A 110,581-nucleotide genomic window follows, 5' to 3' on the forward strand; every position below is an offset into this window, starting at 1 on the left:
GCCGGTGCGCACAGCGGTGCGGATTACCAGCGGCGGCAGCCCCCGCTTCTCTAGATGTTCGGTAATGCCGGCCAGCGGATTTTGCAGGTTGATCTGGATATCGTTGGATAGCGCCTTGAGCGGCGACACATACACCACCAGGGTTTGGTCCGGCAGTTCGCCGCCGTTGGCCAGGCCTTGGTGCACCAGGTCGTCTAGCACTGCCAGGAAGGCCGTCAGCGTCTTGCCGGAGCCGGTGGGCGCGGCGATCAGCGTCGAGCGGCGCTGGCGGATCAACGGCCACGCCTGGGCCTGGGCGTTGGTCACCGAAGGAAAGGTACTACGGAACCAAGTGCTGACGGCGGGGTGAAAGCCGTGCAAACCCTTGTCCGTTGATTCGGGAAGGTTCATTCACCCTATATGCAACCGGCGGGGCCAAGTTGCAACCCCGCACTTTATCCGTGACGGTTGCGCTACAAACCCGCAAAATGCAACGATTCTGGCAACTACCTACGGCAAGGCGCACATGCCTGTCGTTAATAACCATCGTTCCAAACAGACCGGGCCTGCTCAATCTATGCGAATGCGCCTTATGTTACTGGGCGGCGGGAATGCCCTCGGGCAGGCGCTGATTCGCCTCGGTGCGGAGGAAGACATCGGTTTCCTCGCCCCCAAACCGCCCCAAGACGGCTGGGATGCCGCAAGCCTCACCCAATTGCTCGACGACACCCGTCCCGATGCGTTGATCAACCTCGCCTACTATTTCGACTGGTTCCAGGCCGAAGCCGTAAGCGAAACCCGCCTGGCCGGCCAGGAATTCGCCATCGAGCGCCTGGCCGAACTGTGCCAGCACCACAGCATCACCCTGCTGCAACCGTCCAGCTATCGTGTGTTCGATGGCTCCCGCGCCACGGCCTACAGCGAGAAAGACGAGCCGGTGCCCCTGGGCCTGCGCGGCCAGGCGTTGTGGCGTATCGAACAAAGCGTGCGCGCTACGTGCCCGCAGCATGTGCTGCTGCGGTTTGGCTGGCTGCTCGATGACAGCGTCGACGGCACCCTCGGGCGTTTCCTGGCCCGGGCCGAGAAACCCGATGAGTTACTGATGGCGGACGACCGGCGCGGCAATCCGACGCCGGTGGACGATGCGGCGCGGGTGATCATCTCGGTGCTCAAGCAACTCGATTGCGCCGCGCCGCTGTGGGGCACTTACCATTACGCCGGCCACGAGGCGACTACCCCGCTGGCGCTGGGGCAGGCGATTCTGACTGAAGCGCGCAACTTCCATCCGTTGGCCATCGAGTCCCCCACCGCCCAGGCCCACGCGGCGCGGCCGGACGCGGCAGAAGAACCGCAGCACGCGGTGTTGGCCTGCAAGAAAATCCTGCATACCTTCGGCATCAAGCCCAGGGCATGGCGGGCAGGCTTGCCGGCGCTTCTGGATCGCTTCTACCGCCATAGCTGACACCCCAAAACCAAAAGTGGGAGGGGGACTTATGTGGGAGCTGGCTTGCCTGCGATAGCATCACCTGGGTATCACTGATACACCGTGGTGTCTGCATCGCGGGCAAGCCCGGCTCCCACATAAGCCCCCTCCCACTTGGGTTATGCGGTGTGGCGTAAACGGGACTTAGAACTTGTAGCCGATACCCACCATGTAAACCATCGGGTCTACATCCACATTGACCTTGGCCCGAGTGCCCTGGCCCAGCGCGTTGTTATCCACAGTCGCCTTGGTGCTGATGTCGATGTAGCGCGCCTGGGCGTTGATCATCCACTTGTCGTTGATCATGTAGTCGGCGCCGATCTGTGCAGCCCAACCCCAGGAGTTCTCGGCCTTGAAGTTGCTGAAGCCGGCCTGTTCGGCGCGGCTGCCCACGTGCTCGTCGTAGATCCAGGTGTAGTTGATACCGGCGCCCACATACGGCTGGAACGCGGACTTGTGGTCCAGCGGGTAGTACACGACGCTCAAGGTCGGCGGCAGGTGTTTCAGCGTGCCGAGCTTGCCGTTGGCGGCGCCGAGGGCGGTGTTCTTGATCTTCACGTCATGCTCGAACGGCGTGGCCGCAAGCAATTCGATGCCGACGTGGTCGGTGATCATGTAGGCGAAGTTCAAGCCCAATTGGGTGTCGCTGCTCATGGTCGCCTTGCCGCCCAGGTTGGTACCGGCCAATGGGCCCTGGTCAACCTTGACGCTGCTGCTGTCGGCCTTCGGGTTCACGGTAATTGCACCGGCGCGAACCAGAATGTCGCCCGCCTGGTGAGCGTGGGCGACGGGGGCGACGAGGGCGAGCGCGAAGAGGGACGCGCCGAGCAGAGACTTGTTCATGGGAGCTCCAAAGGACGTTTAAAAGTTGTACGTCCAATGGTAAAGATCGTTCCGTTCGGTCTTTTGACTCAGCTCAATGAAAGGGTGATCAGTCACTTTCGGCACTGATCAAAACCTGTGGGAGCTTCAGTGTGTTGCTGGTGGGGGTTATTCCTCCAGCTCGTACATATAAATCTTCTGGGCATCCATCTGGTAACCGGCATCGGCCAATTCGCTGGACGATGGCTTGACCTGCATCGCGCCTTCGATCCAGTACGGTTGATACAGCTCATCGAGCTTCACCCCCACCTCGCTTTTCACATGCACGATCTGGTTCGACGGCGGTGGCGGCACATGGATACAGGCGCCGAAATACGGCACCAGCAGAAACTCCGTGGTGCGGCCTTCTTCGCTGACTTCCAGCGGCACGATATACCCCGGCAAGCGAATGTGCTGGCCGTCCAGGCTCTGCACTACCGGCGCGTTGGGCAGGTCCTGCTTGGCTGCGGGCGCGGCCTCGACGGACAAGGCATCGGCCATGTTCGACAGGTCGTGCAGCGGCTTCATATTGGGCACTTCCGGCGGCGCATCCGGCGGGATCATCTCCTGCCAGGACAAATCCTTGGGCTGTTCATCCGCCCACACCGGAACGGCCGTCAGCAGCAACAGGGCAAACAGGGCACGACGCATCGGAGCCTTCCTCATAAACGGATGGACAGGCCATCGGCCAAAGATTGTCGATAGGCGCGCCACGCGGGCACGCTGCCCATCAACAGGGCGGCTGCCAGGATACCGGCGAGCAACGTCCATTCATATTCGCTCGGCCACGACATCGGCAGGTCCAGGCCGTAGTTGGCCTGCAAATAACCCCGTGATGCGGCTATGCACAGGTACAGCAACCCCAGGCCCGCCAACACGCCAGACAAGGCCAGGGCAAAGGCTTCGAAGATCAGCAGCGTTGCGATGTGCCAAGGCCGCGCACCCACCGACCGCAGGATCGCCATCTCGCGGCGACGCTCGTTAAGGCTGGTGAGGATCGCCGTTAGCATGCCGATCAAACCGGTCAGCACCACAAACAGCGAAATCACGAACAAGGCTTTTTCGGCGGTGCCCATCATGCTCCACAGCTCTTGCAACGCCACGCCTGGCAGGATCGCCAGCATTGGCTCGCCACGGAATTCATTGATCTCTCTTTGCAAGGCAAAGGTGGAAATCTTGTTGTTCAGGCCGAGCATGAACGCGGTAATGGCTTGCGGCGTCAGGTCCATATTGCGGGCCTGGTCGGCACTGATGCGGCCTTTGCCCTGGGCCGGCACGCCGTTGTGCCAGTCGATATGAATCGCTTCCATGCCGCCGAGGCTGATATGCAGCGTGCGGTCCACCGGCGTGCCGGTACGCTTGAGAATGCCCACCACCGTAAACGGCTTGTCGTCATGCTTGACCAGGCTGACCACCGCCACGCCGTGGGCCAGCACCAGCTTGTCACCGAGCTTGTAATGCAGGGCGTCGGCCACTTCGGCGCCGAGCACCACTTCGAATGGGTCGGTGGCGAAGGCGCGGCCGCTGGCCAGCGCGAGGTTTTGCTTTCGCCCGTACTGGTAGTGCTCGAAATAGGATTCGTTGGTGCCCATCACCCGGTAGCCGCGATGGGAGTCGCCGAGTGAAATGGGAATCGCCCATTTCACTTGAGGGCTGGCGGCGAAGTGCTCGTAGCTGTCCCAACGGATGTTGTTGGTAGCGTTGCCGATGCGGAACACCGAGTACAGCAGCAGGTTGACCGAGCCGGAGCGGGCACCGACGATCAGGTCGGTACCGCTGATGGTGCTGGCGAAACTGTTGCGCGCCTCGACGCGCACACGCTCCACCGCGAGCAGCAAGCAGACGGAAAGCGCGATGGCAAACGCAGTGAGGATCGCGGTGAAGCGGCGGTTAGCCAGACTGGCCATGGCTAGACGGAACAGATACATCTCAAACCTCTGCGGGCATGGCGGCGCGATTGAGTTCGGCCAGCGACAGGTTGCGGTCGAACAGCGGCGCCAGGCTCTGGTCATGGCTGACAAACAACAGGCTGGCGCCCGCTTCGCGGCATTCTGCGAACAGCAACTGCAGGAAGGCTTCGCGGGCGTCGTAGTCCAGGGCCGAGGTGGGTTCGTCGGCAATCACCAGTTCTGGCTGGCCGATCAGCGCTCGGGCAGCGGCCACCCGTTGTTGCTGGCCAATGGACAGCGAATCGGCGCGGCGTTCCAGCAGGCTCGGGTCCTTCAAACCCAGGTGCGCTAGCAAGGCCGCGGCGGCCTGGTCGACACTGCCGTGGCGCTGTTTGGCCCGTTGCGCGCGCAGCTTGGAAAAGTGGCAAGGCAGCTCGACGTTTTCGCGTACCGACAGAAACGGCAGCAAGTTGAACTGCTGGAAGATATAACCAGTGTGGTCCACACGGAAACGGTCACGAGCGCCGGCCGAGAGTTCGGTCAACTCCTGGCCGAGCAGGCGGATGCTGCCTTGGCTGGGTTTCTGCACGCCTCCCAACAGCCCGAGCAAAGTGGTCTTGCCACTGCCGCTCGGGCCCTTGAGGAACAGGGTTTCCCCGGGTTCCAGGCGGAACGCGGGGATGTCCAGCAACCGCGGGTGCCCGGGCCAGTTGAAGCCCAGGTCGGACAGTTCGATTAACGCTTGAGTCATGGGAAGTCAGTGTCGCCTGGTAGTCGAAAATGGCGCCGATCCACTGTGGGAGCTGGCTTGCCTGCGATGGCATCGCTACGGTGTGCCTGCTGCACCGCATCGCCTGTATCGCAGGCAAGCCAGCTCCCACAGGGACTGTGCTTTCAAGTCAGAACTTCAGGGTGGCGGCGGTGGCCGTCGCGTCAACACCTTGCTGACCGCTCGGGCCGATCAGTTGTACCTGAATTTTCAGGGTGGCGGGGAAGGTCTTGAACACTTGGCTCAAGTCCAGGTTGCCCAGGCCCGTCGGCGTGGCGCAGGTGAACTGGTAATGGGCGTGGATTTCACTGTGGTCGTGATCATGCTTGTGGGCGGCGGCGCCTTTGCCGTCGGTGGCGTGGTCATCATCGTCATGCTCGGCTTCTGGTTTGTCACCGAACAACGGGCTGTTGAGTTCCTGGCTGCTGACCACGCAACCTGCGGCCTTGGGCAGGTTGAACAGTGCCGATGGATTTTCCAGTTGCTTGCGCACGGCGGCGACCTTGGCTTTGTCGGCGGCGCTGGTCGCTACATGTTCGAAGCCCACCAGGTTCATGGCCGGGCTGTCCAGTTCCAGCTCCAGGGCCTGGCCGTCCAGTACGGCATTCAGGCGCCCGACGCCATGTTCATGGGCGCCGAGGCTGCCGTGCTCGTGGTCATGGTCTTCATGGGCATGAGCGACAGCCAGTGGCAGCAGGGCAAACGGCAAAGCAAGCAGCAAACGGCGCATGAGAGGGCTCCAGGATGAAAGTTTTGTTATGTGATCTTATAACAATTGATCCGAGAGTTTGACCGCCCGCTTGGTGTTGCGCAAGCTGCATGGGAGCATGCCCGTCAGAAAAATGCAGGAGTAAGGACGATGTTGCGAATTCGTGGAACCATCGGCGACCTGCCGGTGGACTTGACCCTGGAGCTGGACGACGGCGATTGGGCGCGATTGGGTGCCCAACTGCAGGCCACACCAACGCCCAGCGCGCCCACTGCGGCTCCGGTCAAACAGAACGAGGACCTGTGGCAGAACGCCCAGGATTTGCTGCGCAAGGCCGGACAACTCAATGGTCTGGAATTGCTCGATCAACTCGAAGGCTTGGCTGGCGATGCCGGGGCGGGCAAGCGCCTGCTGGTGCGCCTGCGCCACAGCGCCAAGGTGAAGGTGAGCAGCGGCGGGGATACGCCGCTGTACAGTTGGATCGGTGATTAATACAACGCGGCAAACAACTTGCGGCGGTACACCGTGACCAGCGGGTGATCATTGCCCAGCAATTCGAACACTTGCAGCAAGGTCTTGTGGGGCAGGCCTTCGCTGTAGCTGCGATTGCGGATAAACAACTTGAGCAAACCTTCCAGCGCCGCGTCGTATTGCTGGCGCGCCAGTTGCTGGACCGCCAACTGATAGGCCGCTTCGTCATCCTGCGGGTTTTGCGCCAGGCGGCTTTTCAGCTCGGCAGCGTCCGGCAAATCCGCCGCCTGGCGCAGGAAGGTGATTTGCGCCTTGGCCCCGGCGAGGGCAGCCTTGTGGTCGTCGCTCTTGACCGCGTCGAGCACGGCCTGGGCTTCACCCAGCTCACCGCGCTCGGCCAGGCAGCGTGCATAGAGGATCAGGGCGGCGGCGTTGGTATTGTCCTCGCCCAACAATTGCACCAGCAACGCTTCGGCCTCGCTGATGCGCCCTTCGCTGAACAGCGCCTGAGCCTGCTCCAACGGGTCCGCCGCAGCCGGCGGTGGCATTTGCACATGGGGCTCCAGCATCGCCCGCACGGCCGACTCCGGCTGTGCACCGGCAAAGCCGTCCACCGGTTGGCCATCCTTGAACAGCACCACCGTCGGCAGGCTTTGAATGCCAAAACGCGCCACGATGTCCTGTTCGGCTTCGCAGTCGATCTTGGCGAGCAGCAACTCACCCTGATAACTCTCGGCAATCTTCGCCAGCATTGGCATCAGTGCTTTGCAGGGTGCGCACCACTCGGCCCAGAAATCGACCAATACGGGCTTTTCGAAGGAGTTCTGGATAACGGCCTGATCGAAGTTGGCGGTGGTGACGTCGAAGATGTACGGCGTGGGCTCACTCATGGGGCGTCTCGAATAAAGCGGGAATGGGGGCAACTATAAGGGCTGGCGAGGTTGGCTGAAAGCATCGTGGTAGCTCCCACCTTGAAATGCATTCCCCTGTGGGAGCCGGCTTGCCCGCGATGGCCTCAAGCACGCCGCGAATGGTACAGGCTCACCTTGCGAAACTCCCACGGCTCGGCCAGGTCTGGCAGGGTCAAGGCCTCGAGGATCTCCAGCCGCTGGTAATCCGGATGCTGGAAATCCCGTACCCGCGAATCCGCCACCAGCGCTTCGCGGCCACGGGTGAGGAACTGATCCAGCAACGGCAGGTTGGCGCGGTCATAGAGCACGTCGGCCACCAGAATCAGGTCGAAGCGGTCGGCTTCGGCAAAAAAGTCTGCCGAATAACTCAGCGCCACCTGGTTGAGTTCGGCATTCGCACGGCAAGCGGCCAAGGCCAGTGGGTCCAGGTCGCAGGCCACCACCTCCAGGGCGCCAGCCTTGACGGCGGCGATCCCGGCTACGCCCGAACCTGCGCCGAAATCCAGCACGCGTTTGCCGGTGACCCACTCAGGATGCGCTGCCAGGTAACGCGCCAACGCCATGCCGCTGGCCCAGCAAAAACTCCAGTAGGGCGGCTCATGCAGGATGCGCCGGGTTTCTTCCTGGCTGAAGGCACGGTCCATGTTGTCGGCGTCCAGCAACCACAACGACAACGCGGTACCCGGCAACGGGCAGGGCACCAATTGCGCATCGCCAATCAACGCGCTCAAGGCGTGTTGCAGGCCCAGCGGTGGCGTCATGGCGCCTTGACGAGTTGCAGGGGGCCGGTGCTCTGGGTGATCGCCTGGGTGACGCGCACGGCAGGCAGATGCAGGATCAGCTGGCCGGACTGGCTGGCGCGGCCGCGCAATTCCACGCGGGCACCGGCCGGGAAGGCTTCAGGGTTGAAGCGCAGGCGGAAGGCCAAGGGCTTGCCGTTGCCGCTCAGTACGCTGCTGGCGAGCAGTTGCTGCGGGCGCGAACGGTCGTCGATCACCAAGAGCGCCATCTCGACTTCGGCACCAGCGGGCACGTTGGTCAGGCTGCCGCTGATTTCGCGCTGATAGGCGGGCAGGGGGCCGAGGTCTTCAATACCCGGGACTTTTTTCTCTTGCGCCGGTGTTGGTTGAGGCGCGGCCGGCTTGGGGGCTTCGCTGCTGCAGGCGACCAGAAAACTGAACAGGCTGAGTAGAACGAGTGGTCGTAACTGCATGTACGGCTCCAGAAAGGACAAAATCCGTGGCTTAAAAATATGAAACATATAAGCCTGCCTATATACCGTAAAGGCTATGGCTTGTCTTGCCACAGGGATGCGCTACCATGGCCCTCCCATTTTTTGTTGCCTGCCAACCATGCACTGTCCCTTCTGCGGTGCCAACGACACCAAGGTCATCGACTCGCGTCTGGTCGCCGAGGGCGACCAAGTGCGTCGCCGGCGCGAATGCCTGGCCTGTGGTGAACGTTTCACCACCTTCGAAACCGCCGAACTGGTGTTGCCGCGTCTGATCAAGTCCGACGGCAGCCGCCAGCCTTTCGACGAAGAAAAACTGCGCGCCGGTATGCAGCGCGCCCTGGAAAAACGCCCGGTGAGTGTCGAGCGCCTGGAAGCGGCGCTGGTGCATATCAAGCACAAGCTGCGGGCGACCGGCGAGCGCGAGGTCAAGAGCCTGGTGGTCGGTGAGCTGGTGATGGGCGAGCTGCAAAAGCTCGACGAAGTCGCCTATATCCGTTTTGCCTCGGTGTATCGACGCTTCCAGGACCTCAACGAGTTCCGTGAAGAGATCGACCGCCTGGCCCGTGAGCCCTCCAAACAATGACATCTGAACAGGCTGTGCTCGACGCCCACTACATGGCCCGTGCCCTCGAATTGGCGCGCAAGGGCCTGTACACCACCCACCCCAACCCGCGGGTTGGCTGCGTGATCGTGCGTGACGGGCAGATTGTCGGCGAAGGCTGGCATGAGCGCACCGGCGAGCCCCATGCCGAGCCCAATGCCCTGCGCGCCGCTGGCGACAAGGCCCGTGGCGCGACGGTGTACGTGACCCTTGAACCGTGCAGCCATCATGGCCGTACGCCGCCCTGTGCCGATGCGCTGGTGACCGCCGGCGTCGCGCGGGTGGTGGCCGGCATGCAGGACCCGAACCCCGAAGTGGCTGGCCGAGGCATGCAACGCCTGGCCCAGGCCGGTATCGAGGTTCGTAGTGGTGTGTTGGAAACCGAAGCGCGGGCGCTTAACCCCGGCTTCCTCAAGCGCATGGAGCACGGTCTGCCGTTTGTGCGGGTCAAGCTGGCGATGAGCCTGGACGGCCGCACGGCGATGGCCAGCGGCGAAAGCCAATGGATCACCGGCCCCGCCGCCCGTGCTGCGGTGCAACGCTTGCGTGCCGAGGCCAGTGTGGTGTTGACCGGTGCCGACACGGTACTGGCCGACGGTGCCCGCTTGACCGTACGCGCCGCCGAACTGGGCCTGGACGACGCAACCACCGCCCTGGCCATGTCGCGCCCGCCGTTGCGCGTGCTGATCGATGGCCGCCTGCGGGTGCCGCTCAACGCGCCGTTCTTCAAGGCCGGCCCGGCATTGGTCATCACCTGCGTGACTCCGGAGAACCAGTTCCCCCGGGGCCCTGAGTGCCTTGTGGTTCCAGGTGTGGAGGGCCAGGTTGACCTGCGCTCGGCATTGGTCGCCCTGGCTGCCCGTGGCGTCAACGATGTGTTGGTGGAAGCCGGCCCAAGCCTGGCCGGCGCGTTTGCCCAACAAGGCCTGGTGGATGAGTATGTGATATTCATCGCCGGCAAGTTCCTCGGCTCCGCTGCCCGCCCGTTGCTGGACTGGCCGCTTGATAAGTTGGCCGATGCTCCCCAACTCAAGATCACCGAAATGCGCGCTGTGGGCGACGACTGGCGAGTCACTGCCATCCCCGTCCCAGCAGTGAGCGTATAATTCCCGGCCTGCGCTTAAGCGTCAGCCCCCTCGTTTTCAGGAGAACGAAATGTTCACCGGCATTATCGAATCCATCGGCAGCATCCGTGCAATGACCCCCAAAGGCGGGGATGTCCGCCTGCTGGTTGAAACCGGCAAGCTGGACCTCGGCGACGTCAAGCTGGGCGACAGCATCGCCGTCAGTGGCGTGTGCCTGACCGTCATTGAGCTGCCGGGCAACGGCTTTGCTGCCGATGTCAGCCGGGAAACTCTGGACTGCACCGCGATGAACGACCTCAAGGCCGGCAGCCCGGTCAACCTGGAAAAAGCCCTGACGCCGACCACCCGCCTGGGCGGTCACCTGGTCAGCGGCCACGTCGACGGCGTCGGCGAAGTGGTGGCCCGCAGCGAAAACGCCCGCGCGGTGGAATTCCGCATCCGCGCGCCCAAAGAGCTGGCCAAGTACATCGCCCACAAAGGCTCGATCACCGTCGACGGCACCAGCCTGACCGTGAACGCCGTGAATGGCGCCGAATTTGAACTGACCATCATTCCCCACACCCTCAGCGAAACCATCATGGCCTCGTACCAGCCGGGTCGCCGGGTGAACCTGGAAGTGGACTTGCTTGCCCGTTACCTGGAGCGCCTGTTGCTGGGCGAAAAGGCCGCAGAGCCTGCATCAGGCAACATCACCGAAAGTTTTCTGGCCGCTAACGGCTACCTGAAATCCTGACCAAGGGGGTGCCGCGTGGCGCTCAATAGCATCGAAGAACTGGTTGAAGACATCCGCCAAGGCAAGATGGTCATCCTCATGGATGACGAAGATCGCGAGAACGAAGGCGATATCATCATGGCCGCCGAAGCGTGCAAGCCCGAGCACATCAACTTCATGGCCAAGCACGCCCGTGGGCTGATCTGCATGCCCATGAGCCGCGAACGCTGCGAATTGCTCAAGCTGCCGTTGATGGCGCCGCGCAATGGCTCGGGTTTCGGCACCAAGTTCACCGTATCCATTGAAGCCACCACGGGCGTCACCACCGGCATTTCCGCCGCTGACCGCGCCCGCACCGTGCAAGCCGCCGCCGCGAAAGACGCCAAGGCCGAAGACATCGTCAGCCCCGGCCACATCTTCCCGCTGATGGCCCAACCGGGCGGTACCCTGGCCCGTGCCGGCCACACCGAAGCCGCCTGCGACCTGGCGCGCATGGCCGGTTTCGAGCCAAGCGGGGTGATCTGCGAAGTGATGAACGACGATGGCACCATGGCCCGTCGTACTGAACTCGAAGCCTTTGCCGCCGAGCACAGCCTCAAGATCGGCACGATCGCCGACCTGATTCACTACCGCATGATCCACGAACGTACCGTTCAGCGGATTGCCGAGCAGCCCCTGGACAGCGAACTGGGCCAATTCAATTTGGTGACCTACCGTGATTCAGTGGAAGGCGACGTGCACATGGCCCTGACCCTGGGCAACATTTGCGCCGAAGAGCCGACCCTGGTACGCGTACATAACATGGACCCACTGCGTGACCTGTTGATGGTCAAGCAGCCCGGTCGCTGGAGCCTGCGCGCCGCCATGGCTGCGGTTTCCGAGGCTGGCAGCGGTGTGGTGCTGTTGCTCGGCCACCCGCTGGACGGTGATGTATTGCTGGCGCATATCCGCGAAACCGCTGACGCCGTGCCGGTGAAAAAACCGACCACCTACAGCATCGTCGGTGCCGGTTCGCAGATCCTGCGCGACCTGGGTGTGCGCAAAATGCGCCTGATGAGCGCACCGATGAAATTTAATGCGATATCCGGATTCGACCTGGAAGTTGTAGAATACGTGCCCTCCGAATAAAGGCCGGCGATTTTTGCCCCTTGTTCGCGGTTAAATCATCACTGAGGGACGCACTTTTCGCGTCCCGGCTCTTTAAGAGATTTGTCGAATGACCCTGAAGACCATCGAAGGTACCTTCATCGCCCCCAAAGGCCGCTATGCCCTGGTGGTTGGCCGCTTCAACAGCTTCGTGGTTGAGAGCCTGGTAAGCGGTGCGGTTGACGCCCTGGTTCGCCACGGTGTGAGCGAGAGCGATATCACCCTTATCCGCGCGCCTGGCGCCTTCGAAATTCCACTGGTTGCGCAAAAAGTTGCTCAGCAGGGTGAATACGCGGCGATCATCGCCCTGGGCGCGGTCATTCGTGGCGGCACCCCGCACTTCGAATACGTGGCCGGCGAATGCACCAAGGGCCTGGCCCAGGTGTCCATGGAATTCGGCGTGCCAGTCGCTTTCGGCGTACTGACCGTTGATTCCATCGAGCAAGCCATCGAGCGTTCCGGCACCAAAGCCGGTAACAAAGGCGCTGAAGCTGCCTTGTCCGCCCTGGAAATGGTCAGCCTGCTGTCGCAGTTGGAGGCCAAGTGATTTCCGACGAAAGCGATCAGTTCAACCCTCAGGACCCGCGTCCTGCCGATGCCGGCAAACCGTCCAAGAGCGAGAAGCGCCGCAAGGCGCGTCAACTCGCGACCCAGGCGCTGTACCAGCGTCACCTGGCGGGCGCTTCGCTGAACGAAATCGAGGCACAGTTTCGCGTCGATAACGATTTCACCTTCGCCGACCAGAGCTACTTCCACGACATCCTGCACGGCGTGCACGCCAACCTGACCGAGATCGACACAGCCCTGGCGCCATGCCTGGACCTGACCATCGAAGAGCTCGACCCGGTTGAGCTGTGCGTGATGCGCCTGTCTACCTGGGAGTTGCTCAAGCGCGTTGACGTGCCGTACCGCGTCGTGATCAACGAAGGCATCGAGCTGGCGAAAGTCTACGGTTCGACCGACGGCCACAAGTTCGTCAACGGCGTGCTCGACAAGCTGGCCCCGCGCCTGCGTGAAGCCGAAGTGAAGGAACACAAGCGCTAATCTGCGCTTGATTCCTCAATGGGTGAGTTTGAGCTGATCCGCACATACTTCGCCGCCGCGCCCTGTGCGCAAGGTGGCGAAGGCATTGCCCTGGGGATCGGCGACGACTGCGCCTTGCTGGCGCTTCCCGCCGGGGAGCAACTGGCAGTCTCCACCGATACGCTGGTGGCTGGCGTGCATTTTGCCGACCCCTGTGACCCGTTCCTGCTCGGCCAGCGCTCGCTGGCCGTGGCGGTGAGCGACCTGGCCGCCATGGGCGCCCACCCCCTCGCCTTTACCCTTGCCCTGACCACGCCGAGCGTCGAAGCCGATTGGCTGCAACGCTATGCCCAAGGTTTGAATGCCATGGCGCAAAACTGCGGCGTGGGCCTGGTGGGCGGCGATACCACCCGTGGGCCGCTGAGCCTGACCCTGACCGTGTTCGGCCGCGTGCCGGCTGGCCAGGCCTTGACGCGCAGCGGTGCACAGCCGGGCGACCTGCTGTGTGTCGGCGGCGAGTTAGGCAATGCCGCTGGCGCGTTGCCGCTGGTATTGGGGCAACGCACGGCTGACGCAGCAATCGCCGAGCCGCTGCTGGCGCATTACTGGTCGCCGCAACCGCAGTTGGCCCTGGGGCTTGCGCTGCGGGGCAAGGCGACAGCGGCGATGGATATCTCCGATGGGCTGTTGGCCGACTGTGGGCATATCGCCAAGGCGTCAGCGGTGCGCCTGGTGGTTGAGCGCCACCGGTTGCCGTTGTCCGAGGCCTTGCTGGCGTTTGTTGGTGAAGACCAGGCTCACGTGGCGGCGTTGAGTGGGGGCGACGACTATGTGCTGGCGTTCACCTTGCCACCGTCCGAGTTAGCGCCGTTGCAGGCGGATGGCTGGCCGGTGCATGTGGTCGGCCGGGTCGAAGCGGGGCAGGGCGTAACGCTGCTCGACGTCCACGGCCAGGACATCACCCCGGCTGTGCGCGGCTACCAGCATTTTCGCCAGACGCCCTAAGCCGGCGGTCTGCGCTACCCTTTATACGATTATCCCAAGTAAGAGGCCGTGACTATGGCTGCATGCCGCTGGCTGCTGATCGTGCTGTGTACCTTCGCTTCCCTGGCCCAGGCGGACACTCCCATGCCCGGCAAAATCGTGCTGGCCAGTGAGGAGTGGAACGACTACACCAACAAAGATGGCAGCGGCCTGGCCTGGGACCTGTTGCGCCAAGTCTTTGAACCGGCTGGCATCACCGTGCACATCCGCAGCGTACCCTATACCCGCTCGGTCGGCCTGGCCCAGCGTGGTGAGGTGGATGGTTGTGTCGGCACCTATCGCGATGAGGCCAGCGGTGTGTTGTACCCCCGCAGGAACTTCGACGCCGATCATGTCTACGCCCTCGGGTTGGCCACTGCGCCGACACCGACCCTGGCGACCTTGGGCAACTATCGCCTGGCCTGGGTGCGCGGCTATAAATACGAGGAATACCTGCCCACCGTGCGCCGCTTCAACCAGATCGAGCGGCGCAGCGGCATTCTGCCGATGCTACAACACGGCCGTGCCGATTTTTATATCGACGCCCTCACCGAAGCCAAATACGTGCTCAGCCAGGCGCAAGACCCGGCGCTGTTCAAACTCACCCATATTGCTGAACTGCCGCTCTACGTAGGCTTTGCCGACACCGCGCGCGGCAGGGCATTGATGGCCATGTATGACCAGCGTTTGGGCATCCTGGTCCAGACCGGTGAGCTGAAAGCGATTTTCGAACGCTGGAAACAGCCGTATCCGTTCTGACGCCCATAGAACTGACTCAAAGGCCAATCGAACCTATTGATCTTTATCAGCGATAATTCAGCTTAAGCGTCTGTAGGAACGTGCTGTTACAATGCCCGCCTCTGTGAAATCTGAAATCAGGAGCACACGGTGCCCGTCGTTTTCGTCGCCGCTTCCAAGCTGCCTACCCCTTTTGCCACGTTCACCATGAACGGCTTTCTTGAAGAAGCCACCGGGCGCGAGCACGTTGTGCTCAGCCTCGGCGACATCACGGATGGCGCGCCGGTGCTGGGGCGTGTGCATTCCGAGTGCCTGACCGGCGATGCGCTGTTCAGCCAGCGCTGTGACTGCGGCTCGCAACTGGAGGCTGCACTGCAAGCCATCGCCCGTGAAGGCCGTGGCGTGTTGCTGTACTTGCGTCAGGAAGGCCGCGGCATTGGCCTGTTGAACAAGATCCGCGCCTACGAACTGCAAGACGGCGGCGCCGACACCGTCGAGGCCAACGAGCGCCTGGGCTTTGCTGCCGACCAGCGCGACTACGCCATCTGCCTGCCGATGCTCGAGCACCTGGGGGTCAAATCCCTGCGCCTGATGACCAACAACCCCCGCAAGGTCAAAGCCTTGACCGAGATGGGCATCACCGTGGCCGAGCGCGTGCCGCTGCACACCGGGCACAACCCACACAACAAGCTCTACCTGGCCACCAAAGCCAGCAAGCTCGATCACATGATGGGCAACGAGCACCAGGGCGAGGTCGACCGCGCGTGACCCGTGGCCAGGTGAAACGGCGACTGTCCTTCAACTGGTGGCAGTACCTGGCCCTGGCATTGCTGCCGTTGTTCGTGATCAACCTGCTGTTTGGCCGGGCTGAATCCTTGTTGCCCGTCTTGGCCATGCCGTTCTTCATCGCCGGCGTGGCCTCGATGTTTCTCAGCCTGCGTTATTTTCACGCCTACAAACACGCGCTGATCGCCACCTCCAAAGCCCTTGATACTGCTCAAGAGCCCGCAGCCTGGATCACCCTGGCGGCGCGTCGGCGCACGGCGTTGCTGGTTGCAGCGTTACCGGCCTGGATTGGCGCGCTGGCGGTGTTCGTCGGCCTGGAGGCAGTGCCGCTGTTTCTGTTGGCGCTGTCGACGCTGGTGTTGTTCTATCTCTATCGCATACCGCGTCAGTTGGGATGAAGCGCTATTGGCTGGCGCTGCTGCTGGTATTCAGTGCCCAGGGCTGGCCGGTCGAGCGGGTTGTCAGCCTGGCGCCGTCACTGTCTGAAATCGTGCTTGAGCTGGGTGCCGAGGACTTGCTGGTCGGCATGCTTGATGGTGGTGACCGCCCGGCGGCGTTGGCGAAGGTGCCCTCGGTCGGGCACTACGGCCAGTTGGACATGGAGCGCCTGCTCAGCCTCAAGCCCGACCTGATCCTGCTCTGGCCTGGCAGCGTCGGCCCGGCCCAGCGCAAGCAGCTCCAACGATTGAATATCCCGGTGTACGTCGCCGAACCCCACAGCCTTGAACAACTGACCGCGCAGGTGCAGGCCATTGCCGAGCAATTGGGCCGCGCCGAGGCCGGGCACCAGCGCTCGGCACAATTGCGCCAGCGCTTGGCCGAGTTGCGCCAGCGCTACCAGCGGGCCGAGCCGCTGCGAGTGTTCTACCAAGTGTGGAACCAGCCGCTGTACACCGTGGGCGGTGGGCAGATCATCAGCGATGCCCTCAGCGTGTGCGGGGCGCGCAATGTGTTTGATGACCTGAAGTTGCCGGCGCCGCAGGTGAATATCGAATCGGTGTTGGCGCGAGACCCCGAGGTGATCCTGGTGGGGGATCAGGCTCAGAAGGAGGCCTGGAAGGCATGGCCGGCGATGGCTGCTCGGGTGCGGTTGGTGCCGGACAAGGGCCTTGAGCGGCCCAGCGGGCAGATGTTGGAGGCGGTGGGGCGGTTGTGCCAGGTGATTGCGCCGAACCTGTGACAACGCTATCGCAGGCAAGCCAGCTCCCACAGGGGAATGCATTTCAATTGTGGGAGCTGGCTTGCCTGCGATGACGCCGGTTCAGATTACTTAAAGCTCGGGTGTCCACGTCACCCCGAACATCCACACCCGACCTTCTTCACGATAATTCTGGTTTTCCCCGAGGTAGCTGTACTTCGCCCGTGCATAAGACTTGTCCAGCGCGTTATCCACCTTCAGCGACAACGACACCTCCCGGTTCAACGCCCAACTACTGCGCAGCCCCAACAAGGCATAACCGCCCAGACGGTTGCGGTTGGCTTCATCGTCGTAGCTGCTGCTGATCGCTTGCCAGCTGGCGCCGAGACCGAGTTGATCAAATTGCCGGTCCAGATCCAGGTTCACCGTTCGCCGTGCGCGACGTGCCAGGGTGTGGCCGCTGTCACGGTCACGCGGGTCGATAAGCGACAGGCCCAGGTTGCCCTGCCAGCCAAACAGTTCTTGCTTGAGCGCCGCTTCAAAGCCGTTGATCCGCGCCGACGCCACGTTTTGCGGCTTGCCGGCGTCAAGGATGATCGCGTCGCTCAGGTCGGTGCGATACAGCGAGGCTTCCAGGCGTGTGCTGTCGGTCAGTTGGCTGCGCCATTGCAGCTCGTAGCTCTTTGATGTCTCGGGCTGCAGGTTGGGGTTGCTGTACTGCGTGTCGGGGTAATAGAGGTCGTTGAAGGTTGGCGCACGAAAGCCTTCGCTGTAGCTCAAGAGCAAGTCATTGTCGGGGTTGACCGGCAAGGTCAGGGTGCCGCTCCAACTGTTCTGGCCGCCGAACTGCTGGTTCTGGTCACGGCGCAGGCCCAGCTCGGTGGAAAACCATTGGCTTTGGAAGCGGTGCTGCACGAAGGCCGCCCGGTTCCAGCGGCTGTTCTCGGTAAAGGTGGTGGAACCGTGGAAACGGTCTTCATACCAGTCGCCACCGACGATCAGGCTGTTTTGCTCATCCAGGATCAGGTCGTTCTGCCAATTGACCGAGTCGCGGTAGGTGTTGAATGCGCTGTAATCATCGCTGAGGGTATCGCGCTTGGTGTCGCGGTTTTCACTGTGGCCCAGCTCTAGGCGCGACTGCCAGCTGTCATTGAGCTTGGCATCGACATAGCCGCTGGCGCTGCTCACGGTGTAGTCGGTGTAGGGTTTCTGGCCCAGGCTTTGCCCGGTGGCGCCGTCGTAGCGGCCATAACTGTTGTCGTACTCCGACTTGCCACGGTTATCCAGCAGATTGAAGCCCACCTCCAGCTCATCACTGAACGAGTGGCTGAGGTTCAGGCTGACGGACTGGTTGCGGTAGGCATCATGGTCGCCGTCACTGGGGAACGACGCGTGGCTCGCGTTGATGCCGGCGGTTTCATCCAGGCTCGCGCCCAGGTTGAAGCGCGTGTGTTCATCGCCGCCTGACAGGCCCAGGCTGCGTTCCCAGGTCTGGTTGCTGCCAAAGCCAAGTTTCAGGCGCGGCTGCAAGCCTTGCTCGGCATTGCGCCGGGTGAACACCTGAATCACCCCGCCAATCGCATCGCTGCCGTAAATGACCGAACGTGAACCGCGCAGCACTTCCACCCGTTCAATCTGATCGACGTTGAGGTATTGCAAGCCGCTGTCGCCGGAGGTGGTGTTGGCGATGCGTTGGCCGTCCACCAGCACCAGGCTCTGCGCCGACTTGGTGCCGCGAATGAAAATCCCCGGCAAACTGCCACGCCCACCGGTCGGCGCAACTTGCACGCCCGGCACGCGGCTGAGCAGGTCGGTGACGCTGGTGGGTTGCAGGCGGTCGATGTCGGCGCGGGTGAAGACGGTGTTGGCGGCGCTGCTGTCATTACGCGCCTGGACTTGGCGGTTGGCGCTGATGACCACGTCGGAGAGCTTCAGGGCCTGGTCGCGGGTGTCGGCGAGCAGGTCGGCGCAGGGAAGCAGTAGCAGGGCAAGGCACAGGCGTTTCATGGGCTGTCCATAGCATTCGAAGGTCATGCAAAACCACTGTGGGAGCTGGCTTGCCTGCGATAGCGGTGTATCTGACACATTGTTAGCGAATGTGCCGCCGTCATCGCAGGCAAGCCAGCTCCCACAGTTGGGGCTGATTACAGATTCAGTAGCGCCAGGCGCTCGCGCACGGACGCCTCGATACCCGCCTCATCCAGCCCGCATTCAGCCAGCATCTGCGCCGGCTTGGCGTGTTCGACGTATACATCTGGCAAGCCCAGGTGCAGCACCGACTTGAGGATGTTCTCCCGCGCCAGGAACTCACTGACCGCCGCACCGGCGCCGCCCATGATGGCGTTCTCTTCGACGGTCACCAGCAGCTCATGGCTGGCGGCAATTTCGCGTACCAACGCTTCATCCAGTGGCTTGACGAACCGCATGTCGACCACGGTGGCGTCGATCTTCTCGGCGACTTTCAAGGCTTCAGCCAGTTGCACGCCAAACACCAGGAACGCAGTTTTGCTGCCTTGGCGACGCACGATGCCTTTACCGATTTCGATCGGCTCCAGGTCTTTTTCGATCACGGCGTTCGGGCCGGTGCCGCGCGGGTACCGCACAGCGGCCGGGCCGTTGTACAGGTGGCCGGTGCTGAGCATCTTGCGCAGTTCGTTCTCGTCGCTCGGGGTCATCACCAGCATGCCGGGGATGCAGCGCAGGTACGACAGGTCGAAACTGCCCGCATGGGTCGGGCCGTCTTCGCCCACCAGGCCGGCACGGTCGATGGCGAACAGCACGTCGAGGTTCTGCACCGCCACATCGTGAACCAATTGGTCATAACCGCGTTGCAGGAAGGTGGAGTAGATCGCCACCACCGGCTTGGCGCCTTCGCAGGCCATGCCGGCCGCGAAGGTCACGGCGTGTTGCTCGGCAATCGCCACGTCGAAGTAACGCAGCGGGAAACGCTCGCTGAACGCCACCAGGTCGGAGCCTTCCTTCATCGCCGGGGTAACACCCACCAGACGCGGGTCGGCGGCGGCCATGTCGCATAGCCATTCGCCAAACACCCCGGAATACTTCGGCCCGCTGGCCTTTTTCGGCGCGGCGGCGGGAGCGTCCAGGGGTTCGAGCTTAGTGATCGCGTGGTAACCAATCGGGTCGACTTCCGCCGGAGCGAAACCTTTGCCTTTCTTGGTGACGATATGCAGGAACTGCGGGCCCTTGAGGTCGCGCATGTTGCGCAACGTCGCGATCAGGGTCGGCAGGTCGTGGCCGTCGATAGGGCCGATGTAGTTCCAGCCCAGCTCTTCGAACAGGGTGCCGGGTACCAGCATGCCCTTGGCATACTCTTCGGTGCGGCGCGCAATTTCCCATGCGCCAGGCAGACGCGACAGCACTTTCTTGCTGCCTTCGCGCATGCTGGCGTAGGTACGGCTGGAGAGGATCTTCGCCAGATAATTGGACAGGCCACCCACGTTGCGCGAAATCGACATGTCGTTGTCGTTTAGGATCACCAACATGTTGGCGTCCACTTCCGGCGCATGGTTCAGCGCTTCGAAGGCCATGCCGGCGGTCAGCGCGCCATCACCAATCACCGCAATCGCCTTGCGCTCACTGCCTTGCAGGCGGGCGGCAATCGCCATGCCCAGTGCTGCACTGATGGACGTGCTGGAGTGGCCGACGCCAAAGGTGTCGTACTCGCTCTCGGCACGGCGTGGGAAGGCGGCCAGGCCGTCCTTCTGGCGCAGGCTGGCCATGCGCTCGCGACGGCCGGTGAGGATTTTATGCGGATACGCCTGGTGGCCCACGTCCCACACCAGCCGGTCGTCCGGGGTGTCGAACACGTAATGCAAGGCGATGGTCAGCTCGATCACGCCCAGCCCGGCGCCAAAATGCCCACCGGTCTGGCCGACCGTGTAGAGCAATTCCAGGCGCAGCTCATCGGCCAGGGTTTCCAGCTCGGCTTCACCCAGTCGACGCAGGCCGTCCGGCGTGGCAGCACGGTCGAGCAGGGGCGTAGACGGGCGTTTGCGGGGAATCTCTTGAAACGTCGTGGGCATCAGGCGAATCGTTATAGGTATAGAAGAGGCGGCAGTTTACCTCAAGCCGTGCAAACTGCCCACGCAGAGGGCCGAACTTGGCCGATATGCGGCGCAAATGGCCGCGGCTGTCAGTGGCGACGTTCGACGATATACCGCGCCAGGTCACGCAGTGGCTCGGCCGCCGCGTCGAAAGGTCGCAGGGCATCCAGAGCCTGGTCACGCAGCTCGATGGCATAGGCCTTGGCGGCTTGCAGCCCCAGCAAGGCAGGATAAGTCGGCTTGTCACGTGCGATATCGGCGCCTTGGCGTTTACCGAGGGTGGCGGTATCGCTTTCCACGTCGAGGATATCGTCCTGTACCTGGAAGGCCAGGCCGACAGCGCGAGAATAGGTCTGCAGCGCCGCTAATTGCTCGGCGTCGGCACGGCCACTGGCCAGGGCGCCCAGTTGCACGGCGGCCTCAATCAGCGCACCGGTCTTGTGGCGATGCATGTGTTCGAGGGCTTTTTGATCGAGCTTGAGGCTGACCGAGCCCATGTCGATGGCCTGCCCGCCGACCATTCCAGCCGGGCCCGCTGCATGGGCCAGGGCGGTGACCATGCGCAAGCGGATCTCGGCGTTGACGCTGCTTAGCGTCGGGTCCAGCAATGCGCTGAACGCCAGGCTCTGCAAGCCATCTCCGGCCAGAATTGCATAGGCCTCATCGAAGGCTTTGTGGGTGGTGGGCTGGCCGCGACGCAAATCATCGTCGTCCATTGCCGGCAAGTCGTCATGCACCAGGGAATAGGCGTGGATCAACTCGACCGCACAGGCCGCGCCATTCGCCTCGGCTGCCGGCGCCCCGAGAGCTTCGCAGGCGGCATAGGCCAGCAACGGGCGCACACGCTTGCCGCCATTCATCACGCTGTAGCGCATGGCCTCATAGAGGCGCGTCATTTCCGGGCTTGGCGCAACAAACAGGGGCTCCAGCGCGGCATTCACCCGGGCTTGGCTACTGGCCTGGTATGCGCTGATCATTCCGGCTGTTCCGCATCGAAAGGCTCTTCGGCCAACTCCCCGTCACGCTCCAGCAACACCTGGACCTTCTGCTCCGCCTGCGCCAACGCGCTCTGACAGTCGCGGGTCAGGCCGATGCCTTGCTCAAACGCTGTCAACGAGTCTTCCAGCGACAACTCGCCGTTCTCCAGACGCTCGACCAGGGCTTGCAGGTCGGCGAGGGATTGTTCGAAATCGAGTGCAACTTTTTTGCGGGCCATGGCGGCAATTCCGGTAGACGGTAAACCGGCGCGACACTAGCAGACATGGGGGATTGGGGCAAATGAGTGGCGCACAAACGGTGATGTGAGCCGATTGATGGGTTTATTCGGCTCACCGAGTCTCAGCTTGTCTTCGTGGCGACCCAGCACTCCCCCTGCGCCGCTTTCAATTGGGCCTCGAAGACCAATAAACCCTGATGCATATTCTGCAATGCCACAATTTGCATGGCTAACGCTTGCTTCTTATTGGCGATGGCTTGGTCAGCCTTGTCCCAGGGAAGCGCATCACCCTCGTACCCCTGCAAAATCTCCTGTAATTCCTTGAGCTTGAACCCCAGCTGTTGCGCGCACTTTATAAACATCAGCCGCTCGACACTCTGCTCGGTATAAACGCGATAACCGCCCCGACGCGCAGGCGCTGGCATCAGCCCGATTGCCTCATAGTGACGAATCGCCTTGATGGTCGTGCCGGACAACTGCGCGGCTTTGCCGATGTACATGAAAACTCCCTTTTTCAAATAGTGCGCCGGCCTGTTTCAGCCACTTGGCCCGCTGCGTCAGCGAAGAGCCCAGCACCGGCCCCAACAGCAGCGTCTTGCTCGTCGCGATGCCGCACAGCGCCAGCATGGTGCGCCGCATTTGGTGGATGGCCGGCATGCGATAAACCCAGCGGTAATACCACGGCGGCGTGTCGAGGGTCACTAACAAGTGCGCGGTTCGGCCCTTTAGCAGCTTGTCTGGGAATGCCTTGCCTGCGCGGTACTTGAAGGCAAAGCCGGGGAGGAAAACGCGGTCGATAAAGCCCTTCATCAGTGCCGGGATACCGCCCCACCAGACAGGGAAAACCCAGGCCAGATGCTCGGCCCAAAGGATGTCGGCTTGGGCGCTGAGCAAGTCAGGTTCCAGCGCTTGAACCTGGGTGTAAGCATGATGAAGGATGGGGTCGAACCTGAGATCACCCAAGCGCAGGACGCGGACTTCGTGACCGGCCGTTTTAGCAGCGTGGATATAAGTGTGCGCGAGGGCGGAACAAAAGCTATCGGCGGACGGGTGGCCGAGAATGACCAGAATGCGCTGACTCATGGTGATAAGTTCTGAGAAAAGGGCATTCAGGGTAGGGGGTGCCGTATAGGGGAGAGTCAAGTGCCAGCAGGACCTTTCTGTGAGGTACGCAGGACCCTTCCTGAACTGTTCTCGAATGCTTGTGACGGTACTGTCGGCTGGCTAGCCTGCCGAAAACACCAGAGTAAAAAAGGCATGAGCGAAACTTCTATCGGGTTGATCGCGCCTCCTGAGGGCTACGGCGATTGGCTGACAGACCTCAAGGGCCGTATCCATCAGGCGCAACAGCGCGCATCAATTGCCGTTAATCGTGAGCTGGTGCTGCTCTACTGGCAGCTCGGTCACGATATTTTGGCGCGTCAGCACGCTCAAGGTTGGGGTAGTAAAGTGATCGACCGCCTTGCGCAAGATCTGCGGGCGGCCTTTCCTGACATCAAGGGTTTTTCGCCGCGCAATCTGAAATACATGCGTGCTTTTGCCGAGGCGTGGCCGGATTCGGAATTTGTGCAACAGGCTGCTGCACAATTGCCTTGGGGCCACAACGTGGTGCTGCTCGATAAGCTTCCCGGCCCCGAAACTCGTCGTTGGTACATCATCCAGGCCTTAAAACATAACTGGTCGCGCAACACACTGGTGATGCACATTGAAAATCGCCTGCTGGAGCGCAGTGGCAAGGCCGTCAGCAACTTCGAAAGCCATCTGCCCAAAGCGCAATCCGACCTGGCGCGCGAATCCCTCAAAGACCCGTACCGCTTTGATTTCCTCAGTCTGGGCCAGAATGCACAAGAGCGCGAAATCGAAAACGCCCTGATCAAGCATGTCACTGACTTCTTGTTGGAGTTGGGCGCAGGTTTTGCCTTCGTTGGCCGGCAAGTGCTGCTGAATGTAGGCGGCGATGAGTTCTTCATTGACCTGTTGTTCTATCACCTGAAGCTGCGTTGCTATGTGGTGATCGAACTCAAGGCAGGCAAGTTCAAGCCCGAGCATCTGGGCAAATTGAGCTTCTATCTTGCGGCGGTGGATGCCGAGATAAAGCACCCACAGGATGGCCCGACTATCGGCCTCTTGTTGTGCAAGGGTAAAAATGAAGTGGTGGCTGAATACGCACTGCGCGATAACAACCGGCCTATTGGTGTGGCGCAATATCAACTGATGGAGTCTTTGCCAGCCGAACTGCAATCGAGCTTGCCTAGCATCGAGCAAATCGAGCGAGAGTTGGCGGGGTAGGCTGGGTCTTTTCGGTGGCTGAAAAATGTAAGGAAAAATCTCACGCGTGAGCTATTGAGTACCTTGCGGATTGCCTGTAGATTTTCTCACGCGTGAGTTTTTCACAGCGAGGTCAGTACCATGAACAGCAGCTCTCCATCGAGCCCATCAACTGGGCCCGATACCGATTCAACAAGCCTCAAGGGAGAGCGCTTGAAGCCGTCCGCAAAAAAGCCGTCGAGCTTTTACATGAAGCAGATGCGTGCGGGGCTGGCGGCGGCCGGTTATGTGAAACACGAGACTTGGGTGCTTCCCGAAAACCGAAGCCTGCTCAAGCAAATGGAGAAACAGCTACGCCAACCGATCCTGGCTGGCTCATTCATGTCGGAGAATTTCATGAGCGCAGGTACTAACTGGAATATCGATCGTCTTTACAGTGCTCTTCAGGCGCTGGATGACGTGACGTCCAATGACATTACGCTTTCTCTCGTCCAAGGCTCCGAGTCCAGCATCAAGCTGGAAATGAACGACTTTGGTGGCTTGCCGATTTACATCGCGGTGGTGGGCGAGCAAATCATCGTGGATACCGTCCTGGTCGACGCCGAGTCCATCAACGACGTGCCGGCCTTCAATGACGCCGTGCTGCGCAGCCGGGAGATGTTCCCGTTGTCGTCGATCGGTATCGAGTCCATGCCGAACGGGCAGGTGGTTTACAACATGTTCGGTGCGCTCAGCTCCGACTCCAGCCTGACCAACATCGTGACCGAGGTGAAAACCCTGGTTGATAACGTGCAGCGCGCCAGCGAAGCCTTCGAACGTTTCTTCATTTAATTATTCGGGAAAACCCAATGACTCAGTCCATCTGGAGCAAATTGTTCACCGCGTTGCGTGGCGGTGCCAGCGAAGTCGGCGAATCGATCGTCGACCAACAGGCCCTGCGCATCCTTGACCAGGAAATTCGCGATGCAGACAGCGCCTTGGCCAACGCCAAGCGTGAGCTGGTGAGCATCATGGCCAAGCACAAACTGGCGGCTGATCGTGTTGGCGAGTACGACGCCAAGATCAAAGACCTGGAATCCAAGGCGATGGCCGCAATCCAGGCCAACCGTGAAGACCTCGCCCTGGAAGTGGCCGAAGCCATTTCGACCCTGACCAACGAGCGGGACGTGGAGCAAAAGCAGACCACCGAGTTCGGTGGGTACGCTGAGAGCATGCGCAAAGACATCACCAAGGCCGAAAGCCGCATCAAAAGCCTGCGCCAGCAAGTGGACATGGCCAAGGCTCGCGACAGCGTGCAAAAGGCCCAGGTCAGTGCCTCCATTGCCAGCGGCGGTGCCAACGGCAAGCTGGAAACCGCCGTCGGTACGCTCAATCGCTTGCAGGCCAAACAGCAACAACGCGCCGCTGAGCTGCAAGCCCAGGATGAGCTGGCTGAAGCGTCGACGGGGACAGACCTGGAACGCAAACTGCGTGATGCCGGCATCACGCCGAACGAAGGCAGTGCCAATGCGATTCTGGAGCGTCTGAAGCAAAAGTCGGCTGAGTAATCAACGTAGGTCAGTTAAGCCTGCAACTCTGTGGGGAGGGAGCAAGCTCCCTCGCCACAGTCGCAGTGCTCTTCTTTTGTATGTTGAGGTCAGGATGAACGCCTTGAAGGGTTTCAAGACAATCGCAGGCCTGGCCCTCTTCATGGTCGCGCTGCAACTGCTCAATGTGGCGACCGGTTACAGCCTCATGGCATTCGGGCTGATCCCTAGAACGGTGCAGGGTCTGTTCGGCATACTCTCCTCGCCGTTTTTGCACGCCTCCTTCGCTCACCTGAGCGCCAACCTGATTGCCTTTTTGGTCTTGGGCTCTCTGGTCATCATCGAAGGGGTCAACCGGTTCATCGCCGTCAGTGCCATCGTCATTCTGCTGGGCGGCTTGTTGGTCTGGCTGTTCGGTTTTTCAGGCGTACACGTCGGCGCCAGCGGCTGGGTGTTCGGGCTATGGGCCTATCTGCTGTCTCGCGCCTGGTTTCACAGAAGCTGGGGCAACCTGCTAACAGCCGCTGTTGTGGCTTTGCTGTATGGCGGACTGGTCGTGGGCTTCCTTCCGCGGCAGGGCGTTTCCTTCGAAGGGCATCTGTTTGGTGCGCTCGCCGGATTTATTGCAGCCAAGGTACTTCTATCCACGCCGCGCAGCGGGTTTAATGCCGGGTGAACGCACTTGAGCATCCAGACGTCGAGGCGATGCTGTCGTCAGGATTCAAGTACCCAGGGAGCCAGGGGCTAAATGTCGATTTTCCTACTGCTACGCATGTACGCCTCGTCCCTCTTTCATCGCTTCGGTTGGGCAGGCCTGATCGTTGCCTTGGGTGTCCACCTGAGCACCGCTTACCTGGGCCTGGTGTTGCTGGGCGAACAACACCTCACCGCTGCCGCCACGTTTATCTACTTCTATCTCACCACCACACTCACCGTCGGCTATGGCGACCTCGCGCCGCAGACGTCTGCTGGGCGAATTTTCGTGGCGGCCTGGGTCATGCTCGGGGGCATTGCGCTGCTCACGGCAGCCATCGGCAAAACCACCAGCAGTGTTATCGATGCATGGAGAAAGGGCATGAAGGGCAAAGGTGATTTCACCGGCAAGGTCGGCCATACCGTGCTGATCGGCTGGGAGGGCGCGTCCAGCGAGCGGGTGATTGAGTTGTTGCTGCAAGACGAAACCTCGAACGACAACCTGATCGTGATCTGCGATTGCAGCCTTGAAGAAAATCCGATGCCGGGCAAAGCAGCGTTCATCCGCGGCGAAAGCCTGTCTTCCACCGCACTGTTGCTGCGTGCCGGTGTGCCCGGTGCCGAGCGTGTGCTGGTGCGGACCCCGTCTGATGACCTGACGCTGGCCACCGTGCTGGCGGTGAATCAACTGAGCCCCGTCGGGCATGTGGTCGCCCACTTCAACGAAAGTGAAATCGCTGCACTGGCCAGCTCCTACGCCCCGCGCCTGGAATGCACGTCCAGCATGGCGATCGAAATGCTGGTGCGCGCCTCTCAGGATCCGGGCTCGTCGGTGGTCATCAATGAGTTGCTGTGCGTGGGGCAGGGCGCCACCCAGTACCTGATGAAATTGCCCGACGCCTTTGAGGCAACGTTCGGCGAGCTGTACACGCAGATGAAGGAGCGCCACAACGCCACCCTCATTGGCTATCGCGCCAAAGGTGTTCAGCAGCCGTCGATCAACCCGCCCAGTGCCACAGCGGTCAAAGGCGGCGAACTCTTCTACATCGCTTCCACTCGCCTTAAGGAAATCTTTCATGGGATGGCTTAAACAGTTGATGGGGCTTGAGGCCCCAAAAGCCACTACCGACTCGAGCCGAACCGCCAGCCCAAGCCTGCCCGCCACCGGCCCTTTGGGCCTGGCGCCGGGCAAGGGCGTGATGTTTGACACGACTCTGAAATTGCTGCTCGATGAAAAAACCAACGTGGTGATCCCCGGCTCCCAGGAAATCTGGAGCAACGGCACCATCGACCTCGGCCAGTCCACCTGGCTGTCGCGCTATTACATGAACGACGAAGATTATTGGTTGCAGGTGCACACCACCGGCCAGATAGCGGGCCAGGTCGAGTCAGTGATTCTGTTCAACTACCTGAGTTACGTCACCATCAGCAGTGAAGCGGAACTGAGCAGGCTTGCGGGCCCACAAAGCCTGATCGGTCTGCCGACCTACACCCACGACGGCGTCGAGTTCTTCCGGGAGTGGGGCAGCGAAGATGGCCAGACTGAATTGGTGGCGATGAGCGAACAGGTCATCAGCCCAGAAGCCACCTACAGCATCGAGCACCGTTCGATGCTATACGCCCGCGACACCGGCTTGACCGACCGCCGAGAGTTCCTGCTGTTCTCCGTCGAAGAAGATGCCGAAGGCACCATCAGCCTGAGCACATCCCTAGGCATTTCGCTGTACACCACCGACCTGACTACGCTCTAAAAAAAGGAAGCCGTCCATGCTAGAAGCACTCTCCATCTCCCTCAACAAAGCTGCGGTGCTCGGCTTTGTCCTCTACATCCTGGGGGCTGCGGTACTGTTCGCGCTGTTCCAGTTCATCTACACCCGCATCACCCCGCACAAGGAGTTCGAACTGATCCGTGCGGGCAACACCTCCGCAGCGGTCGCCCTGGGCGGTGCCATCGTCGGTTTCGCCATTCCGGCCAGCAATGTGATTGCCTACTCGATCAACGTTCTCGACTTCATCGTCTGGGCCGTGATCGCCGCCGTCGTCCAACTGCTGGCGTTCCTGCTGACCAGCCTGGTGCTCAAGGGCACGTCCGAGCGCATCAAGAAGGGCGAACTGGCGGCCGGTATCTACGTGGCCGCGGTGGCCATCAGCGTCGGCATGCTGAATGCCGCGTGCATGACGCCCACCTCGAACTGATTGCCCACGGAGCTCCCGATGAAACGAAGCAAGTACGTCCAGCTGTCGCTGGCAGCGTCGGTCGCCATGGCGATATCCGGCTGTGGCCCAACGGAAAAAACCTACGACCTGCAAAAGAAGTACAACTTCCAATCGGTACAGCAATGCGCCGATGAGAAACTTCCGGTAGACGTCTGCTCGGACGCCTACATGACGGCCATGGCCGAGCATCGCCGCATTGCGCCGGTGTATGACAGCCAGGCCGATTGCGACGCCGACTTTGTCGCTGACTGGTGCCAGCAAGACTCCACCGGCAAATTCATCCCGCGCTTGGGCGGTTTCGAACTGACCGCCGAAGGCCAGGTGACCCAATCCCAAGTCGACGCTGCCAATGCGCAAGCGGCCAACGCTCAGGCCAGCGGCGGCTCAGGCTTCTCCACCAGCAGCCTGCTGACCGGCTTGCTGATCGGCAACATGCTGAGCAACAACCGCAACAGCTACCGTTCCGAGCCGGTGTACCGCTACCGCGATGATCGCGGCAACTACGGTAACTCGACGCTCAACCAACGCGTGTCCAATGGCGCGACCTTTGGCCGTTCCAACCAAGCCCGCTACGGCAGCAGCAATTACACCAGCACGCTGCGATCTTCACCTAAGTCGAGCTCGGTTTCATCGGCCACCTCCCGCGGCGGCTTCGGCAGCAAAGCCAGCGCACGCAGCGGCTGGGGCGGCGGGTCGAGCAGCTAAGGAAACCGGCCATGAAGAAGATCCAATGCGCAGAGCGTCATGACTGGAAACACACCGCCGAGAGCCTCGGCTTCCTGTTCCATACCATCGACGGCGAACCCTACTGGGACGAAAGCGCGTACTACCAGTTCACGCTCAAGCAAATCGAGCGCGACCTCGAAGACCCGACCACCGAGCTCCATGACATGTGCATGGACCTCGTCGCCCGCGTGGTCCACAGCGAAGAACTGCTTGAACGCCTGAGCATCCCCGCGCCTTTCTACGACATGATCCGAACCTCATGGCTCGAAGGCCACCCGCACCTTTACGGGCGCATGGACTTCTCCTACAACGGCAGCGGGCCCGCCAAGTTGCTGGAGCTCAACTACGACACCCCCACCAGCCTCTACGAAGCAGCCGCGTTTCAGTGGGGCTGGCTGGAACAATGCATCGAACGCGGCCTGCTGCCCAAGCACGCCGACCAGTTCAATAGCATCGACACCAAACTGCACCAGGCCTTCGCCCAACTGCAGGTCAACCAGCCGTTCTACTTCGCCTCGATGAAAGACTCGATCGAAGACAAAGGCACCACCGACTACCTGCGCCTGGTCGCTGAAAAGGTCGGCATCGAATCGCGCCACATCGACATCGAAGACATCGGCTTGAACAGCGAAGGCCGCTTCGTCGACCTTGAAGATCGCTGGATTCCCCACCTGTTCAAACTGCACGCCTGGGAGTTCATCTTCCACGAACCCTTTGGTGCCGCGATTGCCCAGAGCGACACACAGTTCTTCGAGCCCGCGTGGAAATCCATTATTTCCAACAAAGGCATCCTGCCGCTGCTGTGGGAATTCAACAAAGGCCACCCCAACCTGCTCGCGTCCCACCTGGACACCGACCCAGGCAAAGCCGTGCCAAAAGGCTGGGTGCGCAAGCCGTTCTTCTCCCGTGAAGGCGCCAACATCGAACTGCAAACCGCCGAAGGCCTGACCGTAAAAGAAGACGGCCCCTACACGGATGCGCCCTTCATCCTTCAAGAGTTCGCACCGCTGCCAAAATTTGGTGACAGCTACACGCTGATCGGCTCTTGGGTCATTGGCGACCAGGCCGCCGGCATCGGTGTGCGCGAGGACAATAGCTTGATCACCAAGGATTCAAGCCGGTTTCTGCCGCACTTGATCCTGGATTAGGGACGTCTGACGGGTTCGTTCCCACGCTCCGCGTGGTAACGCATCCAGTGACGCTCCGCGTCACCCGCACGCCTCTCAATCTACACCCATAAAAAAGCCTGCCTTTTCAGGCAGGCTCAATACGGAGCATGGCAGTCTTAGCTCTGGCGAGCAGACAGGGCCGAGTAGCTGTTCATCAAATTGCGGTAGTTAGGAATCCGCTGGGACAACAAATTCCCCAGCCCTTCGATGTCGTTGCGCCAGTCGCGGTGCAACTCACACGCCACCGAGAACCAGTTCATCAACTGCGCGCCGGCCTGCGTCATCCGGCTCCACGCCGCTTGCTGCACGGTGGTATTGAACGTGCCCGATGCATCCGTCACCACAAACACCTCAAAACCTTCTGCCAGCGCCGACAAGGTCGGGAACGCCACACACACATCCGTCACCACACCGGCAATGATGATCTGCTTACGCCCGGTGGCCTTGATTGCCTTGACGAAATCCTCGTTGTCCCAGGCGTTGATCTGACCAGGGCGAGCGATATACGGCGCGTCCGGGAACATCTCCTTCAGCTCCGGCACCAGCGGGCCGTTAGGGCCTTGCTCGAAACTGGTGGTGAGGATGGTCGGCAAGTTGAAGAACTTGGCCAGGTCAGCCAGGGCCAGCACGTTGTTCTTGAACTCGTTGGGGGAGAAGTCCTGCACCAGGGAGATCAGGCCGGTCTGGTGATCGACCAGCAGAACAATGGCGTCGTCTTTGTTCAAGCGGTTGTAGGTTGCAGTGCTCATGGTTGAATCCTTTTTTGTTTAGGTTGGTTGGGCGTTGCGTTCAACATGGGCACAGATTAATGGGTAGGTGACGAGGGATAAATCGGGTGGAAGGAGTCTTACTGTCAACTTAAAGTGGACAATGGTTAAGGCGCGATTTCAGGCCTCAGGTCGCTGCGCAGAACAGGAATGAATTGTCTGCCTCAATGACATTGATTGAAGGGTGGCCAGCAGCTGTTGGGTAATTGAACTGTGTTTTACAGGCATTAAAAAGCCGGCTTGTGGCCGGCTTCTCGGGGACTGCCTCAGCTTGTTTTTGACAAGCCTCACCAGCCTTCAAATCGCTCAGCCCACATTGCGTCGGGCTGAATAGTAGGGCATCCGCGGGAACTCCTCCGCTTCGCCAGCAGGGAGTCAGCTAGAAGCGACCCCTGCCAAATGTGCGGCGCATGATACCCACATTCACTTCAGTTGCCCACCTCCGGTTCCGATTTAGAGCCTTCCCAGCCCAGCAGGTGTTCATCCAGTGGCACCGGTGGGCGGCGGTTGTTGAGGGTGGACCACCAGAATACCCAGCCGACGATCTTGAAGCTTTGCTCGAAGCGTTCCTCGTGGTTGAGGTATTCGTCCGGGTGTTCGCTGGCGTTGTGGCTGCGCAGGCGCAGGCCGCCGCCAGGGCGGTTGTAGAGGTATTTGATACGCAGCATGCCGTCGTGTTCGACGGCGTAGATTTCACCGTCGATGATTTGGGTACGGCCTCGGTCGATGGCGAGGGTGGCGCCTTGTTGGATGATGTCGATCATGCTGTTGTCGACCATGTAGGCGCCTATCGCACGGTCGGGGTTTACGTTGAGTGTTTCCAGGCTGTGCAGGGAGACGCGGATGCGTTCGGTTGAGGTGAAGGTGGGGTGGAGGGGGATCTCCACGTCGGTTTTTTCCGGGCGGCAGGCGGGGCCTGTGAGGTATTTGCCTGTGTCTTCGCGGGCGGTTGCAATCCTTGCGGTGGGGCCTTCCAACAGGTAGTTGGCGGGCGGGTGTTTGGGGCCTTTGCCGTCGCTTAACCAGCGACTTGAGACGCACAGCAACTCTGCGATCTCGTTGAGTCGGCCCATGGGGACCCCGCGTTTGAACCAGTTGTTCACGTGCTGAGGCGTGACGCCGCGGTTCTTGGCGAAGTCGGAGGCGGAAAGATGAACTTCCCGTAATAGCGCTTTTAAACGATCACCTGATGTATTCATAAACGCAGAGTTTACTGGCCGGAAAGTCTAATCAAATAAACCATGCGTTGATTTGCGGTTGTAGGATTTGGCTTAGTTGTGGCCGGATCTTTCAGGTGTGCAACTTAGTTAAACGCTGCAAATAAACATTGAACTTGATGTTTAATTCGGCCCATAAAAAAGCCCCGAATTAACGGGGCTTTTTAATTGCCGTGGCAATGAGGCGCGGGTATCAGCCTTTGTAGGCGGCAACCGACTTCATGATCTCGGCGCGGGCGGCGTCTGCGTTGCCCCAACCGTCGATCTTCACCCACTTGCCTTTTTCGAGGTCTTTGTAGTTCTCGAAGAAGTGCTTGATCTGTTCCAGCAACAGTGGCGGCAGGTCGGTGTATTCCTTCACGTCCACGTACAGCTGGGACAGCTTGTCGTGTGGCACTGCGATGACTTTGGCATCGCCGCCGCCGTCGTCGGTCATGTTCAGGATGCCGACTGGGCGTGCGCGGATAACCGAGCCTGGGGTGACCGGGTAAGGGGTCACGACCAGCACGTCGAGGGGGTCACCGTCGTCAGCCAGGGTGTTAGGGATAAAACCGTAGTTGGCCGGGTAGAACATCGGGGTGGCCATGAAACGGTCAACGAACAGGCAGTCGCTGTCTTTGTCGATTTCGTATTTGATCGGCGCGTGGTTGGCCGGAATTTCGATGGCGACGTAGATGTCGTTCGGCAGGTCTTTGCCAGCCGGAATCTTGCTGTAGCTCATTGGGCGTTGCCCCCGTTAGTTGGCCATATGACATGGCCGGATTGGCCTAAAAGTGGCGGCGATTATAGGCATATTCTGACGCCGATGCCATGCGCCAAGCGTCGTACGGTCATTCGCCCTGTGGCGCGTAGCGCAGGTCGCTGGCTTGCAGTTGAGTCAGGCGGGCCAGGGGATCCTGGCGATAAAAGCGGCTGAGTTGGGCGTACACCTGTGGATAACTGTTGACCAGTAAATCCGGGGCGCTGAAGAAATACTCGCTGGTGACGGCAAAGAACTCCGCCGGGTTTTCCGCAGCGTAAGGGTCTATCTCGGTCTCGGCGTCCGGGTTGGCGTCCAACTGGCGATTGAGGTCATCGAAGGCGCCTTGCATGACGCTGGCCCAATCCTGCACGCGCATGTCGTGGTGCAGCGGCGGCAGGCCGTTGGCGTCGCCGTTGAGCATGTCCAGCTTGTGCGCTAGTTCGTGGATGACCAGGTTGTAGCCTTCCCATTGGCCGCTGGCGAGCACGCCGGGCCAGGCGAGGATCACCGGGCCCTGTTGCCAAGCTTCGCCGCTGTGTTCGCCGTCCCACTCGTGTTCGACGCCGCTGGCATCGCGATGGCGTTGTGGGCTGAGGAAGTCGTCGGGGTACAGCACGATCTCATGAAAGCCTTGGTACCAGTCGAGGTCGCCCAGGTTCATCAGCGGCAGTTGCGCCTGGGCGGCGAGCAGCAGGCGTTGTTCCTGGTGCAGTTCGACGCCAGGCAGGGCGGTGAGGTGTTTTTCGCTGAGGAACACCACGCAGGCTTCGCGTAGCCACTGATCTTGCTCCGGCGTGATGCCGTCGAGGAAGGTCAGGTGGTGGCGCACCCGTTGCCAGATGTCATCGGCAATCGGGTGCTTGGCCAGCAGGCGCCGGCGACGCCAGGCGCTGAAGGACCACACGGGCAATCAGTGCGGGTTGGCTTCGGAGGACGTGCGGCCAAAGCGGCTGCGCACTACGCCAATAATCATCGGCACCAGGGACAGCAGAATGATGAACACCACCAGCAGCGACAGGTTCTTCTTGATAAAAGGCACGTTGCCGAAGAAGTAACCCAAGGTCACCAGGCCGCCGACCCACAGGATGGTGCCCAGTACGCTGAAGCCGAAGAAGCGTGGATACGGCATCTTGGCCACGCCCGCGACGAACGGCGCGAAGGTACGCAGGATCGGCAGGAAGCGCGCCAGCGTCACGGTCTTGCCGCCGTGCTTGTCGTAGAAGTCGTGGGTCTTTTGCAGGTAGTCGCGGCGGAAGATCTTGGAGTTCGGGTTGCTGAACAAGCGCTCGCCCGCCGTTCGTCCGATCACATAGTTGGTGCTGTCGCCGAGGATGGCCGCCAGCATCAGCAGGCCGGCCAGCAAGACTGGGTCCATACCGCCGCCGGCCGCTACGGCACCGGCGATAAACAGCAAGGAGTCGCCCGGCAGGAAGGGCATGACCACCAGGCCGGTTTCGCAAAAAATCACCAGGAACAGAATGGCGTAGATCCACGGACCGTAATTGGTTACCAGCATGTCGAGGTAAACGTCGAGATGCAGGATAAGGTCGAGCGGGTTGAAATCCATGGATGGCACCTGTGTGAATAGCCCGACTCAGCGGGCTTGTGCGGAAGCTCAGGCAATAAGGCTACAAGTAATTGTCGCGGTTCTTACAACCCTGAAAGGTCGGCATTATACGGATTGAGAGGTGAAAAGCGTGTGGCTTTTGTAGCGGGGAGTGTCGCGAAATTGTGAAGGGGTTGGGCTTCGCCTGAGTCGCCGGATCAAGTGTGGGAGCTGGCTTGCCTGCGATGGCCATTGGTATCTACACAACACTGTAACGCTCAACGGTAACCACGATGCGAAGCGAGTCGCTCTTGATCTTGCTCTTGATCTGCTTGTGATCTTAAGCGCCCCGTTAAACCACGCTGGCCGGAATTCGACAGGGATTTGGGGGGTAAACCGGCAGGGATGCCGGTTTAGCCGCCCCGCGCCATGGATGGCGCGTGGCGGCGGCCCCCCAAATCACTGGCGGATTACGGGCACACCGAGCCTGGGCGAGGTGCCGAGTGGTGGGGCAAGAGCCCTTTGGTTACTTTGGGGCTCTTTTCCAAAGTGACCCGCCGTCAGGGCGGAACCCTAGGTGGCCATTACCGCAGGAATGGATATGTACACAATCCAACTGTGTTGACTGCCAGGCCGTCTTCGCAGGCAAGCCAGCTCCCACATTTGGACAGGGTCGGCTGTCAGGCCGTCACAGGGTCAGGTAGATACCTATGCTGTGATAGCCGATACAGTATTGGCTGACCCTCCGCCATCGCAGGCAAGCCAGCTCCCACAAGGATATTGCGGTGTTTGGCTTACCGGTTTTCAGTCTTCGTTGATCGGCAACACGTAGTTTTTGAATTCGGTGTCTTCGCGAAACCCAATCGACTCATAGGTCTTCTGCGCCACGTCGTTATCGCTGCTGGTCGATACCCGCAACCTTACCGCGTGGGTGTCCTTGGCCATTTTCTTGGCCGTGCGCATCAGGTTGTCGGCCACCAGTTGCCGGCGCGCATCCTCGGCCACATAGATGTCGTTGAGGATCCATACCCGCTTGAGAGACAGTGAGGAAAAGCTCGGATAGAGCTGGCAAAACCCCAGCAGCCGCTTGTCATCATCGTCGGCCAGGGCCAGGTAGATCACCGACTCCTTGCGCCGCAGGCGCTTTTCCAAAAAGGCCCGTGACGAGTCCGGGAACGGCAGGGCCCCGTAGAACTCGCGGTATTTGACGAACAACGGGGTCAACAGGTCCAGGTGTTCCAGGGTCGCTTGAGTAATCCGCATGCCAGGCCTCAACTTCCAAATGGGGTATGACCACACGAGCGGCCGTGACTCGATGCTGCCTAATGACGCCAAAAAGCGCAATCTTGCCGCTATCGGTCATCGGGCGGGCTGAGCAGGAAATTGCCCTTCATCAGGTCCGGGTCGTCCGATTCGAGGGTCTGAACCTGTGCCTCATCCTTGAGATTAACCCCCGACAACTGCCGGCGACACGCCTCGCGCATCAAGTACAGCAGGCGATGGGCCGCCATGCCATAACTCAGGCCTTCCAGCCGCACGTTGGAGATGCAGTTGCGATAGGCATCGGTGAGGCCGACCTTGGGGTTGTAGGTGAAATACAGGCCCAGGCTGTCCGGCGAACTGAGCCCCGGCCGTTCGCCGATCAGGATCACCACCATCTTGGCGCCCAGTAGCTGCCCGATTTCATCGGCTACCGCCACGCGGCCTTGCTCTACCAGGATCACCGGTGACAAGGACCAGCCTTCGGCGTGGGTCTGTTCTTCCAGGCGCGCCAGAAACGGCGCTGTGTGCTTATGCACCGCCAATGCCGACAGGCCATCGGCTACTACGATGGCCAAGTCCACCCCGCCGGGCTGGGCCGAAGCGTAGTCGCGCAATGTTTGCGCCGACTCATCGCTCAAGCGTCGCCCCAGGTCCGGGCGTTGCAGGTACATGTGCCGGTCTGTGGCGGCGCTGTGCAGCAACAGGCTGTCTCGGCCACGTTCGGCCAATTGGCGGCTGAGGCCGGTGTGATCGAACGGCAAATGCACCGCGTCCCGCGCCTGGGCGTGGGCAAACTGGAAGTCCAGTTGGGCGCTGGTGGGAAGGCTGGTGCCGGTGCGGCCCAGGGCAATACGCGCCGGGGTGAGGCGGCGCAGTTCCAGCCACGGGTTGTCAGGCAATTCTGGCTGCACGGTCGGCTCCTTCATCCCAATTGCGCCAAGGCGTGACGAAAGGCCGGTGGCAAGCTATTGCCAAAATGCACCTTGCCATCAGCCTGCGTGAAGATGCCCATTTTCGCCAGCCACTGCTCGAACTCCGGCGCCGGTTTTAAACCCAATGTTTGCCGGGCGTACAGGGCGTCGTGAAACGAGGTGGTCTGGTAGTTGAGCATGATGTCGTCGGAGCCGGGGATGCCCATGATGAAGTTGATGCCGGCCACGCCGAGCAGGGTCAGCAGGGTGTCCATGTCGTCCTGGTCGGCTTCGGCGTGGTTGGTGTAGCAGATGTCGCAACCCATGGGCACGCCGAGCAGTTTGCCGCAGAAGTGGTCTTCAAGGCCGGCGCGGATAATCTGCTTGCCGTTGTACAGGTACTCCGGGCCGATAAAGCCGACCACGGTGTTCACCAGAAACGGCTTGAAGTGCCGGGCCACGGCGTAGGCACGGGTTTCACAGGTTTGCTGATCGACGCCAAAGTGCGCATTGGCCGACAAAGCGCTGCCCTGGCCGGTTTCGAAGTACATCAGATTCTGGCCCAGGGTGCCGCGCTTGAGGCTCAAGCCCGCGTCATAACCTTCCTGCAGCACGTTCAGGTTGATCCCGAAACTGGCATTGGCCGCTTCGGTACCGGCAATCGACTGAAACACCAGGTCCAGCGGTACGCCGCGGTTGATCGCTTCGATGGAGGTGGTGACGTGGGTCAGCACACAGGCCTGGGTGGGGATGTCGTAGCGCTGGATGATCGCGTCCAGCATCTCGAGCATGGCGCAGATCGAGGCGATGCTGTCGGTGGCCGGGTTGATGCCGATCATGGCGTCGCCGTTGCCGTACAGCAGCCCGTCGAGAATGCTCGCGGCGATGCCGGCCGGTTCGTCGGTGGGGTGGTTGGGCTGCAAGCGCGTGGACAAGCGCCCGCGCAGGCCCAGGGTGCCGCGAAACTGGGTGACCACGCGGATCTTCTGCGCCACCAGCACCAGGTCTTGCACGCGCATGATCTTGGACACGGCCGCGGCCATTTCCGGTGTCAGCCCTGGCGCCAATGCGCGTAGGGCCTGTTCATCGGCCGCATCGCTGAGCAGCCAGTCGCGCAGGCCGCCGACAGTGAGGTGGCTGACCGCTGCAAACGCCTGTTTATCGTGGGTGTCGATGATCAGCCGGGTGACTTCATCGCTTTCATAAGGAATCAATGCTTCCTGCAGGAAGTGCTTGAGCGGGATATTTGCCAGCGCCATCTGCGCCGCCACACGTTCGCCGTCATTCTGCGCGGCGACACCGGCGAGGAAGTCCCCGGAGCGTGCCGGGCTGGCCTTGGCCATCACGCCCTTGAGGCTGTCGAAGCGGTAGGTTTGAGCACCCACCGCGTGGGAAAAGCTTGCCATACAGTGTCTCCTTGATGACGCGCGCCTGCTGTGGGCAAGGCGCCGCGTCGAGGTTTTCGGCAGTTAGTGCAGGGCGGCCTCTGCGGCCTGGATCGCCGCGAATTCCTCTTCCGGCGTGCCTGCTACCAAGTGATGCCGGCTGTAGAAAGCAAAGTAAGCAATTAATACTCCATAGATGATCGCCGCGCCAATCACCACGCGCGGGTCCACCAGAAAGCCCGCCACCACGGCCACGCAAGCCAGCACCAGTGCCACGCCTGAGGTGAAGATGCCACCGGGTGTGCGGTATGGCCGCTCCATTTTAGGGCGACGGATGCGCAGGGTGATGTGGGCGGCCATCATCAACACGTAGGAAATCGTGGCGCCAAACACCGCCACCAGGATCAGCAAGTCACCCTGGCCGGTCAGCGACAGGCCAAAGCCGATAATCCCGGGGATTACCAGTGCCAATACTGGCGCCTTGCTCTTGTTGGTCTCGGACAATTTGCGCGGCAGGTAACCGGCACGGGACAAGGCAAAGATCTGCCGCGAATAGGCGTAGATGATCGAGAAAAAGCTCGCGATCAAACCGGCCAGGCCGACCAGGTTGACGAAGCTGCCCATCCAGGTGGAACCGCCGTAGGACAACGCCAAGGCTTCAACCAGCGGGTTGCCGGATTTGATCAGCGCATAAGTGCCCGCACCGCCCGGCGCGATCACCAGGATCAACAGGGCAAAACTGGTCAGCACCACAATCGCGCCGATCAGCCCGCGCGGCAGGTCGCGCTTGGGGTTCTTGGTTTCTTCAGCGGCCAGCGGCACGCCTTCCACCGCCAGGAAAAACCAGATGGCATAAGGGATCGCGGCCCACACGCCGACGTAGCCGAACGGCAGGAAGCTGCTGGCGCCCTTGGCCTCGGTCACGGGTATATCCAGCAGGTTGGCGACGTTGAAGTGCGGCACCATCGACACCAGGAACACGCCCAGGGCAATCGCGGCGACAGCGGTGATCACGAACATCAGCTTCAAGGCTTCGCCCACACCAAAGATGTGGATGCCGATAAAGATGATGTAGAACGCCAGGTAGATCATCCAGCCACCAATGCCGAACAACGACTCGCAATAGGCGCCGATAAACACCGCGATGGCGGCGGGCGCGATGGCGTATTCGATAAGGATGGCAGTACCGGTGAGGAACCCGCCCCAAGGGCCAAAAGCGCTGCGGGCAAAACCATAGCCACCGCCAGCAGTGGGGATCATGGACGACAACTCGGCCAGGGAAAAGCACATGCACAGGTACATGGTGGCCATCAGCAAGGTGGCGAGGAACATGCCACCCCAGCCGCCCTGGGCCAGGCCGAAGTTCCAGCCGGCGTAATCGCCGGAAATAACATAAGCGACGCCAAGGCCAACCAGTAGTACCCAGCCGGCGGCGCCTTTTTTCAGTTCGCGTTGTTGAAAATAATCGGTACCGACTTTTTCGAAGTCGACAGAAGAACCAGTGGGTTCGCTAGGCATGGGAAGTACCTTCCATTCTTATTGTTTTTGACTCGGCGTCTGTGTGCCGAACGAGGTAGCAATTGCGTGTGATATCAAATGTGGGAGCTGGCTTGCCTGCGATAGCGGCCTGTCTGCTACCCCTTATTTGGCTGATACATCGTTATCGCAGGCAAGCCAGCTCCCACACTTGATTGCATTTCAAGTTGGGAACTGGTTGCTTGCTATAAGGCTGAGTTAGAAAAAGCCCAACGGATTAATGTCGTAGCTCACCAGCAAGTTCTTGGTCTGCTGGTAGTGATCCAGCATCATCTTGTGGGTTTCACGGCCCACGCCAGACTTCTTGTAACCGCCAAACGCGGCATGCGCCGGGTACAGGTGGTAGCAGTTGGTCCACACGCGGCCAGCCTTGATCGCCCGGCCCATGCGGTAGGCGCGGTTGATATCGCGGGTCCACAGGCCAGCGCCCAGGCCGAACTCGGTGTCGTTGGCAATCGCCAGGGCTTCGGCTTCATCCTTGAAAGTGGTGATGCTCACCACCGGGCCGAAGATTTCTTCCTGGAATACGCGCATGTCGTTGGTGCCCTTGAGCAGGGTCGGCTGAATGTAATAACCGGTGGCCAGGTCGCCGGTGAGCTTCTCCACCTTGCCGCCCGTGAGCAATTGCGCGCCTTCGCCCTTGGCGATTTCCAGGTAAGACAGGATCTTGTCGAACTGCTGCTCGGACGCTTGGGCGCCGACCATGGTGTCGGTATCCAGCGGGTCGCCACGCTTGATCGACTCGACCTTTTTCATCACCACTTTCATGAAGTCGTCGTAGATCGACTCTTCCACCAGAGCACGGGAAGGGCAGGTGCACACTTCGCCCTGGTTGAAGAACGCCAGCACCAGGCCTTCGGCGGCTTTTTCGATAAATGCAGGTTCCGCTTTCATGATGTCGGCGAAGAAGATGTTCGGCGACTTGCCGCCCAACTCCACCGTAGACGGAATGATGTTCTCGGCCGCCGCATGCATGATGTGCGAGCCCACAGGCGTTGAGCCGGTGAAGGCGATCTTGGCGATGCGCTTGCTGGTGGCAAGGGCTTCGCCGGCTTCCTTGCCGAAACCGTGCACCACGTTCAGCACGCCCGGTGGCAGCAGGTCGCCGATCAGCTCCATCAGCACGCTGATGCCCAGCGGCGTTTGCTCGGCGGGCTTGAGCACCACGCAGTTACCGGCGGCCAGGGCTGGGGCGAGTTTCCAGGCGGCCATCAGCAGCGGGAAGTTCCACGGGATGATCTGGCCGACCACGCCCAGCGGCTCGTGGAAGTGGTAGGCGGCGGTGAGTTCATTGATTTCGGCGCTGCTGCCTTCCTGGGCGCGGATGCAGCCGGCGAAGTAGCGGAAGTGGTCGGCAGCCAGGGGGATGTCGGCGTTAAGGGTTTCACGCACGGCCTTGCCGTTGTCCCAGGTTTCGGTGATGGCCAGCAGTTCGAGGTTTTGCTCGATGCGATCGGCGATTTTCAGCAGCACCAGCGAACGGTCCTGGGCCGAGGTTTTGCCCCAGGCGTCCGCAGCGGCGTGGGCGGCGTCCAGCGCCTTGTCGATGTCTTTGGCGGTGGAACGCGGGAAGTCGGCTATCGGCTTGCCGTTGACCGGCGAGGTGTTGGAGAAATAGTTGCCATCGACTGGCGCCACGAATTCGCCGCCGATGTAGTTGCCGTATTTGGCCTTGAACGAAACGATGGCGCCTTCAGTACCGGGGTGTGCATAACGCATGGTGAGCATCTCCTGCTTTTATGTTTATTGGAGTACAGCGCGGCAAGCGCGTTATAAAGCGTAGAGCAAAGGTTGGGCCACTGCTGTGCGGGCCAACAAAATCAATGGGTTGGGCTTTTTCGCAAGGCGGTGCCGTGACAGGTGTGGTACAGGCGTGGTGACAGTTTGTGCCATAAGCGGTACAGCCTGTGACCGGTGGGTCGGGCCGGGATTGCAAAGGCCCAATGGCTGGGGGATGCTGGGCGTTCTCACGCAGGGAGAATAATAAGAACATGCATAACGATCATTTCAGCCGCCATGCCCAGCAAGTCCTGACCGTCACCCGTGGCCAAGAGCTTTCCCAGGGGCCGGGCAGCGACCCGTCCATCGCCCGCTCCTGGCTGCGCTGCGTGGAGGACTACCACCTCGACCCGGCGCTGACCATCGCGCCTACCGTGCTTGAACACGGGCGCCTGCTGGAAAGTCGCGAACGCCTGCGCCAGGTGCTGCACATCGCCGGCAGCGAGATGAATAGCCTGCACCAGCAACTTTCCGGTGCCGGCCATGCGGTGCTGCTCACCGATGCGCGCGGGGTGATCCTCAACTGTGTCACCGCGCCGTCGGAGCGCAAGATTTTCGAGCGCGCCGGTTTATGGTTGGGCGCTGACTGGAGCGAAGCCTGCGAAGGCACTAACGGCATCGGCACCTGCCTGGTAGAGCGGCAGTCGTTGACGATCCACCGTGACGAGCATTTTCGCGGCCGTCATACCGGGCTGACCTGTTCGGCCAGCCCGGTGTTCGATCCTCATGGTGAATTGCTGGCGGTGCTGGATGTGTCCTCGGCCCGCGAAGCCGTGTCGCGCCAAAGCCAGTTCCACACCATGGCGCTGGTGAACCTGTCGGCCAAGATGATCGAAAGTTGCTACTTCCTGCGCCACTTCGAACACCACTGGCTGTTGCGTTTTCACCTGCAGGCCGAGTCGGTCGGGTTATTCAGCGAAGGCTTGCTGGCGTTTGATGGCGAAGGGCACATTTGTGCGGTCAACCAGAGCGCCCTGAACCTGTTGGGGCAGTTGCGCGGCGGCTTGGTGGGCCAGCCGGTGGAAGCGTTTTTCGACTGCTCCCTGGATCAGTTGCTGGGGCGGGCCAGCGCAAATGCCACGGCCAGTTGGCCGCTGCGCACCCGCGATGGTCGGCCTTTATTCGCAGCGCTGCGAGGCCAGCCGCGCAGTGCGCCGGCCCCTATCATCAAGCCACAGGCGTCACGCCCATTGGGTATCTGCCTGGGCGACCCGGCGTTGCAAAATGAGCTGCGCAAGGCCTCGCGAGTGTTCGAGCGCGATGTGCCCTTGCTGATCAACGGCGAAACCGGCTGCGGTAAAGAAGCCTTCGCCAAGGCCGTGCATCAGGGCAGCCAGCGGGGCGACAAGGCCTTTATCGCGCTGAACTGTGCGGCGATTCCAGAAAACCTGATCGAGAGCGAACTGTTTGGCTATCGCGCCGGCAGTTTCACCGGCGCCCTTAAAGAAGGCATGCGCGGCAAGCTGCAACAGGCCGATGGTGGCACGCTGTTTCTCGACGAAATCGGCGACATGCCCCTGGCGTTACAAACCCGCCTGTTAAGGGTGCTGGAGGATCGCCTGGTGGTGCCTATCGGCGGCGAACCCCAAGCCGTGAACGTGCGCATCATCAGCGCCACGCACCGCAATTTGCTGGAACGGGTGGCCGATGGCAGCTTTCGTGAAGACCTGTATTACCGCTTGAACGGCTTGGAAGTCGCCCTCCCGCCGTTGCGCGAGCGCAGTGACAAGTCGCAACTGTTGGATTTCCTCTTGGCGCAGGAAGCAGGCACCGAGCAGGTGATGCTCGACGAGTCGACGCGCCAGGCCTTGTTGGCATTCCACTGGCCCGGCAACCTGCGGCAGATGCGTACTGTGTTGCGCACGGTGGTGGCACTCTGTGAGGGCGGGCGAGTCGGTCTTGAAGACTTGCCGGCGCTGATTCGCCAGGCGCGGCCGCAAGGGGCAAGGGCGGATGCGCCGTACGCTTTGCCACTGGAGAGCGCCGAGCGCCAGGCATTACTCGATGCGTTGGCGCAGCAGCGCTGGCATATGAGCCATGTGGCGGAACAGTTGGGCGTCAGTCGCAATACGCTGTATCGCAAGTTACGCAAACATGGTATTTCACGGGGCGCCATGCATTAGGGCGCGCGACAGTTGTCGGAATAACTCCGTTATTGCGGACGACTCGTTTTTGTCCCACGTCATTTAAGGTTTTTTATCGCTCTACCCGTTCACGTCGTCCCGGAACGTGGCACGTTGTTTTAAGCACTGATGGAATAAGGGCAGAGCATTAATTGCCCTTAAACACCGCTGTTTGAAACTTCTAGGGTGACAACACATGAATATTACAAGTCCAATAACGACTCCTGTGCCACAACTCCCTGTTCAACTTGATGTTACGCCCACCTCCCCACCGCAACACTCGATAACGGGCTGGGGCGAACCGATGGACCCCCCTCAGCCTGACCATGACACGCCGCCTTCTGCTCAGGAGGCCGACCAAGCGCCGAAGGTACGCAACAAGCGTGGAATCTCCTTCTTCGGACGGCGGTTCCCATTTGGAGGCGCAACCCGGCCCACGGCGCCCGTGTCTCCCACGCCATCGATCAAGGTGCCGTCGCCTGCGTCCGTGTCCCCCGGTCCATCGACCAGGGTGCCGCCCGCCCCGGTCAATCCCACTGCCACCAGGCTGCAGAACGCACTGGGTGGAAATAACCCTGGTACCAGCTCGACCGCAGCCAGTTCAAGCCAGTCGGCCTTGGATAAATTCAAGGGCGTAGTGACCAGGGGGCCTCAAACGCCCACCAGTGGCGGGGTTGTCTCCGTAAAGCCGGTGGAACCGCCCAAGATCAGTGTGGCCGATGTCACCCAGCGGCTTTTGGATGCCGACAGGCTGGTCAAGGCAGGGGTTATTTCCACCTCACCTTCAACCGGCAAGACGATCAAGGACGCGTTCATCAACGCGGGCGTCAATGGCATCGTCAGCGCGCCGATCAATGTGGGCGCATACGCCGGGTCCGTGGCCGCGGGAGAGGCGATCAAGGGCCAGTATGTACCGTCGCCATTGCCGCCGCCGCATTTGCCTGGTACTGCAAAGCCCGATCCCGCGTCTACACCGCAAGTAGCCGCGCCAACCACATCGGATACGCCAACGCCTTCGGCCACGCGCCATCTGGACCGGGTAGAAAAAGTGGTGCTGGAATTTGCCAATGTCATCATCACGCTGGCGTCGGGAAATACTGAAGACCGGCTTGCCATGGGCGACGCCTGGCCCAAGGAGCGGGGGGCACGCTTGGATAACCTTGAGCAGTTACTGAGCATTTCGGAAACCCATATGAAGCAAGTGGCCGAGGATAACGGCATTATTTTCAAACCTCACCTCGAACCAGAAACCGCCCCAGGCACGGGGGGCCGCTTAGGCGTGATAGAGCGCCGTTATCGCGCCTTGGAAAAGGCGGCTGACCGGATCATTACCCTGAAAGACGCCGAAGCCAAAAAAACCGAGGCCTCCGTTTAAGGCAGCCTTTTTGCCCGCCGGATCCTACCGGCGGGCGTTTCGCGCTCAGCTAAAGCGTGCGAACTTTCCCACCCTACGCTAACCTGCCTCGATGTTTACGAGGTCGACTATGCACATTCATATTCTGGGTATCTGCGGTACGTTCATGGGTTCGATGGCGGTTCTGGCCAAGGAGCTGGGCCATCATGTAACTGGCTCCGATGCCAATGTTTATCCCCCCATGAGCACGCAGCTACAGGCGCAAGGGATTGAGCTGACCCAAGGTTACGACCCCGCGCAATTCGACCCGGTGCCGGACCTGGTCGTGATCGGCAACGCCATGTCGCGCGGCAATCCGGCGGTGGAATACGTACTGAACAAAGGCTTGCCTTACGTCTCCGGCCCCCAGTGGCTGGCCGACCATGTGCTGCAAGGCCGTTGGGTCCTGGCAGTGGCAGGCACTCATGGCAAGACCACCACCAGCAGCATGCTCGCCTGGGTGCTGGAGCATGCGGGCATGAGCCCGGGGTTCCTGATTGGCGGCGTGCCGCAGAACTTCTCGGTATCAGCGCGCCTGGGTGAGACACCGTTTTTTGTGATCGAGGCCGACGAGTACGACAGCGCCTTTTTCGACAAGCGCTCCAAGTTCGTCCATTACCGCCCGCGCACAGCGATCCTGAATAACCTTGAGTTCGATCACGCGGATATCTTCCCCGATCTGCCGGCGATTGAGCGGCAGTTCCACCACTTGGTGCGCACCATTCCCAGCGAAGGCCTGGTCATTCATCCCACCACCGAGCCTGCGTTGCAGCGTGTGATCGACATGGGCTGCTGGACCCCGGTGCAAACCACCGGCGCGGGCGGGCAGTGGCAGGCGAGGTTGCTCAGCGAAGACGGTTCGCGGTTTGAAGTGCTGTTCGAAGGCCAACCCCAAGGCATCGTCGATTGGGGCATGACCGGCCAACACAACGTGGCCAACGCTTTGGTGAGCCTGGCTGCCGCTCGGCATGTTGGCGTGGTACCAGCCATGGGCATTGCCGCCTTGAGCGCGTTCAAGAGTGTGAAGCGGCGCATGGAGAAAGTCGCTGAAGTAAATGGAATTACCATCTACGACGACTTTGCCCACCACCCGACCGCAATTGCCACCACCCTGGATGGCCTGCGCAAGCGCGTCGGCGATGCGCAGATCATTGCCATCGTCGAGCCGCGCTCCAACTCCATGAAGCTGGGTGCGCACCGTGATGGCCTGCCCGAAAGCGTCAACGATGCCGACCAGGTGGTGTGGTATGCACCGGCCAACCTTGGCTGGGATTTGCCCGCGATTGCTGCGCTATGCACCGTGCCCTCCACAGTCTGCGATTCGTTGGAAGGCATCATTGAGCATGTGAAGTCCTTGGCCCAGGCCGGCACCCACGTGGTGGTCATGAGCAACGGCGGCTTCGGCGGCCTGCACGGCAAGCTGGCCGAGGCACTGAAATGAGCGGGCCGGAACGCATTACCCTGGCGATGACCGGCGCATCCGGTGCGCCCTATGGCCTGCGCCTGCTCGATTGCCTGGTACGTGAAGACCGTGAGGTGCATTTTCTGATCTCCAAGGCGGCGCAGTTGGTGCTGGCGACCGAGACCGATGTCGCGCTGCCGTCCAAGGTGCAGACGATGCAGGCGTTCCTTACCGAGTACACCGGTGCGGCGGCGGGGCAGATCAAGGTCTATGGCAAAGAGGACTGGATGTCGCCGGTGGCTTCAGGCTCCGGTGCGCCAGCGGCGATGGTGGTGGTGCCTTGTTCCACCGGCACCTTGTCGGCGATTGCCACGGGCGCCTGCAACAACCTGATCGAACGGGCGGCGGACGTGACCTTAAAGGAGCGCCGCCAATTGATCCTGGTGCCGCGCGAAGCGCCGTATTCGAGCATTCACCTGGAGCACATGCTCAAGTTGTCGAACATGGGCGTGACCATCCTGCCCGCGTCGCCAGGCTTCTATCACCAGCCACAGACCATCGATGACCTGGTGGACTTTGTGGTGGCGCGCATTCTCAACCTGTTGAACATTCCCCAGGACATGCTGCCACGTTGGGGTGAGCACCACTTGGGCGGCGATGAATAAAGCACTGCTGCTCTTGATGGCGCTGCAACTCACCGGCTGTGCCACCGCGCGCACGCTGGACGCGGCGCAAGCGGGCGCGCCGGTGGTGTATGCGGGCACGCGCCTGGACCTGTATGCGATCAATGGCGGTTGTTGCGCCAAGGATCGCTTTGGTGCCGAGGCCCCGAGCTCTCCCCATCTCGACCTGCCGGCCAGTGCGTTGCTCGATACCTTGTTGTTGCCACTGTCGGTGCTGACGGTGCTGGGGGTTGGCTTCAACGCCACGGGCGGGCTGTAAGATAAGGGCTACCTGGGTGGATCGTTCCCACGCTCCGCGTGGGAATGCAGTCGGGGACGCTCCGCGTCCCAAGCATGACGCAGAGCGTCATAACCGGCGTTCCCACGCAGAGCGTGGGAACGATCAGTAACAGCCCTGCATCATCACTTGCCGAGTTTGCGCAACTCGTCCGACTCCACCACCCGCACGCCATCCTGTTCTTCCAGCGCCAGGCGCCACATGGCGCGAGCCAGTTCGCAGACTTCAATACCGTGGTACTTGCCCGGGATAAGCCGTGACAGCGGGCCGGCCAACTGTTCGGCCAGGCGCGGTTCCAGTCGCTCACCCAGCAGGAGCGAGGGACGTACGATGGTCAACTGCGGCCAGTCTTGCGCTCGGAGCGCCAGTTCCATTTCCCCTTTGACCCGGTTGTAGAACACCGAGGATTTCGGGTCGGCGCCAATCGCACTGATCACGATCAGATGCCGCGCGCCCAGTTCCCGTGCGCGTTTGGCGAAGGCCACTACCATGTCCAGGTCGACCGCACGGAACGCCGCTTCCGAGCCGGCCTTTTTGATCGTGGTGCCCAGGCAGCAGAAGGCAATATCCACGCGGCCGCTCAGTTGCGGCAGGAACACCGCCGGGTCGCCTACCGGGTTTTCCAGGCGTGGATGTTCAGCCAATGGTTTGCGGCTGGGTGCCAGCACGCGGGTCACGGTAGGTTCGTTGAGCAGGCGGTCGAGCAGGTGTTCGCCAGTGAGGCCGGAGGCCCCGGCCAGCAAGATATGCTGCGGTGTCAGGTACATGGTGTTTCCCCCTTGTTACACGTTACAGCTTAGTTGCCTTTGGCTTCCTTGCTATTCATTGAGACGCTTTCGAGCGCCTTTCGTGCCTGCTGTTTACGTAATAATTGCCAATGGGCGATCACGCCCTTAGGCGCCCAGATCTGCGGTTCGGAGGCTTCGAAATTGTCCGCCTGTTCGCGTTCGGCCACGTGCAGTTGTGCCAGTTTGAAGGCGTGTTGCAAGTCATCCGTTTGGTTGAAAGCCTGTGCGAAAAGCGCATCACCGAAGTAGGTGAAGTCTGCTTCTTCCGAGCAGCCGAACGACACGCGGTCCGCGCGGGAGGCGGTCATGATCAGGGTGCGCTCATCTTTGAGCGCCGGTATGAAGCCGCCGGAATAACATGCGGAGATCACGATGACCTTGTCGCGGTTTTTCAGCGGTGCGAGCACGGCGGCCAGCTCGTCGGCGGGCAGGTCGGCCAGTTCCATGCGCGGTTGGTCGAGCACCAGCTCATGCTCATGGGTGCCATGGCTGGTCAGGTAAATGAACACCAGGTCTTCCGGCCCGGTCCGTTCGGCCAGGGTTTGTACCGAGCGGCGCAGGCTTTCGCGGGTGGCCAGGGGGCGGTCGGCGATATGGTCGCGGTGGTTGACCAGGCGCACTTGCCCGCGCGCGCCGAAGCGGGTGGCGAGCAGGTTGCTGACGTAATCGGCTTCGCGCAGGAACACGCTTTGTTTGCCGTCACCGGCCAGCACCAGGGTGTACAGTTCCACCGCCGGGGTGGACGCGGGCACGGTCGCCAGGGCGTCATCAAGCAAGCGGCCTTGGGCCAGTATGCCGGTCTCCAGTGGGTCGGGCAGCAGCTTGCCCTCGGCGTCGCGTACGCGCAGGCCATTGACCCAGGTGCCGGACTGCACGGTGCCGTCGGTGAGGACCAGGGTGCCACGGCCTTGATAGTTGTCACTGTCAAAGCCACCGATATAGAAACTGCCATCGGTGAGGTTCAGACGCCCTTCGCCGGTAAAGCGCCAGTCACTGAACTGGCCGACGTAGTGACTGCCATCAACCCCGATCAGTTCGCCTTTGCCGGTCAGCGCGCCCTCCTTGAACTGGCCGATCCATACATCGCCGTCGGCGTTCTCGTAGCGGCCTTTACCGTTGAGCTGGTTCTGCTTGAATTGGCCGACATAGATATCGCCCTCGGCGCTATTAAAGGTGCCATTGCCTTCCAGTTGGCCATCGACAAAGCGGCCGCTGAACTGGTTGCCGCTGTCGTCATTGCGCTGGCCTTCGCCATTGGGCTTGCCGTGGGCGAACTGGCCCTGATACTGGCTGCCGTCGGCCAGTTCCAGGCGGCCGAGGCCTGAATACTGGTCGTCCTGGAATTCGCCGCGATAGGTCATCTGCCCCTCTTTGAGGGTGCCTTCGCCGTTGCGTCGACCATTCTTGAAGCCGCCCACGTAGCTGCTGCCCGACGTGGTCAGGCTGCCCTGGCCATCAAACAGGCCCTGCTTGAATTCGCCTTTATAGACTTCGCCATTGCTGCCATGCCATTCGCCCTGGCCGTGCCACTGGCCTTTGTCGAACTGGCCGGCGTACCAACTGCCATTGGGGTAGTCCACACGGCCTTGGCCTTGCAGCAAACCGTTGACCACATCGCCACGGTAGCGGCCGCCATCGGGCAGGCGCGCATCGGGCGGCAACAGCGATTCGCCGTCTCCGCAAGCGGTTAGCAACAGGGCAAGGGCAAGGGGAGCGAGTGGGCGCATAGCGGGATCCGGATAATTGAGCGCCGAGTATGCCGTAGCCGGGGTGCCGAACCTAGTGGTCTATACGCAGGATCTACCACCTGTAGGAGCGGGCTTGCCCGCGAAAAACTCACAGGCACTGCATTTATTCAGCAAGCTCGCTCCTACAGAGGAAGGTGTGGTGATTATACGAAGCAGAGTGACAGCGACTCGGCAATGTAGGCCGGCTTCTCCTGGCCTTCGATTTCCAGGGTGGCCGTCGCCTTGAACAGCCATTGGCCCGGCTTTTTCTCGGTGACGTCAGTGAGGGTGACGTTCAGGCGCACCTTGGAGTTCACCTTCACCGGCTGGATAAAGCGCACGCTGTCCAGGCCGTAGTTGACGGCCATTTTCAAGCCTTCGGGCATGATCAGGATGTCTTCCATCAACTTGGGCATCAGCGACAGCGACAGGAACCCATGGGCAATGGTGCTGCCGAACGGGGTTTGCGCCGCCTTGATCGGGTCGACGTGGATGAACTGATGATCGCCGGTGGCTTCCGCGAACAGGTTGATACGCGCCTGGTCGATGATGAGCCATTCGGAACGTCCCAGTTCCTTGCCGACGTAATCTTTGAGCTGCGCTACGGGTACATAGGGCATTGCGTCTCTCCTTGGTTCATCACTTATGTGCCCGTTGATAAGGGGCGTTTTTTTTGGTTGCAGAGAACCACTGTAGATCATCACGGGCAATCAGCCCGGTCAACCCAACATGCTTTTGGCGAATGCCGGAGCATAGGGCGGGCGTGCTTATAATGCGCGCGGGATTTGAGGGGGAGAGAGCGGGATGCTGTTACGTGGCCTGACCTGGCTGGTGCTGTTTCAACTGATCGGCACCGCGATCAATCATTTGCTGGTGCCGGTGCTGCCTGGGCCAATCATCGGCTTGTTGCTGATGCTGGGCTTTCTGGTCTGGCGCGGTGAAGTCGGCGAGCCTCTGAGCCTGGCGGCCGGCAGCCTGTTGCGTTACCTGCCGCTGCTGCTGGTGCCGCCGGCCGTGGGGGTAATGGTGTACGCCAAGGACATTGTGGCGGATTTTTGGGCCATCGTCGGGGCGTTGGTGCTGTCGCTGGTGGTTGCCATGGGCTTTGTCGGCGTGCTGATGCAGCAGATGGTCAAGCGCAAGGAGAAGGACCAATGATCCTCGACTGGCAGGGCGCCTGGACGGCGGTCATTCATCACCCGTTGTTCGGTATCGGTATCACCCTGGGCGCCTATCAGCTGGTGCTGGCGGGGTTCGAGAAAACCCGCTGGATCTTCCTGCAGCCGGTGCTGGTGTCGATGTTGCTGGTGATCGGCGTGCTGCTCACCTGCGGGCTGAGCTACGCCGAATACCGCGAGAGCACCGAGATCATGGGCATCCTGCTGGGGCCTGCGACCGTGGCCCTGGCGGTGCCGCTTTATCTGAACCTGCGACGGATTCGCCAATTGTTCTGGCCGATTTTTACTACGCTGGTGGTAGGCGGGGTATTGGCCACTGGTCTTTGTGTGGCGTTGGGGTGGTGGTTCGGGGCTGAACACCGGGTGCTGATGACCATGGCGCCCAAGTCGGTGACCTCGCCGATTGCCATGCTGGTGGCCGAGCAGATCGGCGGCGTGGCGGCCTTGGCGGCGGTGTTCGTGTTGATCACTGGGGTGGTCGGCGCGATGATCGGCCCAGCGCTCTTGTCACGGCTGGGAGTGCGCAGCCCCGAAGCGCGCGGCATGGCTTTGGGCATGACCGCCCACGCCGTCGGCACTTCGGTGGCCCTGCAGGAAAGCGAAGAATGCGGCGCCTTCGCGGCGCTGGCCATGAGTTTGATGGGCGTGGCCACGGCGGTGTTCCTACCGTTGGCGGTGTCGGTCATTGTTTAACCCAGGTTTAAGGAAACCGTTATGAGTCTGGCGCTATTCCCCCTCAACACTGTGCTGTTCCCGGGCTGCATCCTCGACTTGCAGATATTTGAGGCGCGCTACCTGGACATGATCGGCCGTTGCATGAAAAAGGGCGAAGGCTTTGGTGTGGTGTGCATCCTGGATGGCTCAGAGGTGGGCGCGGCCCCTGACGGCTATGCGCTTGTCGGTTGTGAAGCGCTGATTCGTGACTTCAAGCAGCAGGATAACGGCCTGCTGGGCATTCGCGTCGAAGGTGGCCGTCGATTCCGCGTGCGTGAGGCCGACGTGCAGAAAGACCAATTGCTGGTGGCCCAAGTGCAATGGTTGCAAGAGTTGCCGGACCCGCCGCTGGGCGAAGAGGACGCCGACTTGCTGGCGTTGCTTGAGGCCCTGGCCGAGCACCCGATGGTGGCCTCGCTGGACATGGGCGGCCACGCCGAAGGCCAGCAAGCCCTGGGCAATCAATTGGCCTATCTGTTGCCGTTTACCGAAGCCGACAAGATCGACTTGCTGCAACTGGACGACCCACAGCAACGGCTGGATGCGATCCAGATGTTGCTCGATGAACTGCAGGGTGAGCTGTTCACCTGAGGTTCGGATTTGCCTGACAGCGCTTTCAGACTTTGCTCGGTCGTCTCCACGGTGTCGCCTGCACTATTTTCCGATCACACAACAATGATCGGAGATAACCATGATTCGGCTGACACCCTCGGAACAAGTCGCGTGGGACGCTTATTTTGTCAGCGTGACCACGCAGTTACTCCAGCAGCAAGCCACGCGGGGCGCGGAGTACATTGCCGAGCGCGCCGCCGAAGTGGCTGATGAGATGTTACTGGAGCGCCGCGAACGTTGCGTTGAACGGCGCAGCGCCTCCGTGGACTGGATCGGCCCGGCCAAGGGTCAGTAGGCGTACCTGAGCAGGGCGTGGGGCGTGCCGGTAAAGGCGATAAAACCGAGCACGGCCACCACGGCGGGCAGCACCAGCCACCAGGCTTTTTGCGACATGGCTGGCAATGGGCTGCGGTACTGGATAGCCGTCAGGCTGAACGCACACACGGTCATCGCCAGCAACGTGCCGGCCAGGATGTCCGTCGGCCAGTGGGCGCCCAGGTACACCCGTGACAAGGCAATGAACGCCGCCGGAATGCAGCCCAGCAGCATCCAGGTCAGGCGCAGCCGCGTGGGTTGACCGCGACCGGCCAATACCGCGAGCGCCAGGAAGAAGGCAAAGGCACCGGAGGCATGGCCGCTGGGCATGCTGAAGCTGGTCAGCGGGTCGGTGAGGATTTCCGGGCGGCCCCGGGCGAAAAACAGCTTGGTGCCGGTGTTGATCACTGCCGCGCCAGCGAGGGTGGCGCCGACAAACACCGCGTGGCGCCACTGCCGTGCCAACAGCAACAGGCCAGTGAACACCGCGCTGGCGAAGAACATCTTCTTGAACTCACCCAGTTGGGTGACCCGTACCATCACTTCGTCCAGCCACGGGCTGCGATGCTCTTGCACCAGGGCGCTCAGGCCCTGGTCGAAGTTGTTGAGATGGGGGTAGCCGATAAACAGCGCGATCAACAACACCAGGCTGGCGCAACCGATCCACAAGGTGGCGCGCCGATGCCCGCGCCAACTGCTGTTCAAACTCAGCCCCAGCAGCACCGCCAGGCACGCCGCGATAATCGCCGCTTCCGGCCAGAAGCCTTCCGGCAACGGTAGGCGGAACGCGGCGCCGGCAGCCCAGCCCGGCAGCAGATAGGCCACGGTCCAACCCGCTGCGGCAATGATGCTCACAGCGGCAAAGCGCGGGAAGGGCATGTCGCACATGCCGGCGACCATGGGCAGCATGGGACGCAATGGGCCAATGAAACGTCCGACCAACAGGCTGGCGATCCCGTACTTGTGGAAGTAGGTTTCTGCGCCGTTCATCCATTCAGGATGCTGGCGCAGGCCGGGCAGGCGCCGGATGTTCTGATGGAAATGGCGGCCCAGATAATAGGAAACGCCGTCGCCCAATAAGCCACCGAGGAAGCCCAGCAGCAGGGTTTCACTCAGCGACAGCGCACCGCTGCCAGCCAGCGCAGCGATTGCAAACAGCAATACCGTGCCTGGCACGATCAACCCGGCAATCGCCAGACACTCCACACACGCGACAATAAACACCGCCGCTGCCAGCCATTGTGGGTTGAGGGTCAACCAGCCGGTGATGCTATCGAGCCATTGGCCCATACAATCCACTCCATGCATACAAAACAGAATTTGAGGCGGTGAAATTCAACTGTGGGAGCTGGCTTGCCTGCGATGGCTGCGGCATGGCCAGCATTGAAGTTGCCTGGCCCACTGCTATCGCAGGCAAGCCAGCTCCCACATGGGATGTGTCGCGCGTTAAATCAAAAAATAATCCCGGCCTTCGACCTGCCCCCGACGCATCGGGTTCCGCGTGCAATAAGGCGCATAGCCAGCATCGACGAAGCGGTACATCAAGTGTTCATCGCGCCCACTGGGGATGCCCAGGCGTGTGGTCTGGATAATCTGCGTGGGCACCTGGCCCACGTCTTCGACATACAGCAGTTCCTGATCGAAGCGCTTGGCGTCCCACATCGGCACTTTCAGGTCCAGGGCCTTGCACAGCAGCGTCTGGCCCGCACAGAGTTTCTGCGAGGGGCGTGGGCTGCCATCGGGGTTGGGGTTGTTCAACAGCATCTGCGCCAGGCTCGCCGCGCCGGAAATGTCGTCGACCCAGGGATAGGCCGATTTGATCAGCACGGCATTGCCCGGGCCGTGAGCGCTGAAGTTCAACGAATCACCGCCACGGGCGTAGTACATGTAGATATGGCCACCATCCAGAAACAAAGCCTTACGCTTTTCTGTGTAGCCGAGTGAGGCGTGGCTGCCTTTTTCGGCCACGTAATAGGCTTCGGTTTCAATAATTCGCGCCGAAAGCCAGAGATCGCCCACACGATGACGAATGACTTTTCCGAGTAATTCGCGCGCAAGCAGTTGGGCATCGCGGTCGAAGAAGCTATCGGGCAGGGGGCTGGCGGGAAGTTGGGGCGAAAAATCGGGCATGGCGGTCAAGGGTTGATACGGCTAAATGTGACCGAATCATAACAACTCTCAGCTTAATTACGCCTGAACCTGGGGTTTTTACAGTTCATTTCGACCATCCGCCCCTCACCGCTGTCAGTCGGGCGGCGTCACAGCTATAATCTGCCGCTTTCCTCTTTGCCAAGACTCCCTGACCATGACTGAGTCCGTTCTTGACTACATGACCCGCCTGGGTCGCGCTGCCCGGCAGGCCTCGCGGTTGATCGCCCGTGCGAGCACCGCGCAGAAGAACCGTGCGCTGCTGGCGGCTGCCGATGCTCTGGATGCTTCGCGCTCCGAGCTGACCGCCGCCAACGAACTGGACCTGGCCAATGGGCGCGCTAATGGCCTGGAGCCAGCCTTGCTGGACCGCCTGGCGCTGACCCCGGTACGTATCGACGACATGATCGAAGGCCTGCGTCAGGTGGCCAAGCTGCCTGACCCCATCGGTGAAATTCGCGACATGCGTTACCTGCCGTCCGGCATCCAGGTGGGCAAGATGCGCGTGCCCCTGGGCGTGATCGGCATTATCTATGAGTCGCGCCCGAACGTGACCATCGACGCCGCGAGCCTGTGCCTCAAGTCAGGCAACGCTACCATCCTGCGTGGCGGTTCCGAGGCGATCAACTCCAACCGCGCCATCGCCGCCTGCATCCAGCAGGGCCTGGCCGTGGCCGAGTTGCCAGCCGAAGTGGTGCAAGTGGTGGAAACCACCGACCGTGCTGCCGTGGGCGCGCTGATTACCATGCCGGAATTCGTCGACGTGATTGTGCCTCGTGGTGGCAAGAGCCTGATCGAGCGCGTCAGCCGCGATGCCAAGGTGCCAGTTATCAAGCACCTGGACGGCGTCTGCCATGTGTTCATCGACATCGCCGCCGACCTCGACAAGGCGATCCGCATTGCCGACAACGCCAAGACTCACCGCTACGCGCCGTGCAACACTATGGAAACCCTGCTGGTGCACGTCGGCATTGCCGAGCGCGTGCTGCCGCCGCTGGCCGCCATCTACCGTGACAAGTCGGTAGAACTGCGCGGTTGCGAGCGCACCCGTGCGCTGCTGGGCGCGGACGTCATCGAGGCGACCGAGCAGGACTGGTACACCGAGTACACGGCCCCGATCCTGTCGATCCGCATCGTCGACGACCTGGACCAGGCCATCGAACACATCAATACCTATGGCTCCAAGCACACCGACGCCATCGTTTCCGAGCATTTCAGCGATGCCCGGCGTTTCCTCAACGAAGTGGATTCCGCTTCGGTGATGGTCAACGCCTCGACGCGTTTTGCCGACGGCTTCGAGTACGGCCTGGGGGCGGAGATCGGTATTTCCACCGACAAGCTCCACGCACGCGGCCCGGTGGGCCTCGAAGGGCTGACCAGCGAGAAGTACGTGGTGTTTGGCGACGGTCATGTGCGCACTTGATGACTAAACGCATCGGGCTGCTCGGCGGTACTTTCGACCCCGTGCACATCGGCCATTTGCGCAGTGCCCTGGAAGTTGCGGATGCCCTTGCGCTGGATGAGCTGCGCCTGCTGCCCAATTTTCGGCCGCCCCATCGCGACACGCCGCAGGTGGCCGCAGAACAACGCCTGGAAATGGTGCGTGTTGCCGTAGAAGGTATATCGCCGCTGGTGGTGGACGATCGCGAACTCAAGCGCGATAAACCGTCCTACACTATCGACACCCTGGAGCTGATGCGCGCCGAATTGGCCGCAGATGACCCACTGTTTCTGCTTTTGGGCTGGGACGCATTTTGCGGCCTGCCCTCTTGGCACCGCTGGGAGGAACTCCTCCAGCATTGCCACATCCTGGTTTTGCAACGCCCGGATGCCGACAGCGAACCGCCGGATGCCTTGCGCAACCTGCTGGCCGCGCGGTCGGTAAGTGACCCCTTGGCCCTGACCGGGCCGAACGGGAATATTGCATTCGTCTGGCAGACCCCGCTTGCGGTGTCCGCCACCCAGATCCGTCAACTGCTGGCCAGCGGGAAGTCGGTACGTTTCCTGGTGCCTGACGCGGTCCTGGCCTACATCGATGCGCACGGGCTTTACCGTGCGTCGAACTGAAAAGGCGCGCTTGAACGCACGAACTGTGCAGCAAGCGCCCGAACATACGAGCAAAACGAGTTTTATATGACGAACAAAGACGTAAGCAAAGTTAAGCGCAAAGGCACCTTCAAAAGCGCGCCGCTGCCGGTTGAAGCCCATGTTGGCCCGGAACTGGCTGGCGAAGAGCTGGTGAAAGTCGCCGTGGCTGCCCTGGAAGACGTTAAAGCCCAGGACATCCAGGTGCTGGACGTGCGCGATAAGCAGAGCATCACCGACTTCATGATCATCGCCACTGGTACCTCCAACCGCCAGATCGGCGCGATGCTGGACAAGGTTCGCGAAGCCGTCAAAGCCAAGGGCGTCAAGCCACTGGGTGAAGAAGGCAAGGGCGACAGCGACTGGGTGCTGCTGGACATGGACGATGTGATCGTTCACATGATGACCTCCAACGCTCGCCAGTTCTACGACCTGGAGCGTCTGTGGAAAGGCGCCGAGCAGAGCCGTGCTGCCGATGGCAAGCACCACAGCCCGGAAGTGGGCCACGCGCACTTCGACAAGCTCAACAAAGACCAGGAATAAGGAACGGCTGTGCGCCTGCGTCTGATCGCTGTCGGTTCACGCATGCCCAAGTGGGTGGAAGAAGGCTGGCACGAATATGCCAAGCGTCTGCCCGCTGAGCTGTCGCTTGAGCTGGTGGAAATACCGCTCAATACCCGGGGCAAGAACGCCGACGTGGCGCGCTTTATCCGCCAGGAAGGCGAAGCCATGCTGGCCAAGGTCGGCCCCAATGAGCGCATCGTCACCCTTGAAGTGCACGGCAAGCCCTGGAGCACCGAGCAACTGGCGGTGGAGCTGGATCGCTGGCGCCTGGATTCGCGCACGGTCAATTTCATGGTCGGCGGCCCGGAAGGGCTGGCGCCGGAAGTCTGTGCGCGGGCCGATCAGCGCTGGTCGCTGTCGGCGCTGACGTTGCCGCACCCGTTGGTAAGGATTCTGATCGGTGAACAGCTGTATCGCGCCTGGACAGTTCTGTCCGGGCACCCTTACCACAAATAGCCTGCGCCGCCCCCGATGACCCAACCGATCCGCATCAAGGACCACGAGAAAGACGCACGTCTGGTACGCGCGCGGGTGGTGTTCGGTGCTGTCTTGGTGGTGGTGCTGATGTGCGTGCTGATTGCGCGGCTGTATTTCCTCCAGGTGATCCAGTACGACTATCACTCCACACTGTCGGAAAACAACCGGGTGCATGTGCAGCCGATTCCGCCGACCCGTGGGCTGATCTTCGACCGCAATGGCGTAGTGGTTGCCGATAACCGGCCCAGCTTCAGCCTGAGCATGACCCGTGAACGCTCCGGCGATTGGAAGCAGGTGCTCGATGTCATCGTCGAGGTGCTGCAACTGACGCCGGAAGACCGGGCCGTCTTCGAGAAGCGCATGCGGCAGGGGCGCCGGCCGTTCGAGCCGGTGCCGATCCTGTTCGAGCTGACCGAAGAGCAGATCGCCCGGATTGCGGTGAACCAGTTCCGCCTGCCGGGTGTGGAAGTGGTGGCGCAGTTGGTGCGGCATTACCCGCAAGGGCCCCACTTTGCCCACTCCGTTGGCTACATGGGGCGGATCAACGAGAAAGAGCTGAAAACCCTCGACCCGATCAACTACAGCGGCACCCATCATATCGGCAAAACCGGCATCGAGCGTTTCTACGAGGCCGAGTTGCATGGCCAGGTAGGTAACGAGGAAGTCGAGACCAATGCGCGTGGCCGCGTATTGCGCGTGCTCAAGCGCACCGATCCGGTACCGGGCAAGGACATTGTCCTGAGCCTGGACATCAAGTTGCAGGAAGCTGCCGAGATGGCCTTGGGCGGTCGGCGAGGTGCCGTAGTGGCGCTGGACCCGAAGACTGGCGAAGTGCTGGCGATGGTCAGCCAGCCCAGCTTCGACCCCAACCCGTTTGTGACGGGCATCAGCTTCAAGGCCTACGCCGAGCTGCGTGACTCCATCGACCGGCCACTGTTCAACCGTGTGTTGCGCGGCCTGTACCCACCGGGCTCGACCATCAAGCCAGCGGTGGCGATTGCCGGCCTGGATGCTGGCGTGGTCACGGCCTCAAGCCGGGTGTACGACCCTGGCTACTACATGCTGCCCAACTACGACCACAAGTATCGTAACTGGAACCGCTCCGGTGACGGCTATGTCGATTTGGACACCGCGATTATGCGCTCCAACGACACCTATTTTTACGACCTGGCCCACAAGCTGGGGATTGATCGGCTATCTGCCTACATGGGCAAGTTCGGCCTCGGTCAGAAAGTCTCCTTGGACATGTTCGAAGAATCCCCTGGCCTGATGCCATCGCGGGAGTGGAAGCGTGCGACCCGCCGCCAGGCGTGGTTCCCTGGCGAAACCCTGATCCTGGGTATCGGCCAGGGCTATATGCAAGCCACTCCGCTGCAACTGGCCCAGGCCACGGCGCTGGTGGCGAACAAAGGCGTGTGGAACCGACCGCATCTGGCCAGGACCATCGAAGGCGAAAAGCCGGTGGACGACAACCCGATTCCGGACATCGTGCTGCGTGACCCGTCCGACTGGACCAAGGTCAACCACGGCATGCAGCAGGTGATGCACGGCGCTCGCGGCACCGCGCGCAAGGCGGCGGTCGGCGCGCAGTACCGCATTGCCGGCAAGAGTGGTACGGCCCAGGTGGTCGCAATCAAGCAGGGCGAAAAGTATGACCGCTCCAAGGTGCAGGAGCGCCACCGCGACCACGCCTTGTTTGTCGGCTTTGCGCCGGCGGAAGACCCGAAAATCGTGGTGGCAGTGATGGTCGAGAACGGCGAGTCCGGCTCCGGCGTCGCGGCCCCAGTGGTACGCCAGGTGATGGACGCCTGGCTGCTGGCCGACGATGGCCGGCTCAAGCCCGAGTATGGCGGCCCCCCTTCAAGCCCCGAGGTTACGGCCCGTGAAGAGTAATTTTGACCGCATCCTCTCCAGCGAAGATGTGATGCGTCGCCGTGCGACGTTGCTGCAACGCATGCACATTGATGGCCCCTTGCTGATCCTGCTGCTGACCCTGGCGGCCGGCAGCCTTTTTGTACTGTATTCGGCCAGCGGCAAGAACTGGGACTTGCTGATCAAGCAGGCGTCCTCGTTTGGCCTGGGCCTGCTGTCGATGGTGGTGATCGCCCAGTTGGAGCCGCGCTTCATGGCACGCTGGGTGCCCTTGGGGTATGTCGCCGGCGTGTTGCTGCTGGTGGTGGTGGACGTCATGGGCCACAACGCCATGGGGGCCACACGCTGGATCAACATCCCCGGGGTGATTCGCTTCCAGCCGTCGGAATTCATGAAGATCCTGATGCCGGCCACTATTGCCTGGTACCTGTCCAAGCGCACCTTGCCGCCGCAGCTCAAGCACGTGGCGATCAGCCTGATCCTGATTGGCGTGCCCTTTGTGCTGATCGTGCGCCAGCCGGACCTTGGCACCTCGTTGCTGATCCTCGCCGGTGGCGCGTTCGTACTGTTCATGGGCGGATTGCGCTGGCGCTGGATCCTCAGCGTGCTGGCCGCCGCCGTGCCCGTGGCGGTGGCCATGTGGTTCTTCTTTATGCACGACTACCAGAAGCAACGGATCCTGACGTTCCTCGACCCGGAGAGCGACCCGCTGGGCACCGGCTGGAACATCATCCAATCCAAGGCGGCCATCGGTTCCGGCGGGGTATTTGGCAAGGGGTGGTTGCTGGGCACCCAGTCTCACCTGGACTTCTTGCCCGAGAGCCATACCGACTTCATCATCGCGGTGATGGGCGAAGAGTTCGGCCTGGTGGGCATTTGCGCATTGTTGCTGATCTATCTGCTGTTGATTGGTCGCGGCCTGGTGATCACGGCCCAGGCGCAGACGCTGTTCGGCAAATTGCTCGCCGGCAGCCTGACCATGACTTTTTTTGTTTACGTTTTCGTCAACATCGGTATGGTCAGTGGCCTGCTGCCGGTGGTTGGGGTGCCGTTGCCATTCATTAGCTACGGCGGAACTTCGCTGGTGACATTGCTGTCAGCGTTTGGGGTTTTGATGTCGATTCATACGCATCGCAAGTGGATCGCACAGGTTTGAATAAGGTGAAGATGTCAATGCAAGTAATGCGCGGCTGGGCGACTCGGCATGCGACCTGGATGGGCCTGATCGGGCTGCTGGGGGCAACGCAAGAGGCGCAGGCCGGTGACTACGATGGCTCTCCCCAGGTTGCCGAATTTGTCGGTGAGCTGACCCGCGACTACGGTTTTGCCGGTGAGCAACTGATGGGCGTGTTCCGCGAAGCCCAGAAAAAGCAGGCGATCCTCGACGCCATTTCCCGGCCCGCCGAACGCGTCAAGCAGTGGAAGGACTATCGCCCGATGTTCCTCACTGATGCACGCATCGCCCGCGGCGTGGATTTCTGGCGCCAGCACGAGGCGGTACTGGCCCGCGCCGAGCAAGAGTACGGCGTGCCGGCGCAGGTGATCGTCTCGATCATCGGCATCGAAACCTTTTACGGGCGCAATACCGGCAGCTACCGGGTGATCGACGCCTTGTCGACCCTGGGCTTCGATTACCCGCCCCGTGCCGAATTCTTCCGCAAGGAACTGCGCGAATTCCTGTTGCTGGCCCGCGAAGAGCAGGTCGACCCGCTGAGCCTCAAGGGCTCCTACGCCGGGGCGATGGGCTTGCCGCAGTTCATGCCGAGCAGCTTTCGGGCCTACGCGGTGGATTTCGACGGTGACGGGCACATCAATATCTGGAGCAACCCCGACGATGCCATCGGCAGCGTGGCCAGCTACTTCAAGCGCCACGGCTGGGTGGGCGGCGAGCCGGTGGTTATCCGCGCCGATGTCGCGGGCGAGCACGCCGACGAGGGCCTGACCCAAGGTATCGAACCGGTCAAGACCGTCGGGGAGTTGCGAGCGCTGGGCTGGTCGAGTCAGAATGCGCCACGCGACGACATGCCGGTGACGGCATTCCGCCTGGAAGGCGCAAATGGCCCTGAATACTGGATGGGCCTGAAGAATTTCTACGCAATCACGCGTTATAACCGCAGTGTGATGTACGCCATGGCCGTGCATCAGCTGTCAGATGAGCTGGTTCAAGCACGGGGCAACAAGTAATGCGGGTATCGCCGTTCAAAAAACCGCTCAAGCTGGTGGCGTTCGCCGCGTTGTCCTTGTTGGTAGCCAGTTGCTCCACCACGCCTAACCGTGCGCCGGCCAAGAAGGCCGGCGGCGCGGTCGTGCGTGCCCAGCCGGGCCTGGACATCAACCGCGCGCACAAAGACGGCGCGCCGTGGTGGGATGTGGATGTGTCGAAAATCCCGGACGCCACGCCGACCCTGCACACCGGCCCCTACAAGGCCAACCCCTATACCGTGCTGGGCAAGAATTACTTCCCGCTGCAGGAGTCCAAGACTTACGTGCAGTCGGGCACCGCGTCCTGGTACGGCACCAAGTTCCATGGCCAGAACACCGCCAACGGCGAAGTGTATGACCTGTATGGCATGAGCGCGGCCCACAAGACCCTGCCGCTGCCCAGCTATGTTCGCGTCACCAACCTGGACAACAACCGCACGGTGATCCTGCGGGTCAATGACCGCGGGCCGTTCTATTCGGACCGGATCATCGACCTGTCCTACGCCGCCGCCAAGAAGCTTGGCTACGCCGAAACCGGCACCGCCCGGGTGAAAGTCGAAGGCATCGACCCGGCGCAGTACTGGGCCCAGCGCGGCAAGCCGGCGCCGTTGATGCTCAACGAACCGGCTACCCCGCAACCGCAAGTGACGGCCTCGACCGGCAAGATCGAGCAGTGGACGCCGCCGCCGGCGCAACATGCTCCGGATACCGTCGTCCTCCCTCACGCGGCACCCGGCGCCTCGATGGCGGGCGGGCAATACCTGCAGGTCGGCGCTTTCGCCAACCCGGATGCGGCAGAACTGTTAAGGTCCAAGCTCAGCGGTATGGTCAGTGCGCCAGTCTTCATCAGCTCCATCGTGCGTAACCAGCAAACGTTGCACCGTGTGCGCATGGGCCCGATCGGCTCGCCGAGCGAAGTGGCGCAAGTGCAGAACAGCGTACGCCTGGCCAACCTGGGGCAACCTAGCGTGGTCACCGCAGAATAAGTAACGCATTGATGGCTCGGGGGCGTCTGCGTGCCCGAGCCCTGGTTGTTGGCTCGTTGAACAATAAAAACCCAGGGGCAAGGGGTGAGCGGGCAACCGAACACGTGACAGTCTGGAAGCGGGCTGTCTGAATAGTTTTGCCCGCGAGGGCAAGTTTCCATAAGCAATTTCGAGAGACGGATGAACATCACCACCTTAGCCAAACGCACGTGCCTGCTTATCTCGCTGATCATCACCCCGGCCGCCTGGGCGGTTGAAATGGTGCCGGCCTCCCCGCAACTGGCTGCCAAGTCGTGGGTCCTCATGGACGCCGCCAGTGGCAACGTGCTGGTCGAAAACGGCGGTGATGTACGCCTGCCGCCTGCCAGCCTGACCAAGCTGATGACCGCCTACATCGCGACCCTGGAAATCCGTCGCGGCCAGATCGGCGAAAACGACCCGGTTACTGTCAGCGAAAACGCCTGGCGTACCGGTGGTTCGCGGATGTTCATCAAGGTGGGTTCGCAAGTCACCGTGAGCGACCTGCTGCACGGCATCATCATCCAGTCCGGTAACGACGCCAGCGTCGCCCTGGCCGAGCACATCGCCGGCAGCGAAGACGCCTTCGCCGACATGATGAACAAAACCGCCGGTGAGTTGGGCATGACCAACAGCCACTTCATGAACCCGACCGGCCTGCCGAACCCGGAGCACTACTCGTCGGCTCATGACATGGCGATCCTGGCGCGCGCCATCATCCGCGTTGACCCGGTGCACTACGCGATCTACTCCCAGAAGGAATTCTTCTGGAACAACATCAAGCAGCCTAACCGCAACCTGTTGCTGTGGCGCGACAAGACCGTCGATGGCCTGAAGACCGGCCACACCGACGAAGCCGGCTACTGCATGGTGTCGTCCGCCGTACGTGATGGCCAGCGCCTGATCGCCGTAGTATTCGGCACCAACAGCGAGCAGGCCCGTGCGGCCGAGACGCAAAAACTGCTGACTTACGGCTTCCGCTTCTTCGAAACCCAGACCTTCTACCAGAAGGGTGCTGAACTGGCGACCGCGCCGGTGTGGAAGGGCTCGACTTCGCAAGTCAAGGCCGGCCTGGCCGACGACCTGACCCTGACCATGCCTAAAGGCCAGCTGAAAAAGCTCGCCGCCAGCATGACCCTGAACCCGCAATTGGTTGCGCCAATCGCCAAGGGTGATGTGATCGGTAAGGTCGAAGTGAAGCTGGACGACAAGGTGGTGCACAGCGCCGACCTGATCGCGCTGGACGCTGTCGAGGAAGGTGGTATCTTCCGCCGCGTATGGGATAGCATCCGTCTATTCTTCTACGGCTTGTTCAACTGATTGTGTGCACCTGCAAAGCCCCGCGTTGATCCAACGCGGGGCTTTGCCCGTCGCCACGGCTTAGCGCTTACGAGGCTGTTCTGCCATGACCGATAAAGACGTAGAAGTAAAGGCGCCAAAGATCGAATTTCCTGTGACGGATTATCCCGTCAAGGTGATCAGCGATACCGGTGTCGGCCGCAAGGACAAGATTCTCGAAATCGTGCGCAAGCACGCGACGATCAACGACAACCGCGTGGACGAGCGCCAAAGCTCCACCGGCAAGTACACCACGATCCAGTTGCACATCGTTGCGACCGATCAAGACCAGCTCTACAACATCAACAGCGAACTGCGAGCCACCGGCTTCGTGCATATGGTGCTGTGATGTCGCAAGTCCTGGGCTTTCGCGAGCTCGGCCGGATGGCATACGAGCCGGTCTGGCATGCCATGCAGCGCTTTACCAATGAGCGCGGCACCTCGGCCCCGGATGAAATCTGGCTGGTGGAACACCCGCCGGTCTTCACCCAGGGTCAGGCCGGCAAGGCCGAGCACTTGCTGCTTCCGGGTGATATTCCGGTGGTGCAGGTCGACCGAGGGGGGCAAGTGACTTACCATGGGCCCGGTCAACTGGTGGCTTACCTGCTACTGGACGTGCGCAAGCTGGGGTTTGGCGTGCGCGACCTGGTCAGCCGCATGGAAACGTGCCTGATCGAGCTATTGGCCAGTTACGGCGTGACCGCCGTGGCCAAGCCCGATGCACCGGGTGTATACGTGGATGGCGCGAAAATCGCCTCCCTGGGGCTGCGCATTCGCCACGGTTGTTCCTTTCATGGCCTGGCCTTGAATGTGGACATGGACCTGGCGCCGTTCCGGCGCATCAACCCGTGCGGTTACGCCGGGCTTGCGATGACCCAGTTGAGTGACCATGCAACATCCATAGAATTTGCCGAGGTAAGTGCCCGGCTGCGCGCGCAGCTCGTCAAACACCTCGACTATGCAGAGCAGACGACCCTGACGGGCGGAATCGATTGATATGACTACTGATGTTGTGCAAACCATGATCCCGACGCTGGACATCACTGAGCGTCCAGCCCCGGCCCCGCGTGCCAAGGTGGAAGCCGGCGTCAAGCTGCGCGGCGCCGAGAAGGTTGCACGCATCCCGGTCAAGATCATCCCGACCACCGAACTGCCGAAGAAACCTGACTGGATTCGCGTGCGCATCCCGGTTTCGCCGGAAGTCGACCGTATCAAGTCGCTGCTGCGCAAACACAAGTTGCACAGCGTATGCGAAGAAGCCTCCTGCCCGAACCTGGGCGAGTGCTTCTCTGGCGGCACCGCCACGTTCATGATCATGGGTGACATCTGCACCCGTCGTTGCCCGTTCTGCGACGTCGGCCACGGCCGTCCGAAGCCGTTGGACGTCAACGAGCCAGAAAGCCTGGCCATCGCCATCGCCGACCTGAAGCTCAAGTATGTGGTGATCACCTCGGTAGACCGCGACGACCTGCGTGACGGTGGTGCCCAGCACTTTGCCGACTGCATCCGCGAGATCCGCAAGCTGTCGCCGAACGTGATGCTCGAAACCCTGGTGCCGGACTACCGTGGCCGTATGGACGTCGCCCTGGACATCACCGCTGCCGAGCCGCCGGATGTGTTCAACCACAACCTGGAAACCGTGCCGCGCCTGTACAAGGCGGCGCGCCCGGGTTCGGACTACCAGTGGTCGCTGACCCTGCTGCAGAAATTCAAGCAGATGATGCCGCACATCCCGACCAAGTCCGGCTTGATGCTGGGCCTGGGTGAAACCGACGAAGAAGTCATCGAAGTCATGAAGCGCATGCGCGAACACGACATCGACATGCTGACCCTGGGCCAGTACCTGCAACCGTCCCGCAGCCACTTGCCGGTGCAGCGCTTCGTGCACCCGGACACCTTCGCCTGGTTCGCCGAGGAAGGCTACAAGATGGGCTTCAAGAACGTGGCCTCGGGCCCGTTGGTGCGGTCTTCGTACCACGCCGACGAGCAGGCCAAGCTGGTCAAGGCGAGCCTGGTTTCGTAAGCCGCCCCCAGAATCAATGTGAAATGCTGGCTTGTGTGGGAGCTGGCTTGCCTGCGATAGCATCACCTCGGTGTCACTGATACACCGAGGCGCTTGCATCGCAGGCAAGCCAGCTCCCACATTTCGTTCTGCGTCATATAGGGAGAACCATGGATGACCGCCGCCGTACCTGCACTGCGCCCCGAAGGCACCCTCGGCCTGATCGCCCCCGCCGGCCCCGCCGCGCTGGATGTTGAAAAAGCCCGGCAATGGATGCGTGCCCGTGGCTACGACCTGCACATTTTCCCTGGTGTGCACGAGCGCGACGGCTACCTGGCCGGTAGCGATGAAGTGCGCCTGCGCGATTTGCATGCCGCCTTCGCCAACCCCGACATCGATGCCATCCTCTGCCTGCGTGGCGGCTATGGCACGCCCCGTTTGCTCGATGCGCTGGACTTCGACCTGCTGCGCGCCCACCCCAAGCCGTTCGTGGGCTACAGCGATATCACCGCCTTGCACCTGGCCATCAACCGCTATGCGGGCTTTGTGACGTTCCATGGCCCGATGCTCAACGCCGACCTGCTCGGCGGCAAACAGCCACCCACCGAATCCTCCTTGTTCAGCCTGCTGCGTGGCCAGCGGGGCGCCGGCAGTGTGCTGCCGCACCCGATGCCCTACCCGTTGACCACAATCGAGCCAGGTGTGGCCTGTGGGCGCTTGCTGGGGGGTAACTTGTCGATGATCGCCGCGGTCATGGGCACGCCTTACGAAATAGACGCTGACGGCATCATCCTGTTTATCGAAGACGTCAACGAACCGCTCTATCGCATTGACCGTCTGCTGACCCACCTGCGCCTGGCTGGCAAGCTGGCCCAGGTCGCCGGTGTGCTGGTAGGGGATGTGGCTGGTGTGGATAGCGGGGCGTTGGCACGTCTGCTGAAGCAGTCCTTTGAGCCGCTGTGCATTCCAGTGCTGGCAGGCTGGCGCAGTGGGCATTGCGACCCGAACCTGACATTGCCGATGGGCGCCTTGGTGCGCCTGGATGCGGGGGAGCAGCGTGTGGTGTTGGAGCAGGATGTAGTGTTCAAGGCCTGATCGTTCCCACGCTCTGCGTGGGAATGCCTCCAGTGACGCTCTGCGTCACCCTCTTCAGCCGCGGACGCGGAGCGTCCAAGGCAGCGCTCCCACGCAGAGCGTGGGAGCGATCACTTCAGCGGTTCTGCAGCGACTCCAGCAACTTCACCGTCGGATACCCATCCGCCGGCCAGCCCAGTGCCTGCTGCGCAGCCCGAATCGCCTTGCGCGTGTTGGCGCCAATAATCCCGTCGGCATTACCCGCGTCATAGCCTTTGGCGCTGAGCGCCGTCTGCAGGTCTATGCGTTGCGAACGGCTCAGTGGCAGCTCATCTTTTGGCCAACTGCCCCGAATCACACCGCCACCGCCAAACCGCTCCGACAGCAAGCCAACCGCCAGTGCATAGGACGACGAATTGTTGTACTTGAGGATCGCGCGGAAGTTATCCAGCACCAGGAACGCCGGGCCACGGTAGCCGGCCGGCAGCAGCAGGGCGGCGGACAGCTGGTCGACATTGGCCGGCAGGCTCACGCCAGGCGGCAGTTGGATGCCCAGTTGCAGCCATTGCGCCACGGTCTTGCGCATGCCGCCATCGGCCAGGCTGTAGTCGAAGCCCGACGGCAGCGGCTGTACTTCAACGCCCCACGGCTGGCCTTTCTGCCAACCGGAGCTTTGCAGGTAATGCGCGGTGGAGGCGAGGGCGTCGGACGGGCTGTTCCAGATATCGCGGCGACCGTCACCGTCGAAGTCCACGGCATGGGTGTTGTAGGTGGTCGGGATGAACTGGGTCTGGCCCATCGCCCCGGCCCAGGAACCTTTCATCTGGTCGGCCTGAATATCGCCATGCTGGATGATCTGCAGCGCGGCCAGCAACTGCGCTTGCGCAAAGGCCGGACGACGTCCTTCATAGGCGAGGGTGGCCAAGGAGCGGATCACCGAGTTATTGCCCTGGAAAGCGCCGAAGTTGCTCTCCATGCCCCACACCGAGACCAGCGCCTGGCGGTCGACGCCATAGCGTTGCTCGATGCTTTGCAGAATATCGGCGTACTTGACCAGCAGTGCCTGGCCATTGCGCACGCGCACCGGCGACAGTGCTCCGTCGAGGTATTCCCACACTGGGCGGGAAAATTCCGGTTGGCTGCGGTCGGCGCGAATCACCGCCATATCAGGTGTGACGCCGGCAAAAGCGTTATCGAACACGGCCGCAGTGATCCCGGCCTGCAGCGCTTGCGCACGGAAGCCAGCTTGCCATTCGGCAAAGGTCTGGGTCGGCTGGATATCGAGATTGTCCACCGCCAACGGGGCCACCACGGCAGGCGCGATAGCCGGGGCCGTCTGGAGCTTGGGCAGGGGTTGAGCGTCCGCAGCGGTAGGTTTTTCGGCGCAGGCGACAAGCAGAATGAGGCTGGAGGCAGCGATCAATTGGCGCAGGTGCCAATGACGAGAAAGACGAGAGGGCATGCACAGGTCCAGGGGTTACAAATCAGGTACAGACCTTATCATGCCAGAGGGGCGCTTGCCTTCAGGCAGCCAGAAAGTAAGAAGCCTCCCAGCTATTAGACTGGAAGGCTTCGCGGCGGTAGCTGCCTTTGCCTTTGCCGGCGCGTTCCTGGCGGCTGCGGAACAAGGGCTGGGCGATGATGGATTTGGCCTTGTTGGGGCCATGCTTGGATGGCTTTTTGCTCATGGTGGATTCTCTCGCTTGAGGGTGGAATGCAGCGGTGCAAATCATCTGCCGAAGTGGGCCGGCTGTAAAGCCCGTCGATAGGTGGGAAATGTCGCAAATAGGCAGTGGGCAGAGTCAATGTGGGAGCAGGCAAGCCAGCTCCCACAGGGTTTTGTGCCGTTGTACAGAGGTGGTTATTCGGCAGGCAACGCCAGGCGCTGGCCAGCCATCAACAGCGACAAGCGGCTCAGGCTCATCCACGGCGAGCCGGCCGCCTGGCCTTTGATCTGTGCGTCGATGCGCTGCGCTTCCAGTAACAGTTGCGCCCAGCGTTGCGCCGAGTGCCGTTGCAGGGCTTTGCTCATCAGGGGTTTGCGCTTGTCCCACACCGGCGGCCTGGCCTGGCTGAAGCATTTGTCCAGCGGTGTGCCTTGGCTGTATTGCAGGGCAATGTTCGCCAACACCCGCAGCTCACGGGCCAGTGCCCACAGAATCACCGGTGGTTCCACTCCTTCGCCACGCAGGCCTTCGAGCATGCGCAGGGCGTGGGCGGGTTCGCCGTTGAGGATGGCGTCCACCAGGCCGAACACATCAAAGCGTGCGCTATCGGCCACTGCGCCTTGCACGGTTTCGACGGTGATCTGCCCGTCTTCAGCCATCAACTTGAGCTTTTCGATCTCCTGGGCGGCGGCAAGCAGGTTGCCCTCGACCCGAGCGGCGATCAGTTCCACGGCATCCTGTGTCGCCGCCAGCCCTGATTGCGACAGGCGCTGACGAATCCACTGCGGCAACTGGTTGCTGTCCACCGGCCAGATCTGGATGAACTGAGTCTGTGGACCTTCAACCAGGGCCTTGCCCCACTTGGTTTTCTGCGCGCTGCCGTCAAGCTTGGGCAGGCTGACCAGCAGCACGGTGTCTTCGGCGGGGCGCGAGCAGTATTCCATCAGGGCCGCCGCGCCTTTATCGCCCGGCTTGCCCGAGGGCAGGCGCAGTTCCAGCAGGCGTTTTTCGGCAAACAGCGACATGCTCGCGCCAGCTTGCAGCAGCGTGCCCCAGTCGAAACTGGCGTCAGCACTGAACACCTGGCGTTCATCGAAACCTTGCTGGCGTGCGGCGGTGCGGATAGCGTCGGCCGCTTCCTGGCACAGTAGCGGGTCGTCGCCGCTGACGATGTACACAGGCGCAAGGCCACCTTGCAGGTGTTTGGCGAGTTGGGCGGGGGCAAGTTTCATAGGCAGGGCGAACGGGGCGCCAGGGGCGCCCCGTCTGGCTTACTCGACAGGGACTTCAACAGGCGACTGTTTCGGCGTGTTGTCTTCATATTCCTGCGCGGCTTTCAGGGCGTCGGCATCAGCCTTGGCCTTGTTGTCGGCCACTTGCTGCAGCTCAGCCAGTTTTTCCGGAGTGAGCATTTGCAGGCGAGTCATCATGCGCTGGATCAGCTCACGACGCATTTCCTTGCGCACCTGGATGGTCTCGGAGTCCGAACCCACCAGGTTGTTGCCATCGTGGCTCACCACTTTCTGCACCTGGATCTTGTCACCCATCAACGGCAACTGATCACGGCCTTGTATTTCGAACATCAGCGCCGTGTTCAACTCGACGTCGGACGCACGGCCAGCACTCGCGTAGCTGATATTGCGCTGGGTTTCTCGCTCATCCGTCAGGATCAGTTTGTAGGTGGCGCCGTTGTACACGTGCACACCGCTGTTTTCCAGGGTCTGGCGCAGCTGGGTGACGGTTTCGCCGTAGGCGTTGCGGGCGCTGACGTCGAGTTCCTTGAGCGACAGCTCATTGGTGCCGGTACCGCGCAGCTGGAAGCCGCAAGCGCTCAACAGCACGGCAAGGCCCATAACCAGCAGATTGCGTTTGATCATTTTGTTGCTCCCCTTGAAACCAGGTGGGCCTTCTCGGGCCCTAAAGGTTTAGTTCGGCGTGGGGCCCAAGCCCCGCGCCTGATCCGATTTAGCTGGCGACGATATTGACCAGTTTGCCAGGCACCACGATCACCTTGCGGATGGTCAGGCCTTCGGTAAAGCGCAGCACGTTCTCATTGATACGTGCAGCTGCTTCAACCTCTTCACGGCTGGCGCTGGCCGGCATGTCGATCTGGCCACGCAGTTTACCGTTAACCTGGATGACCAGTTGCAGCGTGTCCTGTACCAGGGCGCTGTCATCCTGCACCGGCCAGGCGGCATCGATGACGGCACCGCTGTGGCCCAGACGGCTCCACAGTTCATGGCTGATGTGCGGCGTGATCGGCGCGAGCAACAGGGTAACTGTTTCCAGGCCTTCCTGGATCAGCGCACGATCTTGTTCGGTCGCCTGCGAGGCTTTTTCCAGCACGTTCATCAGCGTCATCACCTGGGCGATGGCGGTGTTGAACTTGTGGTTCTGCCCGACGTCCTGGCTGGCCTGGCGGATAGCCAGGTGGATGCTGCGGCGCACGGCTTTCTGCTCGTCGTTCAAGGCGCCGATGTCCAGCTTGCCCGGCAGGCCCTGGCTGACATGGGCGTGGGCCAGGCGCCAGACGCGCTTGAGGAAACGGTGCGAACCTTCAACGCCAGAGTCGGACCATTCGGCGCTCATGTCAGGCGGCGAGGCAAACATCATGAACAGGCGGCAGGTGTCGGCGCCGAACTGATCGATCATCGACTGTGGGTCGACGCCGTTGTTCTTGGACTTGGCCATCTTCTCGGTGCCACCGATTTCCACCGGCAGGCCGTCGGCCTTCAATTTGGCGCTGATGACCTTGGCCTTGCTGTCACGCTCAAGCTCGACATCCGCCGGGTTGAACCAGGTGTAGGCGCCATTGGCTTCGCGACGATAGTAAGTGTCGGCGATCACCATGCCCTGGGTCAGCAGGTTCTTGAACGGCTCATCGGAGCTCACCAGACCTTCGTCACGCATCAGCTTGTGGAAGAAGCGCGCATACAGCAGGTGGAGGATGGCGTGTTCGATGCCACCGATGTACTGATCCACCGGCAACCAATGGTCGGCTGCGGATTTCTCCACCAGGCCGCCTTCATAGTGCGGCGAGGCATAACGAGCGTAGTACCACGAGGACTCGACGAAGGTGTCCATGGTGTCGGTTTCACGCTTGGCCGGTGCGCCGCACTTAGGGCAGCTGCACTCGTAGAACTCAGGCATGCGTGCCAACGGCGAGCCAGCGCCATCCGGCACCACGTCTTCTGGCAACACGACCGGCAGTTGGTCTTCCGGTACCGGCACGTCGCCGCAGGTTTGGCAGTGGATGATCGGGATCGGGCAGCCCCAGTAGCGCTGGCGGCTGATGCCCCAGTCGCGCAGGCGGAACTGGGTGCGCGAGGCACCGAGGTTTTTCTGGATCAGGGCAACTTCCATGGCATCGAAGGCGCCCTGGAAGTCCATGCCGTCGAATTCGCCGGAGTTGATCAGCGTGCCGTGCTCGCCGTAGGCGTCTTGCCACGGAGCGGGGTTGGTGTCGCCCGAGCTGGTGCGCACGACCGACTTGATCGGCAGGCTGTACTTGGTAGCGAATTCGAAATCGCGCTCGTCGTGGGCCGGCACGGCCATGACGGCGCCATCGCCGTAGTGCATCAATACGTAGTTGGCGACCCAAACCGGCAGTTTCTCGCCGGTCAGCGGGTGCTCGACGAACAGGCCGGTTGGCAGGCCTTTTTTCTCCTGGGTGGCGACGTCGGCTTCGGCCACGCTGCCGCCTTTGCATTCAGCGATGAACGCCTGCTGCTCAGGGTTGTTCTGTGCGGCCTGGGTGGCCAGCGGGTGTTCGGCGGCCACGGCGACGTAGGTCGCGCCCATCAGGGTGTCTGGGCGGGTGGTGAAGACCTTGAGTGCGCCCGCTTCGCCGATGGAGTCGACGTTGTATGGGAACTGCACTTCCATGCCCTTGGATTTGCCGATCCAGTTGCGCTGCATGGTCTTGACCTGTTCAGGCCAGCCCGGCAGATCGTCGAGGCTCGACAACAGTTCATCCGCGTAGGCGGTGATCTTGAAGTAGTACATCGGGATTTCGCGCTTTTCGATCAGCGCGCCGGAACGCCAGCCGCGACCGTCGATAACCTGTTCGTTGGCCAGTACGGTCTGGTCGATCGGGTCCCAGTTCACGGTGCCGCTTTTTTTGTAGATCACACCTTTTTCGAACAGGCGCGTGAACAGCCATTGTTCCCAACGGTAGTAATCCGGCTTGCAGGTGGTGACCTCGCGGGACCAGTCCACCGCCAGGCCCAGGCTGCGCAGCTGGGTCTTCATGTAGGCGATGTTTTCGTAGGTCCACTTGGCGGGCGCCACGTTGTTTTTCATCGCGGCGTTTTCTGCCGGCATGCCGAAGGCGTCCCAACCCATAGGTTGCAACACGTTCTTGCCGAGCATGCGCTGGTAGCGCGAAATCACGTCGCCGATGGTGTAGTTGCGCACGTGCCCCATGTGTAGCTTGCCGCTGGGGTAAGGGAACATCGATAGGCAGTAGTAAGTCTCCTTGCCTGGCTGTTCACTGACTTCAAAGGACTTTTGCTCGTCCCAGAAGGTTTGGGCGGCATTTTCTATTTCACGGGGCTGATATTGTTCGTGCATGGCTACTTTTGAACTGGATAGGGGTGGCCTAATCCTCTTCGGTGCACTGTCCGGGTTGTTCGACACCAAGAAGCGGCGCGTCCGTGCCCAAACCCTGCGGGAAGTGGAGTTACAGGAAGCGCCGTAGCATACATGACCCCACTCTATCGAGGGAAACCCTGATTGCGCGGCAAGGGCCGTCTGTCGCGGCACCGGGCAGGCGCAGCCACGGGGGCTACGCTGTTTAGTGGGGAGCAAGTATTTCTTCAATGAGGTGAGGGGATGGTTGAATCGCAGCGAACTTTAACGAAACCGCAGTTGTATGAAGGATTGATCGACCGTTTGGGTCGGGCATTGGATGCCGCAAGAACCGCAGGCCGATTGCGTGATGAGCGGCCTCTGGAGCTGGAGTTGCGAGGCTTGAGCCAGGCGGAACTTGAATTGATCAAGAACTACCTGGCGTTGAATCACGACCGCGCCTCCCATGGGCAGGCTTCCCCGCCCGCTCATTCGGCCAAGGTCATCTGGCTCAAAGACCTGGCGACCGGCCGCGGGCCAGAGAACTTCCGGTCCGTGCGGTGCAAGTGAGCCACGCGTTATCCGTTAGCGTTATCAAAATGTTGTCGGTAAGGATTGTTGCAAAACCCCGATGCATCTAGGCTGCGGGCATCTTTGGAGATGCCCGATGCCTTTTCGTTATTTCATTAAACAACTGTTGTTGCCGCCCGGTATTTTTCTGCTGTTGCTGGCGTGTGCCTGGTGGTTTCGCCGCAGCCGTCCACGCCTGGCGGGCTTGTGCTTTGCCCTCGGGCTGGGCGGGATGTGGTTGATCAGCCTGCCAGTGATGGTGCAGTGGGGCGCCCGTGTCCTGGAGACAGAACCACCTTTGGCCCGGGAAGACTGGGCCACCTTGGCCCAGCGTGCCGACGCGATTGTGGTGCTGGGCTCGGGGCGCGAGCGCGGTGACATTGCCTGGGGCAGCGACCAGCCCACCGGTATTGGCCTGGAGCGTGAGCGTTTTGCCGCGCGGCTGGCCAAAGCATCCGGTTTGCCAGTGCTGACCAGCGGTGGCTTGCACTACGGCACGCCGCCCAGTGAGGCCGAGCTGATGGCCGTGTCGATGCAGGATGACTTCGGTGTCACCGTACGCTGGAAAGAAGAGCGAAGCCGCACTACCTGGGAAAACGCCCAGATGAGCGCCGAGATACTCTTGCCTCAAGGCATCAAGCGTGTGGTAGTGGTGACCCAGGCCTGGCACATGCCGCGTTCGGTGTGGAGTTTTGAAAAGGCCGGCTTCACCGTGGTGCCGGGGCCGGTGGGCTTTTTGGGTGTGGACCATGGCCGACCGCTGGGCGGCTGGATGCCGGAGGTCAAGGCGGTGTGGCAAAGCGGGCAGTTGATCAATGAAGCGGTGGGGCAGGTGGGGTATCGGTTGTTTTACCGGTAGGCGCAACACAGGAGATCAAAATGTGGGAGCTGGCTTGCCTGCGATGGCGGTGGGTCAGTGAGCACTCAGGGCACTGATACACCGCCATCGCAGCATAGGTATCTACACAACTTCAATACGACACTGACCCTGTGGCGAGGGAGCTTGCTCCCGTGACGGCCTGACAGCCAGCGCTGTTCTAACTGACGCGCCGCTGTCCTAATGTGGGAGCTGGCTTGCCTGCGAAGACGGCCTGACAGTCAACACAGTTGGACCGTGTACATATCCATTCCTGCGGTAACGGCCGCCTAGGGTTCCGCTCTGACAGCGGCTCACTTTTGAAAAGCGCAAAAGTAAGCAAAACGCTCTTGCCCCACCACTCGGCACCTCGCCCAGGCTCGGTGTGCCCGTAATCCGCCAGTGATTTGGGGGGCCGCCGCCACGCGCCATCCATGGCGCGGGGCGGCTAAACCGGCATCCCTGCCGGTTTACCCCCCAAATCCCTGTCGAATTCCGGCCAGCGTGGTTTAACGGGGCGCCTAAGATCAAAAGCAGATCAAGAGCGGCTCGCTTCGCATCGTGGTTACCGGCGGCTGCGGCGAACTGTACAGTTGTGCAGATACCTATCGCCATCGCAGGCAAGCCAGCTCCCACAGGTCAGAGCGTTTTGGACATTCGTGCAGCCAGCAGAGCCCAGCCAAACAATGCCAGGCACACAATGATCAACGGCCACGAACGCCATTGCAGGTACGGCGTGAGGTTATGCATCGGCACCACCTCTCCATAGAGAATGCCACGTTCGAACTGCGGGATCTGCGCGGTGATCTGCCCAAACGGATTGATCAGCCCGGTCACGCCGTTGTTGGTGGCGCGGATCATCCAGCGGCCAGCTTCCAGGGCACGCATCTGCGCCATTTGCAGGTGCTGCAGCGGGCCGATGGAGCGGCCAAACCAGGTGTCGTTGCTGATGGTCAGCAGCAGGTCGCTCTGGGCCGACAGGCCGGCGGCGAATTCGGGGTACACCACTTCATAGCAAATGAACGGCGCAATCTGATAACCCTTGGCCTGTAGCATGGCCTGGTCAGAAGGGCCGCGGGCGAAGTCGGACATGGGCAGGTCGAAAAAGGCGATCAGCCCGCGCAACATGTCCTGCAACGGCACGTACTCGCCAAACGGCACCAGTTTCTGCTTGAGGTAGGTGCCGTCACCTTCACCCACCACGGTGATGCCGTTGAAGTAGCGCTTCTGGTGGTGCACTTCCTGGCGAATCGGTACCCCGGTGATCAACGCACTGTCCCGGTCGGCGGCAAACTTGCCCATCATGCCCAGGTAGCCCTCGACGGACTCCTTGAGCACCGGCACGGCGGTTTCCGGCCAGACCAGCAGGTCGACGCGCTTGGAGCTCAGGCTCATGTCGCGGTACAGCGCCAACTGTGCATTGAGCTGGTCGGGGTCCCACTTCATGCTTTGCTCGACGTTGCCCTGAATCGCGGCCACGCTCAGCGGCGCGCCAGACGGCGACGTCCAGGCGTGATGCTTGAGCGCCAGGCCAATGGCCCAAGGTGCAACCAGCAATAACAGGCCCGCGCCGATGAAGGCATTGCGCTTGCTGGCCAGCAGACGCGGCAGGTTGCACAGCAATGCGGCGGTGAGTGCGAGGGCGAAGGAAATCAGCCACATCCCACCCAATGGCGCGAGGCCGGTCAAAGGCCCATCGAGTTGACTGTAACCGGAGTACAACCACGGGAAACCGGTAAGGAACCAGCCACGAAAGGCTTCCTGGCCGACCCACAACGCGGCGAACGTCAATGCATCCGCCAGTGGTGCTTCGTTACGGCGCAACCAGCGTGCCCATAACCAGGCGGGCAGGGCAAAGAACCAGGCGATGGCGGCGGTGAACAGCAGCATCAGGAACCCCGCCAGCAGCACCGAAGCGCCGCCGAAGTGGTGGATGCTGTAGTAGATCCAACTGGTGCCGGCGCCAAACAGGCCGAAGCCGAAACACCAGCCACGGGCCAGGGCTTGGCGGGGTGTCAGCTCCCGCAGGCCGATATAGAACAGGCCGACCGCTACCAGCGCCAACGGCCAGATATCGAACGGCGCCAGCGCCAGGGTTGTGATGGCGCCGGCCACCACGGCCAGCAAGTTACCGGGCCAGCCGGGTGCGATCATACGGCGCATGTCAGTCCTTAGCGGGCGATAGGTGTCAAACGGATCAGATGGATACGACGGCTATCGGCATTGAGGATGCGGAAGCGATACGCACCGATCTCGGTGGTTTCATTACGCTTGGGCAAATGCCCGAACGCACTCATCACCAGGCCGCCGACGGTGTCGAACTCATCGTCCGAGAACTCGCTGTCGAAAAACTCGTTGAAGTTCTCGATGGGCGTCAGCGCCTTGATCAGGAAATCACCGCTGGGCAGCGGCTTGATGTAGCTGTCTTCTTCGACGTCGTGCTCGTCTTCGATGTCGCCGACGATCTGCTCCAGCACGTCTTCGATGGTGACCAGGCCGGCCACGCCGCCGTATTCGTCAATCACAATGGCCATGTGATTGTGGTTGGCGCGAAACTCGCGCAGCAGCACATTCAGGCGCTTGGACTCGGGCACGAAGGTGGCCGGGCGCAGCAGGTCCTTGATGTTGAAGCTGTCGCCGTTCTCCTTGAGGATCAACGGCAGCAAGTCCTTGGCCAGCAGGACGCCCATGACGTCGTCATGGCTTTCACCGATCACCGGGTAGCGCGAATGCGCCGAGTCGATCACGGCCGGGAGGAATTCCCGTGGGGTCTGGGTCGCCTTGATGCTGATCATCTGCGAGCGCGGGACCATGATGTCGCGTACTTGCAGGTCAGCCACCTGGATGGCGCCCTCGACGATGGCCAGCGCTTCGCTGTCCAGCAATTTGTTCTGGTGTGCATCGCGCAGCAGCTCCAAGAGCTCCTGGCGGTTTTTCGGCTCGTGGGCAAAAGCCTGGGTCAGTTTACCCAGCCATGACTTCTGCCCGTTGCTCGATCGGTCTTCGCTCATAGCGATTACTCTAAATCCTTTGATATGACAGTTGAGTGTTGATCAGTTTTCGTCGTCTGCGTACGGGTCGCGGTGACCCAGCTCTGCAAGCAACGTTCGTTCCAGCGCTTCCATTTCCTCGGCTTCGTCATCGTCTATATGGTCGTAACCCAAGAGATGCAAGCAGCCGTGGATGACTAGATGGGCCCAATGGGCCTCAAGTTCCTTGCCTTGTTCGGCCGCTTCGCGTTCGACCACCGCGACGCAGATCACCAGGTCGCCCAGCAGCGGGATATCTAGCAATTCGTCGGGCACGTCGGCGGGGAAGGACAGCACGTTGGTCGCGTAGTCTTTCTGGCGCCAGGTGTGGTTCAGCTCACGGCCTTCGGCCTCGTCCACCAGACGAATGGTCAGTTCCGAGTCGGCGGTGCGCTGGCGCAAGGCCAGTTCACACCATTGGCGGAACTGGGCTTCGCTGGGGGCGGGCGCGTCGGTGGCCAGCTGCAGGTCTAGCTCAAGCATCGTGGCGAGCGTCCTTGGCGGGCGCGTCGTCGCGGTGTTCGAAACGCTCATAGGCCTCGACAATGCGCTGCACCAGCGGGTGGCGTACCACGTCCTTGGGCATGAAGTGCGTGAAGCTGATACCCGGCACGTCCTTGAGCACCTCGATCACCTGGCCCAGGCCCGACTTGGTGCCCTTGGGCAGGTCGACCTGGGTGATGTCGCCCGTGATCACGGCAGTGGAGCCGAAACCGATACGGGTGAGGAACATTTTCATCTGCTCAACGGTGGTGTTCTGGCTTTCGTCGAGGATGATGAAGCTGTTGTTGAGCGTGCGGCCACGCATGTAGGCCAGTGGTGCGATCTCGATCACCTGGCGCTCGATCAGCTTGGCCACGTATTCAAAGCCGAGCATCTCGTACAGCGCGTCGTAGAGTGGGCGCAGGTACGGGTCGATCTTCTGGGCCAGGTCGCCGGGCAGGAAACCGAGCTTTTCGCCGGCCTCGACCGCTGGGCGCACCAGCAGGATGCGCCGCACTTGCTCGCGCTCCAGGGCATCGACAGCGCAGGCCACCGCCAGGTAGGTCTTGCCGGTACCGGCCGGGCCGATGCCGAAGTTGATGTCGTTGCCGAGGATTTCCTTGACGTACTTCTGCTGATTCAAGCCGCGGGGGCGAATCATGCCTTTTTTGGTACGCAAGGCCACGCTGGCTTCGGCCACCGGGTTATTGGCCAGGTCTTCCACAGCCGATTCCTGCAGGTACAGGTGCACGGTCTCCGGCGACAGCTCGCTACCCTTGGTTTCGCGGTAGAGGCGGCGCAACAGGTTTTCTGCAGACGTGGTGTGTTGAGGTTCACCAATGAGCTCGAACTGATTGCCGCGGTTGCGGATCTCGATGCTCAGGCGTTGTTCGATCAGGCGCAGGTGCTCGTCGAACTGTCCGCACAGGTTGGCGAAACGGCGAGCCTCAAACGGCTCGAGGATAAAGCGATGGGGTTCTGCTATGGGTGCGTTCAAGGTTGCTTTTAGCCGCCCTTTGGCTGATGAGGTGAGAGAGAGAATAACGCCAGGCGCCGGTGTGCGAAAGCACTTAAATAGCTTGGCTCCACTCTCGATAACCCTGAAGAACCCCTGTGGGAGCTGGCTTGCCTGCGATAGCGGTGGGTCAGTTGGCACATAGGGCACTGATACATCGCTATCGCAGGCAAGCCAGCTCCCACATTTTGATCTTCATCCGGTCAGCGAGATCAGTTGATCAACGAGCCACGCAACGAGTGTGGCTGCGCCGCATCAATGTGCACATCGGCAAACTGGCCGATCAGCGTGGGATTGTCGCAGCGGAAGTTGACGATTCGGTTGTTCTCGGTACGCCCCTGCAATTCACCCGGGTCTTTCTTCGAATAATCGGTGACCAGAATGCGCTGGATCGAACCGACCATTTGTCGGCTGATTTCAAAGCCCTGCTGATTGAGGCGATGTTGCAGCGCGTTCAAGCGCTCTTTTTTCAACGCTTCCGGGGTTTCATCCAGCAGGTCGGCAGCCGGGGTGCCCGGGCGCTGGCTGTAGACGAACGAGTAGGAGAAGTCAAAACCGACGTCCTCGATCAGCTTCATGGTCTGCTGGAAATCTTTCTCGGTTTCGCCCGGGAAGCCGACGATAAAGTCCGAACTGATGCAGATGCCCGGCACGGCAGCGCGCAGTTTGCGCAATTTGGATTTGTATTCCAGCGCGGTGTGGTTGCGCTTCATCGCCGACAGAATGCGGTCCGAACCCGATTGCACCGGCAAGTGCAGGTGTTTGACCAGCTCTGGCACTTCGGCGTGGGCCTGGATCAGGCTGTCGGAGAACTCCAGCGGGTGGGAGGTGGTGTAGCGGATACGCTCGATGCCATCGACAGCGGCGACCACGCGGATCAATTCCGCCAGGTCGGCCAGGCGGCCATCATCGGTCTGGCCACGGTAGCCGTTGACGTTCTGGCCCAGCAGGGTCACTTCGCGCACGCCGTTTTCAGCCAGGTGGATGATTTCCGATAGCACATCGTCAAACGGCCGGCTGACTTCTTCGCCGCGGGTGTAAGGCACCACGCAGAAGGTGCAGTACTTGCTGCAGCCTTCCATCACCGACACATAGGCGCTCGGCCCATCGATGCGCGGTTCGGGCAGATGATCGAATTTTTCGATTTCGGGGAACGACACGTCAACCTGCGGCAGCTTGGTGATGCGTGCGGCGTCGATCATCTCGGGCAAGCGGTGCAGGGTTTGCGGGCCGAACACCACATCGACATAGGGCGCGCGGTCGCGGATCGCAGCGCCTTCCTGGCTGGCCACGCACCCGCCGACGGCGATCACCATGTCCGGGTTGGCCAGTTTCAATTCGCGCCAGCGGCCCAGCTGCGAATACACACGGTCCTGGGCCCGCTCGCGGATCGAGCAGGTATTGAGCAGGATCACGTCGGCATCTTCGGCGCGGGCAGTGACTTCCAGGGCCTGGTGTTCGCCCAGCAAGTCGACCATGCGCGAGCTGTCGTACTCGTTCATCTGGCAACCGTGGGTTTCGATGTAAAGCTTCTTGGCCATGGGAATCGTCAACTGGTGGTAAAGAACCGCGCATTATAGGGGGCATGCCCATTGGTTCCTAGCGCTGTGCATCGGGTGCCATGCTATAGTTCGCGCCCTCTTTTATATCCCCATGTGTTGTTCGCCCACCATGACCAAACGTGAAGCTCCAATCTATAAGGTGATTTTCCTCAACCAGGGCCAGGTGTTCGAAATGTACGCCAAGCAGATCTATCAAAGTGATCTGTGGGGCTTCCTGGAGGTGGAAGAGTTCGTCTTTGGCGAGCGCACCCAGTTGGTGGTCGATCCGGGCGAAGAAAAGCTCAAGGCCCAGTTCGAAGGGGTAGTGCGCAGCTTTGTGCCCATGCATTCGATTGTGCGCATCGATGAAGTCGAGCGCTTGGGGACGCCGAAGATCAGTGAAGCTCGGGGCATGAGCAATGTGATGCCGTTTCCGATGCCGATGCCTGAGAAGTGATCTGCAATTAATTTGTAGGGCGTTTCCGAAACTGCCTCTCAATGGATAGACATTTTGTTTGAAAGATAGCAAATTTTGTTTATTCAGAGAGGGCATCATGAATCTACCAATAATAAGAAAACCTCGAAGTTTCCCCCGTTCGACTGCGTTTAATCACGCCACTCATTAGCGCCAAGTTCCATCACGCCGTCATTAACGAACTGACCTGTTCGGGAGTAGCCCTGTGCGCGATCCTCGCTATGACATTCTGTTTGAACCGGTGCAAATAGGCCCGGTGCGTACCCGCAATCGCTTTTATCAAGTTCCGCACTGTAATGGCATGGGCCACGTGCACCCCTCGGCGATGGCGCGCATGCGCGCAGTGAAAGCCGAGGGCGGCTGGGGCGTGGTGTGCACGGAAGAATGCGAAATCAGCCCGCTGAGCGAGTTTTCACCTTATATAGAAGCGCGTCTTTGGGATGAACGCGATATTCCTGCACTGGCGCGCATGTGTGAGGGGGTACACCGTCACGGGGCGTTGGCCGGGGTAGAGCTGGCATTCAATGGTTACTCGGCGCCCAACCGCTACAGTCGCGAAATTCCCTGGGCGCCTTCCAATACCCCGGTGCGCAGTTACGACCCGGTGCAGGCTCGGGCCATGAGCCATGCCGATATCCGGCAATTGCGCGCCCTGCATCGAGCCGCCGCATTGCGCGCCCGGGAGGCGGGTTTCGACATCATCTATGTGTACGCCGGCCACGACCTGAGCGTGCCGTTCCATTTCCTCACGCCACGCAATAACCGGCGTACCGACGAATACGGCGGTACGCTGAAAAACCGTGTGCGCCTGTTGCGCGAGTTGATTGAAGACACTCGCGACGCAGTCGGTGATCGGTGTGCCGTAGCGGTCCGCCTGGCGGTGGATGAGCAAATGGCCGACGGCCTCAGCCGCGAGGGCGAAGGTGCCGAAATCTTCTCGATGCTGGCGGACCTGCCGGACTTGTGGGACGTCAATGTCGCCGATTGGTCCAATGACAGCGTGACGGCGCGCTTTGCCGGGGAGGGTTACCAGGAGGCCTTCCTGCTGGGGCTCAAGGCGCTGACCAGCAAGCCCGTGGTGGGCGTCGGCCGCTTCACTTCGCCGGACACCATGGTGTCTTTGGTTCGCCGTGGCGTACTGGACCTGATCGGGGCGGCCCGCCCTTCGATTGCCGATCCGTTCTTGCCCAAGAAGATTGAAGAGGGGCGCGCCGAGGAAATTCGCGAATGCATCGGCTGCAATGTATGTGTCAGTGGCGACCACACCAGCACGCCCCTGCGCTGTACACAGAACCCGACCATGGGCGAGGAGTGGCGGCGTGGCTGGCACCCCGAGTCGGTCAACCGTACGCAGCAACCCGGCCGGGCGCTGGTGGTCGGCGCCGGGCCATCCGGGCTTGAGTGTGCACGGATCCTAGGTGCGCGAGGGATGGAAGTGGCCCTGGTCGACAGCCTGCGCACCCTAGGCGGGCGTGTAGCGTTGGAAGCCCGGCTGCCGGGGCTGGCGAGTTGGGCACGGGTGATTGACTATCGACTGGATGCGTTGAGCCGCATGCCGTCAGTCGAGATCTATCGGGAAAGCCCCTTGCAGGCCCAGGATGTGCTGGATTTCGCCGCCGAGCATGTGTTCATCGCTACGGGTTCCCATTGGCGGCGGGATGGCTTGGGACGCGCCTTGCGCTCCCCCTTAACGGGCCTGGAGAGCCTGCCCGTGCTGACGCCTGATGACCTGATGGCGGGGGTGTTGCCCACTTCGCCGGTGCTGCTGTTCGATGACGATCACTATTACATGGGCAGCGTGCTGGCCGAACACCTGGTGGCGCGGGGTGTGGAGGTGATATTCGTCACCCCTGCGGCGGACGTGGCGGCCTGGACCCATAACACTCTCGAGCAGCACCGCATTCAGCGTCGTCTGATGCAGTTGAATGTCACGATCATACCGTCCCATACGCTGGTCAGCGTTAAGCCAGAGGGTGTGGTAGCGGGTTGCATCTACACCGAACGTACGCGGTTGATCCCAGCTGCAGCCTTGCTGCTGGTCACTTCCCGGGAGCCTGAGCAGGCGCTGTATCAGGCCTTGAACAACTCACCCGAACAGTTACAGGCGGCAGGCATCCGAACGCTGACGCTGATCGGCGACTGTGTGGCGCCGGGCACCATTGCGGCGGCGGTGTATTCAGGTCATCGCATCGCACGTGAGTTCGATGCGCCCGAAGGCTCGCTGATAGTGCGGCGGGAAATTCCATTTATCGAGGTGTAGTCAGTCCGACTGTTCAATCAATAACGAGGAATACAATAATGAAAAAAATACTCCTGATGTTATTCACCACACTCCTTATTAATTCATCGTTGTTTGCCAGCGATTATAAAGTGATCCGTTTCGCTGCCGATCCCAACTATGCGCCCTTTGCTTATAAAGACAGTACGGGCACTTTGACCGGTTTTGAAATAGATATTGGCAATGCAATTTGTGCACATTTGAATGTTCGCTGCCAATGGGTCGAGAGTGACTTTGACGGCATGATTCCCAGCCTCAACGCCGGCAAGATCGACGCCATCCTTGCTTCAATGACCATCACTGCCGCTCGGCAAAAGGTCATCGACTTTTCCTCGGAGGTGTTTTCCAGTCCCACCGCCATGGTGATGCGCCCTGGCACTGAGCTTTCCACAGGCATGGCCGTCGGCTATTTGCAGGGCAGTACTCAAGAAGTGTATGCCCGGCAAGTGCTCGCCGGGCAGGGTATGAAGGTGGTGGCTTATGCCGATCAGGAGCAAGTGTACGCGGACCTGCTGACAGGGCGTTTGCAGGCATCGCTGCAGGATGCTCAGCAAGCACAGAGCGGATTTTTACGTTCACCCCAAGGCGTCGGGTTCGTGCTGGGCCCGTTGATTGACAGCGAGTTGATGCCGTCCAAAAGCGGCATTGGCATCGCCAAGGGCAACCACACGTTGAAAGCGCTGTTGGATAAGGGGCTGGCTGCCCTGCACGCCGATGGCACCTACGCTCGCCTGCAAGAGCAGTACTTCCCCGGAGTGAACATGTTCAGCGGCCAATAACCGCCCTCAACGGCCAGCGAGGACACAATCATGCTACCTGCCTTCACTCAATTCGCCGCGTCCCTGGGCGGTTTTTTGCCGATGTTACTGCACGGGGTCTGGGTCACCCTGCAACTGGCACTGTTGTCATTGCTGCTGGGGCTGATCCTGGGCCTGCTGGGGGCAGGCGCCAAGCTGTCCAGGGTCAGGGCATGGCGCCTGTGCGCGCAGGTGTATACCACCTTGATTCGCGGGGTTCCGGACCTGTTGTTGATGCTGTTGATTTTCTACGGGTTGCAGACAGGCCTGAGTCGTCTGACCAGCGAATTGGGCTGGGCCTACATCGATGTCGACCCTTTCAGCGCCGGCGTGATCACTCTGGGGTTTATCTACGGCGCCTATTTCACCGAAACCTTTCGCGGCGCGTTGCTGGCTGTGCCCCGGGGCCAGTTCCAGGCTGCCAAAGCCCTTGGCCTGACCTTCAGGCAGAGTTTTGTGCATGTGATATTCCCGCAAATGATGCGGTTTGCCCTGCCGGGGCTGGGCAATAACTGGATGGTCTTGCTCAAGGCCACGGCGTTGGTGTCGATCATCGGCTTGGCAGACTTGGTGAAAGTGGCGCAGATGGCGGGCAAGAGCAGTCAGCAATTACTGGCTTTTCTGCTGCTGGCGGCGCTGGTTTACCTGTTGCTCAGCAGTGTTTCAAACGCGGCGTTGCGCTGGCTGGAGCGTCGGTATGGTGACGGTGTGCAGGAATCATCATCATGATCGAGCTTATCCAGGAGTATTGGCGGCCGTTTATCTATTCTGACGGCCAACAAATCACCGGCCTGGCCATGACCTTGTGGCTGACTAGCGTCTCTTCGTGCCTGGGCCTGCTGTTGGCGTTGCCACTGTCCATTGCCAGGACGTCCAGCCGACGCTGGCTGCGTTGGCCGGTGCAAAGCTTTACCTACGTGTTTCGCGGCACACCGCTGTATATCCAGTTGCTGATCTTCTACACCGGCATCTACAGCATTGGCGCCGTTCGCGAGCAACCGTTGCTGGATGCTTTTTTTCGCGAAGCGCTCAATTGCACCCTTCTGGCGTTTGCCCTCAATACCGCGGCCTACACCACGGAAATACTCGCGGGCGCGATCCGGGCGATGCCGCGCGGTGAAATCGAGGCTGCACGGTCGTTGGGTTTCGACGGTTGGAAGCTGTACGTGCACTTGATCATGCCCTCGGCCCTGCGCCGGTCGTTGCCCTACTACAGCAATGAAGTGATCTTCATGTTGCATTCCACCACCCTGGCGTTCACGGCAACGGTGCCGGATATCCTGAAAGTCGCACGGGATGCCAACGCTGCAACCTTCCTCACCTTCCAATCCTTTGGCCTGGCCGCGGCGCTCTACTTGTGCATTACGTTCGCGTTGATCTGCCTGTTCCGTCTGGCAGAACGACGCTGGCTGAGCTTTCTTGATTCGAATCGATAGGAGGCGATATGCAGACTTGCAGACATGAACTGTTGACGGCTGTGCCAGGTACCACGCGGCATATTCATAGTTTTCATTACGGCCCAGCCGATGCGCCGAGCAAGGTTTACATCCAGGCGTCCCTGCACGCCGATGAGCTGCCGGGGATGTTGGTGTTGTGGCATCTCAAACAACGGCTGGCAGATCTGGAGGCCAAAGGTGCGCTGCGTTGGCAGGTGGTGCTGGTGCCGGTGGCCAATCCGCTGGGGTTGGAGCAGGTGCTGATGGACGTGCCGCAGGGACGCTTCGATAACGACAGTCGAGAGAACTTCAATCGCTTCTTCGTCGACGTCAGCCAGCAGGTCGGGGATCAGGTCCAGGATGTTCTGACTGATGATCCTGCGCATAACCTGCACCTGATCCGCGCGACCTTGCGGCAAACCCTTGTCAGCCAGGTGCCGGCGACCCAGCTGCATTCCCTGCGCCTGGCCCTGCAAACGCTGGCCTGTGACGCCGACAGAGTGCTGGACCTGCATTGTGATTTCGAGGCGGTGCAGCACCTGTACCTGGCACCGGACGCCTGGCCCCAGGTGGAACCGCTGGCGCGGTACCTGGGCGCCCGGGCCTGCTTTATGAGCCCGGACGCGGGCGGGCATTCGTTCGACGATTGCTACACCTTGTTCTGGGCACGGATGCAGGCGCGTTTCCCTGGGGTCTTTGCGGCGCCGGGTTTTGCCGTGACCGTGGAGTTGCGCGGCGTGGCTGATGTGAGCCACGGGCTGGCGCGACAGGATTGTCAGGCGTTGATCAACTATCTGACTTTGCAGGGAGGCGTTGAGGGGCAAGCGCCTCCACTACCGGCGTTATTGAGTCCGCCAACACCCTTGGCGGGGGTCGAGCCGGTGGTGAGTGCGGTGGGAGGCTTGATTGTGTTTTGCGCGCAGGTGGGGGATTACCTGGAAGCAGGACAAATCGTGGCGCACGTCATCGATCCGATTACAGACCGTGTGACCGAGGTAGCGTGTGAGCGTGCAGGGCTTTTGTATGTACGATCAATACGCCGAATGGCAAGCGCCGGTATGGCGATTGCCCACGTCGCAGGGGCCACGGCGTATCGACAGGGCTACCTGTTATCGCCGTGATCAAGGCAGGGGAGAGAAAGGCGAACGCCCATCGGCGCTCTGCAACTCCTGCAGGTAGTTGCGGAAAATCTGCCCCAGCACCTGGGTCGCCACTTCCAGTTCATCGCGCTGCATGTGCTCGGCGACTTCGTCGGCGGTGTCCAGCGCGTCTTCGGCGCCATTGACCGCGGCCATTTTCAGCACGATGTACGCCTGAATGTTGTTGGCCGGCACGCCTTCGCCTTTGAAGAACATGTTGCCCAACTGGTATTGCGCCTGGGCGTGGCCCTGCAACGAGGCTTTCTCGAAGTAGCTCAACGCTTTGTTGAGGTCAACGGCCGGGTTCTTGCTGTCGTGGTAGTACTCGCCCAACTCGTATTGCGCCTGCGCATCCCCGTCCTCGGCCTGTTTCTGGCACGCGCTCAGGGCTTCGGCCTGGCTCTCTGGCTGGGTATTGAGGGTGCAACGACCCATCGCTGGAATTAACAACGAGTTGCCGCCGGCCTGGGCATGTGCCAGTAGCGGTTGAAGGAGCAACAGGCAGCCCAGAACCAGGGTGCGGCCGGTGCGTTTCATGGGAATCGACTTACCTCTGACGGGGCGCGCGGACCCTCGAGGGAGTCCAATAAGCGCGCATTATGAAATAAGCAGGCCTCTGCTTACAAAGTCTTTACTCGTTTTTCTGCTGCTTGGGCAAGTTATCTGCCGGATTGCAGTGCAATTCTCGAAAAAACCAGGAATTCTCTGTAAGCAAAGTAGCAAATCTGACGCTGCCAGGGGCAACGTCAGAGGTTGCCGTCACTTATTTCAGGGCCGCGAAGGCGCGCTCGGCAGCATCCAGGGTCAATTTCAGTTCGGCTTCGCCATGGGCAATCGAGGTGAAGCCGGCTTCAAAGGCGCTCGGTGCCAGGTACACGCCGCCTTCGAGCATCAGGTGGAAGAAGCGCTTGAACAGCTCGGCATCGCTCCCCATCACGTCATCGAAGGTGACGATATCGTCGGCGCCGCTGAAGTACAGGCCGAACATGCCACCGGCCTGGGTGGTCACAAACGGGATGCCGGCGGCGTCGGCGCGTTGTTGCAGGCCGTCGAGCAGGCGCGTGGTGTAGTCGGTCAGCTCGGCGTGGAAGCCCGGGCGGCTGATCAGGCGCAGGGTGGTCAGGCCGGCGGCCATGGCCAGTGGGTTACCCGACAAGGTGCCTGCCTGGTATACCGGGCCGAGCGGGGCGATGTGTTGCATGATCTCGCGCTTGCCGCCGAAGCAGCCTACCGGCATGCCGCCGCCGATGATCTTGCCGAAGGTGCTCAGGTCTGGCGTAACGCCGTAGTAAGCCTGGGCGCCACCGAGGGCGACCCGGAAACCGGTCATCACTTCGTCAAAAATCAGCACCACGCCATGCTTGTCGCACTGCTCGCGCAAGCCCTCAAGAAAACCCGGGGCCGGTGGAACGCAGTTCATGTTGCCGGCAACCGGCTCGACGATGATGCAGGCAACGTCCTGGCCGACTTCGCTGAGCATCTGCTCGACGGCTGCGATGTCGTTGAACGGCAAGGTCAGGGTGTGCTTGGCGAATGCCGCAGGTACGCCAGCGGAATTGGGGACGCCCTGGGTCAGCGCGCCGGAGCCGGCTTTCACCAGCAGGCTGTCGGAGTGGCCGTGGTAGCAGCCTTCGAACTTGATGATGTTGTCGCGGCCGGTGAAACCACGGGCCAGGCGGATCGCGCTCATGGTGGCTTCGGTGCCGGAGCTGACCATGCGCACCATTTCCATCGACGGCACGATCGAGCAGACCAGGTCGGCCATCTCGGTTTCCATCGCGGTCGGGGCGCCGTAGGACAAGCCGTGTTGCAGTTGCTGGCGCACCGCCTCCAGCACATCCGGATGGCTGTGGCCGAGGATCATCGGGCCCCAGGAGCCGACGTAGTCGACATAGCGCTTGTCGTCTTCATCGGTGACGTAGGCGCCTTCGGCATGCTTGAAGAACAACGGCGTGCCGCCCACGCTCTTGAACGCACGCACGGGGGAGTTCACACCGCCGGGGATGTGTTTCTGGGCGTTGGCAAACAGGGTTTCGGAACGGGACATGATCGGGCTCTCTAAACTGAAGATTTAAGAAGGTCGTTGAATGCACGGGCGCGGCGGGTGACTTCCTGGGTGCTGTCGGCACCGAACAGGCCATGGACCACGGCGAGCAGGTCAGCCCCGTGGGCCACCAGCGGCTCGGCGTTTTCCAGGGTGACGCCGCCAATTACGCAGATCGGCAGGTGCAGGCGCTTGCGGGCCTGGGCCAGCATGTCAACGGTGGCGGCGGGTGCGCCGGGTTTGGTCGTGGAATTGAAGAAGCGGCCGAAGGCGACGTAGCTGGCGCCTTCTTTGGCGGCCTGTTCGGCCAGTTCGATCTGGCTGTGGCAGGTGGCGCCGATGATCGCCTTGGCGCCGAGCAGTGCCCGGGCCGAGGTCAGCGGGCCGTCGGTCTGGCCCAGATGTACGCCGACGCCCAGTCGCGCGGCCAGTTCGGCATCGTCGTTGATGATCAATTGAGTCTTGTAGCGCGAGCACAGTTCATAGAGCTTTTCGGCTTCACGCAGGCGCCGTGCCTCGTCGCTGCTTTTGTCGCGGTACTGCAACAGGGTGACGCCACCGTCCAGCGCCGCCTCGACGTAGGCGAGGAATTTGCCGGCCAACAGTTGGCTGTCGGTAATGGCGTAAAGGCCGCGTAGTTTCATCGGGCAAACCCCTTGCTGACGAGCGATAAGTTACGAGCAGAAATCCAGCGGCAATCGACGCGGCACGAACTGGCCCTGGCCGAGTTGTTCGGCATCACGCAGGGTACGCCACGTGTAGTTGAGAGCCGTTTGCACGGCGCTGGCCAAACCTTCGCCTTGGGCAATGCGCCCGGCCAGCGCACTGGCCAAGGTGCAACCCGAGCCGTGATAACTGCCGGGCAAACGCTGGCAGGTAAAGGTCTGGCGCGTGCCGTCGCGGCTGTACAGGCGGTTGTGCACTTCGTGCTCGTCGCCATGGCCGCCGGTGATCAGCAGGTGCTTGATGTACGGCAACAGCTTCTCGGCGCAGTCGTCGGCGCTGCCGTCGGGCAGTTCCGCGAGGATGCGCGCTTCGGGCAGGTTGGGGGTGGCGATCAATGACAAGGGCAGCAGCCGCTCGCGCATTGCATAACCGACCTCGTCCTTGCCCAGGCTACCGCCGCCGCCGGCGCGCAGCACCGGGTCGCAGACCACCGGCAAATGCGGGTGCGCCTGCAGCAGTTCGACCACGGTGTCGACCATCGCGGTGGAGCCGAGCATGCCCAGCTTGACTGCCGCAACTTCAGAGTCACCGAGCACGGCATTGGCCTGGGCCAGTACCCACTCACGGTCAAGCACGCGGAAATCACTGACATTGACAGTATTTTGCACGGTCAACGCGGTGACGGCCGGGGCCGCGTGGCAACCCTGGGCGAGCAGGGCTTCGATATCTGCCTGCAGGCCGGCGCCACCACTGGGGTCGTGGCCGGAGAGACAGAGGACAACGGGGCGAGAGCTGTAGATATTCATGGTGCGCGAGCTTACCACCAAACGCTTTTTGCGTGGCTGCCTGGCGATGGCAGGAGTTTGCCGCTGCGGCGCGATTTGCCGTGGCTGAGCGCTGCACTGAGATGAGCTGAAAGCATTGCCCTAGAGCTGTCCTAAAAAAAGTTCCCACGGTGGCTAATGGCTTTTACTGGCTATGCTAAAGTGCATCCAAACAACTTACTGTATCGCCGGTGTACGTCTTCTCAAAAGGAATGGGGGGCTTTTGACACAACCGGACCAGGCTACGCTGGGGCTCTATGCGCTATTTGCTGATTTTTTTATTGTGCGGGCTGCCGATGCTCGCCAGCGCCGTCGAGTTCAACCAGGACACGCGAAGCCTCCCGTTGGGCCGGGTCATGCAAGTGCTCGAAGACCCAACCGATGCCCTCACCATCGCCGATGTCAGTTCCCCCGCCTATGCCGCCCAATTCAAGACCCACGACAAAGACACGCTCAATGCCGGCTATTCACGCTCGGTGTTCTGGCTGAAGGTCAACCTGCACTACACCGCCAAAGATCCCCGGGCACCACGCACCTGGTTTCTGGAACTGGCCTACCCGCCGCTCAATCGCCTGGACCTTTACCAGGACGACGGCACTGGTCACTTCCGCCTCACCACCCGCACCGGCAGCGCGTTGCCGTTTTCCAGCCGTGAGGTGAGCCAGAGCAACTACCTGTTCAAGCTCAGCTTCTTGCCCGACCAGCAACAAACCGTCTACCTGCGCTTGCAAAGCCAAGGCTCGATCCAGGCACCGCTGACATTATGGGCCGGCACCGCCTACATGGAGGAGCAGCCGCTGCGCTTGTACGTGCTCGGCGCCATCTACGGTGTGTTGCTGGGCATGCTGATCTACAACCTGTTCATCTACCTGAGCGTGCGCGACACCAGCTACCTGTATTACATCCTCTATATCGCCTCGTTCGGCTTGTATCAGCTGTCGGTCAATGGCGTCGCGGTGGAGTACTTCTGGCCGAACAACCCGTGGTGGGCGAATGCGGCGGTGCCCTTCCTGATCGGCTCGGCGGCCTTGTTCGGCAGCCTGTTCGCGCGCAGTTTCCTGCACACCGCGCAGCACAGCCGCTGGCTCAACCGTATCCTGCTGGCGCTCGCGGCCTGTGGAGGGTTGGTGATGGCACTGGCGTTGTTGACCAGTTACGCCGTGGCCCTGCGCCTGGCCACTGCGCTGGCGCTGGTGTTTACCGTGACCATCTTCGTGGCGGCCATCAAGGCCTGGTATTGCGGGCAGCGCATGGCGCGTTATTTCATCATCGCTTGGTCGGCTTTCCTGCTCGGCGGGGTGGTCAACACCCTGATGGTGCTGGGTTACCTGCCTAACGTGTTCCTGACCATGTACGCCAGCCAGCTCGGCTCAGCCATTGAAGTGGCGCTGTTGTCCCTGGCCCTGGCCGACCGCATCAATGGCATGCGTGAACAGCAGGCGCAGATTCTCCTCGATGCCAGCCAGAAGCTGGAAGCGCTCAACCAGCAACTGGCCCGCAGCAATCGTCTCAAAGACGAATTTCTCGCCACCCTGACCCACGAATTGCGCACGCCGATGAACGGTGTGATCGGCTCGCTGGAGCTGATGCAAACCGTGTCATTGGACGATGACCTGACGCAGTACCAGCAAACCGCCGCCGGCTCGGCGCGGGACATGATGCGCATGGTCAACGGCATCCTCACCCTCACCGAATTGCAGGCCGGTCGCCTGGTGGCCCAGCCGCAAGTGTTCAGCCTGCGCGGCACGCTCGATACCTTGCGCCAGCAATTCACCGGCAGCGCCCAGAGCAAAGGCCTGGCGTTCTCCATTGATGTGGCCGATGAGGTGCCGGACCGGCTGATCGGCGATGCCGACAAACTGCTCCAGTGCCTGGATTGCCTGCTCGATAACGCCTTCAAATTCACCCACGTCGGCGCGGTGCGCTTGCGAGTGGTGGGCGTGCCCCAAGGGGATGGCGCCTTGCACCTGAGCTTTATCGTCACCGACACCGGTATCGGCTTCGCCTTTCTCGATGAGGCCACGCTGTATCAGCGTTTCTTTCAGTTGGACGGCTCGATGACGCGTGAATACGGCGGCCTGGGCATTGGCCTGGCGATCTGCCGGCAGTTGATCGAACTGCTGGGCGGGCGCCTGACCCATCATTCTGAGCCCCGTAAAGGCAGTCGCTTCCAGTTGGAAGTGGACGTCAGCGCCGTGCCGCAGCAGGTGACGCCCGCCACGCAAACGCTGCCTGCACAGCGTGCGCCTCAGGAGTGCACGGTACTGTTGGTGGACGACAACAGCGTAGGCCAACTGGCGGTGCGTGGCATGTTGCTCAAGCTCGGTTACCGGGTCAAAACCGTGGACAGCGGCCCGGCGGCACTCGCTGCATTGCAAGGGCATAGCTTCGACGCCGTGCTGCTGGATGTGCCAGAGGGTGGCTTTTCGTTGTGCTGTCAGATTCGCGCATTGCCTGGCTGCGGTGAATTGCCGGTGATCGCCCTGAGCTCTTCGCCCAATGGGCCGGAGCGTGAGCGCTGCCATGGCATTGGCATGACGGATCGGCTGGCCAAGCCGGTGCGTTTCGATGCTTTGCAGGCGGCACTTGAACGTAGCGTGCTGTGCGCGGATGAGGGTGAAAGCGCCGAACATTCGGCGCGTATGCCACTTTTTTAAGGTCTTGCACGGTGCTTAACTGAATTCCGGGCCACTGTTCATGCGGCCTTTTTTCCAGGAGGCCCGTCATGAACCTGCATCAGTTTGCCGAAACCCACGACGTCACCAACCAGCCACCGTCCCTGGACGGCACCAACCTGTATCGCATCGACTTGCCTTTGCAGGAATGGTCACGCCGCTTTGGCGCCGGCTGGGCCCAAGCGCGCATTGATGCCTACGGCGCGCTGGCGGGTGGGCCGTTGATGGCAGCCGGCTTCCTGGCCAACCAGAACAAACCGGTGTTCAGCAGCCATGACCGTTATGGCCATCGCATTGACCTGGTTGAGTTTCACCCGGCTTATCACGAGCTGATGCGCACCGCCGTCGAGCATGGCCTGCCGTCGTTGCCGTGGGCCCATCCCCAGGCGGGCGCCCATGTGGCGCGTGCGGCAATGACCTACCTGCACAGCCAGGCCGAGGCCGGCAGCGGCTGCCCGCTGACCATGACCTTCGCCTGCGTCCCGGCCCTGCGCCTGCAACCGGAGCTGGCGGACCTCTGGCTGCCTAAAGTCCTCAGTACCCAATACGACCCCCGCAATGTCGGCATCGCCCACAAGGCCGGCGCTACTATCGGCATGGCCATGACCGAGAAGCAGGGCGGCACCGACGTGCGCGCCAACACCACCCGCGCTTACCCCGTGGGCGCGAGTGGCCCTGGCCAAGCCTACGAGTTGGTGGGGCATAAGTGGTTCTGCTCGGCACCGATGTGCGATGGCTTTCTGACCCTGGCCCAGACCGACAAGGGCCTGACCTGTTTCCTGCTGCCCCGGCACCGCCCGGATGACACGCGCAACGAGTTCTACATCCAGCGCTTGAAGAACAAACTCGGCAACTGCTCCAACGCCTCCAGCGAAGTGGAATTTCGCGGCGCCCTGGCGTGGATGGTCGGTGAAGAAGGCCGCGGCGTTCCAACCATCATCGAAATGGTTGCCATGACCCGCTTCGATTGCATGGTCGGCTCCAGCGCCTTGATGCGTCAGGCGCTGACCCAGGCCAGCCATCACTGCGCTCATCGGCAGGTGGGTGGCCGCGTGCTCAGCGAGCAGCCGCTGATGCAGAACGTGCTGGCCGACCTGGCCCTGGAAAGCGAAGCGGCCCTGGCCTTGAGCCTGCGCATGGGGCGCGCCCTGGATCATCTTGATGATGAACATGAAGCCAAGTTCGCCCGGCTGGTCACGGCCGTGGGCAAGTACTGGATCTGCAAACGCGCGCCCGCGATGATCAACGAAGCCGCCGAATGCATGGGCGGTGCCGGGTATGTGGAGGACAGCATCCTGCCGCGCCTTTACCGCGAGGCACCGGTGAATTCGACGTGGGAAGGTTCCGGCAATGTGCAGTGCCTGGACGTATTGCGTGCCCTGTCCAAAGAGCCGGGGGTACTGGAGGCGTTGTTTGTGGAGCTGGGCGATGGCCACGGCGACAAGCGGTTGGCGCGGCATATCGAGCAGTTGAAGGCGGCATTCATGGACACCCAGGACATCCAGTATCGGGCGCGGCAACTGACCGAGGACATCGCCCTGGCGTTACAGGCCAAGTTGTTGCTGGAGGCGGGTAATGCGGCGGTGAGTGATGGGTTTATCGCCAGCCGGTTGGGTGAGTCGTCGGGGCGGGTATATGGCACCTTGCCGCGTGGCGTCGACGTGGAAGCAATTGTCGCCCGCTCAACCCCGCAATCGCTCTGAATAAACACAATCCAAATGTGGGAGCTGGCTTGCCGGCGATAGCGGTGGTCCAGCCAGCAATTATGTAGGTGATAGACCGCTATCGCAGGCAAGCCAGCTCCCACCTATCAACGCATTCCACTTCTGGTGTTTCGGTGAGGCTTGGATACAGGCAAGATAAAGGCCTGCAAGTCAGAACACAGGATGCTTACCGTGACCGAAGCTTTTGTTGTCGTTAAAACCGCCGAAGAAGCCGTGGACCGGCTGGCGGCGCTGCATGAGCGTGCCACTGGCGCGCTCAACCAGGCGCTCAAGCAATACCTCAAGGACCGCGTCGAGCCCGACGCCGAGCAGCGCGCATTGTTTCGCTACCCGGAACTGCGCTTGACCTACCACTGCCACGGTGAAGTCCCCCAAACCACTCGGGCGTATGCCAAGGTGCAACTGCCGGGGACCTACAGCGTCACCGTGACCCACCCGGCCGCGTTCCGTAAGTACCTGCTGGAGCAACTGGTGCCGCTGATGCACGACTTCACCGTCACGGTGGAAGTAGGCGTCAGCCAGCAGAACATTCCATATCCGTACGTGGTGGAGCAGGGCGATGAACTGGCCGGCTCCGGCGTCACCGCCGCGACCCTGGCCCGTGTATTCCCCAGTACCGACTTGTCCGCCGCCACCGACGGCATTGCCGATGGCCTGTACGACTGGGAAAACACCGACCCGCTGCCCCTGGCCCTGTTCGATGCCGCCCGTGTGGATTTTTCCCTGCGCCGCCTGGTGCATTACACCGGCAGCGACTGGCGCCATGTACAGCCGTGGATCCTGCTGACCAACTACCACCGCTACGTGGACCAGTTCATCCTGCATGGCCTGGAGCAACTGCGCAGTGACCCGCGTTTTATCCGCATGGTGCTGCCCGGCAACGTGGTGATCGACAAGAGCATGGACCACGGCGAAGCCTCGGCCATTGCCGCCGGCGTGGTCTGGCACCGCTACCAGATGCCGGCGTATCACCTGCAGGCCACTGACGGCCACGGCGTGACTTTGGTGAACATCGGCGTGGGCCCGTCCAACGCCAAGAACATCACCGACCACCTGGCCGTATTGCGCCCGCATTGCTGGCTGATGATCGGCCACTGCGGCGGCTTGCGCCAATCCCAGACCATCGGCGACTACGTACTGGCCCACGCCTATATGCGCCGCGACGGGATTCTGGACCGTGTAGTACCGCCGAACATCCCGATCCCGGCCCTGGCCGAAGTGCAGCTGGCGCTTCAGCAAGCGGCGGCGAAAGTCACCGGCGAAAAAGGCGAAGAGCTGAAAAAACGCCTGCGCACCGGTACCGTGCTGACCTACGACGACCGTAACTGGGAACTGCGCTGGGCCCAGGAGCGGCCGCTGATCAACCTGTCCCGCGCCGTGGCCGTGGACATGGAAAGCGGCACCATCGCCGCCCAGGGTTACCGTTTGCGCGTGCCTTACGGCACCTTGTTATGCGTATCCGACAAGCCGCTGCACAGCGAGATCAAGCTGCCGGGTTCGGCCAACGCGTTCTACGAGCGTGCGGTCAGCCAGCATTTGAAGATCGGCATCGAGGCGGTCGACCTGTTGCGCACCGAACTCAACTCGTTGCACTCGCGCAAACTGCGCAGCTTCGACGAGCCGCCGTTCCGCTAAGCGGTTGGGATGGTCATTTAGCGGTCAGGCCACTAGCATTGTCGGTCCTGACCGTTAGATGTTCCTTTGCCATGTCCCGTCCTACCCGTCCCGATTCGCGCCGCCCAGGCGTGAAACCTTCGCAGCCTGTTCGACGTGTCGCCAAGGCGCCACCGGCCGAGCCGAAGCTGATCCTGTTCAACAAACCGTTCGATGTGCTGACCCAGTTCAGCGACGAAGGCGGGCGCGCGACGCTCAAGGATTTTATCGATATTCCCGGTATTTACCCGGCGGGGCGCCTGGACCGTGACAGCGAAGGCTTGCTGCTGTTGACCAACGATGGCCAGCTTCAGGCGCGCATCGCCGATCCCAAGCACAAATTGGCGAAAACCTACTGGGTGCAAGTGGAAGGTGAGCCGACTGAAGAACAGCTGCAACGTCTGCGCGATGGTGTCGAGCTGAACGATGGCATGACCTTGCCTGCCGAGGCTCGGCAACTGGATGAACCGGCGTTATGGCCGCGCAACCCGCCGGTACGCTTTCGCAAAAGCGTGCCGACGCATTGGCTGGAGTTGGTGATACGTGAAGGGCGCAACCGTCAGGTACGGCGCATGACCGCAGCAGTGGGCCTGCCGACGCTGCGCCTGGTGCGCGTGCGCATTGGCGACTGGTCTATCGACGGCCTGGATCAAGGCCAATGGAAGGCAGTGCCGGCGCGCTTATAAGGCGCCGGATTCAATCAGGCCGATCACCACGCTCTTGATGATGAACGCTGCCACACCAAGGCCCAACACGAAAAACAGGATGAACGAACCAAAGCGCCCGGCCTTGGATTTTTTCGCCAGGTCCCAGACGATAAAGCCCATGAAAATGATCAGGATAGTGACCAGGCCGGTCATCATCCATTCTTCAAACAGGGCGGGGTCGATGTTGTTCATGGGACTCTTCCGACAAGACAAGCGAGCAGTATACGGCAGCGTCACAAACGCAACATTGACCTGAGTCCTACACCATCGAACTGTGGGAGCTGGCTTGCCTGCGATAGCGGTCTGTCAGGTACCGTGATGCAAACTGGCCCGCCGCCATCGCAGGCAAGCCAGCTCCCACCGTTGAACATCGTTGTTCTCAGGTGCGCAGGTGGGTCAGGGGCAGTTCGGTGCTGTTGAGCACTTGGTTCAGCACAAAGCTGGAACGCACGCTGGTCACCCCTTCGATCCGGGTCAGATGCCCCAGCAGCAATTTTTGATAGTGATCCATGTCCGGCACTACCACCTTCAACTGGTAGTCCGCATCCATCCCGGTCACGAGGCTGCACTCCAGCACTTGCGGCAGGGTGCGGATGGCGGCCTCGAAATTCTCGAAGCGTTCCGGCGTGTGACGGTCCATGCCGATCAATACATAAGCGGTGAGGCTCAGGCCGAGCATCTTGCGGTCGAGCAGGGCGACCTGGCGGGCGATGTAGCCGTCGTCCTCCAATTGCTTGACCCGGCGTGAGCAGGGCGAAGGCGACAGGCCGATGCGTTCGGCCAGCTCCTGGTTGGAGATCCTCGCGTCGCGCTGCAATTCCGCCAGAATACTCAGGTCGTATCGGTCAAGCTTGCTCATTGGGTTGGCCTTTGTCGTAACTATTGCGGTTAATTATCCATGAAGGGTTAAAAATTGCGCAAGCACTGTTTATTGACGCAATCTTCGCAATCCTCTGCCCGCCCGGCACGCCTATGATTACCAACAGAATCACCGCCTGGACAACAGTCCACAGCAACGCGCCCAATCAGGCCCGTTGCGGCCGCCGCCCCAGCAGGGTTGAGCCGGCCTCCAGGCTGCACACTGTCCACAAGACGGCGTGAGGTGAGCCAACGTCAAAAGCGTTGAGCCAGGACGAAATTCTCAAGGGGTGGCCGACGGGTCACCCCTTTTTCTTTGTGCGCGTTTTGCCTTCAGAAAATAGTTCTCGTGACTGATAACCTGTCTCAGAACCGGGCGAGGCTTTTCCAGTCTCATGATCAAGCCCCAATCCGCAGTGAGGAAAAGCATGAAGCGCATCTGGCGTATGGCAGGTGTTGGTTTGCTGGTGGTCAGCGTCGGCTCCCAGGCGATGGCCGACGAACGCGATAACTCACCGGGCCAGGGGCAACGGCCTGAGCACAATCAGCCACGCCCACAAAACCCGCAGGGTGATCGTGGCGGCCAGCACGAGGGTGGCCAATGGCAGGGTCGGCCTCAAGGTCATGAGCCGGGGCGACCAGCACCGCAACCGCAACCCTCCAATAACCTGCCGATCCAGGGCCGGCCCGATACCGTGCGCCAGACCCAGGAGCCGCGCCAGGGTTATTACCGTGATATTCCCAGACGCCCCGATGACAACCGGCATTGGGAGGCCGGCGGCCCCGGTTCGCGTCCGGGTAACGATCGCCCCGGTGATAACCGCTGGCCAGGCCGCCCCGATGGGCATGGCAATGGCTGGGGCCCAGGCCCGCAGCATCGCCCTGGATATGTCATCGACCGTTTCCCCGATCGCAATTACCGCGTGCCTTACCGTGGCCAGGACTACTTTTTCTCCGGCGGCTACTGGTATCGCCCCCAAGGCCCACGCTACGTAGTGGTGACGCCGCCCTATGGCATTCGCGTGCATTACCTGCCGGACTACGCACGTGAAGTGTGGGTAGGCGGCTCGCTGTTGTTCCTCGCCGCAGGCGCCTATTACGCCTACGAGCAAAGCACCCAACAATACGTGGTGGTACAACCACCGACGCAGGTGCCATCACCTCCGCCGACGCCTCAAGGCAACGGTTATGACGTGGTGGCTTACCCGGCCAACGGCCAGTCGCCAGCCCAGGTACAGCAGGACGGCTACGACTGTTATCGCTGGGCGGTGCAACAAAGTGGCTTCGACCCGCGCACCGTCACCTACGCCCCGGACCCTGCGGTGGTGCAAACCTACCGCCAGGCCCAGGGCAACTGCCTGGGCAGTCGGGGGTATCAGGTGCAGTACTAGGCCTTGTTACCGGTGACCACTTCCCGTGGGTCGGCGTGCACCAGCACTTCGGCTTTCGGGTATTCCCGGTGAATGGCATCGGCGGCCTGGTCGCTGATGCCATGGGCCACCGACAGCGTCAATTCCCCCGGCAACTCCAGGTGCAACTGCACAAACCAGTGGTTGCCGGAAACCCGCGTACGCAAGTCGTGGGCACCCAGTACGCCGGGCACGCCACGGGCCAGCTCCAGCATGTGCTGGCTGACATCCGGCGGTAGCTCTTCATCCATCAACACCGCAAAGCTTTCCCGGGCGATCTGGATCGCGCTCCACAGAATGTAAGCGGCGATTCCCAGGCCGAACCAGGCGTCGACCTGATGAAAGCCAAAGCCTGCCAACACCAGCGCAATCAGGATGCTGCCATTGAGCAGCAAGTCTGAGCGGTAATGCAGCGAGTCGGCACGCACCGCGTTGGAGCCGGTCTCGCGCACCACGCGGTGTTGCAGCATCAGCAGGGCCATGGTCAGCCCCAGCGACAAGATAATCACGCCGATACTCAGCCACGGTGCGCCGACCGGCTCCGGATGCTTGAGCCGTTCATAGGCCTGGAGCGCAATCAGTACCGCACTGCCGGCGATAAACAAGGCTTGCGCCATACCCGCCAGCGACTCTGCCTTGCCATGCCCATAACGATGATCGTCATCGGCGGGGCGCAGGGCGTAATGCACCGCCAGCAAGTTCAGCAGCGAGGTCACGCCGTCGAGCAGCGAGTCGGTCAACCCGGCGAGCATGCTCACCGAGCCGCTGAGCCACCAGGCGATGGCCTTGGTCACAATCAACACACAGGCCACGCCCACCGAGGCGCGGGTGGCTAGGCGCAAGAGCCTTGCGTGTTCGGGGCTGCTGGTCATGAGCTGTCCTTACGCGGCAGGCTGCAGGCCCAGGGCCGCCAGTTGCTGCACGCTGCCCCTGAACTGGATCAGGCGTGGGTCGTCCAGCGGCAAGGTGCGGCCGGTTTCTTTCTGGATGATGCTTTGCAGCTTGGCGTTATCGACCTTGCCGTCAGCGCCGATGGCTTCGTGCAGTTTCTCGGGGGCGACCTGGGCGGTCTTGCCCGGTTCGAAGTAAATGGCGCCCGTGGCGAAGTCGACACCGAAGGCGATCAGGCCGGGGATCACATAAAACAACAGGCCGAGGGCATCGAGTACCGCGATGGTCGGGTCGATCTTGCCATCGATCTGGCCACGACGGTCGGGGTAGAAAATCGACCCGCAGGCGGTAAGTTGGCTCAGCAGGGTAACGGCGAGGACACCGCCGATGACACGGGAAGCGATACGCATGAAAAAGTCTCCTGAACATATTTAAGGGTGACTATAAGCCAGATCGGCCAGGCGCCGATGAACCAATGTGGGAGCTGGCTTGCCTGCGATTGCGACGGTTCAGGAAATACAGCGGCAACTGTCACACCGCTATCGCAGGCAAGCCAGCTCCCACCTTCGACTGCATTCACAGCCCAAAGCGTGGGTGTTTTTAAGACCCGCATCGGCATCTGGCAGTTCGCCGTTATACTCGCCGCCCTGTCTGGACGCCAATGGGTGTTCAAGCTTTTCTGTTTGCAGACGAAACACCGGGCAGTTTACAAAAATCAAGGAAGGATGATGAATCAAGAGCAGCAGGCAAACACACGTTATAACCGGACTTTTTGGGAAGATCTGAAAGCTTTTTTCTTCGAATACTCCAGTTTGTTCCTGGTGTATCTGTTGTTTTCCATGGCGTTGATTTACTGGGGCACTTGTCTGAAACCCGAAGTTGGCGAGCTGTTGAACAAAGCTTACGGTGAAGGACTGGCACCTATTTCTATCGCAGTACTAATGGTCATAACCTGTTTGATCATCGGTATCACCCGTCTTATTGCCCCCGTTTCATATGCAGCAAAGGAGCACTGGCTGGTGATCATGGCCTTGGCCCTGACGAAATTCATGATCAGCTTGATGGTTACTTATTACGCTTATCTGTGGGGGTTTATTGCTGCCTGCAGGTTGCTTGAGTTTCCCGTCGACATTGTGCTGTGGAAAGGGGCTGTTATTTTTCCGGTCTTTATATTCTTCATCCACTGGGCTGCGCCGCGAGTGTTCTTTGACTCGTTTCATTCAAATGTCGATTTGGATATCGTTTTAAGTCTTGTGACCCTTGGGGTCGGGGCCATCGTGGTTTTTGTGTGTCTCTATCAAAAGCCTGAAGAGAGCGCCGACGAAAAGCAGGACGTCAACTCGATGGTCATGTGTTGGTATGGACGACCCATACATTAGGCAGTCGCCGGACCGGTTACGCCTCTTAACTGCGCGGATGCCAGAGAACCCTTATGAATTCGTTGCCGATCGATGATGTTTTACCCGCCCTGCGTGACGCCTTGGCGCATCGCCATGAAGCCGTGCTGGAAGCGCCCCCCGGCGCCGGTAAAACCACCCGCGTGCCGTTGGCCTTGTTGCATGAGCCGTGGCTCGCCGGGCAAACCATCCTGATGCTCGAACCCCGGCGCCTGGCTGCCCGTGCTGCTGCCGAGCGGCTGGCCAGTGAACTGGGTGAAAAGGTCGGTGAGACCGTGGGCTACCGCATTCGGCTGGACAGCAAAGTCGGCCCCAATACGCGTATCGAGGTGGTCACCGAAGGTATCCTCACCCGCCGCCTGCAGGACGACCCGGCGCTGGACGGCGTGGGCTTGTTGATCTTCGACGAATTCCACGAGCGCAGCCTCGATGCCGACCTGGCGCTGGCCCTGAGCCTTAACGGCCGCGAGCTGTTTCGCGACGAGCAGCCGCTGAAGATCCTGCTGATGTCCGCCACCCTCGAAGGGGAGCGCCTGGCGGGCTTGCTGGATGACGCGCCGATCCTGCGCAGTGAAGGGCGCATGTTCCCGGTGCAGATGCGCTGGGGCCGGCCGTACCAGGCCGGGGAGTTTATCGAGCCGCGCGTGGTGCAAACTATCCTCGAAGCCCTGCATGACGAGCCCGGCAGTGTGCTGGTATTTCTGCCGGGGCAGGCGGAGATTCGCCGGGTCAACCAGCAACTGACTGAGGCCTTGGGTGATCGCCCTGATGTACTGTTATGCCCGTTGCACGGTGAGCTGGACCTCAACGCCCAGCGCGCCGCCATCGACCCGGCGCCGGCCGGCAAGCGCAAAGTGGTGCTGGCCACCAACATCGCCGAGACCAGCCTGACCATCAACGGCGTACGCGTTGTGATCGACGCCGGGCTGGCGCGGGTGCCGCGTTTCGACCCCGGCAGCGGCATGACCCGCCTCGACACCCAGCGCATCTCCCGCGCCAGCGCCACCCAGCGCGCCGGCCGGGCAGGGCGGTTGGAGCCGGGGGTGTGTTACCGGTTGTGGTCCGAAGACCAGCACGACGGGCTGGCCGCTTATGGCAGCGCGGAAATCCTCGCCGCTGACCTGGCGGGGCTGGCCTTGCAACTGGCCCGTTGGGGCGTGAAGCCCAACCAGTTGGTGTGGCTGGACGTACCACCGACTGCCGCGTATGCCCAGGCCCAGGATCTGTTGCAACGCCTCGGTGCATTGGACGAAGAAAACCTCACTGCCCATGGCCAGAAGATGGCCGAGTTGCCGGCTCACCCGCGTATCGCCCATCTGTTATTACGTGGCCAGGACCTGGGCCTCGCCGCCACCGCCTGCGACGTGGCAGCCTTGTTGGGCGAACGCGACATCTTGCGCGGCGGCGGTGCCGATTTGCACAGCCGCCTGGCGCTGATGTCCGGTGAAGAACGTGCGCGCGGCACCCAGGGGGGCGTGCAGCGCGCCAAGCAACTGGCCCGGCAATACCGTGGCTACCTGCGCGGCAAGGCGACCCAGCCGGTGGACAACCCCGACCACCCGCGCTGGCTCGGCGCCTTGCTGGCATTGGCCTACCCGGACCGCGTCGCCCAGCAACGGCGCCCTGGTGGCGCTGAATATCGTCTGGCCAATGGCCGAGCAGCGCTGTTTGCCGAAGCCGACAGCCTGATGAAACAACCCTGGCTGGTGATCGCCGACCTGGGCAGCCGCCAGGGCCAGCGTGAAGAGCGCATCTACCTGGCGGCGGATTTTGCCCCGGCGCTGTTCGACACGGTGCTGGCCGAGCAAGTGCGCAACGTCGACCAACTCGACTGGGACGAGCGCGAAGGCGTCTTGCGTGCCGAGCGCCAACGCAAAGTCGGTGAACTGGTGCTCAGCCGCGAACCCCTGACCGGCCTCGACGAATCCGCTCGCAGCCAGGCGCTGGTCAACCTGGTGCGCCGCAAAGGCCTGGAACTGCTGCCCTGGACCCCGGAACTGCGTCAGTGGCAAGCCCGTGTGATGCTGCTGCGCCAACTGGATGCCGGCAACACCAGCGAGTGGCCCGACATCAGTGACAAGGCCCTGCTCGCGAGCCTGGAGCACTGGCTGATGCCTTACCTGGGCAAGGTCTCGCGCCTCAGCCATTTCGCCAACCTGGATATCTCCAGCTACCTGCACAACCTGCTTCCATGGCCCTTGCCCCAACGCCTGGAAGAGCTGGCGCCGCAGCATGTGAAAGTGCCTTCAGGGTCATCGGTACGCCTGGACTACAGCGAACAGCCGCCGATCCTGGCGGTGCGCTTGCAGGAATTGTTCGGGTTGGCAGACACCCCGCGCATTGCCGGCGGGCGCCTGGCCGTGAAGCTGCACCTGCTGTCCCCGGCGCGGCGACCGGTGCAGGTCACGCAGGACCTGGCGAACTTTTGGCGCAGTACCTATGCCGAGGTGAAGAAGGATTTGAAAGGGCGCTACCCCAAGCATTACTGGCCGGATGACCCGTTGGTGGCCGAAGCGACGGCCCGGATCAAGCCGCGTAAGTAGGCACGATGCAGTTCAAATGTGGGAGCTGGCTTGCCTGCGATCGCATCGCTGCGGTGTCACTGAAAGACCGCATCGGCGGCATCGCAGGCAAGCCAGCTCCCACAAAACATTAAGGATGTGGGTTATTGCGCGGCAGGCAGCAGGAAGCGGGCGATAACCGGTAGATGGTTGGAAATGCGCAATGTGTCCTCCTGCCTCACCTTCGCCTCCACCCGCTTGATGCGCGGGCTGTAGAACAGATAATCCAAGGTGCGATCCGGCCCGTCCAGGCTCGGGTCATTGGGGAAGTGCGTCAGCCATTTTTCTCGATCAATCCCGCTGGACTCGCTGTTACGTGGGATCATCGGGTACTTGTCCCACAGCAGGTGCAACTCGCTGTCCGGCGCATACTGCCCACGCTTAGCCGCGTCCAGGCGCAGGTATTGGCCCAGTGGCAGCAGATTGAAATCCCCGCCGATCAACCAGGGCGTGCCCCGGCCTTCGAACTTGTCCAGCAGCTTGGCCGTGGCTTGCACTTGTTGTTGCGCTGCCGAGCGGCCAGGTGCGCCGCCGTCCAGGCGTGTATTGAGCACCGCCAGTTGGCCGCCATCGCTCAAGGGCAGGTAAGTCAGTAGCAACGCAGGTTTAGGTTGGAACTGCCGGCTGATGAAGTTGGTTTCGGCGGCCGGCAGTTGCAGGCGTTCGGCGTGTTCGATCTGGTAGCGGCTGAGCGTAGCGAGCTTGCGCCCGACGCTGCCGAAGATATGTAGGCTGGGCACAAAATCGGCTTTCCAGTCGAAGGCCTGGGCGCTGCAGGGGTAGAGGTCGACCAGACGCTCCTGTAACAGCGCAAGCTGGTCCTGATAATGGGAAGGCTTGGCGCCTTCGTCGACTTCCTGCAATAGCAGGATGTCGGGTTGTTCGTCGCGAATCACCCGCGCCACTTCGTCGAGGCTGAAGGCCATGTCTTCGACGGTGGGGCGATCGTCCGGGCCGCTACCGTCCGGGGTGTCGTACCAGAACACGTAGTTCTTGCCGGCCAGGTATTGCACATTCCAGGTCATGACCTTGAGCGCCTGCCCCGGCAACAGCGTCGGCGCGCGGGGTGCCACGCAGCTGACGGGCAGGGTCTCTTTGTCGGCAGGGCGCCAGGTCAGGCTGTAGATCAGCGCGGCCAGCAGGCCGGTGATGATCAACAGGCTCAACAGGGTGATGCGCAATAAACGGGTCATCGGCTCGGCTTATATGCGTGTCAGAAGAGCCACGGAGCATATCACCGCACGTCGGCGTCGCCACCGATCAGCATGAATAAACGGAACAGCACCACGCTGGTGAACAGTTGCAGGAAGCTGTGGGCGCTGTCCATCAGCAGCCCCAGCAACGGCGCCGGTTCAGGGTACGCCGCCACGCTGGCGCCCTTGAGCAGCCACAACGGCGTCATCACACACAGCAGGCACACCAGGATGCGCCAGAAATGCCCGCGGGTCAGGCGAAAGCTTTCCTTCATCGCCTCCAGGGCGGGCATGCCGCGCAGCACCAGCAGGTATTCGGCAAACGCCAGCACCACCATCAGCCACAAGCCCGGCAGGAAATACAGCGACAGCCCCAACAGAATCAGCAAGGTGCTCATGGCTGTCAGCAGGGCAAAACGCGGCCACAGGCTCAAGGCCATGGCCCACACGTCCTTGGTGCGCGGCGACTCGCCCCGGGTGCGGGCGTCGAGAAACAGGATCAGGGCGCCGGTGTACAGCGGGTACACCAACAAACCCACGACCACGCTGTAGCCGGGAAACGCATCCGGGCCCAGCGTGTGGTCCAGCACCTGTTGCAGCAAGGCTTCGAGGATCACCAACGGCAGGCACAGCTGGACGATGGCGCCTAGGTTGCGCTGGGTAAAGCGGAAGGAGTCGCGCAAAACGTCTAACGGATTCATCAGGGTCATCACAGGCCTGGAAGCAGAGGGCGACACTTTAACCGATCAGGGTCCAAGGGGCGCAAACGTAAACCTTGAGTAAAGACCATTGAAACAACTCGTAACATCCCCATAACTGGAAAGCCCCCAGCCTGATCACAGGCGGGACCGGAATTTTTTATCGGCAATCTAACGAGGTCGCCATGAACAGCGAAGAGCAAACCCTGATCGATGGACTGTTTTCACGGTTGCAGCAAGCCGAAACGGACTCAGCCCCCCGCGACGCCCAGGCCGAAGCGCGGATCAAGGAGCATATGGCTCGCCAACCCGCCGTCGGCTATTACATGACCCAGTCGATTCTCGTGCAGGAACATGCGCTGCAGAGCCTCGACGCGCAAAACAAGCAACAGGCCCAGCAGATCCAGCAATTCCAGGACGAGCTGCAACGGGCCAAGGCCACGCAACCGGCACCGGCCAGCGGTGGTGGGTTCCTGTCGAGCATCTTTGGCGGCGGCTCCCGTGAGCCACAGCCTGCGCCGAGCAACACAGGTGGCGGCTGGCGTGAACCGGCGCGGCCCGCTTTTGGCCAGCCGGCGCCGCAGCAGAACTACCAGCCGCCGCAAGCACCGGTCGCCGCACCAGCCGGCAGTGGCTTCCTCGGCGGCGCCATGAAGACCGCCGCGGGTGTGGCCGGTGGTGTGTTGCTGGCCGAAGGGATCAGCAGCCTGTTCCATCACAACTCGCAGCCGCAGGTGGTGGAGGAGATCATCGAACAACCGGCACCGGCCAGCGATCAAGGCAACTGGGGCAACGATGACCAACAGTTCGCCGGCAATGACAGCTGGGGCGGCAACAATGCCGACAGCGATTATTCGGACGATTCCTCATCCTTTGGCGACGACGATTCTTTCGTCTGACCCACGCAGACCGGAACGCTGCGGCGCTCCGGTCTGATTTTTTCCCGGAAACACTCCCTTGGCTGGCATACTGGCGCCCTTTCCGGGCGCTGGCGCCTGGCTGTCCATGAGGAAGTGCGGTGAAAAAAATTGCAGTGTTCGCCGATGTGCAAAACCTCTACTACACCGTGCGCCAGGCCTATGGTTGCCACTTCAACTACGCCGCTCTGTGGGCTGACATCAGCGCGCGCGGGCAGATTGTCGAGGCGTACGCCTATGCCATCGACCGCGGCGACAGCAAGCAGCAGCAGTTCCAGCAGATCCTGCGCAACCTGGGCTTTACGGTAAAACTCAAGCCGTACATCCAGCGCAGCGATGGCTCGGCCAAGGGCGACTGGGACGTGGGCATCACCCTGGACATCATGGACGCCGCCGACCATGTCGACGAGGTCGTGCTGGCCTCCGGTGACGGTGATTTCGACATGCTGCTCGAGCGCATTATCCACAAGCATGGCGTGCGGGCCGTGGCCTACGGCGTGCCGGGGCTGACGGCCAACTCATTGATACGCGCCGCCAGCCACTACGTGCCGATCGAAGGCGCGTTGTTGCTCAAATAGATCGTTGAACGGAGTAGGAACAGGTTTGGAACGCATAGCGGTCATCGACTTTGAAACCACCGGCATCACCCCCAGCAGCCACTGCCGGGCCACGGAGATTGGCGTGGTCATCCTTAAGCGCGGGCAAATCGTGGACCGCTACCAGAGCCTGATGAATGCTGGCGTGCGCATACCGGCGTTTATCGAACAGCTCACCGGCATCAGCAACGCCATGCTGCGCAGCGCGCCACCGGCTGAACGGGTGATGAACGAAGTCAATGAGTTCGTCGGCACCACGCCCTTGATGGCGCACAACGCCGCGTTCGACCAGAAGTTCTGGGACTTTGAGCTTGGCCTGATCCGCCGCACCCGCCTGCAAAAATTTGCCTGCTCCCTGCTCCTGGCTCGCCGCCTGATGCCGGCGGCGCCCAACCACAAGCTCGGCACCCTCAACACCTACGCCAAACTGCCCCACACCGGCCAGGCTCACCGGGCGCTGGCGGATGCGGAAATGGCCGCCAACCTCACCGCGCACCTGGCCCGGGAACTGCGCCAGACTCATGGTTTGCGCGAGCTGTCCCATGACCTGTTGTGCACGTTGCAGAAAGTGCCTGCCGCAAAGATCAATGAACACCTGAAGAAACATCGCGGGTTCTAAGGCCTGGCGCTGATCGTCCCCACGCTCCGCGTGCGCATGCATCTGGTGACGCTCCGCGTCACGACTTTAAGTGCGGACGCAGCGCGTCCAGGGCGGCATTCCCACGCAGAGCGTGGGAACGATCAGCAAGTCGCTAAATAAGTTGACTGACACACCGCCTTCGCGAGCAAAACATCGCGGGTTCTGATCCAGCCACCCCTCTCAAGAACACTGAAGTTCCAATGTGGGAGCTGGCTTGCCTGCGATAGCGGTGTATCAGCCAGCCATTTATTGCCTGACCCTCCGCTATCGCGGGCAAGCCCGCTCCCACAGGGGGTTATGCGTCGACTATCGAGGCTGTGCGCACTCCAGCGCCTGGTCCACCACCCCCTTCGCCATCTCCACCAAATGCATCACCGCCCGCTGCGGCGCCTTCATCACCTCACCCGACGCATTCGCTGTCTCCACCGCGCAGTGCAACAACTCCGCCGCATGGGCCAGGGCGTCTTCGAAGCTCAGGTTGTCATTCAGGATAAAGATCGGCGCATCCGGGGCGGATGCCTTGAGGTAGTAGTCGATGGCACGACGGTGGAGCAGGGCGTCTTCGCTGAGGAAGTCGGTTTTGGGCTGGGGTGGATCGGGGGTGACTTTTTTGACCATGGTGAAACTCCTTGCTGGAAGAAGTCGACACCGTTCGCTTGCACGCGAATTAGGGTGGCAACTGTGCGTAGGTGTGCAAGACCGGGGCAAGGATCCAAACCCAGCAGGCCCGAAGGCCTCCCACGCACAGCCGCCATAACAGGCATATTGGCTGTAGGTTTATTTATGATCTTGCTTGCCATCGGACTTGCACGTCCGGTCACCGAACATTCGATGACAGAGCGAGACTAGCTACCGAATCCGACGGAAACAAGGCCGTGGGATTCTCTCGGAAACGTCCCGCAAATGAAAGGGATCGGTCTTGCTGGCCACTGAAACACGGAGGTTTTGAGGTCTCTTTCACCTGAGCGCTGAATGGTCGGTAGGCCAAATCCGGCTATGACCTAGGACCTTTCTGGTTTTCCTCTTTACTCCTCTATCGCGTCTTACTGCGACCTACCATCCCGTCTGTCACTCATGCACAGGGATTACAGTCATGCAGGAAAGCGATCTTCATACAGCGATTATGCGAAGCAAGTTGGAACTTGAATCAAATGGCATTGATCTGGGCTCCAGTTCAAGCATGGCGTTTCATGTGGGCAACACGATGACAAGCTGCCCGGCAGTCACTGATCGTTCCCACGCTCTGCGTGGGAATGCTGCCCTGGACGCTCTGCGTCCGCCCTTAAAGTCGTGACGCAAAGCGTCACGGGATGCATTCCCACGCGGAGCGTGGGAACGATCGCTCAGCCAGCATTTTTGCCATTGGCTTCCAATTGCCCCAACGGCACCCGCCGCTCTATGGCGCTGGACAAAATAATCGAGGTCTTGCTGAAGCCGAACTTCGCTACCCGATTAATCAGGTTTTCCAGCTCGGGCATCGAGCCCACCGCCGCTTGCATGATCACGCACGGGTCGCCGGTGACCCGGTGGCATTCGGTCAGTTCGGGTATTTCCGCCAGGGCGTCGTAAACCTTTTGGCTGCCATGGTTGGTCAGTCGCAGTTCAATCACGCATTGAATCGGCAAACCCACTTTGGATAAATCCACCTTGGCCTGGTACCCGGTGATCACGCCGCTGGCCTCAAGCTTAGCCACGCGTTCGGCCACGGCGGG

115 protein-coding genes (2 of these 115 only partly in view) are annotated in these 110,581 nt (G+C 61.2%); 62 read left to right on the forward strand and 53 right to left on the reverse strand.

The window, feature by feature from the left end; translation table 11 throughout:
• A protein-coding gene (locus JMV15_RS16330; RefSeq protein ID WP_201491788.1) for a DEAD/DEAH box helicase crosses the window boundary here: on the reverse strand, window positions 1-390 show its beginning. It extends 3,858 nt beyond the left edge of the window; only the first 390 of its 4,248 coding nucleotides appear in the window; its start codon is at window positions 388-390; the stop codon falls past the left edge of the window.
• A 166-nt stretch (window positions 391-556) separates the two neighbouring features.
• Here JMV15_RS16330 and JMV15_RS16335 point away from each other — a divergent pair, with 166 nt between their 5' ends.
• Window positions 557-1,441 (forward strand): sugar nucleotide-binding protein, encoded by an 885-nt coding sequence (locus tag JMV15_RS16335; protein WP_072435451.1) that lies wholly within the window; start codon window positions 557-559, stop codon window positions 1,439-1,441.
• A 165-nt stretch (window positions 1,442-1,606) separates the two neighbouring features.
• Here JMV15_RS16335 and JMV15_RS16340 read toward each other — a convergent pair whose 3' ends face one another.
• From JMV15_RS16340 to JMV15_RS16360, 5 genes are all read right to left on the reverse strand, one after another.
• A complete protein-coding gene (locus JMV15_RS16340) occupies window positions 1,607-2,305 on the reverse strand; it encodes an OmpW/AlkL family protein (RefSeq protein WP_014720136.1) in 699 nt (232 codons plus the stop codon).
• A gap of 147 nt (window positions 2,306-2,452) precedes the next feature.
• Window positions 2,453-2,974: a DUF3299 domain-containing protein gene (locus JMV15_RS16345; protein WP_020302441.1), complete on the reverse strand. Its 522-nt coding sequence runs from the start codon at window positions 2,972-2,974 to the stop codon at window positions 2,453-2,455.
• An 11-nt stretch (window positions 2,975-2,985) separates the two neighbouring features.
• Window positions 2,986-4,251 (reverse strand): ABC transporter permease, encoded by a 1,266-nt coding sequence (locus JMV15_RS16350; protein WP_014720134.1) that lies wholly within the window; start codon window positions 4,249-4,251, stop codon window positions 2,986-2,988.
• Window position 4,252: 1 nt separating this feature from the next.
• Window positions 4,253-4,963, reverse strand: a complete 711-nt coding sequence (locus JMV15_RS16355) for an ABC transporter ATP-binding protein (protein ID WP_014720133.1) — start codon at window positions 4,961-4,963, stop codon at window positions 4,253-4,255.
• A 148-nt stretch (window positions 4,964-5,111) separates the two neighbouring features.
• Entirely contained in the window at window positions 5,112-5,711 is a 600-nt protein-coding gene (locus JMV15_RS16360) for a DUF2796 domain-containing protein (protein WP_038451677.1), read from the reverse strand.
• A 129-nt stretch (window positions 5,712-5,840) separates the two neighbouring features.
• Here JMV15_RS16360 and JMV15_RS16365 point away from each other — a divergent pair, with 129 nt between their 5' ends.
• Complete coding sequence (locus tag JMV15_RS16365) at window positions 5,841-6,182, forward strand: hypothetical protein (protein WP_003194591.1); 342 nt, start codon at window positions 5,841-5,843, stop codon at window positions 6,180-6,182.
• Here JMV15_RS16365 and trxA read toward each other — a convergent pair.
• From trxA to JMV15_RS16380, 3 genes are all read right to left on the reverse strand, one after another.
• Window positions 6,179-7,051 (reverse strand): thioredoxin, encoded by an 873-nt coding sequence (gene trxA / locus JMV15_RS16370; RefSeq protein WP_069868792.1) that lies wholly within the window; start codon window positions 7,049-7,051, stop codon window positions 6,179-6,181. The genes JMV15_RS16365 and trxA overlap by 4 nt on opposite strands.
• Before the next feature lie 125 nt (window positions 7,052-7,176).
• Window positions 7,177-7,833 (reverse strand): class I SAM-dependent methyltransferase, encoded by a 657-nt coding sequence (locus JMV15_RS16375; RefSeq protein ID WP_038451671.1) that lies wholly within the window; start codon window positions 7,831-7,833, stop codon window positions 7,177-7,179.
• The gene (locus JMV15_RS16380; RefSeq protein WP_003194586.1) at window positions 7,830-8,285 is read right to left on the reverse strand and encodes a YbaY family lipoprotein; all 456 of its coding nucleotides are present in this window, start codon (window positions 8,283-8,285) and stop codon (window positions 7,830-7,832) included. The genes JMV15_RS16375 and JMV15_RS16380 overlap by 4 nt, the downstream gene beginning before the upstream one ends.
• Before the next feature lie 139 nt (window positions 8,286-8,424).
• On the opposite strand from JMV15_RS16380, the gene nrdR reads away from it, so the two are divergent.
• The 11 genes from nrdR (at window position 8,425) to JMV15_RS16435 (ending at window position 16,600) form a co-directional block, all read left to right on the forward strand.
• Entirely contained in the window at window positions 8,425-8,889 is a 465-nt protein-coding gene (gene nrdR, locus JMV15_RS16385) for a transcriptional regulator NrdR (RefSeq protein ID WP_019818855.1), read from the forward strand.
• Window positions 8,886-10,013, forward strand: coding sequence for a bifunctional diaminohydroxyphosphoribosylaminopyrimidine deaminase/5-amino-6-(5-phosphoribosylamino)uracil reductase RibD (gene ribD / locus JMV15_RS16390; RefSeq protein ID WP_019818853.1), 1,128 nt, complete (start codon window positions 8,886-8,888; stop codon window positions 10,011-10,013). Before nrdR ends, ribD begins: the two co-directional genes overlap by 4 nt.
• Window positions 10,014-10,062: 49 nt before the next feature.
• A complete protein-coding gene (locus JMV15_RS16395; protein ID WP_005791849.1) occupies window positions 10,063-10,725 on the forward strand; it encodes a riboflavin synthase in 663 nt (220 codons plus the stop codon).
• 15 nt (window positions 10,726-10,740) lie between these two features.
• Complete coding sequence (ribBA, locus tag JMV15_RS16400) at window positions 10,741-11,832, forward strand: bifunctional 3,4-dihydroxy-2-butanone-4-phosphate synthase/GTP cyclohydrolase II (protein ID WP_038451668.1); 1,092 nt, start codon at window positions 10,741-10,743, stop codon at window positions 11,830-11,832.
• 88 nt (window positions 11,833-11,920) lie between these two features.
• Entirely contained in the window at window positions 11,921-12,397 is a 477-nt protein-coding gene (ribH, locus tag JMV15_RS16405; protein WP_003194576.1) for a 6,7-dimethyl-8-ribityllumazine synthase, read from the forward strand.
• The gene (gene nusB, locus JMV15_RS16410) at window positions 12,394-12,894 is read left to right on the forward strand and encodes a transcription antitermination factor NusB (RefSeq protein ID WP_014720126.1); all 501 of its coding nucleotides are present in this window, start codon (window positions 12,394-12,396) and stop codon (window positions 12,892-12,894) included. The genes ribH and nusB overlap by 4 nt, the downstream gene beginning before the upstream one ends.
• Window positions 12,895-12,912: 18 nt before the next feature.
• Entirely contained in the window at window positions 12,913-13,878 is a 966-nt protein-coding gene (thiL, locus tag JMV15_RS16415) for a thiamine-phosphate kinase (protein ID WP_032904140.1), read from the forward strand.
• A gap of 54 nt (window positions 13,879-13,932) precedes the next feature.
• A complete protein-coding gene (locus tag JMV15_RS16420; RefSeq protein WP_019818851.1) occupies window positions 13,933-14,655 on the forward strand; it encodes a substrate-binding periplasmic protein in 723 nt (240 codons plus the stop codon).
• 129 nt (window positions 14,656-14,784) lie between these two features.
• Complete coding sequence (gene ribA / locus JMV15_RS16425) at window positions 14,785-15,402, forward strand: GTP cyclohydrolase II (protein ID WP_005791841.1); 618 nt, start codon at window positions 14,785-14,787, stop codon at window positions 15,400-15,402.
• Window positions 15,399-15,818, forward strand: a complete 420-nt coding sequence (locus JMV15_RS16430) for a hypothetical protein (RefSeq protein WP_014720123.1) — start codon at window positions 15,399-15,401, stop codon at window positions 15,816-15,818. Before ribA ends, JMV15_RS16430 begins: the two co-directional genes overlap by 4 nt.
• Complete coding sequence (locus JMV15_RS16435; RefSeq protein WP_038451665.1) at window positions 15,815-16,600, forward strand: cobalamin-binding protein; 786 nt, start codon at window positions 15,815-15,817, stop codon at window positions 16,598-16,600. The genes JMV15_RS16430 and JMV15_RS16435 overlap by 4 nt, the downstream gene beginning before the upstream one ends.
• Before the next feature lie 90 nt (window positions 16,601-16,690).
• Here the strand turns inward: JMV15_RS16435 and JMV15_RS16440 are convergent, their stop codons facing one another.
• From JMV15_RS16440 to JMV15_RS16465, 6 genes are all read right to left on the reverse strand, one after another.
• Window positions 16,691-18,565, reverse strand: coding sequence for a TonB-dependent receptor domain-containing protein (locus tag JMV15_RS16440; RefSeq protein ID WP_038451662.1), 1,875 nt, complete (start codon window positions 18,563-18,565; stop codon window positions 16,691-16,693).
• Between the two features lie 137 nt (window positions 18,566-18,702).
• On the reverse strand, window positions 18,703-20,601 hold the full coding sequence (gene dxs, locus JMV15_RS16445; protein ID WP_014720120.1) for a 1-deoxy-D-xylulose-5-phosphate synthase: 1,899 nt from the start codon (window positions 20,599-20,601) through the stop codon (window positions 18,703-18,705).
• 110 nt (window positions 20,602-20,711) lie between these two features.
• The gene (gene ispA, locus JMV15_RS16450) at window positions 20,712-21,599 is read right to left on the reverse strand and encodes a (2E,6E)-farnesyl diphosphate synthase (RefSeq protein ID WP_014720119.1); all 888 of its coding nucleotides are present in this window, start codon (window positions 21,597-21,599) and stop codon (window positions 20,712-20,714) included.
• On the reverse strand, window positions 21,596-21,838 hold the full coding sequence (locus tag JMV15_RS16455) for an exodeoxyribonuclease VII small subunit (RefSeq protein ID WP_003194556.1): 243 nt from the start codon (window positions 21,836-21,838) through the stop codon (window positions 21,596-21,598). The genes ispA and JMV15_RS16455 overlap by 4 nt, the downstream gene beginning before the upstream one ends.
• Before the next feature lie 122 nt (window positions 21,839-21,960).
• Window positions 21,961-22,338 (reverse strand): MerR family transcriptional regulator, encoded by a 378-nt coding sequence (locus tag JMV15_RS16460; protein ID WP_081339090.1) that lies wholly within the window; start codon window positions 22,336-22,338, stop codon window positions 21,961-21,963.
• Window positions 22,277-22,921 (reverse strand): NAD(P)H-dependent oxidoreductase, encoded by a 645-nt coding sequence (locus tag JMV15_RS16465; protein ID WP_038451656.1) that lies wholly within the window; start codon window positions 22,919-22,921, stop codon window positions 22,277-22,279. Before JMV15_RS16465 ends, JMV15_RS16460 begins: the two co-directional genes overlap by 62 nt.
• 174 nt (window positions 22,922-23,095) lie before the next feature.
• Between JMV15_RS16465 and JMV15_RS16470 the strand changes: the two genes are divergently transcribed.
• From JMV15_RS16470 to JMV15_RS16510, 9 genes are all read left to right on the forward strand, one after another.
• Window positions 23,096-24,127, forward strand: a complete 1,032-nt coding sequence (locus JMV15_RS16470; protein ID WP_038451653.1) for a PDDEXK nuclease domain-containing protein — start codon at window positions 23,096-23,098, stop codon at window positions 24,125-24,127.
• Between the two features lie 228 nt (window positions 24,128-24,355).
• Window positions 24,356-24,937: a YjfI family protein gene (locus JMV15_RS16475; protein ID WP_019818839.1), complete on the forward strand. Its 582-nt coding sequence runs from the start codon at window positions 24,356-24,358 to the stop codon at window positions 24,935-24,937.
• 17 nt (window positions 24,938-24,954) lie between these two features.
• Complete coding sequence (locus JMV15_RS16480; RefSeq protein WP_014720114.1) at window positions 24,955-25,653, forward strand: PspA/IM30 family protein; 699 nt, start codon at window positions 24,955-24,957, stop codon at window positions 25,651-25,653.
• Between the two features lie 94 nt (window positions 25,654-25,747).
• Window positions 25,748-26,308 carry a rhomboid family intramembrane serine protease gene (locus JMV15_RS16485; RefSeq protein WP_038451651.1) on the forward strand — a complete coding sequence of 187 codons (561 nt, stop codon included), beginning with the start codon at window positions 25,748-25,750 and terminating at the stop codon, window positions 26,306-26,308.
• A gap of 72 nt (window positions 26,309-26,380) precedes the next feature.
• A complete protein-coding gene (locus JMV15_RS16490) occupies window positions 26,381-27,415 on the forward strand; it encodes an ion channel (protein ID WP_019818834.1) in 1,035 nt (344 codons plus the stop codon).
• Window positions 27,402-28,076 (forward strand): DUF2491 family protein, encoded by a 675-nt coding sequence (locus JMV15_RS16495; protein WP_014720112.1) that lies wholly within the window; start codon window positions 27,402-27,404, stop codon window positions 28,074-28,076. The genes JMV15_RS16490 and JMV15_RS16495 overlap by 14 nt, the downstream gene beginning before the upstream one ends.
• 16 nt (window positions 28,077-28,092) lie before the next feature.
• On the forward strand, window positions 28,093-28,521 hold the full coding sequence (locus tag JMV15_RS16500; protein WP_003194539.1) for a DUF350 domain-containing protein: 429 nt from the start codon (window positions 28,093-28,095) through the stop codon (window positions 28,519-28,521).
• A gap of 18 nt (window positions 28,522-28,539) precedes the next feature.
• A complete protein-coding gene (locus JMV15_RS16505) occupies window positions 28,540-29,247 on the forward strand; it encodes a DUF1190 domain-containing protein (protein ID WP_014720111.1) in 708 nt (235 codons plus the stop codon).
• Between the two features lie 11 nt (window positions 29,248-29,258).
• Window positions 29,259-30,416 (forward strand): glutathionylspermidine synthase family protein, encoded by a 1,158-nt coding sequence (locus JMV15_RS16510; protein ID WP_014720110.1) that lies wholly within the window; start codon window positions 29,259-29,261, stop codon window positions 30,414-30,416.
• 137 nt (window positions 30,417-30,553) lie between these two features.
• Here the strand turns inward: JMV15_RS16510 and ycaC are convergent, their stop codons facing one another.
• From ycaC to exaC, 10 genes are all read right to left on the reverse strand, one after another.
• Window positions 30,554-31,186 carry an isochorismate family cysteine hydrolase YcaC gene (gene ycaC / locus JMV15_RS16515; RefSeq protein WP_014720109.1) on the reverse strand — a complete coding sequence of 211 codons (633 nt, stop codon included), beginning with the start codon at window positions 31,184-31,186 and terminating at the stop codon, window positions 30,554-30,556.
• 446 nt (window positions 31,187-31,632) lie between these two features.
• Window positions 31,633-32,403: a LexA family transcriptional regulator gene (locus JMV15_RS16520; protein WP_014720107.1), complete on the reverse strand. Its 771-nt coding sequence runs from the start codon at window positions 32,401-32,403 to the stop codon at window positions 31,633-31,635.
• Window positions 32,404-32,614: 211 nt separating this feature from the next.
• Entirely contained in the window at window positions 32,615-33,142 is a 528-nt protein-coding gene (gene ppa / locus JMV15_RS16525) for an inorganic diphosphatase (protein WP_003176323.1), read from the reverse strand.
• 109 nt (window positions 33,143-33,251) lie between these two features.
• Window positions 33,252-34,067 carry a M90 family metallopeptidase gene (locus tag JMV15_RS16530; protein WP_014720106.1) on the reverse strand — a complete coding sequence of 272 codons (816 nt, stop codon included), beginning with the start codon at window positions 34,065-34,067 and terminating at the stop codon, window positions 33,252-33,254.
• A gap of 6 nt (window positions 34,068-34,073) precedes the next feature.
• A complete protein-coding gene (locus JMV15_RS16535; protein ID WP_003194521.1) occupies window positions 34,074-34,730 on the reverse strand; it encodes a DedA family protein in 657 nt (218 codons plus the stop codon).
• A 783-nt stretch (window positions 34,731-35,513) separates the two neighbouring features.
• Window positions 35,514-35,972, reverse strand: coding sequence for a GNAT family N-acetyltransferase (locus JMV15_RS16540; RefSeq protein ID WP_014720105.1), 459 nt, complete (start codon window positions 35,970-35,972; stop codon window positions 35,514-35,516).
• An 89-nt stretch (window positions 35,973-36,061) separates the two neighbouring features.
• Complete coding sequence (gene eutC / locus JMV15_RS16545) at window positions 36,062-36,898, reverse strand: ethanolamine ammonia-lyase subunit EutC (RefSeq protein ID WP_019818775.1); 837 nt, start codon at window positions 36,896-36,898, stop codon at window positions 36,062-36,064.
• On the reverse strand, window positions 36,895-38,289 hold the full coding sequence (locus JMV15_RS16550) for an ethanolamine ammonia-lyase subunit EutB (protein WP_201491790.1): 1,395 nt from the start codon (window positions 38,287-38,289) through the stop codon (window positions 36,895-36,897). The genes eutC and JMV15_RS16550 overlap by 4 nt, the downstream gene beginning before the upstream one ends.
• Window positions 38,290-38,352: 63 nt before the next feature.
• The gene (gene eat / locus JMV15_RS16555) at window positions 38,353-39,786 is read right to left on the reverse strand and encodes an ethanolamine permease (protein ID WP_003194515.1); all 1,434 of its coding nucleotides are present in this window, start codon (window positions 39,784-39,786) and stop codon (window positions 38,353-38,355) included.
• A 216-nt stretch (window positions 39,787-40,002) separates the two neighbouring features.
• Window positions 40,003-41,523, reverse strand: a complete 1,521-nt coding sequence (exaC, locus tag JMV15_RS16560) for an acetaldehyde dehydrogenase ExaC (protein WP_005791797.1) — start codon at window positions 41,521-41,523, stop codon at window positions 40,003-40,005.
• A gap of 272 nt (window positions 41,524-41,795) precedes the next feature.
• Here exaC and JMV15_RS16565 point away from each other — a divergent pair, with 272 nt between their 5' ends.
• Window positions 41,796-43,706, forward strand: a complete 1,911-nt coding sequence (locus JMV15_RS16565; RefSeq protein ID WP_014720101.1) for a sigma-54-dependent Fis family transcriptional regulator — start codon at window positions 41,796-41,798, stop codon at window positions 43,704-43,706.
• Window positions 43,707-44,051: 345 nt separating this feature from the next.
• Here the strand turns inward: JMV15_RS16565 and JMV15_RS28385 are convergent, their stop codons facing one another.
• Window positions 44,052-44,336: a hypothetical protein gene (locus JMV15_RS28385; protein WP_235991956.1), complete on the reverse strand. Its 285-nt coding sequence runs from the start codon at window positions 44,334-44,336 to the stop codon at window positions 44,052-44,054.
• Here JMV15_RS28385 and JMV15_RS28390 point away from each other — a divergent pair.
• The 4 genes from JMV15_RS28390 (at window position 44,323) to JMV15_RS16585 (ending at window position 47,443) form a co-directional block, all read left to right on the forward strand.
• The gene (locus JMV15_RS28390) at window positions 44,323-45,081 is read left to right on the forward strand and encodes a hypothetical protein (protein ID WP_235991957.1); all 759 of its coding nucleotides are present in this window, start codon (window positions 44,323-44,325) and stop codon (window positions 45,079-45,081) included. The two genes, JMV15_RS28385 and JMV15_RS28390, sit on opposite strands and share 14 nt — an antisense overlap.
• Window positions 45,082-45,190: 109 nt before the next feature.
• On the forward strand, window positions 45,191-46,540 hold the full coding sequence (mpl, locus tag JMV15_RS16575) for a UDP-N-acetylmuramate:L-alanyl-gamma-D-glutamyl-meso-diaminopimelate ligase (RefSeq protein ID WP_020301976.1): 1,350 nt from the start codon (window positions 45,191-45,193) through the stop codon (window positions 46,538-46,540).
• On the forward strand, window positions 46,537-47,166 hold the full coding sequence (ubiX, locus tag JMV15_RS16580; RefSeq protein WP_003194503.1) for a flavin prenyltransferase UbiX: 630 nt from the start codon (window positions 46,537-46,539) through the stop codon (window positions 47,164-47,166). Before mpl ends, ubiX begins: the two co-directional genes overlap by 4 nt.
• The gene (locus JMV15_RS16585; protein ID WP_014720097.1) at window positions 47,159-47,443 is read left to right on the forward strand and encodes a YceK/YidQ family lipoprotein; all 285 of its coding nucleotides are present in this window, start codon (window positions 47,159-47,161) and stop codon (window positions 47,441-47,443) included. The genes ubiX and JMV15_RS16585 overlap by 8 nt, the downstream gene beginning before the upstream one ends.
• A 143-nt stretch (window positions 47,444-47,586) precedes the next feature.
• On the opposite strand, the gene JMV15_RS16590 is transcribed toward JMV15_RS16585, so the two are convergent.
• The 3 genes from JMV15_RS16590 to JMV15_RS16600 all read right to left on the reverse strand — a co-directional run bounded on the left by JMV15_RS16590 (window position 47,587) and on the right by JMV15_RS16600 (window position 50,596).
• A complete protein-coding gene (locus tag JMV15_RS16590) occupies window positions 47,587-48,228 on the reverse strand; it encodes an oxidoreductase (RefSeq protein ID WP_014720096.1) in 642 nt (213 codons plus the stop codon).
• Window positions 48,229-48,257: 29 nt separating this feature from the next.
• Window positions 48,258-49,976, reverse strand: coding sequence for a C13 family peptidase (locus tag JMV15_RS16595; RefSeq protein WP_019818759.1), 1,719 nt, complete (start codon window positions 49,974-49,976; stop codon window positions 48,258-48,260).
• 164 nt (window positions 49,977-50,140) lie between these two features.
• A complete protein-coding gene (locus JMV15_RS16600) occupies window positions 50,141-50,596 on the reverse strand; it encodes a MaoC family dehydratase (protein ID WP_019818757.1) in 456 nt (151 codons plus the stop codon).
• 184 nt (window positions 50,597-50,780) lie between these two features.
• On the opposite strand from JMV15_RS16600, the gene JMV15_RS16605 reads away from it, so the two are divergent.
• The 4 genes from JMV15_RS16605 (at window position 50,781) to JMV15_RS16620 (ending at window position 52,775) form a co-directional block, all read left to right on the forward strand.
• Complete coding sequence (locus tag JMV15_RS16605) at window positions 50,781-51,134, forward strand: CidA/LrgA family protein (RefSeq protein WP_014720093.1); 354 nt, start codon at window positions 50,781-50,783, stop codon at window positions 51,132-51,134.
• The gene (locus tag JMV15_RS16610; RefSeq protein ID WP_014720092.1) at window positions 51,131-51,847 is read left to right on the forward strand and encodes an LrgB family protein; all 717 of its coding nucleotides are present in this window, start codon (window positions 51,131-51,133) and stop codon (window positions 51,845-51,847) included. Before JMV15_RS16605 ends, JMV15_RS16610 begins: the two co-directional genes overlap by 4 nt.
• Before the next feature lie 21 nt (window positions 51,848-51,868).
• The gene (locus JMV15_RS16615) at window positions 51,869-52,459 is read left to right on the forward strand and encodes an LON peptidase substrate-binding domain-containing protein (RefSeq protein WP_014720091.1); all 591 of its coding nucleotides are present in this window, start codon (window positions 51,869-51,871) and stop codon (window positions 52,457-52,459) included.
• Window positions 52,460-52,559: 100 nt separating this feature from the next.
• On the forward strand, window positions 52,560-52,775 hold the full coding sequence (locus JMV15_RS16620) for a hypothetical protein (protein WP_019818751.1): 216 nt from the start codon (window positions 52,560-52,562) through the stop codon (window positions 52,773-52,775).
• Here JMV15_RS16620 and JMV15_RS16625 read toward each other — a convergent pair.
• Window positions 52,769-54,085, reverse strand: coding sequence for a bifunctional DedA family/phosphatase PAP2 family protein (locus tag JMV15_RS16625; protein WP_003194486.1), 1,317 nt, complete (start codon window positions 54,083-54,085; stop codon window positions 52,769-52,771). The two genes, JMV15_RS16620 and JMV15_RS16625, sit on opposite strands and share 7 nt — an antisense overlap.
• Before the next feature lie 156 nt (window positions 54,086-54,241).
• Entirely contained in the window at window positions 54,242-54,925 is a 684-nt protein-coding gene (locus JMV15_RS16630) for a DNA-3-methyladenine glycosylase (RefSeq protein WP_038451637.1), read from the reverse strand.
• A gap of 175 nt (window positions 54,926-55,100) precedes the next feature.
• Here JMV15_RS16630 and JMV15_RS16635 point away from each other — a divergent pair, with 175 nt between their 5' ends.
• The 13 genes from JMV15_RS16635 (at window position 55,101) to JMV15_RS16695 (ending at window position 67,582) form a co-directional block, all read left to right on the forward strand.
• Window positions 55,101-56,366, forward strand: a complete 1,266-nt coding sequence (locus tag JMV15_RS16635; RefSeq protein ID WP_014720087.1) for a glutamate-5-semialdehyde dehydrogenase — start codon at window positions 55,101-55,103, stop codon at window positions 56,364-56,366.
• The gene (nadD, locus tag JMV15_RS16640) at window positions 56,366-57,010 is read left to right on the forward strand and encodes a nicotinate-nucleotide adenylyltransferase (RefSeq protein WP_003194480.1); all 645 of its coding nucleotides are present in this window, start codon (window positions 56,366-56,368) and stop codon (window positions 57,008-57,010) included. The genes JMV15_RS16635 and nadD overlap by 1 nt, the downstream gene beginning before the upstream one ends.
• A gap of 66 nt (window positions 57,011-57,076) precedes the next feature.
• Window positions 57,077-57,571: a ribosome silencing factor gene (gene rsfS, locus JMV15_RS16645; RefSeq protein ID WP_201491801.1), complete on the forward strand. Its 495-nt coding sequence runs from the start codon at window positions 57,077-57,079 to the stop codon at window positions 57,569-57,571.
• 9 nt (window positions 57,572-57,580) lie between these two features.
• Window positions 57,581-58,048, forward strand: a complete 468-nt coding sequence (gene rlmH / locus JMV15_RS16650; protein ID WP_003176297.1) for a 23S rRNA (pseudouridine(1915)-N(3))-methyltransferase RlmH — start codon at window positions 57,581-57,583, stop codon at window positions 58,046-58,048.
• A 15-nt stretch (window positions 58,049-58,063) separates the two neighbouring features.
• Window positions 58,064-59,962 carry a penicillin-binding protein 2 gene (gene mrdA / locus JMV15_RS16655; protein ID WP_014720086.1) on the forward strand — a complete coding sequence of 633 codons (1,899 nt, stop codon included), beginning with the start codon at window positions 58,064-58,066 and terminating at the stop codon, window positions 59,960-59,962.
• A gap of 31 nt (window positions 59,963-59,993) precedes the next feature.
• The gene (rodA, locus tag JMV15_RS16660) at window positions 59,994-61,097 is read left to right on the forward strand and encodes a rod shape-determining protein RodA (RefSeq protein WP_044268991.1); all 1,104 of its coding nucleotides are present in this window, start codon (window positions 59,994-59,996) and stop codon (window positions 61,095-61,097) included.
• A gap of 17 nt (window positions 61,098-61,114) precedes the next feature.
• Window positions 61,115-62,125: a lytic murein transglycosylase B gene (gene mltB / locus JMV15_RS16665; protein ID WP_020301955.1), complete on the forward strand. Its 1,011-nt coding sequence runs from the start codon at window positions 61,115-61,117 to the stop codon at window positions 62,123-62,125.
• Window positions 62,125-63,129: a septal ring lytic transglycosylase RlpA family protein gene (locus tag JMV15_RS16670; RefSeq protein WP_038451634.1), complete on the forward strand. Its 1,005-nt coding sequence runs from the start codon at window positions 62,125-62,127 to the stop codon at window positions 63,127-63,129. The genes mltB and JMV15_RS16670 overlap by 1 nt, the downstream gene beginning before the upstream one ends.
• A gap of 180 nt (window positions 63,130-63,309) precedes the next feature.
• Window positions 63,310-64,467: a D-alanyl-D-alanine carboxypeptidase family protein gene (locus JMV15_RS16675; RefSeq protein ID WP_014720083.1), complete on the forward strand. Its 1,158-nt coding sequence runs from the start codon at window positions 63,310-63,312 to the stop codon at window positions 64,465-64,467.
• Window positions 64,468-64,552: 85 nt separating this feature from the next.
• Complete coding sequence (locus JMV15_RS16680; protein WP_005791752.1) at window positions 64,553-64,834, forward strand: DUF493 domain-containing protein; 282 nt, start codon at window positions 64,553-64,555, stop codon at window positions 64,832-64,834.
• Window positions 64,834-65,481 (forward strand): lipoyl(octanoyl) transferase LipB, encoded by a 648-nt coding sequence (gene lipB, locus JMV15_RS16685; RefSeq protein ID WP_034126907.1) that lies wholly within the window; start codon window positions 64,834-64,836, stop codon window positions 65,479-65,481. The genes JMV15_RS16680 and lipB overlap by 1 nt, the downstream gene beginning before the upstream one ends.
• A 25-nt stretch (window positions 65,482-65,506) precedes the next feature.
• Window positions 65,507-66,508 (forward strand): lipoyl synthase, encoded by a 1,002-nt coding sequence (lipA, locus tag JMV15_RS16690; protein ID WP_161793230.1) that lies wholly within the window; start codon window positions 65,507-65,509, stop codon window positions 66,506-66,508.
• Window positions 66,509-66,661: 153 nt separating this feature from the next.
• On the forward strand, window positions 66,662-67,582 hold the full coding sequence (locus tag JMV15_RS16695) for a S66 peptidase family protein (RefSeq protein WP_038451629.1): 921 nt from the start codon (window positions 66,662-66,664) through the stop codon (window positions 67,580-67,582).
• A 115-nt stretch (window positions 67,583-67,697) separates the two neighbouring features.
• Here JMV15_RS16695 and JMV15_RS16700 read toward each other — a convergent pair whose 3' ends face one another.
• The 5 genes from JMV15_RS16700 to leuS all read right to left on the reverse strand — a co-directional run bounded on the left by JMV15_RS16700 (window position 67,698) and on the right by leuS (window position 73,800).
• Window positions 67,698-69,023: a lytic murein transglycosylase gene (locus tag JMV15_RS16700; protein WP_014720079.1), complete on the reverse strand. Its 1,326-nt coding sequence runs from the start codon at window positions 69,021-69,023 to the stop codon at window positions 67,698-67,700.
• Window positions 69,024-69,084: 61 nt separating this feature from the next.
• Window positions 69,085-69,249, reverse strand: coding sequence for an alternative ribosome rescue factor ArfA (gene arfA, locus JMV15_RS16705; RefSeq protein ID WP_003176285.1), 165 nt, complete (start codon window positions 69,247-69,249; stop codon window positions 69,085-69,087).
• 173 nt (window positions 69,250-69,422) lie between these two features.
• Window positions 69,423-70,460 carry a DNA polymerase III subunit delta gene (holA, locus tag JMV15_RS16710; protein WP_003194456.1) on the reverse strand — a complete coding sequence of 346 codons (1,038 nt, stop codon included), beginning with the start codon at window positions 70,458-70,460 and terminating at the stop codon, window positions 69,423-69,425.
• Window positions 70,461-70,499: 39 nt separating this feature from the next.
• A complete protein-coding gene (locus JMV15_RS16715; protein WP_014720078.1) occupies window positions 70,500-71,105 on the reverse strand; it encodes an LPS-assembly lipoprotein LptE in 606 nt (201 codons plus the stop codon).
• 88 nt (window positions 71,106-71,193) lie between these two features.
• Entirely contained in the window at window positions 71,194-73,800 is a 2,607-nt protein-coding gene (gene leuS / locus JMV15_RS16720) for a leucine--tRNA ligase (RefSeq protein WP_201491810.1), read from the reverse strand.
• Between the two features lie 261 nt (window positions 73,801-74,061).
• On the opposite strand from leuS, the gene JMV15_RS16725 reads away from it, so the two are divergent.
• On the forward strand, window positions 74,062-74,367 hold the full coding sequence (locus tag JMV15_RS16725; protein WP_020301951.1) for a hypothetical protein: 306 nt from the start codon (window positions 74,062-74,064) through the stop codon (window positions 74,365-74,367).
• Between the two features lie 97 nt (window positions 74,368-74,464).
• Window positions 74,465-75,226: a YdcF family protein gene (locus tag JMV15_RS16730; RefSeq protein ID WP_020301950.1), complete on the forward strand. Its 762-nt coding sequence runs from the start codon at window positions 74,465-74,467 to the stop codon at window positions 75,224-75,226.
• A 636-nt stretch (window positions 75,227-75,862) separates the two neighbouring features.
• Here JMV15_RS16730 and lnt read toward each other — a convergent pair.
• The 5 genes from lnt to miaB all read right to left on the reverse strand — a co-directional run bounded on the left by lnt (window position 75,863) and on the right by miaB (window position 81,291).
• A complete protein-coding gene (gene lnt, locus JMV15_RS16735; protein ID WP_014720074.1) occupies window positions 75,863-77,386 on the reverse strand; it encodes an apolipoprotein N-acyltransferase in 1,524 nt (507 codons plus the stop codon).
• A gap of 8 nt (window positions 77,387-77,394) precedes the next feature.
• Window positions 77,395-78,234 carry an HlyC/CorC family transporter gene (locus JMV15_RS16740; protein ID WP_003194444.1) on the reverse strand — a complete coding sequence of 280 codons (840 nt, stop codon included), beginning with the start codon at window positions 78,232-78,234 and terminating at the stop codon, window positions 77,395-77,397.
• A 42-nt stretch (window positions 78,235-78,276) separates the two neighbouring features.
• Window positions 78,277-78,735 (reverse strand): rRNA maturation RNase YbeY, encoded by a 459-nt coding sequence (gene ybeY / locus JMV15_RS16745; protein ID WP_019818065.1) that lies wholly within the window; start codon window positions 78,733-78,735, stop codon window positions 78,277-78,279.
• Window positions 78,728-79,732 (reverse strand): PhoH family protein, encoded by a 1,005-nt coding sequence (locus tag JMV15_RS16750; RefSeq protein ID WP_019818064.1) that lies wholly within the window; start codon window positions 79,730-79,732, stop codon window positions 78,728-78,730. The genes ybeY and JMV15_RS16750 overlap by 8 nt, the downstream gene beginning before the upstream one ends.
• A 230-nt stretch (window positions 79,733-79,962) precedes the next feature.
• On the reverse strand, window positions 79,963-81,291 hold the full coding sequence (miaB, locus tag JMV15_RS16755) for a tRNA (N6-isopentenyl adenosine(37)-C2)-methylthiotransferase MiaB (RefSeq protein ID WP_014720071.1): 1,329 nt from the start codon (window positions 81,289-81,291) through the stop codon (window positions 79,963-79,965).
• 130 nt (window positions 81,292-81,421) lie between these two features.
• Between miaB and JMV15_RS16760 the strand changes: the two genes are divergently transcribed.
• The 6 genes from JMV15_RS16760 (at window position 81,422) to JMV15_RS16785 (ending at window position 87,398) form a co-directional block, all read left to right on the forward strand.
• Window positions 81,422-81,748, forward strand: a complete 327-nt coding sequence (locus JMV15_RS16760) for a DUF1820 family protein (RefSeq protein WP_003215457.1) — start codon at window positions 81,422-81,424, stop codon at window positions 81,746-81,748.
• A 223-nt stretch (window positions 81,749-81,971) separates the two neighbouring features.
• A complete protein-coding gene (locus tag JMV15_RS16765) occupies window positions 81,972-84,026 on the forward strand; it encodes an oxidoreductase (protein ID WP_032904149.1) in 2,055 nt (684 codons plus the stop codon).
• 38 nt (window positions 84,027-84,064) lie between these two features.
• Window positions 84,065-84,823 (forward strand): transporter substrate-binding domain-containing protein, encoded by a 759-nt coding sequence (locus JMV15_RS16770; RefSeq protein ID WP_019818062.1) that lies wholly within the window; start codon window positions 84,065-84,067, stop codon window positions 84,821-84,823.
• A 30-nt stretch (window positions 84,824-84,853) separates the two neighbouring features.
• On the forward strand, window positions 84,854-85,570 hold the full coding sequence (locus JMV15_RS16775) for an ABC transporter permease (protein ID WP_014720068.1): 717 nt from the start codon (window positions 84,854-84,856) through the stop codon (window positions 85,568-85,570).
• Window positions 85,567-86,277, forward strand: coding sequence for an ABC transporter permease (locus JMV15_RS16780; protein ID WP_038451623.1), 711 nt, complete (start codon window positions 85,567-85,569; stop codon window positions 86,275-86,277). The genes JMV15_RS16775 and JMV15_RS16780 overlap by 4 nt, the downstream gene beginning before the upstream one ends.
• A gap of 8 nt (window positions 86,278-86,285) precedes the next feature.
• Window positions 86,286-87,398, forward strand: a complete 1,113-nt coding sequence (locus tag JMV15_RS16785) for a succinylglutamate desuccinylase/aspartoacylase family protein (protein ID WP_019818060.1) — start codon at window positions 86,286-86,288, stop codon at window positions 87,396-87,398.
• On the opposite strand, the gene JMV15_RS16790 is transcribed toward JMV15_RS16785, so the two are convergent.
• The 4 genes from JMV15_RS16790 to JMV15_RS16805 all read right to left on the reverse strand — a co-directional run bounded on the left by JMV15_RS16790 (window position 87,399) and on the right by JMV15_RS16805 (window position 90,932).
• Window positions 87,399-87,953: a tetratricopeptide repeat protein gene (locus tag JMV15_RS16790; protein WP_014720065.1), complete on the reverse strand. Its 555-nt coding sequence runs from the start codon at window positions 87,951-87,953 to the stop codon at window positions 87,399-87,401.
• A 226-nt stretch (window positions 87,954-88,179) separates the two neighbouring features.
• Window positions 88,180-89,463, reverse strand: coding sequence for a glutamate-1-semialdehyde 2,1-aminomutase (hemL, locus tag JMV15_RS16795; RefSeq protein ID WP_019818059.1), 1,284 nt, complete (start codon window positions 89,461-89,463; stop codon window positions 88,180-88,182).
• A gap of 11 nt (window positions 89,464-89,474) precedes the next feature.
• Window positions 89,475-90,104, reverse strand: coding sequence for a thiamine phosphate synthase (gene thiE / locus JMV15_RS16800; RefSeq protein ID WP_014720063.1), 630 nt, complete (start codon window positions 90,102-90,104; stop codon window positions 89,475-89,477).
• Between the two features lie 30 nt (window positions 90,105-90,134).
• Window positions 90,135-90,932: a hydroxymethylpyrimidine/phosphomethylpyrimidine kinase gene (locus tag JMV15_RS16805; protein WP_019818058.1), complete on the reverse strand. Its 798-nt coding sequence runs from the start codon at window positions 90,930-90,932 to the stop codon at window positions 90,135-90,137.
• A 275-nt stretch (window positions 90,933-91,207) separates the two neighbouring features.
• Here JMV15_RS16805 and JMV15_RS16810 point away from each other — a divergent pair, with 275 nt between their 5' ends.
• The 4 genes from JMV15_RS16810 to JMV15_RS16825 all read left to right on the forward strand — a co-directional run bounded on the left by JMV15_RS16810 (window position 91,208) and on the right by JMV15_RS16825 (window position 97,688).
• Window positions 91,208-93,607: a hybrid sensor histidine kinase/response regulator gene (locus JMV15_RS16810; protein WP_038451620.1), complete on the forward strand. Its 2,400-nt coding sequence runs from the start codon at window positions 91,208-91,210 to the stop codon at window positions 93,605-93,607.
• 68 nt (window positions 93,608-93,675) lie between these two features.
• Entirely contained in the window at window positions 93,676-95,328 is a 1,653-nt protein-coding gene (locus tag JMV15_RS16815; RefSeq protein WP_038451618.1) for an acyl-CoA dehydrogenase family protein, read from the forward strand.
• A 183-nt stretch (window positions 95,329-95,511) separates the two neighbouring features.
• Window positions 95,512-96,984: an AMP nucleosidase gene (amn, locus tag JMV15_RS16820; RefSeq protein ID WP_161981173.1), complete on the forward strand. Its 1,473-nt coding sequence runs from the start codon at window positions 95,512-95,514 to the stop codon at window positions 96,982-96,984.
• 71 nt (window positions 96,985-97,055) lie between these two features.
• Window positions 97,056-97,688 (forward strand): pseudouridine synthase, encoded by a 633-nt coding sequence (locus JMV15_RS16825; RefSeq protein WP_005791693.1) that lies wholly within the window; start codon window positions 97,056-97,058, stop codon window positions 97,686-97,688.
• On the opposite strand, the gene JMV15_RS16830 is transcribed toward JMV15_RS16825, so the two are convergent.
• Both JMV15_RS16830 and JMV15_RS16835 read right to left on the reverse strand, forming a co-directional pair.
• Window positions 97,683-97,892: a DUF2788 domain-containing protein gene (locus JMV15_RS16830; RefSeq protein ID WP_025999909.1), complete on the reverse strand. Its 210-nt coding sequence runs from the start codon at window positions 97,890-97,892 to the stop codon at window positions 97,683-97,685. The genes JMV15_RS16825 and JMV15_RS16830 overlap by 6 nt on opposite strands.
• A 196-nt stretch (window positions 97,893-98,088) precedes the next feature.
• Window positions 98,089-98,568: an Lrp/AsnC family transcriptional regulator gene (locus JMV15_RS16835; RefSeq protein ID WP_003194418.1), complete on the reverse strand. Its 480-nt coding sequence runs from the start codon at window positions 98,566-98,568 to the stop codon at window positions 98,089-98,091.
• A 427-nt stretch (window positions 98,569-98,995) separates the two neighbouring features.
• Between JMV15_RS16835 and JMV15_RS16840 the strand changes: the two genes are divergently transcribed.
• Complete coding sequence (locus tag JMV15_RS16840) at window positions 98,996-99,958, forward strand: DUF6515 family protein (protein WP_038451614.1); 963 nt, start codon at window positions 98,996-98,998, stop codon at window positions 99,956-99,958.
• Here the strand turns inward: JMV15_RS16840 and JMV15_RS16845 are convergent.
• A complete protein-coding gene (locus tag JMV15_RS16845) occupies window positions 99,955-100,848 on the reverse strand; it encodes a cation diffusion facilitator family transporter (protein ID WP_014720058.1) in 894 nt (297 codons plus the stop codon). The genes JMV15_RS16840 and JMV15_RS16845 overlap by 4 nt on opposite strands.
• Before the next feature lie 9 nt (window positions 100,849-100,857).
• Window positions 100,858-101,277, reverse strand: coding sequence for a hypothetical protein (locus JMV15_RS16850; RefSeq protein WP_019818055.1), 420 nt, complete (start codon window positions 101,275-101,277; stop codon window positions 100,858-100,860).
• Window positions 101,278-101,304: 27 nt separating this feature from the next.
• Here JMV15_RS16850 and JMV15_RS16855 point away from each other — a divergent pair, with 27 nt between their 5' ends.
• Together JMV15_RS16855 and hrpB are read left to right on the forward strand one after the other, a co-directional pair.
• Window positions 101,305-102,246, forward strand: a complete 942-nt coding sequence (locus tag JMV15_RS16855) for a hypothetical protein (RefSeq protein ID WP_231125691.1) — start codon at window positions 101,305-101,307, stop codon at window positions 102,244-102,246.
• A 53-nt stretch (window positions 102,247-102,299) separates the two neighbouring features.
• The gene (gene hrpB / locus JMV15_RS16860) at window positions 102,300-104,807 is read left to right on the forward strand and encodes an ATP-dependent helicase HrpB (RefSeq protein ID WP_038451612.1); all 2,508 of its coding nucleotides are present in this window, start codon (window positions 102,300-102,302) and stop codon (window positions 104,805-104,807) included.
• Between the two features lie 122 nt (window positions 104,808-104,929).
• Here the strand turns inward: hrpB and JMV15_RS16865 are convergent, their stop codons facing one another.
• Complete coding sequence (locus JMV15_RS16865) at window positions 104,930-106,018, reverse strand: endonuclease/exonuclease/phosphatase family protein (protein WP_019818052.1); 1,089 nt, start codon at window positions 106,016-106,018, stop codon at window positions 104,930-104,932.
• A 41-nt stretch (window positions 106,019-106,059) separates the two neighbouring features.
• On the reverse strand, window positions 106,060-106,719 hold the full coding sequence (locus tag JMV15_RS16870) for a YciC family protein (protein WP_032873246.1): 660 nt from the start codon (window positions 106,717-106,719) through the stop codon (window positions 106,060-106,062).
• A 182-nt stretch (window positions 106,720-106,901) separates the two neighbouring features.
• Between JMV15_RS16870 and JMV15_RS16875 the strand changes: the two genes are divergently transcribed.
• The 3 genes from JMV15_RS16875 (at window position 106,902) to JMV15_RS16885 (ending at window position 108,848) form a co-directional block, all read left to right on the forward strand.
• Window positions 106,902-107,615, forward strand: coding sequence for a DUF2076 domain-containing protein (locus JMV15_RS16875; RefSeq protein WP_038451609.1), 714 nt, complete (start codon window positions 106,902-106,904; stop codon window positions 107,613-107,615).
• Window positions 107,616-107,734: 119 nt separating this feature from the next.
• Window positions 107,735-108,211, forward strand: coding sequence for a LabA-like NYN domain-containing protein (locus tag JMV15_RS16880; protein WP_003194396.1), 477 nt, complete (start codon window positions 107,735-107,737; stop codon window positions 108,209-108,211).
• Window positions 108,212-108,236: 25 nt separating this feature from the next.
• On the forward strand, window positions 108,237-108,848 hold the full coding sequence (locus JMV15_RS16885) for a 3'-5' exonuclease (RefSeq protein ID WP_038451606.1): 612 nt from the start codon (window positions 108,237-108,239) through the stop codon (window positions 108,846-108,848).
• 327 nt (window positions 108,849-109,175) lie between these two features.
• On the opposite strand, the gene JMV15_RS16890 is transcribed toward JMV15_RS16885, so the two are convergent.
• Together JMV15_RS16890 and JMV15_RS16895 are read right to left on the reverse strand one after the other, a co-directional pair.
• Window positions 109,176-109,487, reverse strand: coding sequence for a DUF6124 family protein (locus JMV15_RS16890; RefSeq protein WP_014720050.1), 312 nt, complete (start codon window positions 109,485-109,487; stop codon window positions 109,176-109,178).
• A gap of 725 nt (window positions 109,488-110,212) precedes the next feature.
• Window positions 110,213-110,581, reverse strand: partial view of an Lrp/AsnC family transcriptional regulator gene (locus tag JMV15_RS16895; protein WP_014720049.1) — the 3' portion only. It continues 93 nt past the right edge of the window; the window shows 369 of its 462 coding nt (coding positions 94-462); its start codon lies beyond the right edge, outside the window — the gene reads right to left on this strand; the stop codon is at window positions 110,213-110,215.

The organism is Pseudomonas paracarnis (assembly GCF_904063055.1).
GTDB classification, from domain to species: Bacteria; Pseudomonadota; Gammaproteobacteria; order Pseudomonadales; family Pseudomonadaceae; genus Aquipseudomonas; species Aquipseudomonas paracarnis.

What these genes read in the sequence shown, in the direction of transcription:
- JMV15_RS16480 (WP_014720114.1), top strand. Translation starts at nt 24,955, where the DNA reads ATGACTCAGTCCATCTGGAGCAAATTGTTCACCGCGTTGCGTGGCGGT.
- JMV15_RS16540 (WP_014720105.1), bottom strand. Translation starts at nt 35,972, where the DNA reads ATGCGGATTACTCAAGCGACCCTGGAACACCTGGACCTGTTGACCCCG.
- JMV15_RS16675 (WP_014720083.1), top strand. Translation starts at nt 63,310, where the DNA reads ATGAACATCACCACCTTAGCCAAACGCACGTGCCTGCTTATCTCGCTG.
- JMV15_RS16825 (WP_005791693.1), top strand. Translation starts at nt 97,056, where the DNA reads ATGTCCCGTCCTACCCGTCCCGATTCGCGCCGCCCAGGCGTGAAACCT.
- ycaC (WP_014720109.1), bottom strand. Translation starts at nt 31,186, where the DNA reads ATGAGCACTGCAACCTACAACCGCTTGAACAAAGACGACGCCATTGTT.
- JMV15_RS16395 (WP_005791849.1), top strand. Translation starts at nt 10,063, where the DNA reads ATGTTCACCGGCATTATCGAATCCATCGGCAGCATCCGTGCAATGACC.
- nrdR (WP_019818855.1), top strand. Translation starts at nt 8,425, where the DNA reads ATGCACTGTCCCTTCTGCGGTGCCAACGACACCAAGGTCATCGACTCG.
- JMV15_RS16420 (WP_019818851.1), top strand. Translation starts at nt 13,933, where the DNA reads ATGGCTGCATGCCGCTGGCTGCTGATCGTGCTGTGTACCTTCGCTTCC.
- JMV15_RS16500 (WP_003194539.1), top strand. Translation starts at nt 28,093, where the DNA reads ATGCTAGAAGCACTCTCCATCTCCCTCAACAAAGCTGCGGTGCTCGGC.
- JMV15_RS16435 (WP_038451665.1), top strand. Translation starts at nt 15,815, where the DNA reads ATGAAGCGCTATTGGCTGGCGCTGCTGCTGGTATTCAGTGCCCAGGGC.
- JMV15_RS16770 (WP_019818062.1), top strand. Translation starts at nt 84,065, where the DNA reads ATGAAAAAAATACTCCTGATGTTATTCACCACACTCCTTATTAATTCA.
- JMV15_RS16865 (WP_019818052.1), bottom strand. Translation starts at nt 106,018, where the DNA reads ATGACCCGTTTATTGCGCATCACCCTGTTGAGCCTGTTGATCATCACC.
- JMV15_RS16355 (WP_014720133.1), bottom strand. Translation starts at nt 4,963, where the DNA reads ATGACTCAAGCGTTAATCGAACTGTCCGACCTGGGCTTCAACTGGCCC.
- amn (WP_161981173.1), top strand. Translation starts at nt 95,512, where the DNA reads ATGCTTACCGTGACCGAAGCTTTTGTTGTCGTTAAAACCGCCGAAGAA.
- JMV15_RS16485 (WP_038451651.1), top strand. Translation starts at nt 25,748, where the DNA reads ATGAACGCCTTGAAGGGTTTCAAGACAATCGCAGGCCTGGCCCTCTTC.
- JMV15_RS16610 (WP_014720092.1), top strand. Translation starts at nt 51,131, where the DNA reads ATGATCCTCGACTGGCAGGGCGCCTGGACGGCGGTCATTCATCACCCG.
- trxA (WP_069868792.1), bottom strand. Translation starts at nt 7,051, where the DNA reads ATGAGTGAGCCCACGCCGTACATCTTCGACGTCACCACCGCCAACTTC.
- hrpB (WP_038451612.1), top strand. Translation starts at nt 102,300, where the DNA reads ATGAATTCGTTGCCGATCGATGATGTTTTACCCGCCCTGCGTGACGCC.
- JMV15_RS16810 (WP_038451620.1), top strand. Translation starts at nt 91,208, where the DNA reads ATGCGCTATTTGCTGATTTTTTTATTGTGCGGGCTGCCGATGCTCGCC.
- eutC (WP_019818775.1), bottom strand. Translation starts at nt 36,898, where the DNA reads ATGAAGGAGCCGACCGTGCAGCCAGAATTGCCTGACAACCCGTGGCTG.
- JMV15_RS16520 (WP_014720107.1), bottom strand. Translation starts at nt 32,403, where the DNA reads ATGAATACATCAGGTGATCGTTTAAAAGCGCTATTACGGGAAGTTCAT.
- JMV15_RS16375 (WP_038451671.1), bottom strand. Translation starts at nt 7,833, where the DNA reads ATGACGCCACCGCTGGGCCTGCAACACGCCTTGAGCGCGTTGATTGGC.
- ribH (WP_003194576.1), top strand. Translation starts at nt 11,921, where the DNA reads ATGACCCTGAAGACCATCGAAGGTACCTTCATCGCCCCCAAAGGCCGC.
- exaC (WP_005791797.1), bottom strand. Translation starts at nt 41,523, where the DNA reads ATGCGTTATGCACACCCCGGTACTGAAGGCGCCATCGTTTCGTTCAAG.
- JMV15_RS16600 (WP_019818757.1), bottom strand. Translation starts at nt 50,596, where the DNA reads ATGCCCTATGTACCCGTAGCGCAGCTCAAAGATTACGTCGGCAAGGAA.
- JMV15_RS16335 (WP_072435451.1), top strand. Translation starts at nt 557, where the DNA reads ATGCGAATGCGCCTTATGTTACTGGGCGGCGGGAATGCCCTCGGGCAG.
- JMV15_RS16345 (WP_020302441.1), bottom strand. Translation starts at nt 2,974, where the DNA reads ATGCGTCGTGCCCTGTTTGCCCTGTTGCTGCTGACGGCCGTTCCGGTG.
- JMV15_RS16605 (WP_014720093.1), top strand. Translation starts at nt 50,781, where the DNA reads ATGCTGTTACGTGGCCTGACCTGGCTGGTGCTGTTTCAACTGATCGGC.
- JMV15_RS16475 (WP_019818839.1), top strand. Translation starts at nt 24,356, where the DNA reads ATGAAGCAGATGCGTGCGGGGCTGGCGGCGGCCGGTTATGTGAAACAC.
- JMV15_RS16845 (WP_014720058.1), bottom strand. Translation starts at nt 100,848, where the DNA reads ATGACCAGCAGCCCCGAACACGCAAGGCTCTTGCGCCTAGCCACCCGC.
- JMV15_RS16360 (WP_038451677.1), bottom strand. Translation starts at nt 5,711, where the DNA reads ATGCGCCGTTTGCTGCTTGCTTTGCCGTTTGCCCTGCTGCCACTGGCT.
- mpl (WP_020301976.1), top strand. Translation starts at nt 45,191, where the DNA reads ATGCACATTCATATTCTGGGTATCTGCGGTACGTTCATGGGTTCGATG.
- thiE (WP_014720063.1), bottom strand. Translation starts at nt 90,104, where the DNA reads ATGAAACTACGCGGCCTTTACGCCATTACCGACAGCCAACTGTTGGCC.
- lnt (WP_014720074.1), bottom strand. Translation starts at nt 77,386, where the DNA reads ATGCGCCGTATGATCGCACCCGGCTGGCCCGGTAACTTGCTGGCCGTG.
- JMV15_RS16730 (WP_020301950.1), top strand. Translation starts at nt 74,465, where the DNA reads ATGCCTTTTCGTTATTTCATTAAACAACTGTTGTTGCCGCCCGGTATT.
- ribD (WP_019818853.1), top strand. Translation starts at nt 8,886, where the DNA reads ATGACATCTGAACAGGCTGTGCTCGACGCCCACTACATGGCCCGTGCC.
- JMV15_RS16470 (WP_038451653.1), top strand. Translation starts at nt 23,096, where the DNA reads ATGAGCGAAACTTCTATCGGGTTGATCGCGCCTCCTGAGGGCTACGGC.
- hemL (WP_019818059.1), bottom strand. Translation starts at nt 89,463, where the DNA reads ATGTCCCGTTCCGAAACCCTGTTTGCCAACGCCCAGAAACACATCCCC.
- JMV15_RS16635 (WP_014720087.1), top strand. Translation starts at nt 55,101, where the DNA reads ATGACTGAGTCCGTTCTTGACTACATGACCCGCCTGGGTCGCGCTGCC.
- ubiX (WP_003194503.1), top strand. Translation starts at nt 46,537, where the DNA reads ATGAGCGGGCCGGAACGCATTACCCTGGCGATGACCGGCGCATCCGGT.
- ppa (WP_003176323.1), bottom strand. Translation starts at nt 33,142, where the DNA reads ATGAGCTACAGCAAGATTCCGGCTGGCAAAGACCTGCCGAACGACATC.
- mrdA (WP_014720086.1), top strand. Translation starts at nt 58,064, where the DNA reads ATGACCCAACCGATCCGCATCAAGGACCACGAGAAAGACGCACGTCTG.
- JMV15_RS16615 (WP_014720091.1), top strand. Translation starts at nt 51,869, where the DNA reads ATGAGTCTGGCGCTATTCCCCCTCAACACTGTGCTGTTCCCGGGCTGC.
- rodA (WP_044268991.1), top strand. Translation starts at nt 59,994, where the DNA reads ATGCGTCGCCGTGCGACGTTGCTGCAACGCATGCACATTGATGGCCCC.
- JMV15_RS16695 (WP_038451629.1), top strand. Translation starts at nt 66,662, where the DNA reads ATGACCGCCGCCGTACCTGCACTGCGCCCCGAAGGCACCCTCGGCCTG.
- JMV15_RS16630 (WP_038451637.1), bottom strand. Translation starts at nt 54,925, where the DNA reads ATGCCCGATTTTTCGCCCCAACTTCCCGCCAGCCCCCTGCCCGATAGC.
- JMV15_RS16365 (WP_003194591.1), top strand. Translation starts at nt 5,841, where the DNA reads ATGTTGCGAATTCGTGGAACCATCGGCGACCTGCCGGTGGACTTGACC.
- JMV15_RS16840 (WP_038451614.1), top strand. Translation starts at nt 98,996, where the DNA reads ATGAAGCGCATCTGGCGTATGGCAGGTGTTGGTTTGCTGGTGGTCAGC.
- JMV15_RS16620 (WP_019818751.1), top strand. Translation starts at nt 52,560, where the DNA reads ATGATTCGGCTGACACCCTCGGAACAAGTCGCGTGGGACGCTTATTTT.
- JMV15_RS16340 (WP_014720136.1), bottom strand. Translation starts at nt 2,305, where the DNA reads ATGAACAAGTCTCTGCTCGGCGCGTCCCTCTTCGCGCTCGCCCTCGTC.
- thiL (WP_032904140.1), top strand. Translation starts at nt 12,913, where the DNA reads ATGGGTGAGTTTGAGCTGATCCGCACATACTTCGCCGCCGCGCCCTGT.
- JMV15_RS16590 (WP_014720096.1), bottom strand. Translation starts at nt 48,228, where the DNA reads ATGTACCTGACACCGCAGCATATCTTGCTGGCCGGGGCCTCCGGCCTC.
- JMV15_RS16585 (WP_014720097.1), top strand. Translation starts at nt 47,159, where the DNA reads ATGAATAAAGCACTGCTGCTCTTGATGGCGCTGCAACTCACCGGCTGT.
- JMV15_RS16595 (WP_019818759.1), bottom strand. Translation starts at nt 49,976, where the DNA reads ATGCGCCCACTCGCTCCCCTTGCCCTTGCCCTGTTGCTAACCGCTTGC.
- JMV15_RS16785 (WP_019818060.1), top strand. Translation starts at nt 86,286, where the DNA reads ATGCAGACTTGCAGACATGAACTGTTGACGGCTGTGCCAGGTACCACG.
- JMV15_RS16790 (WP_014720065.1), bottom strand. Translation starts at nt 87,953, where the DNA reads ATGAAACGCACCGGCCGCACCCTGGTTCTGGGCTGCCTGTTGCTCCTT.
- JMV15_RS16490 (WP_019818834.1), top strand. Translation starts at nt 26,381, where the DNA reads ATGTCGATTTTCCTACTGCTACGCATGTACGCCTCGTCCCTCTTTCAT.
- JMV15_RS16505 (WP_014720111.1), top strand. Translation starts at nt 28,540, where the DNA reads ATGAAACGAAGCAAGTACGTCCAGCTGTCGCTGGCAGCGTCGGTCGCC.
- holA (WP_003194456.1), bottom strand. Translation starts at nt 70,460, where the DNA reads ATGAAACTTGCCCCCGCCCAACTCGCCAAACACCTGCAAGGTGGCCTT.
- JMV15_RS16510 (WP_014720110.1), top strand. Translation starts at nt 29,259, where the DNA reads ATGAAGAAGATCCAATGCGCAGAGCGTCATGACTGGAAACACACCGCC.
- JMV15_RS16870 (WP_032873246.1), bottom strand. Translation starts at nt 106,719, where the DNA reads ATGAATCCGTTAGACGTTTTGCGCGACTCCTTCCGCTTTACCCAGCGC.
- JMV15_RS16700 (WP_014720079.1), bottom strand. Translation starts at nt 69,023, where the DNA reads ATGCCCTCTCGTCTTTCTCGTCATTGGCACCTGCGCCAATTGATCGCT.
- JMV15_RS16835 (WP_003194418.1), bottom strand. Translation starts at nt 98,568, where the DNA reads ATGAGCAAGCTTGACCGATACGACCTGAGTATTCTGGCGGAATTGCAG.
- JMV15_RS16670 (WP_038451634.1), top strand. Translation starts at nt 62,125, where the DNA reads ATGCGGGTATCGCCGTTCAAAAAACCGCTCAAGCTGGTGGCGTTCGCC.
- JMV15_RS16850 (WP_019818055.1), bottom strand. Translation starts at nt 101,277, where the DNA reads ATGCGTATCGCTTCCCGTGTCATCGGCGGTGTCCTCGCCGTTACCCTG.
- JMV15_RS16715 (WP_014720078.1), bottom strand. Translation starts at nt 71,105, where the DNA reads ATGATCAAACGCAATCTGCTGGTTATGGGCCTTGCCGTGCTGTTGAGC.
- JMV15_RS16875 (WP_038451609.1), top strand. Translation starts at nt 106,902, where the DNA reads ATGAACAGCGAAGAGCAAACCCTGATCGATGGACTGTTTTCACGGTTG.
- JMV15_RS16565 (WP_014720101.1), top strand. Translation starts at nt 41,796, where the DNA reads ATGCATAACGATCATTTCAGCCGCCATGCCCAGCAAGTCCTGACCGTC.
- JMV15_RS16460 (WP_081339090.1), bottom strand. Translation starts at nt 22,338, where the DNA reads ATGTACATCGGCAAAGCCGCGCAGTTGTCCGGCACGACCATCAAGGCG.
- JMV15_RS16440 (WP_038451662.1), bottom strand. Translation starts at nt 18,565, where the DNA reads ATGAAACGCCTGTGCCTTGCCCTGCTACTGCTTCCCTGCGCCGACCTG.
- JMV15_RS16455 (WP_003194556.1), bottom strand. Translation starts at nt 21,838, where the DNA reads ATGGCCCGCAAAAAAGTTGCACTCGATTTCGAACAATCCCTCGCCGAC.
- mltB (WP_020301955.1), top strand. Translation starts at nt 61,115, where the DNA reads ATGCAAGTAATGCGCGGCTGGGCGACTCGGCATGCGACCTGGATGGGC.
- JMV15_RS16535 (WP_003194521.1), bottom strand. Translation starts at nt 34,730, where the DNA reads ATGGATTTCAACCCGCTCGACCTTATCCTGCATCTCGACGTTTACCTC.
- JMV15_RS16740 (WP_003194444.1), bottom strand. Translation starts at nt 78,234, where the DNA reads ATGAGCGAAGACCGATCGAGCAACGGGCAGAAGTCATGGCTGGGTAAA.
- JMV15_RS16780 (WP_038451623.1), top strand. Translation starts at nt 85,567, where the DNA reads ATGATCGAGCTTATCCAGGAGTATTGGCGGCCGTTTATCTATTCTGAC.
- JMV15_RS16890 (WP_014720050.1), bottom strand. Translation starts at nt 109,487, where the DNA reads ATGGTCAAAAAAGTCACCCCCGATCCACCCCAGCCCAAAACCGACTTC.
- ybeY (WP_019818065.1), bottom strand. Translation starts at nt 78,735, where the DNA reads ATGCTTGAGCTAGACCTGCAGCTGGCCACCGACGCGCCCGCCCCCAGC.
- JMV15_RS16725 (WP_020301951.1), top strand. Translation starts at nt 74,062, where the DNA reads ATGGTTGAATCGCAGCGAACTTTAACGAAACCGCAGTTGTATGAAGGA.
- JMV15_RS16465 (WP_038451656.1), bottom strand. Translation starts at nt 22,921, where the DNA reads ATGAGTCAGCGCATTCTGGTCATTCTCGGCCACCCGTCCGCCGATAGC.
- JMV15_RS16495 (WP_014720112.1), top strand. Translation starts at nt 27,402, where the DNA reads ATGGGATGGCTTAAACAGTTGATGGGGCTTGAGGCCCCAAAAGCCACT.
- lipB (WP_034126907.1), top strand. Translation starts at nt 64,834, where the DNA reads ATGTCGCAAGTCCTGGGCTTTCGCGAGCTCGGCCGGATGGCATACGAG.
- JMV15_RS16550 (WP_201491790.1), bottom strand. Translation starts at nt 38,289, where the DNA reads ATGGCAAGCTTTTCCCACGCGGTGGGTGCTCAAACCTACCGCTTCGAC.
- JMV15_RS16625 (WP_003194486.1), bottom strand. Translation starts at nt 54,085, where the DNA reads ATGGGCCAATGGCTCGATAGCATCACCGGCTGGTTGACCCTCAACCCA.
- nadD (WP_003194480.1), top strand. Translation starts at nt 56,366, where the DNA reads ATGACTAAACGCATCGGGCTGCTCGGCGGTACTTTCGACCCCGTGCAC.
- rsfS (WP_201491801.1), top strand. Translation starts at nt 57,077, where the DNA reads ATGACGAACAAAGACGTAAGCAAAGTTAAGCGCAAAGGCACCTTCAAA.
- JMV15_RS16805 (WP_019818058.1), bottom strand. Translation starts at nt 90,932, where the DNA reads ATGAATATCTACAGCTCTCGCCCCGTTGTCCTCTGTCTCTCCGGCCAC.
- dxs (WP_014720120.1), bottom strand. Translation starts at nt 20,601, where the DNA reads ATGCCCACGACGTTTCAAGAGATTCCCCGCAAACGCCCGTCTACGCCC.
- eat (WP_003194515.1), bottom strand. Translation starts at nt 39,786, where the DNA reads ATGCCTAGCGAACCCACTGGTTCTTCTGTCGACTTCGAAAAAGTCGGT.
- JMV15_RS16775 (WP_014720068.1), top strand. Translation starts at nt 84,854, where the DNA reads ATGCTACCTGCCTTCACTCAATTCGCCGCGTCCCTGGGCGGTTTTTTG.
- JMV15_RS16350 (WP_014720134.1), bottom strand. Translation starts at nt 4,251, where the DNA reads ATGTATCTGTTCCGTCTAGCCATGGCCAGTCTGGCTAACCGCCGCTTC.
- JMV15_RS16815 (WP_038451618.1), top strand. Translation starts at nt 93,676, where the DNA reads ATGAACCTGCATCAGTTTGCCGAAACCCACGACGTCACCAACCAGCCA.
- JMV15_RS16680 (WP_005791752.1), top strand. Translation starts at nt 64,553, where the DNA reads ATGACCGATAAAGACGTAGAAGTAAAGGCGCCAAAGATCGAATTTCCT.
- JMV15_RS16380 (WP_003194586.1), bottom strand. Translation starts at nt 8,285, where the DNA reads ATGCAGTTACGACCACTCGTTCTACTCAGCCTGTTCAGTTTTCTGGTC.
- ispA (WP_014720119.1), bottom strand. Translation starts at nt 21,599, where the DNA reads ATGATCAGCGCATACCAGGCCAGTAGCCAAGCCCGGGTGAATGCCGCG.
- arfA (WP_003176285.1), bottom strand. Translation starts at nt 69,249, where the DNA reads ATGAGCAAAAAGCCATCCAAGCATGGCCCCAACAAGGCCAAATCCATC.
- JMV15_RS16760 (WP_003215457.1), top strand. Translation starts at nt 81,422, where the DNA reads ATGACCAAACGTGAAGCTCCAATCTATAAGGTGATTTTCCTCAACCAG.
- miaB (WP_014720071.1), bottom strand. Translation starts at nt 81,291, where the DNA reads ATGGCCAAGAAGCTTTACATCGAAACCCACGGTTGCCAGATGAACGAG.
- lipA (WP_161793230.1), top strand. Translation starts at nt 65,507, where the DNA reads ATGATCCCGACGCTGGACATCACTGAGCGTCCAGCCCCGGCCCCGCGT.
- leuS (WP_201491810.1), bottom strand. Translation starts at nt 73,800, where the DNA reads ATGCACGAACAATATCAGCCCCGTGAAATAGAAAATGCCGCCCAAACC.